Origin of the sequence: Thermus islandicus DSM 21543 (assembly GCF_000421625.1) — a bacterium.
Classification (GTDB): domain Bacteria; phylum Deinococcota; class Deinococci; order Deinococcales; family Thermaceae; genus Thermus; species Thermus islandicus.
Genome location: NZ_ATXJ01000003.1, coordinates 106,938 through 214,925 on the forward strand (window position 1 = coordinate 106,938; position 107,988 = coordinate 214,925).

General features: G+C 68.9%; 114 protein-coding genes, 3 tRNA genes and 1 pseudogene (2 of these 118 running past the window's edge). 59 read left to right on the plus strand and 59 right to left on the minus strand.

The features are described 5' to 3' along the window. The 4 genes in view from H531_RS0104415 to carB are tightly spaced (at most 39 nt apart) and all read right to left on the minus strand, a layout consistent with a single transcriptional unit that may run on beyond the window. On the minus strand, positions 1-118 hold the start of the coding sequence (locus H531_RS0104415) for an Rqc2 family fibronectin-binding protein (protein WP_022798154.1). 1,433 nt of this gene lie to the left of the window's left edge; the window shows 118 of its 1,551 coding nt (coding positions 1-118); its start codon is at positions 116-118; the stop codon falls past the left edge of the window. Further along, positions 103-876 (minus strand): tRNA (adenine-N1)-methyltransferase, encoded by a 774-nt coding sequence (locus tag H531_RS0104420; RefSeq protein WP_028490645.1) that lies wholly within the window; start codon positions 874-876, stop codon positions 103-105. Before H531_RS0104420 ends, H531_RS0104415 begins: the two co-directional genes overlap by 16 nt. A gap of 39 nt (positions 877-915) precedes the next feature. After that, a complete protein-coding gene (locus H531_RS0104425) occupies positions 916-1,245 on the minus strand; it encodes a cyclic-di-AMP receptor (protein WP_022798156.1) in 330 nt (109 codons plus the stop codon). After that, on the minus strand, positions 1,242-4,352 hold the full coding sequence (gene carB / locus H531_RS0104430) for a carbamoyl-phosphate synthase large subunit (protein WP_022798157.1): 3,111 nt from the start codon (positions 4,350-4,352) through the stop codon (positions 1,242-1,244). Before carB ends, H531_RS0104425 begins: the two co-directional genes overlap by 4 nt. A gap of 117 nt (positions 4,353-4,469) precedes the next feature. Between carB and H531_RS0104435 the strand changes: the two genes are divergently transcribed. The 6 genes from H531_RS0104435 (at position 4,470) to clpX (ending at position 8,076) form a co-directional block, all read left to right on the plus strand. Continuing rightward, on the plus strand, positions 4,470-4,754 hold the full coding sequence (locus H531_RS0104435; RefSeq protein ID WP_022798158.1) for a rhodanese-like domain-containing protein: 285 nt from the start codon (positions 4,470-4,472) through the stop codon (positions 4,752-4,754). 28 nt (positions 4,755-4,782) lie between these two features. Continuing rightward, positions 4,783-4,859, plus strand: a tRNA-His gene (locus H531_RS0104440). Positions 4,860-4,910: 51 nt separating this feature from the next. Beyond that, positions 4,911-4,995, plus strand: a tRNA-Leu gene (locus tag H531_RS0104445). 36 nt (positions 4,996-5,031) lie between these two features. After that, positions 5,032-6,246 (plus strand): trigger factor, encoded by a 1,215-nt coding sequence (tig, locus tag H531_RS0104450; protein WP_022798159.1) that lies wholly within the window; start codon positions 5,032-5,034, stop codon positions 6,244-6,246. Between the two features lie 62 nt (positions 6,247-6,308). Beyond that, positions 6,309-6,893, plus strand: coding sequence for an ATP-dependent Clp endopeptidase proteolytic subunit ClpP (clpP, locus tag H531_RS0104455; RefSeq protein ID WP_028490646.1), 585 nt, complete (start codon positions 6,309-6,311; stop codon positions 6,891-6,893). Next, positions 6,880-8,076, plus strand: a complete 1,197-nt coding sequence (gene clpX / locus H531_RS0104460; RefSeq protein WP_022798161.1) for an ATP-dependent Clp protease ATP-binding subunit ClpX — start codon at positions 6,880-6,882, stop codon at positions 8,074-8,076. Before clpP ends, clpX begins: the two co-directional genes overlap by 14 nt. 16 nt (positions 8,077-8,092) lie before the next feature. Here clpX and H531_RS0104465 read toward each other — a convergent pair whose 3' ends face one another. After that, positions 8,093-9,616, minus strand: coding sequence for a nicotinate phosphoribosyltransferase (locus tag H531_RS0104465; RefSeq protein ID WP_022798162.1), 1,524 nt, complete (start codon positions 9,614-9,616; stop codon positions 8,093-8,095). A gap of 42 nt (positions 9,617-9,658) precedes the next feature. Between H531_RS0104465 and metH the strand changes: the two genes are divergently transcribed. The 9 genes from metH to gcvPB all read left to right on the plus strand — a co-directional run bounded on the left by metH (position 9,659) and on the right by gcvPB (position 22,322). Further along, positions 9,659-13,216: a methionine synthase gene (gene metH, locus H531_RS0104470; protein WP_022798163.1), complete on the plus strand. Its 3,558-nt coding sequence runs from the start codon at positions 9,659-9,661 to the stop codon at positions 13,214-13,216. Positions 13,217-13,253: 37 nt separating this feature from the next. After that, complete coding sequence (locus tag H531_RS0104475) at positions 13,254-13,598, plus strand: metal-sulfur cluster assembly factor (protein WP_022798164.1); 345 nt, start codon at positions 13,254-13,256, stop codon at positions 13,596-13,598. A gap of 77 nt (positions 13,599-13,675) precedes the next feature. Next, positions 13,676-15,406, plus strand: a complete 1,731-nt coding sequence (locus H531_RS0104480) for an NAD-dependent malic enzyme (protein WP_022798165.1) — start codon at positions 13,676-13,678, stop codon at positions 15,404-15,406. 4 nt (positions 15,407-15,410) lie between these two features. Next, positions 15,411-16,292, plus strand: a complete 882-nt coding sequence (locus tag H531_RS0104485; protein ID WP_022798166.1) for a DNA double-strand break repair nuclease NurA — start codon at positions 15,411-15,413, stop codon at positions 16,290-16,292. Next, positions 16,292-18,019 (plus strand): ATP-binding protein, encoded by a 1,728-nt coding sequence (locus tag H531_RS0104490; protein WP_022798167.1) that lies wholly within the window; start codon positions 16,292-16,294, stop codon positions 18,017-18,019. Before H531_RS0104485 ends, H531_RS0104490 begins: the two co-directional genes overlap by 1 nt. 12 nt (positions 18,020-18,031) lie before the next feature. Next, entirely contained in the window at positions 18,032-19,081 is a 1,050-nt protein-coding gene (gcvT, locus tag H531_RS0104495) for a glycine cleavage system aminomethyltransferase GcvT (protein ID WP_022798168.1), read from the plus strand. Positions 19,082-19,099: 18 nt separating this feature from the next. Then, positions 19,100-19,486 carry a glycine cleavage system protein GcvH gene (gene gcvH / locus H531_RS0104500; RefSeq protein WP_022798169.1) on the plus strand — a complete coding sequence of 129 codons (387 nt, stop codon included), beginning with the start codon at positions 19,100-19,102 and terminating at the stop codon, positions 19,484-19,486. Positions 19,487-19,584: 98 nt separating this feature from the next. Further along, a complete protein-coding gene (gene gcvPA / locus H531_RS0104505; RefSeq protein WP_022798170.1) occupies positions 19,585-20,901 on the plus strand; it encodes an aminomethyl-transferring glycine dehydrogenase subunit GcvPA in 1,317 nt (438 codons plus the stop codon). Beyond that, entirely contained in the window at positions 20,898-22,322 is a 1,425-nt protein-coding gene (gcvPB, locus tag H531_RS0104510) for an aminomethyl-transferring glycine dehydrogenase subunit GcvPB (protein ID WP_022798171.1), read from the plus strand. Before gcvPA ends, gcvPB begins: the two co-directional genes overlap by 4 nt. Before the next feature lie 16 nt (positions 22,323-22,338). Here the strand turns inward: gcvPB and ribF are convergent, their stop codons facing one another. Further along, positions 22,339-23,223, minus strand: a complete 885-nt coding sequence (gene ribF, locus H531_RS0104515) for a riboflavin biosynthesis protein RibF (protein ID WP_022798172.1) — start codon at positions 23,221-23,223, stop codon at positions 22,339-22,341. Next, on the minus strand, positions 23,201-23,689 hold the full coding sequence (locus tag H531_RS0104520) for an NUDIX hydrolase (RefSeq protein WP_022798173.1): 489 nt from the start codon (positions 23,687-23,689) through the stop codon (positions 23,201-23,203). Before H531_RS0104520 ends, ribF begins: the two co-directional genes overlap by 23 nt. Before the next feature lie 31 nt (positions 23,690-23,720). On the opposite strand from H531_RS0104520, the gene H531_RS0104525 reads away from it, so the two are divergent. Both H531_RS0104525 and H531_RS0104530 read left to right on the plus strand, forming a co-directional pair. Beyond that, positions 23,721-25,094: an amidohydrolase gene (locus H531_RS0104525; RefSeq protein ID WP_022798174.1), complete on the plus strand. Its 1,374-nt coding sequence runs from the start codon at positions 23,721-23,723 to the stop codon at positions 25,092-25,094. Positions 25,095-25,119: 25 nt separating this feature from the next. After that, positions 25,120-25,617: a 2'-5' RNA ligase family protein gene (locus H531_RS0104530; protein ID WP_022798175.1), complete on the plus strand. Its 498-nt coding sequence runs from the start codon at positions 25,120-25,122 to the stop codon at positions 25,615-25,617. Here the strand turns inward: H531_RS0104530 and rpoD are convergent. After that, complete coding sequence (rpoD, locus tag H531_RS0104535; RefSeq protein WP_022798176.1) at positions 25,614-26,915, minus strand: RNA polymerase sigma factor RpoD; 1,302 nt, start codon at positions 26,913-26,915, stop codon at positions 25,614-25,616. The two genes, H531_RS0104530 and rpoD, sit on opposite strands and share 4 nt — an antisense overlap. Continuing rightward, a complete protein-coding gene (locus H531_RS0104540) occupies positions 26,912-28,042 on the minus strand; it encodes a methyltransferase (protein ID WP_022798177.1) in 1,131 nt (376 codons plus the stop codon). Before H531_RS0104540 ends, rpoD begins: the two co-directional genes overlap by 4 nt. 88 nt (positions 28,043-28,130) lie before the next feature. Between H531_RS0104540 and H531_RS0104545 the strand changes: the two genes are divergently transcribed. Both H531_RS0104545 and H531_RS0104550 read left to right on the plus strand, forming a co-directional pair. Beyond that, complete coding sequence (locus H531_RS0104545) at positions 28,131-29,348, plus strand: aspartate kinase (RefSeq protein ID WP_028490647.1); 1,218 nt, start codon at positions 28,131-28,133, stop codon at positions 29,346-29,348. Then, positions 29,348-29,812 (plus strand): phosphoribosyltransferase, encoded by a 465-nt coding sequence (locus H531_RS0104550; protein ID WP_022798178.1) that lies wholly within the window; start codon positions 29,348-29,350, stop codon positions 29,810-29,812. Before H531_RS0104545 ends, H531_RS0104550 begins: the two co-directional genes overlap by 1 nt. A gap of 5 nt (positions 29,813-29,817) precedes the next feature. Here H531_RS0104550 and H531_RS0104555 read toward each other — a convergent pair whose 3' ends face one another. Genes H531_RS0104555 through H531_RS0104575 form a run of 5 tightly spaced genes read right to left on the minus strand, consistent with a single transcriptional unit; the run spans position 29,818 to position 37,769 of the window. Next, positions 29,818-30,801, minus strand: coding sequence for a malate dehydrogenase (locus H531_RS0104555; RefSeq protein WP_022798179.1), 984 nt, complete (start codon positions 30,799-30,801; stop codon positions 29,818-29,820). A gap of 42 nt (positions 30,802-30,843) precedes the next feature. Next, positions 30,844-32,577 (minus strand): DNA primase, encoded by a 1,734-nt coding sequence (dnaG, locus tag H531_RS0104560; RefSeq protein ID WP_022798180.1) that lies wholly within the window; start codon positions 32,575-32,577, stop codon positions 30,844-30,846. Further along, entirely contained in the window at positions 32,556-35,144 is a 2,589-nt protein-coding gene (locus tag H531_RS0104565; RefSeq protein ID WP_028490648.1) for an AAA family ATPase, read from the minus strand. The genes dnaG and H531_RS0104565 overlap by 22 nt, the downstream gene beginning before the upstream one ends. 2 nt (positions 35,145-35,146) lie before the next feature. Then, on the minus strand, positions 35,147-35,557 hold the full coding sequence (locus H531_RS0104570; RefSeq protein ID WP_022798182.1) for a hypothetical protein: 411 nt from the start codon (positions 35,555-35,557) through the stop codon (positions 35,147-35,149). Positions 35,558-35,567: 10 nt separating this feature from the next. Next, positions 35,568-37,769: a DEAD/DEAH box helicase gene (locus H531_RS0104575; RefSeq protein ID WP_022798183.1), complete on the minus strand. Its 2,202-nt coding sequence runs from the start codon at positions 37,767-37,769 to the stop codon at positions 35,568-35,570. Positions 37,770-37,790: 21 nt separating this feature from the next. Between H531_RS0104575 and H531_RS13850 the strand changes: the two are divergent. Next, a pseudogene (locus tag H531_RS13850) lies at positions 37,791-38,067 on the plus strand (heavy metal-binding domain-containing protein). Here the strand turns inward: H531_RS13850 and H531_RS12795 are convergent. After that, positions 38,030-38,710, minus strand: a complete 681-nt coding sequence (locus H531_RS12795; RefSeq protein WP_022798184.1) for a GNAT family N-acetyltransferase — start codon at positions 38,708-38,710, stop codon at positions 38,030-38,032. The pseudogene H531_RS13850 and the gene H531_RS12795 sit on opposite strands and share 38 nt — an antisense overlap. A 23-nt stretch (positions 38,711-38,733) precedes the next feature. Here H531_RS12795 and H531_RS0104585 point away from each other — a divergent pair, with 23 nt between their 5' ends. Continuing rightward, the gene (locus H531_RS0104585) at positions 38,734-39,813 is read left to right on the plus strand and encodes a PIG-L deacetylase family protein (RefSeq protein WP_028490649.1); all 1,080 of its coding nucleotides are present in this window, start codon (positions 38,734-38,736) and stop codon (positions 39,811-39,813) included. On the opposite strand, the gene scpB is transcribed toward H531_RS0104585, so the two are convergent. Together scpB and H531_RS0104595 are read right to left on the minus strand one after the other, a co-directional pair. Further along, positions 39,760-40,290: an SMC-Scp complex subunit ScpB gene (gene scpB / locus H531_RS0104590; protein WP_022798186.1), complete on the minus strand. Its 531-nt coding sequence runs from the start codon at positions 40,288-40,290 to the stop codon at positions 39,760-39,762. The two genes, H531_RS0104585 and scpB, sit on opposite strands and share 54 nt — an antisense overlap. 2 nt (positions 40,291-40,292) lie before the next feature. Continuing rightward, positions 40,293-40,880 carry an L-threonylcarbamoyladenylate synthase gene (locus H531_RS0104595; RefSeq protein ID WP_028490650.1) on the minus strand — a complete coding sequence of 196 codons (588 nt, stop codon included), beginning with the start codon at positions 40,878-40,880 and terminating at the stop codon, positions 40,293-40,295. Between H531_RS0104595 and pilC the strand changes: the two genes are divergently transcribed. Beyond that, a complete protein-coding gene (pilC, locus tag H531_RS0104600; protein ID WP_028490651.1) occupies positions 40,879-42,099 on the plus strand; it encodes a type IV pilus assembly protein PilC in 1,221 nt (406 codons plus the stop codon). The two genes, H531_RS0104595 and pilC, sit on opposite strands and share 2 nt — an antisense overlap. Here the strand turns inward: pilC and H531_RS0104605 are convergent. After that, positions 42,074-42,526: an EVE domain-containing protein gene (locus H531_RS0104605; RefSeq protein WP_022798189.1), complete on the minus strand. Its 453-nt coding sequence runs from the start codon at positions 42,524-42,526 to the stop codon at positions 42,074-42,076. The genes pilC and H531_RS0104605 overlap by 26 nt on opposite strands. Before the next feature lie 69 nt (positions 42,527-42,595). Here H531_RS0104605 and H531_RS0104610 point away from each other — a divergent pair, with 69 nt between their 5' ends. The 3 genes from H531_RS0104610 to H531_RS0104620 are packed head-to-tail and all read left to right on the plus strand — an operon-like array spanning position 42,596 to position 45,415. Then, positions 42,596-43,060 carry a hypothetical protein gene (locus tag H531_RS0104610; protein WP_022798190.1) on the plus strand — a complete coding sequence of 155 codons (465 nt, stop codon included), beginning with the start codon at positions 42,596-42,598 and terminating at the stop codon, positions 43,058-43,060. A 20-nt stretch (positions 43,061-43,080) separates the two neighbouring features. Continuing rightward, a complete protein-coding gene (locus tag H531_RS0104615; RefSeq protein ID WP_022798191.1) occupies positions 43,081-44,442 on the plus strand; it encodes an FAD-binding oxidoreductase in 1,362 nt (453 codons plus the stop codon). 49 nt (positions 44,443-44,491) lie between these two features. Further along, positions 44,492-45,415, plus strand: a complete 924-nt coding sequence (locus H531_RS0104620) for a GGDEF domain-containing protein (RefSeq protein WP_022798192.1) — start codon at positions 44,492-44,494, stop codon at positions 45,413-45,415. Between the two features lie 54 nt (positions 45,416-45,469). Here the strand turns inward: H531_RS0104620 and H531_RS0104625 are convergent, their stop codons facing one another. From H531_RS0104625 to H531_RS0104670, 10 genes are all read right to left on the minus strand, one after another. Then, entirely contained in the window at positions 45,470-46,549 is a 1,080-nt protein-coding gene (locus tag H531_RS0104625) for a prephenate dehydrogenase/arogenate dehydrogenase family protein (protein ID WP_022798193.1), read from the minus strand. Next, a complete protein-coding gene (gene aroF, locus H531_RS0104630) occupies positions 46,546-47,580 on the minus strand; it encodes a 3-deoxy-7-phosphoheptulonate synthase (RefSeq protein WP_022798194.1) in 1,035 nt (344 codons plus the stop codon). The genes H531_RS0104625 and aroF overlap by 4 nt, the downstream gene beginning before the upstream one ends. Before the next feature lie 130 nt (positions 47,581-47,710). After that, positions 47,711-48,484 carry a VOC family protein gene (locus H531_RS0104635; RefSeq protein WP_022798195.1) on the minus strand — a complete coding sequence of 258 codons (774 nt, stop codon included), beginning with the start codon at positions 48,482-48,484 and terminating at the stop codon, positions 47,711-47,713. Further along, on the minus strand, positions 48,481-48,933 hold the full coding sequence (locus tag H531_RS0104640) for a DUF6069 family protein (protein ID WP_342664339.1): 453 nt from the start codon (positions 48,931-48,933) through the stop codon (positions 48,481-48,483). Before H531_RS0104640 ends, H531_RS0104635 begins: the two co-directional genes overlap by 4 nt. Further along, positions 48,831-49,367, minus strand: coding sequence for a YceI family protein (locus H531_RS0104645; RefSeq protein WP_022798197.1), 537 nt, complete (start codon positions 49,365-49,367; stop codon positions 48,831-48,833). Before H531_RS0104645 ends, H531_RS0104640 begins: the two co-directional genes overlap by 103 nt. Before the next feature lie 58 nt (positions 49,368-49,425). Next, entirely contained in the window at positions 49,426-50,244 is an 819-nt protein-coding gene (locus tag H531_RS0104650) for a menaquinone biosynthetic enzyme MqnA/MqnD family protein (protein WP_022798198.1), read from the minus strand. An 8-nt stretch (positions 50,245-50,252) separates the two neighbouring features. Beyond that, positions 50,253-51,368 (minus strand): aminofutalosine synthase MqnE, encoded by a 1,116-nt coding sequence (gene mqnE, locus H531_RS0104655; RefSeq protein WP_022798199.1) that lies wholly within the window; start codon positions 51,366-51,368, stop codon positions 50,253-50,255. 10 nt (positions 51,369-51,378) lie between these two features. Next, entirely contained in the window at positions 51,379-52,044 is a 666-nt protein-coding gene (locus H531_RS0104660; protein ID WP_022798200.1) for a hypothetical protein, read from the minus strand. Beyond that, positions 52,045-52,482 carry a YqhA family protein gene (locus H531_RS0104665; protein ID WP_022798201.1) on the minus strand — a complete coding sequence of 146 codons (438 nt, stop codon included), beginning with the start codon at positions 52,480-52,482 and terminating at the stop codon, positions 52,045-52,047. Beyond that, positions 52,479-53,510, minus strand: a complete 1,032-nt coding sequence (locus H531_RS0104670) for a substrate-binding domain-containing protein (protein ID WP_022798202.1) — start codon at positions 53,508-53,510, stop codon at positions 52,479-52,481. The genes H531_RS0104665 and H531_RS0104670 overlap by 4 nt, the downstream gene beginning before the upstream one ends. A 30-nt stretch (positions 53,511-53,540) precedes the next feature. On the opposite strand from H531_RS0104670, the gene H531_RS0104675 reads away from it, so the two are divergent. From H531_RS0104675 to purD, 5 genes are read left to right on the plus strand one after another with little or no spacing between them, the layout of a single operon-like run. Further along, a complete protein-coding gene (locus H531_RS0104675; protein WP_051130686.1) occupies positions 53,541-54,131 on the plus strand; it encodes a glycerol-3-phosphate acyltransferase in 591 nt (196 codons plus the stop codon). Between the two features lie 9 nt (positions 54,132-54,140). Continuing rightward, positions 54,141-54,935, plus strand: coding sequence for a fumarylacetoacetate hydrolase family protein (locus H531_RS0104680; protein ID WP_022798204.1), 795 nt, complete (start codon positions 54,141-54,143; stop codon positions 54,933-54,935). Then, complete coding sequence (locus tag H531_RS0104685) at positions 54,929-55,828, plus strand: MBL fold metallo-hydrolase (RefSeq protein ID WP_022798205.1); 900 nt, start codon at positions 54,929-54,931, stop codon at positions 55,826-55,828. Before H531_RS0104680 ends, H531_RS0104685 begins: the two co-directional genes overlap by 7 nt. Next, the gene (gene purN, locus H531_RS0104690) at positions 55,829-56,716 is read left to right on the plus strand and encodes a phosphoribosylglycinamide formyltransferase (protein ID WP_022798206.1); all 888 of its coding nucleotides are present in this window, start codon (positions 55,829-55,831) and stop codon (positions 56,714-56,716) included. Next, the gene (gene purD, locus H531_RS0104695; protein WP_022798207.1) at positions 56,713-57,966 is read left to right on the plus strand and encodes a phosphoribosylamine--glycine ligase; all 1,254 of its coding nucleotides are present in this window, start codon (positions 56,713-56,715) and stop codon (positions 57,964-57,966) included. Before purN ends, purD begins: the two co-directional genes overlap by 4 nt. Here the strand turns inward: purD and H531_RS0104700 are convergent. The 5 genes from H531_RS0104700 to H531_RS0104720 all read right to left on the minus strand — a co-directional run bounded on the left by H531_RS0104700 (position 57,947) and on the right by H531_RS0104720 (position 64,434). Then, entirely contained in the window at positions 57,947-58,528 is a 582-nt protein-coding gene (locus H531_RS0104700) for a 3'-5' exonuclease (protein WP_022798208.1), read from the minus strand. The two genes, purD and H531_RS0104700, sit on opposite strands and share 20 nt — an antisense overlap. Further along, positions 58,525-59,829: a DUF294 nucleotidyltransferase-like domain-containing protein gene (locus tag H531_RS12800; RefSeq protein WP_022798209.1), complete on the minus strand. Its 1,305-nt coding sequence runs from the start codon at positions 59,827-59,829 to the stop codon at positions 58,525-58,527. The genes H531_RS0104700 and H531_RS12800 overlap by 4 nt, the downstream gene beginning before the upstream one ends. A 34-nt stretch (positions 59,830-59,863) precedes the next feature. After that, a complete protein-coding gene (locus H531_RS0104710) occupies positions 59,864-61,402 on the minus strand; it encodes a solute symporter family protein (protein ID WP_022798210.1) in 1,539 nt (512 codons plus the stop codon). Positions 61,403-61,405: 3 nt separating this feature from the next. Beyond that, the gene (locus H531_RS0104715; RefSeq protein WP_022798211.1) at positions 61,406-61,675 is read right to left on the minus strand and encodes a DUF485 domain-containing protein; all 270 of its coding nucleotides are present in this window, start codon (positions 61,673-61,675) and stop codon (positions 61,406-61,408) included. Positions 61,676-61,914: 239 nt separating this feature from the next. Next, positions 61,915-64,434, minus strand: a complete 2,520-nt coding sequence (locus tag H531_RS0104720) for an AMP-binding protein (protein ID WP_022798212.1) — start codon at positions 64,432-64,434, stop codon at positions 61,915-61,917. A 128-nt stretch (positions 64,435-64,562) separates the two neighbouring features. Between H531_RS0104720 and acs the strand changes: the two genes are divergently transcribed. Continuing rightward, a complete protein-coding gene (gene acs, locus H531_RS0104725; RefSeq protein ID WP_028490653.1) occupies positions 64,563-66,509 on the plus strand; it encodes an acetate--CoA ligase in 1,947 nt (648 codons plus the stop codon). Positions 66,510-66,516: 7 nt separating this feature from the next. On the opposite strand, the gene H531_RS0104730 is transcribed toward acs, so the two are convergent. The 5 genes from H531_RS0104730 to H531_RS14245 all read right to left on the minus strand — a co-directional run bounded on the left by H531_RS0104730 (position 66,517) and on the right by H531_RS14245 (position 69,240). Then, positions 66,517-66,768 (minus strand): membrane protein, encoded by a 252-nt coding sequence (locus tag H531_RS0104730; protein ID WP_022798214.1) that lies wholly within the window; start codon positions 66,766-66,768, stop codon positions 66,517-66,519. After that, a complete protein-coding gene (locus H531_RS0104735; protein WP_022798215.1) occupies positions 66,768-67,067 on the minus strand; it encodes a hypothetical protein in 300 nt (99 codons plus the stop codon). Before H531_RS0104735 ends, H531_RS0104730 begins: the two co-directional genes overlap by 1 nt. An 88-nt stretch (positions 67,068-67,155) precedes the next feature. Next, a complete protein-coding gene (locus H531_RS0104740; protein WP_022798216.1) occupies positions 67,156-67,545 on the minus strand; it encodes a nuclear transport factor 2 family protein in 390 nt (129 codons plus the stop codon). 3 nt (positions 67,546-67,548) lie between these two features. Further along, positions 67,549-69,093, minus strand: coding sequence for an acyl-CoA mutase large subunit family protein (locus H531_RS0104745; RefSeq protein WP_022798217.1), 1,545 nt, complete (start codon positions 69,091-69,093; stop codon positions 67,549-67,551). A 9-nt stretch (positions 69,094-69,102) separates the two neighbouring features. Beyond that, entirely contained in the window at positions 69,103-69,240 is a 138-nt protein-coding gene (locus H531_RS14245) for a hypothetical protein (RefSeq protein ID WP_022798218.1), read from the minus strand. 71 nt (positions 69,241-69,311) lie between these two features. On the opposite strand from H531_RS14245, the gene H531_RS0104755 reads away from it, so the two are divergent. From H531_RS0104755 to H531_RS0104795, 9 genes are read left to right on the plus strand one after another with little or no spacing between them, the layout of a single operon-like run. Further along, on the plus strand, positions 69,312-69,620 hold the full coding sequence (locus H531_RS0104755; protein ID WP_022798219.1) for a winged helix-turn-helix transcriptional regulator: 309 nt from the start codon (positions 69,312-69,314) through the stop codon (positions 69,618-69,620). After that, positions 69,617-70,429: a septum site-determining protein MinD gene (gene minD / locus H531_RS0104760; protein WP_022798220.1), complete on the plus strand. Its 813-nt coding sequence runs from the start codon at positions 69,617-69,619 to the stop codon at positions 70,427-70,429. Before H531_RS0104755 ends, minD begins: the two co-directional genes overlap by 4 nt. Then, on the plus strand, positions 70,429-70,650 hold the full coding sequence (gene minE, locus H531_RS0104765; protein ID WP_022798221.1) for a cell division topological specificity factor MinE: 222 nt from the start codon (positions 70,429-70,431) through the stop codon (positions 70,648-70,650). The genes minD and minE overlap by 1 nt, the downstream gene beginning before the upstream one ends. 3 nt (positions 70,651-70,653) lie before the next feature. Next, positions 70,654-71,733: a rod shape-determining protein RodA gene (gene rodA / locus H531_RS0104770; protein WP_022798222.1), complete on the plus strand. Its 1,080-nt coding sequence runs from the start codon at positions 70,654-70,656 to the stop codon at positions 71,731-71,733. Positions 71,734-71,772: 39 nt separating this feature from the next. Beyond that, positions 71,773-72,840 carry an ABC transporter ATP-binding protein gene (locus tag H531_RS15225; RefSeq protein ID WP_022798223.1) on the plus strand — a complete coding sequence of 356 codons (1,068 nt, stop codon included), beginning with the start codon at positions 71,773-71,775 and terminating at the stop codon, positions 72,838-72,840. Then, positions 72,833-73,693 carry an ABC transporter permease gene (locus tag H531_RS0104780; RefSeq protein WP_022798224.1) on the plus strand — a complete coding sequence of 287 codons (861 nt, stop codon included), beginning with the start codon at positions 72,833-72,835 and terminating at the stop codon, positions 73,691-73,693. The genes H531_RS15225 and H531_RS0104780 overlap by 8 nt, the downstream gene beginning before the upstream one ends. Further along, positions 73,690-74,469: an ABC transporter permease gene (locus tag H531_RS0104785; protein ID WP_022798225.1), complete on the plus strand. Its 780-nt coding sequence runs from the start codon at positions 73,690-73,692 to the stop codon at positions 74,467-74,469. Before H531_RS0104780 ends, H531_RS0104785 begins: the two co-directional genes overlap by 4 nt. Then, the gene (locus tag H531_RS0104790) at positions 74,469-75,503 is read left to right on the plus strand and encodes a polyamine ABC transporter substrate-binding protein (RefSeq protein WP_022798226.1); all 1,035 of its coding nucleotides are present in this window, start codon (positions 74,469-74,471) and stop codon (positions 75,501-75,503) included. Before H531_RS0104785 ends, H531_RS0104790 begins: the two co-directional genes overlap by 1 nt. Positions 75,504-75,539: 36 nt before the next feature. After that, positions 75,540-75,914, plus strand: coding sequence for a c-type cytochrome (locus H531_RS0104795; protein ID WP_022798227.1), 375 nt, complete (start codon positions 75,540-75,542; stop codon positions 75,912-75,914). Here the strand turns inward: H531_RS0104795 and ilvD are convergent. The 7 genes from ilvD to leuC are packed head-to-tail and all read right to left on the minus strand — an operon-like array spanning position 75,911 to position 82,323. After that, a complete protein-coding gene (ilvD, locus tag H531_RS0104800; RefSeq protein ID WP_022798228.1) occupies positions 75,911-77,578 on the minus strand; it encodes a dihydroxy-acid dehydratase in 1,668 nt (555 codons plus the stop codon). The genes H531_RS0104795 and ilvD overlap by 4 nt on opposite strands. Next, positions 77,575-78,309, minus strand: a complete 735-nt coding sequence (locus tag H531_RS0104805) for an SDR family NAD(P)-dependent oxidoreductase (protein ID WP_022798229.1) — start codon at positions 78,307-78,309, stop codon at positions 77,575-77,577. The genes ilvD and H531_RS0104805 overlap by 4 nt, the downstream gene beginning before the upstream one ends. Next, positions 78,306-78,842, minus strand: coding sequence for a Uma2 family endonuclease (locus tag H531_RS0104810; RefSeq protein ID WP_022798230.1), 537 nt, complete (start codon positions 78,840-78,842; stop codon positions 78,306-78,308). Before H531_RS0104810 ends, H531_RS0104805 begins: the two co-directional genes overlap by 4 nt. Next, positions 78,839-79,258, minus strand: a complete 420-nt coding sequence (locus H531_RS0104815) for a Uma2 family endonuclease (RefSeq protein WP_022798231.1) — start codon at positions 79,256-79,258, stop codon at positions 78,839-78,841. The genes H531_RS0104810 and H531_RS0104815 overlap by 4 nt, the downstream gene beginning before the upstream one ends. 9 nt (positions 79,259-79,267) lie before the next feature. Further along, the gene (leuB, locus tag H531_RS0104820) at positions 79,268-80,305 is read right to left on the minus strand and encodes a 3-isopropylmalate dehydrogenase (RefSeq protein WP_022798232.1); all 1,038 of its coding nucleotides are present in this window, start codon (positions 80,303-80,305) and stop codon (positions 79,268-79,270) included. Then, positions 80,302-80,907, minus strand: coding sequence for a 3-isopropylmalate dehydratase small subunit (gene leuD / locus H531_RS0104825; RefSeq protein ID WP_022798233.1), 606 nt, complete (start codon positions 80,905-80,907; stop codon positions 80,302-80,304). Before leuD ends, leuB begins: the two co-directional genes overlap by 4 nt. Positions 80,908-80,910: 3 nt before the next feature. After that, positions 80,911-82,323, minus strand: coding sequence for a 3-isopropylmalate dehydratase large subunit (gene leuC, locus H531_RS0104830; protein ID WP_022798234.1), 1,413 nt, complete (start codon positions 82,321-82,323; stop codon positions 80,911-80,913). 193 nt (positions 82,324-82,516) lie between these two features. On the opposite strand from leuC, the gene H531_RS0104835 reads away from it, so the two are divergent. After that, positions 82,517-82,603: transfer RNA gene (locus H531_RS0104835), tRNA-Leu, on the plus strand. A 90-nt stretch (positions 82,604-82,693) separates the two neighbouring features. Continuing rightward, positions 82,694-83,002, plus strand: coding sequence for a DUF503 domain-containing protein (locus tag H531_RS0104840; RefSeq protein ID WP_022798235.1), 309 nt, complete (start codon positions 82,694-82,696; stop codon positions 83,000-83,002). Here H531_RS0104840 and H531_RS0104845 read toward each other — a convergent pair. Next, entirely contained in the window at positions 82,999-84,189 is a 1,191-nt protein-coding gene (locus H531_RS0104845; protein WP_022798236.1) for a thiolase family protein, read from the minus strand. The genes H531_RS0104840 and H531_RS0104845 overlap by 4 nt on opposite strands. A 65-nt stretch (positions 84,190-84,254) precedes the next feature. On the opposite strand from H531_RS0104845, the gene H531_RS0104850 reads away from it, so the two are divergent. The 6 genes from H531_RS0104850 to H531_RS15085 all read left to right on the plus strand — a co-directional run bounded on the left by H531_RS0104850 (position 84,255) and on the right by H531_RS15085 (position 88,808). After that, on the plus strand, positions 84,255-84,725 hold the full coding sequence (locus tag H531_RS0104850; protein ID WP_022798237.1) for a GspH/FimT family protein: 471 nt from the start codon (positions 84,255-84,257) through the stop codon (positions 84,723-84,725). Positions 84,726-84,781: 56 nt separating this feature from the next. Then, positions 84,782-85,255 (plus strand): GspH/FimT family pseudopilin, encoded by a 474-nt coding sequence (locus tag H531_RS0104855; RefSeq protein WP_022798238.1) that lies wholly within the window; start codon positions 84,782-84,784, stop codon positions 85,253-85,255. Next, positions 85,252-85,833: a type IV pilus modification PilV family protein gene (locus H531_RS0104860; protein ID WP_022798239.1), complete on the plus strand. Its 582-nt coding sequence runs from the start codon at positions 85,252-85,254 to the stop codon at positions 85,831-85,833. Before H531_RS0104855 ends, H531_RS0104860 begins: the two co-directional genes overlap by 4 nt. Then, positions 85,830-86,531: a PilW family protein gene (locus H531_RS0104865; protein ID WP_022798240.1), complete on the plus strand. Its 702-nt coding sequence runs from the start codon at positions 85,830-85,832 to the stop codon at positions 86,529-86,531. Before H531_RS0104860 ends, H531_RS0104865 begins: the two co-directional genes overlap by 4 nt. Before the next feature lie 10 nt (positions 86,532-86,541). Then, entirely contained in the window at positions 86,542-88,221 is a 1,680-nt protein-coding gene (locus tag H531_RS0104870) for a pilus assembly PilX N-terminal domain-containing protein (protein ID WP_022798241.1), read from the plus strand. A 215-nt stretch (positions 88,222-88,436) separates the two neighbouring features. Next, positions 88,437-88,808, plus strand: coding sequence for a type II secretion system protein (locus H531_RS15085; RefSeq protein ID WP_022798242.1), 372 nt, complete (start codon positions 88,437-88,439; stop codon positions 88,806-88,808). 1 nt (position 88,809) lies between these two features. Here the strand turns inward: H531_RS15085 and H531_RS0104880 are convergent, their stop codons facing one another. Then, positions 88,810-90,147 carry an O-antigen ligase family protein gene (locus H531_RS0104880; protein WP_022798243.1) on the minus strand — a complete coding sequence of 446 codons (1,338 nt, stop codon included), beginning with the start codon at positions 90,145-90,147 and terminating at the stop codon, positions 88,810-88,812. Between the two features lie 47 nt (positions 90,148-90,194). Here H531_RS0104880 and H531_RS0104885 point away from each other — a divergent pair, with 47 nt between their 5' ends. Continuing rightward, positions 90,195-90,737, plus strand: a complete 543-nt coding sequence (locus tag H531_RS0104885; protein WP_022798244.1) for a Uma2 family endonuclease — start codon at positions 90,195-90,197, stop codon at positions 90,735-90,737. Positions 90,738-90,744: 7 nt separating this feature from the next. On the opposite strand, the gene H531_RS0104890 is transcribed toward H531_RS0104885, so the two are convergent. From H531_RS0104890 to trpS, 3 genes are read right to left on the minus strand one after another with little or no spacing between them, the layout of a single operon-like run. Then, positions 90,745-91,299, minus strand: a complete 555-nt coding sequence (locus H531_RS0104890; protein WP_022798245.1) for a Uma2 family endonuclease — start codon at positions 91,297-91,299, stop codon at positions 90,745-90,747. Between the two features lie 15 nt (positions 91,300-91,314). Further along, complete coding sequence (locus tag H531_RS0104895; protein ID WP_022798246.1) at positions 91,315-91,971, minus strand: chromosome segregation protein ScpA; 657 nt, start codon at positions 91,969-91,971, stop codon at positions 91,315-91,317. After that, on the minus strand, positions 91,968-92,987 hold the full coding sequence (gene trpS / locus H531_RS0104900; protein WP_022798247.1) for a tryptophan--tRNA ligase: 1,020 nt from the start codon (positions 92,985-92,987) through the stop codon (positions 91,968-91,970). The genes H531_RS0104895 and trpS overlap by 4 nt, the downstream gene beginning before the upstream one ends. A 56-nt stretch (positions 92,988-93,043) precedes the next feature. On the opposite strand from trpS, the gene H531_RS0104905 reads away from it, so the two are divergent. The 4 genes from H531_RS0104905 to rplS are packed head-to-tail and all read left to right on the plus strand — an operon-like array spanning position 93,044 to position 94,943. Next, positions 93,044-93,262 (plus strand): KH domain-containing protein, encoded by a 219-nt coding sequence (locus H531_RS0104905; RefSeq protein ID WP_022798248.1) that lies wholly within the window; start codon positions 93,044-93,046, stop codon positions 93,260-93,262. Positions 93,263-93,276: 14 nt separating this feature from the next. Then, entirely contained in the window at positions 93,277-93,765 is a 489-nt protein-coding gene (gene rimM, locus H531_RS0104910) for a ribosome maturation factor RimM (protein ID WP_022798249.1), read from the plus strand. Beyond that, entirely contained in the window at positions 93,766-94,485 is a 720-nt protein-coding gene (gene trmD, locus H531_RS0104915; RefSeq protein ID WP_022798250.1) for a tRNA (guanosine(37)-N1)-methyltransferase TrmD, read from the plus strand. Positions 94,486-94,544: 59 nt separating this feature from the next. Next, a complete protein-coding gene (rplS, locus tag H531_RS0104920; RefSeq protein ID WP_028490655.1) occupies positions 94,545-94,943 on the plus strand; it encodes a 50S ribosomal protein L19 in 399 nt (132 codons plus the stop codon). 58 nt (positions 94,944-95,001) lie between these two features. Here rplS and H531_RS0104925 read toward each other — a convergent pair whose 3' ends face one another. After that, the gene (locus H531_RS0104925) at positions 95,002-95,580 is read right to left on the minus strand and encodes a response regulator (RefSeq protein WP_022798252.1); all 579 of its coding nucleotides are present in this window, start codon (positions 95,578-95,580) and stop codon (positions 95,002-95,004) included. 35 nt (positions 95,581-95,615) lie between these two features. On the opposite strand from H531_RS0104925, the gene sdaAA reads away from it, so the two are divergent. Then, entirely contained in the window at positions 95,616-96,491 is an 876-nt protein-coding gene (sdaAA, locus tag H531_RS0104930) for an L-serine ammonia-lyase, iron-sulfur-dependent, subunit alpha (protein ID WP_022798253.1), read from the plus strand. Positions 96,492-96,527: 36 nt separating this feature from the next. Here the strand turns inward: sdaAA and H531_RS0104935 are convergent, their stop codons facing one another. Continuing rightward, on the minus strand, positions 96,528-97,385 hold the full coding sequence (locus tag H531_RS0104935; RefSeq protein ID WP_022798254.1) for a sulfurtransferase: 858 nt from the start codon (positions 97,383-97,385) through the stop codon (positions 96,528-96,530). A gap of 256 nt (positions 97,386-97,641) precedes the next feature. Here H531_RS0104935 and H531_RS0104940 point away from each other — a divergent pair, with 256 nt between their 5' ends. Both H531_RS0104940 and H531_RS0104945 read left to right on the plus strand, forming a co-directional pair. Next, the gene (locus H531_RS0104940; RefSeq protein WP_022798255.1) at positions 97,642-98,325 is read left to right on the plus strand and encodes a zinc metallopeptidase; all 684 of its coding nucleotides are present in this window, start codon (positions 97,642-97,644) and stop codon (positions 98,323-98,325) included. Continuing rightward, positions 98,326-98,574, plus strand: a complete 249-nt coding sequence (locus H531_RS0104945; RefSeq protein ID WP_022798256.1) for a TFIIB-type zinc ribbon-containing protein — start codon at positions 98,326-98,328, stop codon at positions 98,572-98,574. A 54-nt stretch (positions 98,575-98,628) separates the two neighbouring features. Here the strand turns inward: H531_RS0104945 and H531_RS0104950 are convergent, their stop codons facing one another. From H531_RS0104950 to H531_RS0104985, 7 genes are all read right to left on the minus strand, one after another. After that, positions 98,629-98,955 (minus strand): nucleoside triphosphate pyrophosphohydrolase family protein, encoded by a 327-nt coding sequence (locus tag H531_RS0104950; RefSeq protein WP_022798257.1) that lies wholly within the window; start codon positions 98,953-98,955, stop codon positions 98,629-98,631. Then, positions 98,945-101,980, minus strand: coding sequence for an SMC hinge domain-related protein (locus H531_RS0104955; protein WP_022798258.1), 3,036 nt, complete (start codon positions 101,978-101,980; stop codon positions 98,945-98,947). Before H531_RS0104955 ends, H531_RS0104950 begins: the two co-directional genes overlap by 11 nt. Next, a complete protein-coding gene (locus H531_RS0104960) occupies positions 101,977-102,471 on the minus strand; it encodes a GerMN domain-containing protein (protein WP_022798259.1) in 495 nt (164 codons plus the stop codon). Before H531_RS0104960 ends, H531_RS0104955 begins: the two co-directional genes overlap by 4 nt. Beyond that, on the minus strand, positions 102,468-103,619 hold the full coding sequence (locus H531_RS0104965) for an N-acetylmuramoyl-L-alanine amidase family protein (RefSeq protein ID WP_028490656.1): 1,152 nt from the start codon (positions 103,617-103,619) through the stop codon (positions 102,468-102,470). The genes H531_RS0104960 and H531_RS0104965 overlap by 4 nt, the downstream gene beginning before the upstream one ends. A 23-nt stretch (positions 103,620-103,642) precedes the next feature. Beyond that, positions 103,643-104,077: an SsrA-binding protein SmpB gene (gene smpB / locus H531_RS0104970; RefSeq protein WP_022798261.1), complete on the minus strand. Its 435-nt coding sequence runs from the start codon at positions 104,075-104,077 to the stop codon at positions 103,643-103,645. A gap of 124 nt (positions 104,078-104,201) precedes the next feature. Then, positions 104,202-104,399 carry a hypothetical protein gene (locus tag H531_RS14745; RefSeq protein WP_022798263.1) on the minus strand — a complete coding sequence of 66 codons (198 nt, stop codon included), beginning with the start codon at positions 104,397-104,399 and terminating at the stop codon, positions 104,202-104,204. Continuing rightward, on the minus strand, positions 104,399-105,007 hold the full coding sequence (locus tag H531_RS0104985; RefSeq protein ID WP_022798264.1) for a biotin transporter BioY: 609 nt from the start codon (positions 105,005-105,007) through the stop codon (positions 104,399-104,401). Before H531_RS0104985 ends, H531_RS14745 begins: the two co-directional genes overlap by 1 nt. Positions 105,008-105,164: 157 nt before the next feature. On the opposite strand from H531_RS0104985, the gene gap reads away from it, so the two are divergent. The 3 genes in view from gap to tpiA are tightly spaced (at most 23 nt apart) and all read left to right on the plus strand, a layout consistent with a single transcriptional unit that may run on beyond the window. Then, positions 105,165-106,160, plus strand: a complete 996-nt coding sequence (gene gap, locus H531_RS0104990) for a type I glyceraldehyde-3-phosphate dehydrogenase (RefSeq protein WP_022798265.1) — start codon at positions 105,165-105,167, stop codon at positions 106,158-106,160. Beyond that, a complete protein-coding gene (locus H531_RS0104995; protein ID WP_022798266.1) occupies positions 106,161-107,330 on the plus strand; it encodes a phosphoglycerate kinase in 1,170 nt (389 codons plus the stop codon). Between the two features lie 23 nt (positions 107,331-107,353). After that, positions 107,354-107,988, plus strand: partial view of a triose-phosphate isomerase gene (gene tpiA, locus H531_RS0105000; protein ID WP_022798267.1) — the 5' portion only. It continues 118 nt past the right edge of the window; the window shows 635 of its 753 coding nt (coding positions 1-635); it begins with the start codon at positions 107,354-107,356; the stop codon falls past the right edge of the window.

A 107,988-nucleotide genomic window follows, 5' to 3' on the forward strand; every position in this document is an offset into this window, starting at 1 on the left:
TCCTCCCCTTGAGCAAAACGGCCAGCGTGCCCTCGTCGGGGAAGGCCAGGCCCAGGTTAAGGGCGGGAAGCTCGCCCGAAAGCGCCCGCAAGACGGCGTGGATCAGGAGTCCTTCCATTTTCTGAAAGAAACCAAGAAGGCGGTGTGCCCCACCTGCTGGAAGCGAGGGTGGGCCACGGGGGGCCTAAGGTCCCACTCCCGCCAGCCCACCTCCAAGACCCGCTCCAGGGAGAGGGGCAGCCCCTCTGCCTCCCGGACCAGCTCCAGAACCTGGGTGATGTTGGGCAGGTAGGCCACGAGGAAGCGGTCCGGCTTTAGCGCCCCCGTGGCCTTCTTTAGGACCTTCCAGGGCTCCATAAGGTCCAGGGCCACCCCGTCGTAGGCCTCGGGCTCCAGGGCCGCCTCCTCCAGGCTCCCCTCGTGGAAGCGGACGTTCTCCCCCTTAAAGAAGGCGCGGACGTTCTCCACCGCCTGCCTCAGGTGGTGGGGCCGTTTCTCGTAGGTATCCACCCGCCCTTCCGGCCCCACCGCCCGCGCCAGGAAGAGGGTGAGCCCCCCGGAGCCCGTGCCCGCCTCCAGGACCCGCATCCCCGGGGCGAGGTCCAAAAGGGTGACCATGGCGCTCGCGTCCTTGGGGTAGGTGGGGGTGGCGCTCCTTTTCATGTGGAGCACGTACTCCTCCAGGGTAGGGCGGTGGACGGTGAGGACCTCCCCCAGATGGGTGGCCACCCTCCCTCCGGGCCCGGCCTGCCACAGGGCCTCGTGGGCCACCGTCCCCCGGTGATGGTGGAAGACCCCGCCCGGCCTCGGCCGCACGAGAAAGGCGCGGCCCTTGCTGTCCTTAAGGAGAAGGAGCTCGCCCTCCACCCCGCTCACTTTAGCGGGCAGGACCGGGCCCGTCCAGACCGGCCCCGCCTAGATTTTGAAGAACCCTTCCACCGGCAGGACGAAAACCACCGCCCCCCCTACCTGCACCTCCACGGGTTGGGCCAGAAAGGGGTCGGGGGCCTCGGAGAGGGGGAGGCCCCGGGTGACCAGGCGGGTGCGGGTGCGGCACTTCTCCCGGATGAGCTCCAGGGCTTCCTCCACCCGGTCGTCCTCGAGGCCGATGAGGAGCGTGGTGTTGCCTTCCCTTAGGAACCCGCCGGTGGAGGCGAGCTTGGTGGACTGGAGCCCCCTCTCCAGGAGGGCCTTGGTGAGCCCCGGGGCGTCCGTGTCCTGCACGATGGCCACGATGAGCTTCATCCGACCCTATTGTACACCCCGTGCCATGCCTGGAGGCTTTTCACCGCTAAGGGCTTCTCCCTGGCGCGGAGGATGGCCTTCAGGCTCCACCAGGCCCCCTCGAGGGTGGTGATGAAGGGAAGCCCCCTCTCCACCGCCCGCCTGAGCTCGGGGTGGGGGACGGGGCTTACGAGGAGGTCGTACTCTCCCTCTACCAGCGCAAAACCCGCCTCCCGGTAGGCCTGCTTGAGCGCTGCCAGGCGGGGCCTTTCCCGTTCAGGAAGGCCTTCGTCCAGGAAGCGCACCCTTCCCTCCAAGGGAAGCCTCTGCCCCGCCCCGAGCTCCGCTTTGTAGTAGGCAAGGTACGGGTCCTCGTCCAGCCCCATGCTCTCCCCGGTGGAGCGCATCTCCGGGCCCAGAAGGGGGACCACCCCGGGGAACTTGATCCAGGGGATGACCACCTCCTTCACCGCGTAGTAGGGCGGGACGGGCTCCAGCTCCCGGATCCCAAGCTCCTTTAGGGTCTTGCCCACGGCGATCAGGGCCGCAAGCTTGGCCAAGGGCACGCCGATGGCCTTGGAGACGAAGGGCACGGTGCGGCTCGCCCGGGGGTTGGCCTCCAGGACGTAGACCTCCTCGCCCAGCACGGCGTACTGCACGTTCAAAAGCCCCTTGACCCCAAGGCCCAGGGCCAGGCGGCGGGTGTAGTCCTTGACCTTCTTCAGGGCGGCCTCGGAGAGGTGGACCGGGGGAAGCACCGTGGCCGAGTCCCCGGAGTGGACCCCGGCCCTTTCCACGTGCTCCATCACCCCGGCGATCATCACCTCCTCCCCGTCGGAGAGGGCGTCTACGTCCAGCTCCAGAGCGCCTTCCAGATACCGGTCCAGGAGGATGGAGGGCCTGTCCTGGAGGGGCTCATAGACCTCCTCCAGGTAGTGCCTTAGCTCCTCAGGGCCCTCCAGGACCCGCATGGCCCGCCCGCCCAGCACATAGCTGGGCCTGGCCAGAAGGGGAAAGCCCACCTCCTCGGAAAGCCTTAAGGCCTCCTCCGGGGTCTTGGCCACCCGGCCCTCGGGCTGGGGGATACCAAGCTCCTGGCAGAGCCGGTGGAAGGCCTCCCGGTCCTCCGCCTTGTGGATGGCGCTGAAGGGGGTGCCAAGGAGCCTCACCCCCGCCTCCTCCAGGCCTTGGGCCAGCTTGAGGGGGGTCTGCCCCCCTAAGGTGGCGATGACCCCGAGGGGCTTCTCATGCTCCACCAGGTTCAGAACGTCCTCGAGGGTCAAAGGCTCAAAGTAGAGGCGGTCGGCGGTGTCGTAGTCCGTGGAGACCGTTTCGGGGTTGGAGTTCACCATGAGGGTCTCGTACCCCGCTTCCTTCAGGGCCCAGACGGCGTGGACCGTGGCGTAGTCAAACTCCACCCCCTGTCCGATCCGGATAGGCCCCGAGCCCAGGATCACCACCTTGGGCTTCTCCGAGGGCCAGACCTCGTCCTCCAGCTCGTAGGTGGAGTAGTGGTAGGGGGTGTAGGCCTCAAACTCGGCGGCGCAGGTGTCCACGGTCTTGTAGACGGGCACCACCCCCAGAGCCTTCCGTTCGGCCCGCACCGCCTTCTCCTCCTTGCCAAGAAGCTCCCCGATCCTCCGGTCGGAAAGCCCCAAGGCCTTGTAGAAGCGAAAGTCCTCGCGGTCCTTGGGGGGGTGGGCCTGGAGGAAGGCCTCGGCCTCGGCGATCTCCTTCATCTGGTGGAGGAACCAGGGGTCTATGCGGGTGGCCTGGTAGAGCTCCTCTACCGGCATCCCCCGCCTAAGGAGCTCCAGTACGGCGTAGATCCGGTCCGGGTTAGGGTAGAGCTTCCCCTCCAGCTCCTCCGTCCTCACCCCGGCAAGGGCCTTTACGTCCCGCTCCAGGCCCCGGAGCGCTTTGAGAAGGGCCTCCTTGAAGGTGCGGCCGATGGCCATCACCTCCCCCACGGACCTCATCTGGGTGGTGAGTTCGTCCCTGAGCCCGCCCAGGGTGTTCGGGAGGTCCTTGAACTTCTCAAAGGCGAAGCGGGGGATCTTCACCACCACGTAGTCAATGGTGGGCTCAAAGGAGGCCGGGGTCTTGCGGGTGATGTCGTTGGGAAGCTCGTCCAGGCGGTAGCCCACCGCCAGGAGAGCGGCGATCTTGGCGATGGGGAAGCCCGTGGCCTTGGAGGCCAAGGCGCTGGAGCGGGAGACCCGGGGGTTCATCTCAATGACCACCTGGCGCCCCGTCTTAGGGTCTACGGCGAACTGGATGTTGGACCCCCCCGTCTCCACCCCGATCTCCCGGATGATGGCCTTGGCAGCGTCCCGCATGCGCTGGTACTCCACGTCGGAGAGGGTTTGGGCCGGGGCCACGGTGATGGAGTCCCCCGTGTGGACTCCCATGGGGTCCAGGTTCTCAATGCTGGTGATGATGACCACGGTGTCGGCGTGGTCCCGCATCACCTCCAGCTCAAACTCCTTCCAGCCCAGTACCGACTCCTCCACCAGGGCGGTGTGGACGGGGGAGAGGGTAAGGCCGCGGGTGAGCACCTCCACAAGCTCCGCTTCGTCCTTGGCGATGCCGCCCCCCGTGCCCCCCAGGGTGAAGGAGGGGCGGACCACCACGGGGAAGCCCACCTCCCGGGCGAAGCGAAGGCCCTCCTCCACGCTCCCCACCATCTGGCCTCGAGGAACCTCGAGGCCGATCCGCCGCATGGCCTTCTGGAACTCCTCCCGGTCCTCCCCCTTCCGGATGGCCTCCGCTTTGGCCCCGATGAGCTCCACGCCATACTTTTGCAGGATGCCCTCCTCGTGGAGGGCCATGGCCAGGTTGAGGGCCGTCTGCCCCCCGAGGGTGGGGAGGAGGGCATCGGGGGCCTCCCGGGCCAGGATGGCCTCGAGGTGTTCCAGGGTGAGGGGCTCCAGGTAGGTGGTCTCGGCCAGGTCGGGGTCCGTCATGATGGTGGCGGGGTTGGAGTTCACCAGCACCACCCGGTACCCCGCCCCCCTCAGGGCCTTGAGGGCCTGGGTGCCCGAATAGTCAAACTCCGCGGCCTGGCCGATGGTGATGGGCCCTGAACCGATGATGAGGATCTTCCTGAGGTCTCTTCTGGGCGGCATCGCGTACCCAAGGGATGAGCTTAGCACACCGGGCGCCCGGGGCCAAGGGGCCGATGTAGATCTTATGCAGCTATGACTCAAAAGTATGCACATCCCGCGGGGCGGTATACTCGGGATATGCGCAAGGTGCGCCCACAGGAGCTCCCAGGCCTTCTTAAGCAGGGGGTGAAGGTGGTGGACGTGCGCCCGGCGGAAAGGAGGACCGCCCCCCTGCCCTTCCCCGCGGAATGGGTTCCCTTGGAGAAGATCCAGAAGGGGGAGCACGGCCTCCCCCGGGTCCCCCTTCTCCTGGTGTGCGAGCGGGGCCTTGTGAGCCAGGTGGCCGCCCTCTACCTCGAGGCCGAGGGGTACGAGGCCATGAGCCTGGAAGGCGGCCTTCAGGCCTTGACGGAGGGGATCTAGCCCCGTAGAATGGCGGATGCTGAGCGCGGTGAGCGTAGCTCAGCTGGTCAGAGCACCGGACTGTGGATCCGGGGGTCATGGGTTCAAGTCCCATCGCTCACCCCAACCCGCCACCCCGAAAGGGGTGGTATTTTAAAGGGGGGCCTCGCCCTCCTCGCGAGGATGGCGGAACCGGTAGACGCGCCGGACTTAGGATCCGGTGGGGTAACCCGTGCGGGTTCAAGTCCCGCTCCTCGCACCACAAGGGCGGGGCCCTTGCCTTAGCGCGAGGTGAGGCGTGGCGGAGATCCTGGAGCGTTCCGGCTATCGGGTGAAGGTCCGGGTGGAGGTCCCGGCGGAAGAGGTGGCGGCCCGTTACCGGGCCATGCTGGAGGAGCTGGCCCAGAGGGTGAGGATCCCGGGCTTCCGTCCGGGTAAGGCCCCCCTTAAGGTGGTGGAGGCCCGCCTGGGGCGGGAGGGGCTTCTTGCGGACCTCAAGGAGCGGCTGGTGGAGGAGACCTACCCCAAGGCGGTAAGGGAGCTCGGCCTTTCCCCCGTGGCCGCCCGGGTGGTGGAGGAGGAGCTTAGGGAAGGCGAGGGGTTCCGCTACGTGGCCGAGGTGGAGAACTACCCCGAGGTGAGGCTGCCCGACTGGCGCAGCTTTACCCTGGAGGTACCCGCCCCCGAGGTCACCGAGGAGATGGTGGAAAGGGCCCTTCAAGAGCTCCGCCAGCGCTATGCGGAGCTCGTGCCCGTGGAGCGGGAGGTCCAGGAGAAGGACCACGTCTTCGTGCGCACGGAGGAGGGTCTGGAGTTCCCCATTGACCTCGCCAAAGCCCTTCCCCACGTGCGGGAGGCCCTTCTCGGCCGGAAGGCCGGGGAGGTGGTCTTGGTCCCCGTCCTCAACGAGAGGGGGGAGAAGGTGCGGGAGGTGCGGACGGAGATCCTCGAGGTCAAGGCCCTGGAGCTCCCCGAGCTGGACGATGAGTTCGCCAAGACCCTGGAGGCGGAAAGCCTCGAGGACCTCAAGGCCAGGGTGCGGGAAAGCCTAAAGCGCCAGGCGGAGCGCGCCTACCAGGAGGCCAGGGAGCGGGCCTTTCTGGAGAAGCTGGCCGAGGGGCTGGAGGCGGAGATCCCCCCCTCCCTGGTGGAGGCGGAGGAGCGCCACCTCCTGGAGCACCTGGCCGAGGACCTCTACCCCCAGGGGGTAAGCCTGGAGGCCTACCTGAAGGCCCTGGAGGAGAAGGGGGAGCTTGAGAAGTTCAAGGAAGAGCTCCGCCAGGAGGCCCTGAAGCGGGTGAGGCGGGCCTTGGCCAGGGAGAAGCTCGCCGAGGAGCTTTCCCCGGAGGTGAGCGAGGAGGAGTGGCAGGCCTACCTCCAGGCGGTGGCCCGCTCCCAGGGAATGACCCCGCAGCAACTCCAGGAGGAGCTGGGCAGGGCGGGCCTTTCCCGGTTGAGGGCCGCCTACCTGCAGGACAAGGCCCTCCGGGAGGCGGTGGCGAGGCTTTCCTGAGGCCCTCCATGGTGGCCCAGGGGGGTTTTCCCCCTGGGCCTGCCGTTAGAATGAAAGGCGGTATGGTGATCCCTTACGTCATCGAGCAGACGGCCCGCGGCGAGCGGGTCTACGACATCTACTCCCGCCTCCTCAAGGACCGCATCATCTTCCTGGGCACCCCCATTGACGCTCAAGTGGCCAATACCATCGTGGCCCAGCTCCTCTTCCTGGACGCCCAGAACCCCAACCAGGAGATCCGCCTCTACATCAACTCCCCCGGAGGAGAGGTGGACGCGGGCCTCGCCATCTACGACACCATGCAGTTCGTCCGGGCTCCCGTTTCCACCATCGTCATCGGCATGGCGGCCAGCATGGCCGCGGTCATCCTGGCCGCGGGGGAGAAGGGGCGGCGCTACGCCCTGCCCCACTCCAAGGTGATGATCCACCAGCCCTGGGGCGGGGTCCGGGGCACGGCGAGCGACATCGCCATCCAGGCCCAGGAAATCCTCAAGGCCAAGAAGCTCCTCAACGAGATCCTCTCCAAGCACACCGGCCAGCCCCTGGAGAGGGTGGAAAGGGACACGGACCGCGACTACTACCTCTCGGCCCAGGAGGCCCTGGAGTACGGCCTCATTGACCAGGTGGTGAGCCGTGAGGAAGCCTAGGCCCTACTGCAGCTTCTGCGGCCTCCGCCCCCCGGAAACCGGGAGGCTTTTGGAAAGCCCCATAGAGGACGTCTACATCTGCGAGGACTGCGTGGCCCGGGCGGAGGAGCTCCTCCGCCGGGGGGAGAAGCCCAAGGGGCCGAGCCGCCTGCCCAGGCCCCAGGAGATCAAGGCCCACCTGGACCAGTACGTGGTGGGGCAGGAGGCGGCCAAGCGCGCCCTCTCCGTGGCCGTCTACAACCACTACAAGCGCCTTCTCCACCCCGAGGCGGAGATCGGCAAGTCCAACATCCTCCTCATCGGGCCCACCGGCACCGGCAAGACCCTCTTGGCCGAGACCCTGGCCCGCTTCCTCGAGGTCCCCTTCGCCATCGCCGACGCCACCACCCTCACCGAGGCCGGGTACGTGGGGGAGGACGTGGAGAACGTCCTCCTCCGCCTCCTCCAGAACGCCGACTTTGACGTGGAGCGGGCGGAGATGGGCATCGTCTACATTGACGAGATTGACAAGATCGCCCGCAAGTCGGAAAACCCCTCCCTAACCCGGGACGTCTCCGGGGAGGGGGTGCAGCAGGCCCTCCTCAAGATCATTGAGGGCACCATCGCCAATGTGCCCCCGCAAGGGGGGAGGAAGCACCCCCACCAGGAGTTCATCCCCGTGAACACCAAAAACATCCTCTTCATCCTGGGCGGGGCCTTTGAGGGGCTGGAGCAGATCGTCAAGGCCCGGACGGGCCGCACGTCCATCGGCTTCACCGGGGGCCGGGAGCGGGAGAGGGAGGAGTCTTTGGAGGTCATCCCCGAGGATCTCATCAAGTTCGGCATGATCCCTGAGTTCGTGGGCCGGGCCCCCCTCATCGTCCAGCTCCATCCCCTTTCCGAGGACGACCTGGTGCGCATCCTCACCGAGCCCAAAAACGCCCTAGTGAAGCAGTACCAGGAGCTTTTGCGCATGGAGGGGATTGAGCTCCGCTTCACCCAGGCGGCCCTCAAGGAGGTGGCGAGGCGCGCCCTCAAGCGGGGTACGGGGGCGAGGGGCCTCAGGGCCATCCTGGAGAAGGCCATGGTGGACCTGATGTTTGAGGCCCCGGGGAGCGGGGTGAAGGAGCTCGTCTTTGATCTTCCCCACCTGGACAACCCCCTGAAGGCCCTGGAGGAGGCGAGGCTCCGCCAGGCTTCCTGAGGGCCAAAGGGAGGCTTCAGGCCTCTTCTAGCTTCCGCAAAAGCGCCTCCTTCAGGGCGAAGAGCTTCTCCGTGAGGGAGACGTGGTAGACGTGGGGGTTCACCAGGCGGCGCACCCCAGGGTCTAGCCGGGCCACGTCTTTGCGCCTTCTCTCCTGGAGCACTTCTAGGGATAGGGGAGCAAAAAGCCGTCGGCCCCGGAAGGCCTCCTCCAGAAGGGGCTCGAGGGCAAAGGTCCCGGGCCTGAGGGTGCGGCGCTTCGCGGGGTCCGAAGGGTGGTGCAGGGCGAGGGGCCTTTCCTCCCCCACCTCCTCCTCCGCCAGCGCCAGGAGGTCGGCGGTGGCGAGGCCCCGCTCGTCGTAGACCCGAAAGACCTTCTTGTGCCCCGGGTTCAGGACCTTTTCCAGGGAGTCCGAGACCTTCATGGCCGGAGCCCAGGCGCCGTCCTCCCGAACCGCCACCAGCTTGTAGACCATCCCCAGGGCCGGGGCTCCCCAGGAGACCACCATCCGCGTCCCCACCCCGTAGACCAGGCGCCTTAGGAGGCGGTCGGGGTCCACCCCGTAGCGGGGGGCCTCCTCCAGGATCTGGCTTTTGATCTGCCAGATCACGAGCTCATCCAGGTCCCCGGAAAGCACGATCAGGACCTCGGAAAAGCCCGCCCGGTCCAGCTCCTTCGCCACCTGGATGGCGAGATAGGCCAGGTCTCCGGAGTCAATCCGCACCCCCACGGGCCGGTGCCCCTTCCTCCTCAGCCGCTCAAAGACCCGGAGGGCGTGGGGCAGGCCCGAGTGAAGGGTGTCCACGGTGTCCAGGAGGAGGATGGTGTCGTCGGGGAAGACCTCGGCGAAGGCCTGGAAGGCCTCCTCCTCGGAGTGGCCCAGGGCCAGGAAGGCCTGGACCAGGCTGTGGGCGTGGGTGCCGGAGGCGGGAAGGCCCAGGAGGTGGGAGAGGCTCACGGCGCTAGAGCGGTTCGCCCCCCCGATGAGGCTCGCCCGGGTGGCGCTCTCCCCCCCCTTGGCCGGGGCCCGGCGGAGGCCGAACTCTAAGACCACCGCCTCCCCCGCCGCCTCCCGCACCCGGCTCGCCTTGGTGGCGATGAGGGTCTCGTAGCTCAGGCGGTTCAGGAGGGCGGTCTCCAGGAGTTGGGCCTGGAGGAGGGGGCCCTCCACGCTCACCAGGGGCACCTGGGGGTGGGCCACCCGCCCCTCGGGGAGGGCCCGCAAGGTGAGGCCGGAGAAGCCGCCCATCCCCCGGAGGTAGGCCAGGTAGTCCTCGGCGAAGAGGGGCTTTCCGGAGCGGCTTTTGAGGGCGCGGAGGGCGGCAAGCTCCTCCTCGCCGAAGCGGGCGGTTTCCATCCAGGAAAGGAGGGGGTCCAGCCCGGCGAAGACGGTGTAGCCCGCCTGGTGGGCCCCGTAGTCCGGGTTTTTGCGGTAGAAGGCCTCAAAGAGGGCTTCCCGCTCGTGGAGGCCCATCCGGAAGTAGACCTGCCCCATGGTGAGCTGGTAAAGGTCGGTGTAGAGGATGCCGAAGGGGTCCATGGGGCTAGCATAGCCCCTCCCTTTTCGCTACACTAGCGGGATATGGTGGAGGTCCACGCCTGCAGTCCCGGCTGCCGCCACCACCTGGGGGGGGCGGGGTGGGGGGATGGGCCCCTTGTCCGCCTGGGATACAACAAGGAGGCCCGGGCCCGCAAGTTCCCCTACCTTCAGGCCCTGTCCGAGCGGGTCCTGGTCTTTGACGGGGCCATGGGAACGGAGCTACAGAAGCGGGACCTTACCCCGGAGGACTACGGCGGGGAGGCCTACTTCGGCTGCCCCGAGGTCCTCAACCGGACGCGGCCCGAGGTGGTGCGGGAGGTCCACCTGGCCTACCTCGAGGCCGGGGCCGAGGTCATAGAGACCAACACCTTCGGGGCGCTCCGCCACGTCCTCGCCGAGTACGGCCTTGAGGAGGAGGCCGAGGCCCTTGCCTACCTGGGGGCGAGGCTCGCCCGGGAGGCGGCAGAGGCCTACGGGGCCTTCGTGGCCGGGGCCTTGGGCCCGGGCACCAAGCTCCTCTCCCTGGGGCAGATCTCCTGGGACGAGCTCTACCGGGCCTACAAGGAGGCGGCGAGGGGGCTTATAAGGGGCGGGGTGGACCTGATCCTTTTGGAAACGGCCCAGGACATCCTCCAGGTGCGCTGTGCGGTGCTGGCGGTGCGGGAGGCCATGGCCGAGCTTGGGCGGGAGGTGCCCCTCCAGGTCCAGGTGACCCTCGAGGCCACGGGCACCATGCTGGTGGGGACGGATGAGCAGGCGGCCCTTGCCGCCCTGGAGAGCCTGCCCGTGGACGTGGTGGGGATGAACTGCGCCACGGGACCCGACCTCATGGACCGCAAGATTCGCTACTTTGCCGAACACAGCACCCGCTTCGTGTCCTGCCTCCCCAACGCCGGCCTGCCCCGGAACGAGGGGGGAAGGGTGGTCTACGACCTCACCCCCGAGGAGCTCGCCCGCTGGCACCGGAAGTTCGCCCTGGAGTATGGGGTGAACGCCGTGGGGGGGTGCTGCGGCACGGGCCCAGAGCACATAAGGCGGGTGGCGGAGGCGGTGAAGGGGCTTCCTGCCCCCAGGCGTCCCGAGGCCTTCCCGCCCCAGGTGGCCTCCCTCTACCAGGCGGTTTCCTTGCGGCAGGAGGCAAGCCTCCTCCTGGTGGGGGAAAGGCTCAACGCCACCGGGAGCAAGCGCTTCCGGGAGATGCTCTTTAAGAGGGACCTCGAGGGCCTCCTCGCCCTCGCCCGGGAGCAGGTGGAGGAGGGGGCGCATGCCCTGGACCTGAGCGTGGCCTGGACGGGGCGGGACGAGCTGGAGGACCTACGTTGGCTCCTTCCCCACCTGGCCACCACGGTCACCGTGCCCGTTATGGTGGACTCCACCTCCCCCGAGGCCATGGAGCTCGCCCTGAAGCACCTTCCGGGCCGGGTCCTCCTCAACTCGGCCAATCTGGAGGAGGGGCTACCCAAGTTTGACCGCATCGCCTCCCTGGCCAAGGCCCACGGGGCGGCCTTGGTGGTCCTCGCCATTGACGAGAAGGGGATGGCCAAGACCCGGGAGGAGAAGGTACGGGTCGCCCTCAGGATGTACGAGCGCCTCACGGAGCACCACGGCTTCCGTCCCGAGGACCTCCTCTTTGACCTCCTCACCTTCCCCATCACGCAAGGGGACGAGGAGAGCCGCCCCCTGGCCAAGGAGACCCTCCTCGCCATGGAGGAGCTAAAGGAGAGGCTCCCCGGGGTGGGGTTCATCCTGGGGGTATCCAACGTCTCCTTCGGGCTCAAGCCCCGGGCGAGGCGGGTTTTGAACTCCGTCTTTCTGGACGAGGCGAGGAAGAGGGGCCTCACCGCGGCCATCGTGGACGCGGGGAAGATCCTGCCCATTCACGAGATCCCCGAGGAGGCCTACGCCCTGGCCCTGGACCTCGTCTATGACCGCAGGCGGGAGGGGTACGACCCCCTCTTTGCCTTCATGGCCTACTTTGAGGCCCACAAGGAGGAGGTGGGGGCCAAGGAGGACGCCTTCCAGGCCCTTCCTCTTCTGGAGAGGCTCAAGAGGCGGGTGGTGGAGGGGAGGAAGGGGGGCCTCGAGGCCGACCTGGAGGAGGCCCTGAAGGTGGGGCACAGGCCTCTGGACCTCATCAACGGGCCCTTGCTTTCCGGCATGAAGGAGGTGGGGGAGCTTTTCGGGGCGGGGAAGATGCAGCTTCCCTTTGTCCTCCAGGCCGCCGAGGTGATGAAGCGGGCCGTGGCCTTCCTGGAGCCCCACATGGAGAGGAAAGGCGAGGGCAAGGGGAAGATCGTCCTGGCCACGGTCAAGGGGGACGTGCACGACATCGGCAAGAACCTGGTGGACATCATCCTCACCAACAACGGCTACCAGGTGGTGAACCTCGGCATCAAGGTGCCCATTGAGGAGATGCTCGAGGCGGTGGAGGCCCATAGGCCCCACGCCCTAGGCATGTCGGGCCTCCTGGTGAAGAGCACCGTGGTCATGAAGGAAAACCTGGAGTACATGCGGGATAGGGGGTACACCCTTCCCGTGATCCTGGGCGGGGCCGCCCTCACCCGGAGCTACGTGGAGGAGCTCAGGGGCATCTACCCCAACGTCTACTACGCCGAGGACGCCTTTGAGGGCCTCAGGCTCATGGAGGAGCTCACGGGCCACGCCCCCCCCGAGCTCACGAGGAGGGCCCCCCGGCCCAAGGCCCCTCCTAAGCCGCAGGTGGAGGCCCGCGCCCGCCCCGTGGGGCAGGCCCCCTCCATTCCCAGGCCTCCCTTCTTCGGGGTGCGGGTGGAGGAGGGGCTGGACCTGGCCACCCTTGCCCACTACGTGAACAAGCTCGCCCTCTACCGCGGCCAGTGGGGGTATAGCCGCAAAGGGCTTTCCCGGGAGGCGTGGCAGGCCTTGGCGGAGCGGGAGGCGGAGCCCGTGTTCCAGAGGCTCCTCAAGGAGGCCCGGGAGGAGGGGTGGCTTACGCCCAAGGTCCTCTACGGCTTCTTCCCCGTGGCGAGGGAGGGGGAGGCCCTCCTCGTCTTCTCCCCGGAAACGGGAGAGGTGCTGGAGAGCTTCCGCTTCCCCAGGCAGCGGGGCGGGGGGCTTTCCCTCGTGGACTACTTCCGCCCCCGCTTCGCTGAACCCTTAGGGGACGAGGAGGCCTGGATGCCCCCTGAGGCCTTCCGGGCGGGGGCGCGGGACGTCTTAGGGGTGCAGCTCGTCACCATGGGGGAAGCCCCCTCGAGGAAGGCCCGGGCCCTCTTTGAGGCCGGGGCCTACCAGGACTACCTCTTCCTCCACGGCTTCAGCGTGGAGATGACCGAGGCCCTGGCCGAGTACTGGCACAAGAGGATGCGGCAGATGTGGGGCATCGCCCACAAAGACGCCACCGAGATTCAGAAGCTCCTCCAGCAGGGCTACCAGGGGGCCCGCTACTCCTTCGGCTACCCCGCCTGCCCGGACCTCGCGGACCAGGCCAAGCTGGACCGGCTCATGGGCTTCGGCCGGATCGGCGTCCGCCTCACGGAGAACTACCAGCTGGACCCGGAGCACGCCACGAGCGCCCTCGTGGTCCACCACCCCGAGGCCCGGTACTTCAGCGTGGACTGATCCCGGCCTTTCCCGCCCCCTCGGGTATACTGGGGGCATGGACGAGGTTCGTCAGGAGGCCGCCTCCCTGCCCACCAAGGAGCAGGTCCTCGAGGCCCTCAAGGTGGTCTATGACCCCGAGATCCCCGTGAACGTGGTGGACCTGGGCCTGGTCTACGACGTGGAGGTGCACGAAAACGGCGTGGTGGACGTCACCATGACCCTCACCGCCATCGGCTGCCCGGCCCAGGACATGGTGAAGGCCGATGCGGAGATGGCCGTCATGCGCCTCCCCGGGGTGCAGGGGGTGAACGTGGAGTTCGTCTGGACCCCGCCCTGGACCCCCGAAAAGATGACGGAGGAGGGCAAGCGAATGCTGCGCATGTTCGGCTTCAACGTCTGATGCGGGCTTGGGCCCGCGGGGGGCCCTGGTGTTGGCTAGGCAGGAGCCGATTGAGGGATTCTGGGTAAAAATGGGCCATGCCGGTTAGCCGCTACTACGACGTCAGGCGGGACGAGAGGGGGGAGCGGTACCTGCTTCCCTTCGTCACGGGCTTTCTCCTCCTTAGGCTTCCCCTCCTCAACAAGGGGACGGCCTTCACCGAGGAGGAGAGAAAGGTCTTGGGCCTCGAGGGCCTCCTCCCTCCCCACGTGAGCACCCTGGAGGAGCAGAAGGAACGGGTTTACCGACGCTACCGTTTGATTCAACACCCTTTGGAGAAGCATATCTACCTGCGCCACCTCCAGGACCGAAACGAGGTGCTCTTCTACGCCCTCTTGGTGGACCACCTGGAGGAGATGCTCCCCATCCTCTACACCCCCACCGTGGGGGAGGCGGTGCGGGAGTTTTCCCACATCTACCGCTATCCCCGGGGCTTCACCGCGAGCACGAAGAACATAGACCGCATTGACGAGGCCCTCCAGAACGTGCCCCTGGAAGAGGTGCGCCTCATCGTGGCCACCGACTCCTCGGCCATCCTGGGCCTCGGGGACCAGGGGTACGGAGGGATGGCCATCAGCATCGGCAAGCTCACCCTCTACACGGCCGTGGGGGGGGTGGGCCCCGACAAGACCCTGCCCGTGGAGCTGGACGTGGGCACCGACCGGGAAGACCTCCTCCAGGACCCCCTTTACCTGGGGGTGCGGCACAAGCGCCTGAGGGGCGAGGCATACTTCCAGTTCCTGGACCGCTTCGTGGAGGCGGTGCGTAGGCGCTACCCTAAGGCCCTCCTCCAGTGGGAGGACTTCAGCAAGGAAACGGCCTTCCAGGTCTTGGAGCGCTACCGCAAGGTCCTTCCCTCCTTCAACGACGACATCCAGGGCACGGGGGCCGTGGCCCTCGCCGGGGTCCTCTCCGCCTGCCGCCTCAAGGGGGAGCGCCTCCGGGACCAGGTGGTGGTGGTCTACGGGGCGGGGGCCGGAGGGATCGGGGTGGCCTGGGCCCTGGTGGAGGGGATGCGCCGGGAGGGGCTTTCCGAGGAGGAGGCCAGGGCCCGCGTGCTGGTGTTGGACTCCCGGGGGCTTCTCGTGGAGGGGCGGGGCATGGAGGCCTACAAGAGGCCCTTCGCCCAGAGGGAGGAGCGCCTTTCGGGCTGGCGCTTCGCCGGGGAGTACCCGGGCCTTTTGGAGACCATCCGGAACGCCCGGGCTACGGTCCTCCTGGGGCTTTCCGGCCAAGGGGGGAGCTTCACCGAGCCCGTGGTGCGGGCCATGCTGGAGAACACCCCCCGCCCCGTCATCTTCCCCCTCTCCAACCCCACCTCGGCCACGGAGGCCCTCCCGGACGACCTCGTCTACTGGACGGAAGGGAGGGCCCTGGTGGCGGCGGGAAGCCCCTTCCCCCCGGTGGGCTTCAAGGGGAGGACCATCCCCGTGGGCCAGGGGAACAATGCCTTCGTCTTTCCCGGCCTCGGCCTCGGAGCCGTCCTCGCCCGGGCCCGGGAGGTGACGGACGGGATGGTCCTCGAGGCCGCCTACGCCCTCTACGACCTCACCCGGGAGCGCTTTCCGGAACTCCTCTATCCCCCGGTGGCCCACCTCCGGGAGGTTTCCCCCTATGTGGCGGCCCGCGTGATGCGGAAGGCCCTGGAGGAAGGGGTGGCGGAGGAGGAGCGGATCCAGGGGTTAGACCTAGAGGGGCTTTTGGCCTTCGTGCAGAGCCGCTTCTGGGAGCCCAAGTACCTCCCCTACCGCCCAGCCCCGGTAAGCTAGGGGCGTGTGGCGGCTTCTCGCCCTAAGGCCTTCCTGGCCTTCCCCTGAGGCGGAGGGGCCCGCGCCCTCGGACCCCGAAGGGTTCAGGCCCCTGGAGGCGCCCTGGGAGGCCCGGCGGGCGGAGGCCCTTCCTTGGCCCGAGCCCCTTTACTTCGTGGACGGAAGGGAGCGGGAGGAGGCCCTTTTGGCCCAGGGGGAGCGCCTGGCCCTCTTGGGCTGCGTGGCCGCAGGGGTGGTGGCCCACCAGGGGGGGCGGATGGCCCTCCTCTCTTACGCCGTCCGCCGGGTGGGGGTGGGGCTTTCCGAGCCCCTCTGGGTGGGGGAACTCCTCTACGAGCCCGTGGAGGCCCAGGGGGCCGACTACGCCTCCTTGCGGGAGGGTCTCTCCCGGGCCCGGGAGGCCTTGGAGGGGGAGGTGGCCGCGGGGCTTTCCGGGGGGCTTCTCGTGGTGGACGGCCCCGTGCGCCTCCTTCGGCCGGGCCCCCTTCTCGGCTACATCAAGACCCACTGGGCCCGCTACCTGCCCGGGCCAGAGGAAGCCCTCCTCTACGCCCTCAGGCCGGGGGAGCGCACCCCCGCCTTCCGGGTCCGGCGCAAGGGGATGGAGCTGGCCAGCTGGTACCTGCGCCTTCCCCTTCCCCCTGAGGGCCTACGCCCGCCCCAGGCGGGGCTCCTCCGGGTAGAGACCCCCCTTTCCGGGCCCTTCTCGGAACTTGCGGACCTCTCCTTAAGCCTCTTTCCCCTCCTGGCCTCCCACCCCATGAAGGACCCCCGGGCCCCCCAGAACCTCGTCCCCGTGGGGGCTTTGGAGCGGGAGCTCGCCCGAAGGATGGGAAGCCCGGAGGTGGTGGGCCGGCTTCTGGCCAAGCACCTGGGAGGTGGGTAGTGGAAAGGATCGGCGTGGTCCTCGGCAGGCGGGAGGCCACCCCCCTGGAGTTCTGGGTGGGGGTGGAAGGGGAAGGCCTCCTGAGGCTGGACGACCTGGTGGTGGTGGAGGCCTTTCACCCCAAGGTGGGCCAGGTCCGCTACTTCGGGATGGTGGACCACGTGGCCAAGGTCCACGAGGGGGAGGCCTACGATACCGATACCTTTTTGGCGGTGGAGGGGCGGATCCCCGTGAGCCTGGCCTACGTGGCCCACGTGAGCGTGACCCGGATCCTCCCCGAGGAGTTCCTCCCCCCAGACCCCGGTTCCCCCGTCCGTTTGGCCCAGGGGGAGGAGCTGGAGCTTGCCCTTTACTACGAGGCCATGCGGAATCAAAGGGGGAGCACCAAGCTCCCTGCGGGGCTTTTGAAGAACGGGGAGGTGGCCTACCTGAACCTGGAGTTTTTGAACGGCGTGAAGGGGGGCCACGTGAACATCTCCGGCATCAGCGGGGTGGCGGCCAAGACCAGCTACGCCACCTTCCTCTTGAAAAGCCTCCTGGAAAGTGGCGTCCTCGAGGACGCCCACCAGGCCAAGGTCCTCCTCTTCAACGTCAAGGGGGAAGACCTCTTCTTCCTGGACAAACCCAACGCCCGCCTCACCGAGGAGGCCAGGAGGGCCTACGAAAGGCTTGGCCTCCCCGCCACCCCTTTCCAGAGCGTGGCCTTCCTGGCCCCGCCCAAGAAGGACGGGTACGTGCCCGACCTGGAGACCCGCCTCGAGGGGGTAAGGGCCTACCACTGGGACCTGGTCCAGTTCTGCCAAAGGGGCCTCCTCCCCTTCCTCTTCGCCGACCGGGGCTTCATGACCAACCTGGGCTTTCTGGTCCAGCACCTCACGGAAAAGCTCCGGCGCCTCGCCGAGGGGCAAAAGGGCCCCCAGCTTCTGGTGGAGGACTGGCCCGGGGAGGACCTTCCCGCGGAGGTGAGCTTTGAGAGCCTGGGGAAGGTGCGCCTGAAGAGCTTCGCCGACCTGGTGCGCTACCTGGAGTACAAGCTCCTGGGCCCCGAGGCCGGGGAGGGGGAGGGGGACAGGGCCTGGACCGCCCGCCAGGCCAAAGGGACCCTCGAGGCCTTCCTAAGGCGGCTGCGCTCCAGCGTGGAGAACGTGGCCCACCTCGTCCGGGGGGACCGGCCCGGAAACCCCCCGGACCCCTTGAAGGGAGAGCAGGTCCACGTGGTGGACCTGGCCAAGCTCTCCCCCCAGGCCCAGATGTTCGTGGTGGGGAGCCTCCTCAAGGACCTCTTTGAGAGGAAGGAGCGGGGCCAGTACCGGGGACGGGTCTTCATCGTGTTGGACGAGCTCAACAAGTATGCCCCGAGGGAGGAGGAGAGCCCCATCAAGGACGTCCTCCTGGACATCGCCGAGAGGGGGCGCTCCTTAGGGGTCATCCTCATCGGGGCCCAGCAGACGGCGAGCGAGGTGGAAAGGCGGGTGGTGGGGAACGCCGCCATCCGGGTGGTGGGCCGCCTGGACGCCGCCGAGGCCGAGCGCCCCGAGTACCGCTACCTCCCCGCCTCCTTCCGCCAGCGGGCCCTCATCCTCCCGCAAGGGGCGGTGATCCTCCACCAGCCCGAGATCCCCGTTCCCCTCCTCGTCCGCTTCCCCTTTCCGGCCTGGGCCACCAAGCGGGAGGAGGTCCGGGAGGACAACTCCGCCGAGGCCTTAAGGCGGGAGCTTTTGGGGTAGCATGGCCTTGCCATGAGGAAGACCCCGCTTTACGAGGCCCACCTGCGCCTGGGTGCGCGGATGGTGAACTTCGCCGGGTACCTCCTGCCCCTCCAGTACACCTCCATCCTGGAGGAGCACCTGGCGGTGCGGCGGAAGGCCGGCCTTTTTGACGTGAGCCACATGGGGGAGTTCCTGGTCCGGGGGGAGGAGGCCCTGGCCTTCCTCCAGTGGGCCACGGCGAACGATGCAAGCCGCCTCCAGGTGGGCCGGGCCCAGTACTCCATGCTCCCGAACGAGCGGGGGGGCGTGGTGGACGATGTGTACCTCTACCGCCTGGAGGAGGAGGCCTACCTCATGGTGGTAAACGCAGCCAACATCGCCAAGGACTTCGCCCACCTCCGCTCCCTGGCCCAGGGCTTCCGGGTGGAGCTTTTGGACCTCTCCGAGGAGACCGCCCTCCTCGCCCTCCAGGGCAGGGAGGCGGCGGCGCTCCTCCAGGGGCTCACCGACTTGGACCTCTCCCAGAGGAGGAAGAACGACGTCTTCTTGGCCCAGGTGGCGGGGCGGCCCGCCCGCCTCGCCCGCACCGGGTACACGGGGGAGGACGGGTTTGAGCTCTTCCTGGCGCCGGAGGACGCCGAGGCCGTTTTCCTGGCCCTCCTCGAGGCGGGGGCTACCCCTTGTGGCCTTGGGGCCCGGGACACCCTTAGGCTCGAGGCGGGCTTCCCCCTCTATGGCCACGAGCTCAGCGACGAGACAAGCCCCCTCTGCACCCCCTGGGCCTGGGTGGTGAAGCGGGAGAAGGCCTTCTTCGGCAAGGAGGCGATGCTGGCCCGGCCGTGCCGGGAGCGGCTTTTGGGCCTTGTGCTGGAGACGGGGATCCCTAGGGAGGGGTACCGGGTGCTTTCGGGAGAACGCCCCGTGGGCCGGGTGACGAGCGGGGGCTACTCGCCCCTTCTGGAGAAGGGCATCGCCCTGGCCTACGTGGAGGAGGGGGCGGAGGGGCCTTTTGCGGTGGAGGTGCGGGGGCGGCCGGTCCCCGCCGCCCTTAGCCCTCTCCCCTTTGTGCCGCTAAAATAGCGGGGGCTAGGAGGCGCTATGGACATACCCAAGGACCGCTTTTACACCAAGACCCACGAGTGGGCCCTGCCCGAGGGGGACACGGTGCTCGTTGGGATCACCGACTACGCCCAGGACGCCCTGGGGGACGTGGTCTACGTGGAGTTACCCGAGGTGGGCCGGCAGGTGGAGAAGGGCGAGGCCATCGCCGTGGTGGAGAGCGTGAAGACCGCCTCCGATATCTACGCCCCCGTGGCCGGGGAGGTGGTGGAGGTCAACCTGGCCCTGGAGAAGACCCCGGAGCTCATCAACCAGGACCCCTATGGGGAGGGCTGGATCTTCCGCCTCCGGCCGCGGGATATGGCGCACCTGGATGAGCTTCTGGACGCGCAAGGCTACCAGACGGCCCTGGAGGGCGAGGTTTAGGGGGGCAGGGTGGCCCGTCCCTGGCCTTCCCCCGAAAGGGGAGGCCTTTCTGTGGCCCCGGGCCCAGTGGTCTGGGGGCGTTGCTGGAGGATGGTCCTATGGACTACACGCCGCACACGGAGGAGGAGATCCGGGCCATGCTGGAACGGGTGGGGGCGGAGAGCCTGCAAGACCTCTTTGCCCACCTGCCTAGGGAGGTGGTAAACCCCGAGATCCGCCTCCCCGAGCCCATGCCGGAGTGGGCCGTGCTGGAAGAGCTTTCGCGCCTGGCACGGGAGAACCTTCCTGCCCACAAGGCCTTCCTGGGCGGGGGGGTGCGGAGCCACCATGTGCCCCCGGTGGTCCAGGCCCTGGCCTTAAGGGGGGAGTTCCTCACCGCCTATACCCCCTACCAGCCTGAGGTGAGCCAGGGGGTCCTGCAGGCCACCTTTGAGTACCAGACCATGATCGCCGAGCTCACGGGGCTGGAGGTGGCCAACGCCTCCATGTACGACGGGGCCACCGCCCTGGCCGAGGGGGTGCTCCTCGCCCTCCGGGAGACGGGGAGGATGGGGGTGCTGGTCTCCCAGGGGGTCCACCCCGAGTACCGGGAGGTGCTCCAGGCCTACCTGGAGGCGGTGGGGGCAGAGCTCAGGACCCTTCCCCTGGAAGGGGGAAGGACCCCGGTGCCCCCGGTGGAGGAGGGGGTGGGGGCGGTGGTGGCCCAGAACCCCAACTTCCTGGGGGCCCTGGAGGACCTAAGGCCCCTGGCCGAGGCCGCCCACCGGGCAGGGGCCCTCTTCGTGGCCGTGGCCGACCCCCTTTCCCTCGCCCTCCTCAAGCCCCCGGGGGCCTTGGGGGCCGACATCGCTGTGGGGGACGGGCAGGTCCTGGGGCTGCCCATGGGCTTCGGCGGCCCCCACTTCGGGTATTTGGCTACCAAAAAGGCCTTCGTGCGCCAGCTTCCCGGGAGGCTCGTCTCCGAGACCGTGGATGTGGACGGGAGGCGGGGCTTCCTCCTCACCCTCCAGGCCCGGGAGCAGTACATAAGGCGGGCCAAGGCGAGGAGCAACATCACCACCAACGCCCAGCTCACGGCGCTCATGGGGGCGATGTACCTGGCGGCCCTGGGCCCCGAGGGGCTTAGGGAGGTGGCCCTAAAGGGGGTGGCCCAGGCCCACCGCCTCCGGTCCTTGCTCCTGGAGCTTCCCGGGGTTTCGCCCTTCACCCCCGAGCCCTTCTTCAACGAGTTCGTCCTTAGGCTTCCCAGGGATCCTCAGGAGGTGCGGCGGGCCTTGGCCGAGCGGGGCCTCCACGCGGCCACCCCGGTGCCCGGGGAGTACGGCGAGAGGCTTGCCCTCTTCGCCGCCACGGAACTCCACGAGGAGGAGGACCTCCTGGCCCTAAGGGACGCTTTGGCGGAGGTGCTTGCATGAGCTACCCCCTGATCTACGAGCGGAGCCGGAAGGGGAGGCGGGGCCTCAAGCTGGTGAAGGGGACGCCTCGGGCGGAGGACTTCCTCCCTAAGGAGCACCTCAGGGAGACCCCGCCCCGCCTCCCCGAGGTGGACGAGCTCACCCTGGTGCGCCACTACACGGGGCTTTCCCGCCGCCAGGTGGGGGTGGACACCACCTTCTACCCCTTGGGCTCGTGCACCATGAAGTACAACCCCAAGCTCCACGAGGAGGCGGCGAGGCTCTTCCATCCCCTCCACCCTTACCAGGATCCGGGGACGGTCCAGGGAGCCTTGAGGCTCATGTGGGAGCTCGGGGAGTACCTGAAGGCCCTTACGGGCATGGACGCCATCACCCTGGAGCCCGCCGCTGGCGCCCATGGGGAGCTCACGGGGATCCTCGTCATCCGCGCCTACCACGAGGACCGGGGAGAGGGGAAGGCGAGGCGGCTCGTCCTCGTTCCCGATTCCGCCCACGGCTCCAACCCCGCCACCGCCAGCATGGCGGGCTACCAGGTGAAGGAGATCCCTTCAGGCCCCGACGGGGAGGTGGACCTCGAGGCCCTAAAGCGCGAGCTCGGTCCCCACGTGGCCGCCCTCATGCTCACCAACCCCAACACCCTGGGCCTCTTTGAGAGGCGCATCCTGGAGATCGCCCGGCTCTGCAAGGAGGCTGGGGTCCAGCTCTACTACGACGGGGCCAACCTCAACGCCGTCATGGGCTGGGCGAGGCCCGGGGACATGGGCTTTGACGTGGTCCACCTGAACCTGCACAAGACCTTCACCGTGCCCCACGGTGGGGGTGGGCCGGGTTCGGGCCCCGTGGGGGTGAAGGCCCACCTCGCCCCCTACCTGCCCGTCCCCCTGGTGGCGAGGGGGGAGGAGGGGTTTTACCTGGACTTCGGGCGGCCTAAAAGCATCGGGAGGGTGCGGAGCTTCCACGGGAACTTCCTGGCCTTGGTCCGGGCCTGGGCCTACATCCGCACCCTGGGGCTAGAGGGCCTCAAGAAGGCCGCAGCCCTCTCGGTGCTCAACGCCCGCTACCTGAAGGAGCTTCTCAAGGAGAGGGGCTACCGGGTGCCCTACGACGGGCCCACCATGCACGAGTTCGTGGCCCAGCCGCCCCCGGGCTTCCGCGCCCTGGACCTGGCCAAGGGGCTTCTGGAGCTCGGCTTCCACCCGCCCACCGTCTACTTTCCCCTCATCGTCAAGGAGGCCCTCATGGTGGAGCCCACGGAGACCGAGAGCAAGGAAACCCTCGAGGCCTTCGCCGAGGCCATGGGGGAGCTGCTCAAAAAACCCAGGGAGTGGCTGGAAAACGCCCCCTACACCACCCCGGTCCGCCGCCTGGACGAGGTCCGGGCCAACAAACACCCGAAGCTCACCTATTTTGACGAGAGCTAAGCGTCCGCTTTGGGGCCTAAAGCCCGAAGTAGGCCCGAGCCTCGGCCACGTCCCGGGCGATCTGGGCGGCCAGGGCTTCCGGAGAGGGGAAGCGCCTCTCCTCCCGGATCCGTTTGAGGAACCGCACCCGCATCTCCTCCCCGTAGAGCTCGCCGGAGAAGCCCAGGAGGTGCACCTCAAGCCGCCTTTCCCCGCCCCCTAGGGTGGGGCGGGTACCCACGTTCGCTACCCCCTTGTAGCGGCCGAAGGCCCCCTCGGCCTCCACGGCGTAGACCCCGGGGGGGAGGACCTTCAGGGGATGGACGGCCAGGTTGGCCGTGGGGAAGCCGAGCTTCCGCCCGAGTTTTTCCCCTTCCACCACCACCCCGTAGGCGCCGTAGGGACGGCCCAGGAGGTGGCGGGCCTCCTCCACCCGGCCCTCCTTTAGCCGGGCCCGGATACGGCTGGACTTCACCGCCTCCCCCCCGAGTTCCAGAAGGGGGACGAGGCGGACCGGGGCCACCTTCTCCAGGGCCTCAGGGGTCCCCGCCCGGCCCTGGCCGAAGCGGAAGTCTTCCCCCACGTAAAGGGCCTCGGCGCCGAGCGTCCTCAGGTCCTCCAGGAAGGCCTCCGCACTCCGGCTGGCGAACTCGGCGTTGAAGGGCACCGCGAGGATCATCTCCACCCCCAACGCCCTAAGGGCCTCCACCTTCTCCTCGAGGTCCATGAGGAACCCCTCCCCCCGGGTGAAGACCTTGGTGGGGGGGTCAAAGGTGTAGACGAGGAGGGGCAGGCGGCGGGCCTTGGCCTCGGCCAGGGCCTGGTGCAGAAGGTGCTGGTGGCCGAGGTGGACCCCGTCAAAGGAGCCCACGGCCACCACCTTGGGGCCCTTGGGGACGTCAGCGACCTCGGAGAAAAGCATGGTAGTAGAGCACCCCCACGAGCCCCGTGGCCGAGAACTCCGCTTCGCCTCGCTGGTGCCTCTGTAGGGCCTCCTCCGGCCGCATCCATACCACCTCTATGGCCTCGTCCTCGTCGGGGGTGGCCCTTTCCTCCCTCAGGTTTTCCGCCAGATAGACGAAGGTCTTCTCATCGGTAAAGCCGGGGGAGACGTAGAAGCTGAAGAGGTAGGTGAGGTCCCCGGTAAGCCCCGCCTCCTCGGCGAGCTCCCTCCTGGCCGCTTCCAGGGGGTCTTCGCCGGGCTCTATGAGCCCCGCCGGGATCTCTAGGGGAGCGAGGCCCACCGCGGGGCGCATCTGGCGCACGAAGAGCATCCTTCCCTCCTTGAGGGCGATAACGGCCACGGCTGGCTTGTGCTCCACGATCTCGTAGCGGCCCTGGAGGGCCAGGTTCAGGATGCGGCCTCGGTAGAGATAGGTGCGCTCCACGCCCCCATGCTACACGGGGTAAGCTTGGGCCATGTGGCTCACGGACGGGAGGCAAAGCCTCCTCGTGGAAGGGGAGAGGATCGCCCGGGTGGAGGCGGGGAGGCGGGGGCGACGGTTTGCGGCCCTCACCCCCGGCCTCCAGGACGCCCACGCCCACCCCCTCCTCTGGGGAAGGGCCCTTCGGGGGCTGGACCTCTTTGGGCGCTCCCGGCCCGAGGAGGTGGCGGAGGAGGTGGCAAAGCGGGCCTTCGGGCTTCCCCCGGGGGCCTGGGTGGAGGGGCAGGGCTTCCTCTTCCCCGCGCCCCCACCCCCGGGCCTCCTGGACCGGGCAGCCCCGGAAAACCCGGTCTTCCTCAGGAGCCGGGACCACCACGCCGCCTGGATCAACCGCCGGGCGGCGGAACGGGCGGGCCTGGGGCCAAAGACCCCGGCCCCGGAGGGGGGAAGCTTCCTCAGGGACGGGGACGGCGTGCCCTATTACCTTTTGGAGCGGGCCCAGGAGCTCCTCTTCCCCCACCTCCCCCCGCCTTCCCCCGAGGACCTGGCCCGGGGCCTAAAGGACTTCGCCCGCCGGGGATACACCGCCGTCCACGCCATGGGCTACGAGCCTCCGGAGGCCCTGGACTGGGCCCTGGGGATGGAGCTCCCCGTGAGGCTCTGGTGGGCCCTCCCCCGGGGGGCTTGGCAGGGGCGGCGTCCCGGGCGGTACGGCGAGGTGCACCTCGCCGGCGTGAAGTTCTTCGCCGACGGGGCCTTGGGGAGCCGGACTGCTTGGATGCACGCCCCCTACCCCGACGGCACCTTCGGGACGCCCCTGGACCCCCTCGAGGCCATCCGGGAGGAGGGCGAGGCCGCTTTGAGGGCGGGCTTCACCCTGGCGGTGCACGCCATCGGCACCCGGGCGGTGGAGGGGGTCTTGGGGGTCTTCCGGGAGCTCGCCCCCCTGGCCCGGGAGAGGGGTCTGCTGCTGCGCTTGGAGCACGTACAGCACGTGCGGGACGAGGCCTTGCCCCTCTTCGCTGGGCTTCCCCTCGCCCTCTCCCTCCAGCCCCTCCACCTCCTCCAGGACCAGGCCCTGGTGCGGGCCTATGGGCTGCCCGCTCGGGAGGCCTTCCGCTTCCGGAGCCTTTGGGCTACGGGCCTCCCCGTGGCCTTCGGCTCCGACGCTCCCGTGGCCCCTCCGGAGTACGCCTGGAACCTGGAGGCGGCCACCCGCCACCCCCTGGCGCCGGAGGAGGGCCTGGATCCGGGAGAGGTCCTCCTGGCCCACACCCTGGGGGCGGCCCGGGCGGCGGGGTGGGAGGACGGTGGACGGCTTGCCCCGGGCCATCGGGCCGACCTCACCCTCTGGGAAGAGGGGAGGCCCGCGGGCCGGGTCTACCGAGGGAACCTGGAGCTTTTCTGAGGAAATTTTAGGGTATACTGCCTGTGTGTACGGGGTTCTGGTCTGGCCGCCGGAGGACCTCCGCGCTTTCATGGAGAATCTCCAAGCGGTCCATGGGGTCCGGGGCTTCGGCCCCCCCCACCTGAACCTGCGCCAGCCCTTCGCCTGGCCCTACGCGGAGGAGGCCCTGAAGATTGCCCTGGAGGGCATCCTCCGCGGCCACGCCCCCTTTCGGGTCCGCCTCGGAGGGTGGGGGTACTTTCCCCAGGGGGTGGTCTACCTTCGGGCCTACGGGGGGAGGGCCTTTGCGCGGCTTTACCACGCCCTCGAGCCCTTAGCCCCACCCCTCAAGGAGATTGAGGGCCCAAGCTACCTTCCCCACCTCACCCTGGCCCTGGGGCTTTCTCCCGAGGAGGCGGGCCGCCTGGTGCCCACCCTTCCCCTGCCCCCCCGGCGCTCCTTCCGGGTGAAAGAGGCGGCCCTGGTCCGCGCGGAAGGGGAGGGGGTTCTGGTGGAGGTGGCCCGCTTTCCCCTATTGGGCTAGTCCAGGAAGTCCCTGAGCTTGCGGGTCCGGGACTCGTGGTACTTGAGCTTGCGGAGGGCCTTGTTCTCTATCTGGCGGATGCGCTCCCGTGTCACCCCGAAGTAGGCCCCCACCTCCTCCAGGGTGTGCTCCCGCCCGTCAATGAGCCCTTTCCGGAGCTTCAGGACCATGGCCTCCCGCTCGGAGAGCTTGGAGAGGGCCTTCTCCAGCTCCTCGGAAAGGAGGCTTTGGGCGGCGGCCTCCACAGGCGAGGGGAGGTTCTCGTCGGGGATGAAGTCGCCGTAGAAGCTGTCCTTCTCGTCCCCGATGGGGGTCTCTAGGGAGACGGGCTCCTGGGCGATCTTTAGGGTTTCCTCCACCCGCTTGGCGTCCCAGCCCGGGCCCATGGCCTCGGCGATCTCCTCGTAGGTGGGCTCCCGGCCCAGCTCCTGCTGGAGCTGCCTCGCCGTGCGGGAGAGCTTGTTGATGGTCTCCACCATGTGGACGGGGATGCGGATGGTACGGGCCTGGTCCGCGATGGCCCGGTTGATGGCCTGCCGGATCCACCAGGTGGCGTAGGTGGAGAACTTGAAGCGGCGTTTGTACTCAAACTTCTCCACCGCCCGGATGAGGCCCTGGTTTCCCTCCTGGATTAGATCCAGGAAAGAGAGGCCCCGTCCCGTGTATTTCTTGGCGATGGAGACCACGAGCCTGAGGTTGGCCTCAATGAGGTGCTGCCTCGCCGCCTCCCCCTCCCGGGCGATGTGCAGGTAGCGCTTGAGCTCCTTGGGGAGGCTTTTCAGCTTCCGGTCCACCTCCTCCACGGTCTTGGGGTCCAGCTTCTCCTTAAGGCCGGGGATGTTTTGGACCCGGGCCGCGCCCAGGATCTTAGCCCGCACCACCTCCTGAATGAGGTCCTGGTCCAGGCCCGTGGCCTCGGAGAGCTTCTTGATGGCCTCCATGCCCTCCTCTACCTTCCTCGCGAGCTCAATCTCCTCCTCGAGGGTGAGGAGGGGCACCTGCCCGATCTCGTGGAGGTACTGGCGCACCGGGTCGGAGGTGGAGACCTTGGGGAGGGCGAGCTCCTCCTCTTCCTCCTCCAGCAAGCCTTCCTCCCCCTCCGGGCCCAAAAGGTCCCCATCCACCGCCGCCCCCAGGTCCAGGGGGTCCTCGAGGTCGGCGAGGTCCGCCTCCAGAAGCTCGGGGTCGGGCTCGGGGAGGTCGTCCTCGGCGGTGACCTCAGGGTCGGGAAGGGTCTCCACCGCGGGCTCCTTGGCCTCCACCTCCTGGGCCTTCTTTTTGTTCTTCGCCTTCTTCAAGCTCCTCCCTCCTTCTTTGCGAAGAGCACCTTGTACTCCCTCGCCAAGAGGGTTTTGGCGTTGCCAAAGCGTGCCTCCAGCAGGGCCTCGTACTTGAGAAAGGGGTTGGCCACCAGAAAAAACCCACCGCCCGGCTTCAGCCGCGCCGCCGCCGCTTCCACGAAGGCCTGGGCCACATCCAGGATGACCGCGCCCCCCACGTGAAAGGGGGGGTTCGTTACTATGATGTCAAATCCCTCGCCCTCCGTCAAGGCCTCGTCCACGTCCGAGTGGAGGGCTTGCGCCCTTAGGCCGTTTTCCTCCAGGCTTCGCCTCAAGGAGAGCACGGAGGCCAGGTCGTCCTCCACCCCCACCACTTCTCCCCCCAGGCGGGCCAGGGGGAGGGAGAGGGCCCCGTAGCCTGCGCCCAGGTCCAAAACCCTCCTCCCCCGCACCCCCTCCCGGCCCACCTCCCCTACCAAGGCCTCGAGGAGGAGGAGGGAGGCCTTGTCCACCTTCCCCGCGGAGAAGACTCCCGGGAGGTGGCGAAAGGCGAAGGTCTCCCCGAGGATCTGGGCTTGGAAGCCCCGCCACAGGGGGGGAAGGGGTGGGGAGGGCTTCTCCTTCTCCAGGAGGGCTACCCGGAAGGGCCCTTCCCGCCTCAGCACCTCCCCGTAGCCCAGGAGGTCCCGGGCCTCCTTGAAGTACCGCTCAAACCCCTTGTTCTTGTCCCCTCCCAGGTAGAGCCGCCCCCCGGGGCGGAGGGCCCGGGCCGCGGCCACCAGGCTCGCCTCCACGTAGGCCGTTCCCCTGCCGGCGGGAAGGGCTAGGACCACGAGGTCGTACCCTTCCTCCTCTGCTTCCCAGGGGAGGGCGAGCCGGGCCCTCAGGCCGCTCGCCTGGAGGCAGAGGTAGGCCGCCCGGGAGGTTTCCAGCCGCTCCACCGACATCTCCCCCTCCAGGGGGAGGCTGGCCCAGCCCACCCCGGGGTTCAGGTCCAGGGCCCGTTCCCCGAAGGGCTTCACGGTCTTCTGCAGGAGGTCGTAGACCGGGTCCCGGAACCCCCGGGCCCCGGGCTTCACGTAGAGGAGGCCCCCCGGCCGGGGCAAGGGGGTGAGGCGCCGGTACGCGTCCAGGGTCAGCCCCACGTCCTCCCAGGATACGGGGCTTGGGCCGGTAGGGCAAATGTGCTAGTATGCCTCTTCAAACCGCCTAGGGGCGGGCGAGGAGGGGAGCATGGCCCTGGTGGTTCAGAAGTACGGTGGCACCTCTGTAGGCGACCTGGAGCGCATCCACAAGGTGGCCCAGCGCATCGCGCACTACCGGGAGAGGGGGCACAGGCTCGCGGTGGTGGTCTCGGCCATGGGGCACACCACGGACGAGCTCATCGCCCTGGCCAAGCGGGTTCACCCAAGACCTCCCTTCCGCGAGCTGGACCTCCTCACCACCACGGGGGAGCAGGTTTCCGTGGCCCTCCTTTCCTTGCAGCTTTGGGCCATGGGGATCCCCGCCCGGGGGTTCGTTCAGCACCAGATCGGGATCCTGACCGACGGGCGCTACGGGGACGCCCGCATCCTGGAGGTGAACCCGGGGCGGATCCAGGAGGCCCTGGACCAGGGCTTTGTGGCGGTCATCGCTGGCTTCATGGGCACCACGAGGGAGGGGGAGATCACCACCCTGGGCCGGGGGGGCTCGGACACCACCGCCGTGGCCATCGCGGCTGCCCTTGGGGCCAGGGAGTGCGAGATCTACACGGACACCGAGGGGGTCTACACCACCGACCCCCACCTGATCCCCGAGGCCCGGAAGCTCCCCGTGATCGGCTACGACCAGATGCTGGAGATGGCGGCCCTGGGGGCGAGGGTCCTCCACCCCCGGGCGGTGTACTACGCCAAACGCTACGGGGTGGTCCTCCACGTGCGCTCTAGCTTCTCCTACAACCCCGGTACCCTGGTGAAGGAGGTCGGTATGGAGATGGGCAAAGCGGTGACGGGCGTGGCCCTGGACCTGGACCACGCCCAGATCGGCCTCATCGGCATCCCGGACCAGCCGGGCATCGCCGCCAAGGTTTTCCAGGCCCTGGCGGAAAGGGGCATCGCCGTGGACATGATCATCCAGGGGGTGCCCGGGCACGACCCCTCGCGGCAGCAGATGGCCTTCACGGTGAAGAAGGACTTCGCCCAGGAGGCCCTCGAGGCCCTGGAGCCCGTCCTCGCCGAGATCGGGGGGGAGGCGGTGCTCAGGCCCGAGATCGCCAAGGTTTCCATCGTGGGCGTGGGCCTGGCCTCGGCCCCGGAGATCCCCGCCAGGATGTTCCAGGCGGTGGCCTCCACCGGGGCCAACATAGAGATGATCGCCACCAGCGAGGTGCGGATCTCCGTCATCATCCCGGCGGCCTACGCCGAGGCGGCCCTGAGGGCGGTGCACCAGGCCTTTGAGCTGGACCAGGCCTGATGGAGCGCCTCCACCTCTCCTGGGAGGACCTTCTCCGGCTGGTCCGCCGCCTGGCGGAGGAGGTCTCCGGGGAGGCGTTTGACCTCCTTTTGGGCGTGGCCCGGGGGGGCCTGATCCCCACGGCCCTCCTGGCCCAGGCCCTAGGCGTCCGGGACCTCCTCACCGCGGCCGTGATGTTCTACGAGGGCGAGGAGCCTTTACCCGAGCCCGTCTTCCTCCAGTTCCCCCCCGATCCCCTTCTCTTCGGCCGGCGGGTCTTGGTGGTGGACGACGTCTGGGAATCAGGCCGGACCGCCTACGCCGTAAAAGCGAGGGTCCTGAGGGCAGGGGGGACGCCCCTCGTGGCCACCCTCCACTTCAAGCCCGGCCGGAACCGGGTGCCGGACCGGCCTGACTTCTACGCCGAGGAAACCGAGGCCTGGGTGGTCTACCCCTGGGCCCCGGAGGCCTGGCCCAGGGGGTAGGCCCTTTAGATGAGGCCCAGGGCCTTCACCTGCTCCATCTCCTCCAAAAGCTCCTGGGCTGTGATCTCCATGCGCTTGCGGGCAAACGCAGGGATCTCCAGCCCCTCCACGATGCGGTAGGTGCCGTCCTTGGCGGTCACGGGGAAGGAGTAGACGATCCCCTCGGGGATCCCGTACTCCCCCTGGGAGGGGACGGCCATGGAAACCCAGTCCCCCTCGAGGGTGCCCAGGGCCCAGTCGCGGATGTGCTCAATGGCGGCGCTGGCGGCGCTGGCGGCGCTACTGGCCCCCCGGGCCTGGATGATGGCGGCCCCCCTCCCGGCCACGGTGGGGATGAACTCCTTTTCGTACCACTCCATGTCCACGAGCTCCAGGGCGGGCCTCCCGTCCACCTCGGCGTGGAAGAGGTCGGGGAACATGGTGGAGGAGTGGTTGCCCCACACGGCGATCTTGCGGATGCGGTCCACGCCCACCCCGGTCTTCTTGGCCAGCTGGGCCTTGGCCCGGTTGTGGTCCAGCCGGGTCATGGCGGTGAAGTTCCGGGGGTCAAGGCCTGGGGCGTTCTTGTAGGCGATGAGGGCGTTGGTGTTGGCGGGGTTGCCCACCACCAGGACCTTGACGTCCCGCTTGGCCACCTCGGCGAGGGCCCGGCCCTGCTCGGTGAAGATCCGGCCGTTCATCTCCAGAAGGTCCCGCCGCTCCATCCCCGCCTTCCTGGGGGCGGCCCCCACCAAAAGGGCGTAGTCGGCCTCCTGGAAGGCCACCCTGGGGTCGTCCGTGGCCTCGAGGCCGGCGAGAAGGGGGAAGGCGCAGTCCTCCAGCTCCATGATGACCCCCTCCAGGGCTCTCATGGCCTGGGGGATCTCCAGGAGCTTCAGGATCACGGGCTGGTCCTTCCCCAGCATCTCCCCCGCGGCGATGCGGAAGAGGAGGCTGTAGCCGATCTGGCCTGCGGCGCCGGTGACCGCCACGCGAACGGGGCTTTTCATCCTCTACCTCCTTCGGGCCTTCGCCCAGGGGGCATTCTACCCCTAGAGGCCACGGTAGATGCGCCTCTCCGCCTCTATGGCCTGGTCCAGCTCCTGGATCTCCCGCAAGAGCTCCAGGCTGGGGCTCTGTTTGAGAAGCTCCTTGAGCCTCACCCGCTTTTCCAGGTAGTAGGCCTCCCGTAGGCGGGCCAGGATCTTTTCCATCCTCTCGGGGAGTCGTTGGGGGTCCACCTCGGGGGCCAGGATGAGGCGCTCCAGGAGGATGCCGCCGGCCTCCTTGCGGCTCAGGACGGACCTCAGGTATTCCTTGCGTTGCTCCTTGCGGGCCAACTCCAGAAACTCCCCCAGGAAGGAGCCCTCGGGGGGCCAGACGTGGTCGGCCACGTACAGAACCCACTCCCGGAAGTGCTCCTCGGGAAGGGAGAGGAGGAGGGCGATGACGTCTAGCTCCAAGAGGAGGGTGCGGTCCTTGGGCTCGGCCCGGGGGGGCGGGGGGGGCGGGGCGGCCCGGGTCCGCCTCCGGCTCAGGAGGTACTCGCTGAGCTCCTTAGGGGAAAGGCCCAGGCGCTCCGCCACCAGGGCTTTGAGCCTCTCAGCCACCGGGTCAAAGGGCTCGGGGGAGAGCATCCTCGGGGTGAGGGCCTCGAGGACCTTGCGCTTGTGCTCGGGCCGGGCGAGGTCCAGGCCCTTCACCGCCTCTTGGAAGCGGAACTCCACCTCGGGCAGGGCTTCCTCCAGGGCCTTCTGGAAAAGGGCGGGGCCTTTGGGGTGGAGGAGGAGCTCCCCGGGGTCCTTGACGGGGAGGCGCACGGCGTAGAAGAGAAACTTCCGGGCCGTCTCCAGGTCCAGGCTCTGGAGGGTGGCCTTCTGCCCGGCCTCGTCCGCGTCAAAGGCCAGGTAGACCTCCTGCACCTCCTGGGTCTTTAGAAGCCTCGCCTGCTCCTCGGAAAGCCCCGAGCCCAGCACGGCCACGGTCTCGGGGAAGCCCATCTGGTGCAGGGCGATGGCGTCAAAAAGCCCTTCCACCACGATGGCCCGCCCCTCCCGGAGCTTGGCCTTGGCCTCGGGGAAAGCGAAGAGGACCTCCCGCTTGCGGAAGAGGGGGGTCTCCGGGGAGTTCAGGTACTTGGGCCCCTCCTCCCCTAGGGCCCTACCCGTGAAGGCCACGATCCGGCCCAGGTGGTCCTTGATGGGAAAGGTGAGGCGGCCCCGGAAGCGGTCGTAGTACCGGCCGTCCTTTTCCGCCAGCACCCCTGCCTTGAACCCTTCCTCCGGGCTCACCCCATGGCGGGCGAGGTGGGCGAGGAGGCCTTCCCCCCTTTGGGGGGCGTAGCCCAGGCCAAAGCGGGCCACGCTCTCCGGGGTGAGGCCCCGCTTCTCCAAGTACGCCCGGGCCTCCGGGTGGGCGTCAAGCCCCTCCTGGAAGTAGGCCTGGGCCAGCCTCAGGACCTCGTAGAGCTCCCGGCGGTTCGGGACACCCCCCCGCCTCGGGAGCTCCACCCCCGCCTCCTCCGCCAGGCGCTCCAGGGCGGCCTGGAAGTCCAGGCCCTCCATACGCTCCACGAAGGCGATGAGGTCCCCCCCGGCCTTGCAGCCGAAGCAGTGGAAGAGGCCCTTCTCCTCGTCCACATAGAAGCTCGGGGTCTTTTCCTGGTGGAAGGGGCAGAGCCCCTTCCAGCGCCCCCGGCCCGCGGGCTTCAGGGCCACGTAGCGGGAGACCACCTCCTTAAGCGAGAGGCGGCGCTTGATGGCCTCTATGGCCTGAAGCGAATCCATACTCTCCCCCGGCTACCCCCGAAGCTGCGAACCCACCTTCCCAGGATACCGTATCCCCTCAGGTCCTCCTCGCCCCCTTCCCCCACCAAGGCCGCCCTCCAGCCGCGGGTGAGGGGCACCGAGGGGGTGAATCCCAGGAGGTGGTCCACCTTTTCCCCCGCCTCCAGGAGGAGCTGCGCCCTCAGGAGCCGGGCCAGCTCCAAATGGACGGCGAAGCCGGTGCGGTGGGTCTGGTAGAGGAGGTACTGGGACAGGGCCTGGGCCTTAACTGGGGCGTGGGCAAAGCGGTAAAGGGCGAGGGAGAGGAGGGCCAGGTGGTAGACGTAGGGGTTGGCGAGCTTCCGGGCCTCCTTTAGGGCCTCCTTCAGGAGGCGTACGGGGCTTTCCCCACGGGAGAAGCGGTGGTGGGCTAGGGCCAGAAGGGCGAGGCCCTTCCCGTCCGGGTGCTTCAGGGCTTCCTGGAGGAGGTCTTCGCGGAGCCTGCCCCTGAGGGCCCAGGCCGTGAGGAGGGCCGCGGCAAGCCAGGGGTGGGGGGCTTCCCGGTAGGCCGCCTCCCCCTCGGCCAGGGCCTCCCTGAGGCGGCCCGTCTCCACGAGGAGGCGGAGGCGGGTGCTGCGGAACCGGGCCAGGGCCTCGAGGTCGCCTTGCGCTGCCTCCCCCAGGCAGGCCTCTGCCTCCTCGTGCCGCCCCAGGTCCATGAGGAGGCCCGCCCTGAGGCTCCGCTCCAGGAGCTTGAGGTCCGGAGGGGCCTGCGGGGGGAAGGGGTCCAGGGCCTCCAGGGCCCGCCGGGGCTGAAAGGCCCGCCAAAGAGCCCCGGCCAGATGGATCCGGGCCTGGGCCTCCTCCCGCGGGTAGGGCTTTAGGCCGGGCAGGAGGGGGAGGAGGTCAAGGGGGTGCTCCGCCTTCCCCAGGGCCTGGAGGATGGGGTCCTCGCTCCTGGGGCCCCGCTCGGCCTCCGGGGCCAGGCCTAGGGAGGCCAGGGCGTCCTGCAGCTCAGGCCGCAGGGCCTCCTCCAGGGAAGGGTCGGCCCGCATGGCCCTCTGGTAGAGGGGAACGGCCTCCTCCGGGTGCCCCTCCCGCCAGGCCTTTTGCGCCAGGAGGCGGAAGGTGAGGGCCGCCTCCCGCGCTTCCCCTGCCTCCTCCAGGTGCCGGGCGAGGGGGAGGAGGTCCTGCCGCGCCCGGAAAAAGCGCGCCGCTTCCCGGTGCCAGGCCCTTTGGCGTTCCTCGGGCACCAGGGCCCGGGCCACCTGGGCCACCTCGGGAAGGGGAGCGTTTCCCAAAAGGAGCCCCTCCCGCCAGAGCCTCTCGCGGGAAAAGGGACCGACGACCTCCTTTAGGAGCTCCTCCGGCACCTCCCCCAGCACCCCCCAGGCCAGGAGGGCCTGGCGCTCCCGGGGCGGGAGGGCGTCCAGGGCGGGCTGCAGGGTGAGGAGCAGGGGGGGTTTGGGGCCCCTCAGGGCCAGGTGGGGGGCGAAGAGGGGCCTACGGCTCTCCACCAGGAGGAGGAGGTGGGGGAAGTCCTCCCGGAGCAACCTCTCCAGGGTAGGATCGGGATGGTGCAGGTCCTTGAGCACGAGGAGCAGGGGCCGGGGGAGGCGGAGGAGGACGCGCCGCCAGGCCTCGAGGATCGCCCCCTCCAGGGCCTCCCGGCTCCAGCCAGGCCGGGGTAGGAGGCCCAGGCTGTACCGCCAGGCCGCCTCCAGCTTCGTTGGCAGGGCCGCGGAGGCGAGCAGGGCCTCTGGGGTGCCGAAGGCCCTCTCCACCGCCTCTAAGAGGGTGGCCCTCAGGGGGGTTTCGGGCCCCATGCGCTCTAGGACCACCGGGGGGAAGGGGGGGTGTTCCACGAACCGGTCCAGAAGGAGGCTCTTCCCGCTCCCCGGCGGGCCCACCAGGTTGAGGCGGGCGGGGGGCTTCTGGAAGACTCGGTGGAGGTGTTCCAGGAGGGCCTCTTCTTCGGGGCCCAAGGAAAGGCGCACCCTTAGGACCCGGTGGACCTCCACGGGGCCTAGCCCCTTGGCCTCCCTCGAGCCCAGGGGCTCGGTCTCGGTTCCGGGGGCCAGGGCGAGGGTGTGCCCCTCCGTGAGGACCTCTTTGGGCTCCGCCAGCTTGGAGAGCCGTTCGGCCAGGACCACCGGGGGTCCGAGCACCGTGGGTTCCCCCGCCTGGCCGCTGCCCAGGGGGGCCCAGAGGGCCTCCCCGCTGGCCACCCCGGCCCGGGCGGGAAGGGGGGAGGCGCGCACCATCCTCAAGGCGGTCTCCAGCGCCCGCCAAGGTTCCTGGCCCCGGGCCCGCGGCGCCCCGAAGAGGACCAAAACGCCGTCCCCCAGAAAGCGGTGGACGAACCCCCCGTGGGCCCGGGCGATGCGGGCGGCCTCCTCCAAGGCCTCCTGAAGGTCGTGGTAGGCGGTACTTAGGCCCTTCCGGAAACGCTCGCTGGAGCGCACCAGGTCAAAGAAGACCACGCACACGAACCGCCGCTCCTCGGGCAGGAGAACCCCCAAGGGCTGGCCGCAGGCCATACAGAACCGGGCCTCCGGAGGGTTTTTCTGCCCGCAGGCGCAGCGCATCCTCACTCCCTGAAGAGCATCAGGGGCGGCCAGAGGAGGACCTCGGCCCCTTCGGACAAGGGGGTTTCCGCGTGGAGCAGGAGGGGGATGGGGCCTTCCAGGAGGTAGAACCCCTCCCCCAGGGGCCGGGTCCTTCCCCCCAGGCGGTAGGCGGCGCCTTCCCGCTCCAGGAAGGGGTCCCTGCGCAGGGGTCCCGCCTCCCGGACCACTCCGTGGAGCAGGGCCCGCACCCGGCCCGCGGGGGCCGGGGGGGCGCCTCGGTCAAAGGCGTAAACCACCTGCCCCGCCACCAGGACCTCCAACAAGGGGCTTCCCCAGGGTTCGGGGAAGAGGTGGACCTCCTGGGCGTGCTCCTGGAAGCGGGCGAAGAAGGATTCCGGGCTGTCCTCGAGGGCCCTCCCCTTGGGGTTCATGTAGGGGAGTTTAATGCACCGCCCGGGGGGGAAGGGAGGGGGCGAGGCCGGCGGCGAGGAGCAGGGCGGCCTTCTTGTCCAGGTACTGGTTGCCGTTGCCGCACTTGGGGGAGAGGACGCACCGAGGGCAGCCCTCCTCGCAGGGGCACCTCTGGAGTAAATCCAGTGTAGCCCTGAGCCACTCGGGGAAGCGCCGGGCGGCCTTCCGCACGTAGCCCACGCCCCCGGGGTAGCCGTCGTAGATGAAGAGGGTGGGGCCCGTGCCCGAGGGCAAGGGTCTGGGGTAGAAGGGGTAGGAGAGTCCCCCGAGGTCCTGCCGCTCCGCCAGAACGAAGAGGGGCAGGAGGCCGATCATGGCGTGCTCCAGGGCATGGATCCCCCCGGGGACCTGGTGGGGGGGGATCACCTCGGGGGGGTGGAACCACAGGGCCTCGGTGGGGAAGGAGATCTCGGGCATGAGAAGGGGCACCTCTTCCAGAACGCTCCCCGTGAAGAAGCGCTTCTTCACGTAGCCCACCACCCGCTCCCTCAGGACCACCCGCCCCACGAAGACCCCGTGGCCCACGGGCTCCCCCGAGAGGACCTCCAGGTCGGTCTCGGCCCGGGGCTCGGTGTAGTAGTCCTCGAGGGCCGGCAGGAGCCAGATCTCCCGCCTCTTAAGGTCAATGTTCCGGACCAGGTAGCTTTCCCCCTGGTGCAGGTAGACCGCCCCGGGGTGGGCCTCCCAGTAGGCCTGCCGCTCGTCCAGGTAGCCCAGCACCTCCCCTTCGGGGCCCCTCAGGGTGAAGGCCGCCCCCAGGCCCCTTAAGGCGATCTCCCCGTGGGGGCGGCGCTTTGGGGTGTAGAGGCGCCCGTCCCTTTCCCTGAATTCCTTGAGGGCCTCCGGGCAGCGCACCTCCTCCCGTTTTAGGGGCAGTTCCCAGGCGGCCGCGTGGAGGTGCAGGGGGCAGAGGACGGGGTTTTCCGGGTCCGCCACCGCCTCCTCCGGGGGGCTTTGGAGGAGGAGGTCGGGGCGGTGGAGGAAGTACTCGTCCAGGGGGTCCTCCCGGGGGATGAAGACCACCAAAGCCCGCCTGTTTCCCCTTCCCGCCCTCCCCGCCCGCTGCCAGAAGGCGGCCACGGAGCCGGGGTAGCCCACCAGGACCACCGCGTCCAGCTCCCCGATGTCCACCCCCAGCTCTAGGGCGCTGGTGGAGACCAGGACCCGCACCTCGCCCCGCCTCAGGGCCTCCTCGAGGCGCCGCCGGTCCCGGGCGGTGTAGCCCGCCCGGTAGGGGCGCACCCCGGGGTGGGCCGCGTACCGGGCGACGAGCTCAGCGCTTTTGCGGGCGTTGGTGAAGACGAGCCCCTTAAGGCCTCCCTCCGCCAGGGCCCTGGCCAGGTAGGCGGCCTCGAGGAGGGGGCTCCGCCGCCTCTCCCCCTTCCGGTCCAAGGGCTTGGGCAGGAGGACGAGGAGCTCCCTCTCCGAGCGGCTCACCTCCTCCGCAAGCGCCACGAAGGGGAGGCCGGTGAGGGTCTCGGCGTGCTCCTTGGGGTTCTTGATGGTGGCGCTCGCGGCGATCACCTGGGGGTTCGCCCCGTAGTGCCGGGCCAGGCGGAGGAGGCGGAAGAGCACCAGGGCCACGTGGGTGCCGAAGACCCCGCGGTAGGCGTGAAGCTCGTCTAAAACAAGGTAGCGCAGGCGGGAGAGGAAGGGAGCCCACTCCCCGTGCCGGGGGAGGAGGCCGAAGTGAAGCATGTCGGGGTTGGAGAGGAGGACGAGGCCTTCCTCCCTCGCCCTCCGCCTCAGGGCACCTTGCGTGTCCCCGTCGTAGGGGAAGACCCCCCCCACCCCCAGGGCCTCGGCCATGGCCTTAAGCCGCCCGAGCTGGTCGTGGGCCAGGGCCTTGGTGGGAAAGAGGAGGAGGCTCGTGGCTCCCTCCAGGGCCGCCTTGAGCACCGGGACCTGGAAGACCAGGCTCTTCCCCGCGGCCGTGGAGTAGGCCATAACCACGTTCTTCCCGGCCTCCACCTCCTTCAGGGCCGCCGCCTGGTGGGCGAAGGGCGTGAGGCCCAAGGCGGCCAGCACCCCGGCGAAGGCTCCCTGGTAGGGGACGGCCTTGGGCGGCCTCTTCGGGAGGGTGCGGGCGAAGGCGATCCGACCCCGGAACTCCTCCTCCGCTTCCAGCCACTCGCGGTAACTGGAAAAGCCCCGAAGCGCCTCGGGCAGCACCACCCTTATTATGGGGGCAGGATCCTCACCACAACTCCCCAGGGGGAAGGGCACCGGATCCAGGCGTATCTCGGCATCGTTTTCGGAGAGGCCATCGTGGGGGCCAACCTCCTCCGGGACCTCTTCGCCCAGGTGCGGGACCTCGTGGGGGGCGGAGCTTCGGCGGGCCCGAGAGACGGCCCTGGCGGAGCTGGCGGAGGCCTTGGTGGGCGTGGACCTGGACTACGAGGTTCTGGGCTCGGGCAACTCCATGCTCATGGTCACGGCCAGCGGCACCGCCGTGAAGCTCGCTCCTTAAGGGCCCCCTCCCCCACGCCTCCCAACTCCTTTACCCACACCTCGTGGATCGCCGGGCGGCCCCGGTAGGGCGCCCAGAAGGGGCTCGCCCGCTTGGCATGGAGGCGGAACCCCAGGCTGCGGTAAAGCTCCCGGGCGGCCCGGTTGGCGCGGGTGGTGGAAAGCTGTACCCCGGGAACGCCCCGCGCCCTCAGGCACTCCAGGAAGGCAACGAGCAGGGCTTTGCCCAGGCCTTGGCCCTGCGCCTTGGGGTCCACGGCGATGTGGAGGTGGGCGGGGTAAAGCCTCCGGGGCGCCTTAGGCCCCGGGTAGAGGAGGAGGCGGAGGAGGTAGCGGAGGTGGGGGAGGCGGGGCCCATAGCCTCCCAGGAGGAGGCGAAGGAGAAGGAGGGGGAGGTGGAGGGCGAGGTCCAGGGCCAGGGGCAGGGTGGCGCAGGCGCCCAGGATGTAGCCCACCACCTCTCCCTCCGCCTCCGCCACAAAGGAACAGCATCCTTGGCGCAGGTAGGGGGCTACGAAGAGCTCCCCCCAGAGCTCCTGGCTGGGGAAGACCCCATGCCCTTCCCTCCCCAGGAGGAGGGTCCGGTGGGAAAGGCGGGCGATGGCGGGAAGGTCCTCCGGGCGGGCCGGGCGCAGGGTGGACACGCCTCCAGTTTAGAATGGCCTCCGTGCGCCGCCTGGCTCCCTGGCAGTGGCTTGCCTTGCTCCTCCTCCTCTACGTGGGGGCGGCGGAGGCCCTGAGGCTTTGGCTTGGGCTCGTCTGGGCCGAGCGCCTTGCCCTCCTCCTGGCGGCCCTTGGGGTGTGGGCCTTCATCAACGGGCGCTTCCTCTTCGCCTCCTACCACGCCCTCTTGGCCTCGGCCCGCGTGCGCCGCCTTCCCCCCCTGCCTGAGCCCGCTTCTGGGGAACACCTCCTCGTGCTCGCCCCCCACCCCGACGACGAGGTCCTGGTGGCCGCGGGGCTCATGCGCCGGGTCCACCAGCGGGGAGGGCGGGTCAGCGTGGTCTACCTCACCTCGGGGGACGCCTTTGATCTGGCGGCGGGGAGCCCCTTGCCCTCCAGGGAGGCCCTCCGCCGCTTGGCCCTGAGGCGCATGGTGGAGGCCTGGCGGGGCCTGGAGGCCCTGGGCCTTCCCCGTACCGCGGCCTTGTTCCTGGGCTTTCCCGACCAGGGGCTTTTTCCCCTCTTCACCACCCACTACTACCTGGCCTACGAAAGCCCCTCCACGGGCCTCAAGGCCGTGGCCTACCCCGGGTGCTACCGGCCGGGCCTCCCCTACACGGGAAAGGCCCTCGAGGCCACCCTGGTGGAGCTCTTCCAGGGGCTGAAGCCCACCCGCATCCTCCTCCCGAGCCCCCTGGACGCTCACCGGGACCACCAGGCCACCGCCTACTTCGGCATGCGGGCGGCGGCCTTTCTGGGCCTGGAGGATCGCCTGGAGTACTACGTGGTCCACGGGGGCTACCAGTACCCCCTCCCCAAGGGCCTCCACCCCCGGCTTCCCCTCTACCCTCCGCCCCGGGGGCGGGGGCTTCCCTGGCGGCGGTTTGCCCTCACCGAGGAGGAGGTGCGCCTGAAGGAGCGGGCCATCCGCGCCCACAGGAGCCAGATGCGCCTCCTCTCCCGCTTCCTCCTCGCTTTTGTGCGCCAGAACGAGCTCTATAGCCCTCTCCCCGTCCCCGCCAAGGAGGCCCTAGCCGCGGAGGAGGAGGGGTGGGCCGTCCCCGAGGGGCGGGAGGTCCTCTAGGCTCTCCAGGCCGAAGACCTCCAGGAAGCGCTCCGTGGTGCCGTAGAGCTTGGGCCTTCCGGGGGCCTCCTTCTCCCCCACCACCCGGATGAGGCCCCGCTCCAGGAGGCCTTCCAGGACGCCCTCTACGCTCTTCCCCCGCATGGCCTCCAGCTCGGCCCGGGCCACGGGCTGGTGGTAGGCGATGAGGGCCAGGACCTCGAGGGCCGCCTTGGAGAGGCGGGGCGGGGTGGGCTTGAGCACCCGCTCCACCGCCTCCAGGGCCTTGGGGTGGACCAGAAGCCGCCACCCCCCCGCCACCCGCTCCAGGGCCACGCCCAGGTGGCCGGCCTCGAGGTCCTTCTCCAGGGCCTTGAGGGCCCGCAGCACCGCCTCCTCCGGGTGGCCCAACGCCCTAAGCTCCTTGAGGCCCACCGGCCTTCCCGCGGCGAAGAGCACGGCGAGGAGCAGGGCCTTGAGGCTCGGGACCCCTTCCATGCCTAGCGGAGAAGGGCGAGGAGGGCCTCCTTGGGGATGGCCCCTTCCCTCAGGACCTCCCCCGTGCGCAGGTCCACCACGCTGGAGGCCAGCCCCCCTGCCTCCCCGGGGAAGACATAGTCCACGGGAAAGGCCCGGGCCTCGGCCTCGGTGCGCACCGGAGGCTCGCCGCTCTTGTTCAGGCTCGTGGCGGCCGCGTGCCCCCCCGCGCGGCGGAGGAGCTCCCGGAGGAGGGCGTGGTCCGGCATCCTGAGGCCCACGGAGCCGTCCTTGCTGATCCAGGGGGGGATGGCCCTCCCCGGGACCACCACGGTCAGCCCCCCGGGCCAGAAGGCCTGGACGAGGCGGAGGAACCTCTTTTCCAGGGGTCCGAGCTCCGCAAGCTTCAGGGCGTCCTCGAGGTCCGCCACCAGGACCTGGAGGGGCTTGTCTTCCTGCCTCCCCTTCAGGGTGTAGATCCTTTTGCAGGCGGCCTCGTCCTCCATGAGGGCCATCACCCCGAAGACCGTGTCGGTGGGAAAGGCCACCAGGCCCCCTGTCCGCAGGACCTCCACCGCCTGGGCCAGCGCCTTCTGGTATACTTCCTCCATGCCGATCTACCAGTATAAGGCCCGGGACCGCCAGGGCCGCCTGGTGGAGGCCACGGTAGAGGCCGAGGACCTGCGCACCGCGGCGAGGCTCCTCCGCGACCGGGGGCTCTTTGTGGCCGAGATCAAAGAGCCTGGGCGGGGCCTGCAGGCCGAGGTACGCCTTCCCGCCTTGGAAAGGGGCCCTGGCCTCAAGGACCTCGCCATCTTTTCCCGGCAGCTCGCCACCATGCTGGGGGCGGGCCTCACCCTCCTCCAGTCCCTGGCCATCCTGGAGCGGCAGACGGAGAACAAGAAGTTCCGCGAGATCCTCAAACAGGTGCGCACGGACATAGAGGGGGGGATGGCCTTCTCCGAGGCCCTCGCCAAGCACAAGCTCTTCTCCCGCCTCTACGTGAACCTGGTGCGGGCCGGGGAGACCTCCGGCGGCCTGGACGTGATCCTGGACCGCTTGGCGAGTTTCCTGGAAAAGGATCTGGAGCTCAGGGGCAAGATCCGGAGCGCCATGACCTACCCGGTCATCGTCTTCGTCTTCGCCGTGGGCGTGGCCTACTTCCTCCTCACGGGGATCGTCCCCCAGTTCGCCCAGATCCTCACCGATTTGGGCTCGGAGCTCCCCCTTCTCACCCGCTTCCTCATCGCCGTTTCCAACTTCCTCCGGGCGGCCACCCTGCCCCTTCTTCTCCTTCTCCTGGTCCTCTTCTTCGCCTACCGCTGGTACTACGGCACCCCCCAGGGGCGCCGCGTCATTGACCGCATCAAGCTCCGCCTCCCCGTCTTCGGCAGCCTGAACCGCAAGACGGCGGTGGCCCGCTTCTCCCGCACCCTGGCCCTCCTCCTCTCCAGCGGCGTGAACATCGTGGAGTCTTTGGACATCACCAAGGGTACCGCGGGCAACGCCGTGGTGGAGGAGATCCTGAACGGGGCCAAGCTCAGGATCCAGCAGGGGGACCCCTTGAACCTCAGCCTGGCCCAGCACCCCTTCGTCTTCCCCCCCATGGTGAGCTCCATGGTGGCCATCGGGGAGGAGACGGGGGCCCTGGACACCATGCTTTCCAAGATCGCGGACTTCTACGAGCGGGAGGTGGACGAGGCGGTGGCGAGCCTCACCGCGGCCATTGAGCCCCTCATGATCATCTTCTTGGGCGTCATCGTGGGGATGATCGTGGCCGGGATGTTCCTGCCCCTCTTCAAGATCATCGGGACCCTCTCCGCGCAATAAGCCTCTCCGCCACCTCTGGGGGGACCGGCATCACGGAAAGCCGGTTCCCCCTCTTGACCAAGGGGTGGTCGGGGGGAAAGAGGGTTTTGAGCTCGGCGAGGGGGATGAGGGGCCAGGCCTCCACGAAGGCCACCTCCACGGTGTACCAGCGGGGCTTCTCGGGCGTGGCCTTGGGGTCGTAGTAGGGGCTTTGCGGGTCAAACTGGGTGGGGTCGGGGAGGAGGGTCCGCACCACCCGGCAGAGCCCGGCGATCCCCGGGGGCTTTGCGCTGGAGTGGTAGAAGAAGCAGAGGTCGCCCTCTGCCATCCGCATCAGGTAGTTCCGGGCCTGGTAGTTCCGGACCCCGTCCCAGACCGCCCGTCCCTCCCGCTTAAGGTCCTCAATGCTGTAGACCTCGGGCTCGGACTTCAAGATCCAGTAGGCCATGCCCCGAGTCTAAAGGGGGGTTTAGCCTGGCGTCATGGGTCCGGGCGGGCTAGGGAGGAAGATGGGGGCATGCGTTCCCTGGTTCCCCTCTTGGCCCTGGCCCTTGCGGCCTGCACGGTGACCGTTTCCTTCGTCCCTCCTACCCTCCAGAACCTCTGGACCCAGGACCGGTACTGTACCTACAAGACCACGCGGGTGGACTTCAGCTTTGACTTCTCCGGGGTCCTCACCCGTCTGGACGTCTACCTCCTGGACGACGGCCAGACCCCAGGCCAGGCCCGCCCCGACCAAAAGGTGGCGAGCCTTTCCACCCTTACCCTGGGCCAGGGCCGGGCCACGGGTTACGTGGACGTGACCCCGAGCCAGACCCAGCAGGGCCTGAGCCCCCAGGGGATCATCGTGGAGCCCGTGGGGAACAAGCGCCTCTGGGTGCAGGGCTTCAACGTGAACGCGCCCTCGGAGTTCGTGGGGAGTTCCGTGGTCATGGTCCCCGACAACACAGAGGCCTGCGACCCCCTGAGCACGGCCCCCTGAACCTCTGCTACCCTGAGGGCGTGCCGGCTCGGCCTGGCCTACCCCGTGCGCTTGCCTCCGAGCTCAAGGCCCTCTTCGGCGGGAGGGTCCTCCTCGCTCCGGCGGAGAGGGCCCCCTACCGCTACGACGCCATCTTGATGGGAAAGACCCCCTCCGCCGTGGTCCTTCCGGAGTCCAGGGCAGAGGTGCAGGCCCTCGTGCGCCTGGGCCGGAAGTACGGGGTGCCCCTCGTCCCCCGTGGGGCGGGGAGCGGGCTTTCCGGGGGGTCGGTGCCCCTGGGGGAGGCCATTGTGGTGGCCTTCACCCGCATGGCCCGCCTCGAGGTGGACCCAAAGACCCAGACCGCGTGGGCCGAGCCCGGGGTGACCACGGCCCGGGTCTCGGAGGCGGCGAGGCCCTTTGGCCTCTTTTACCCCCCCGACCCCGCCTCCTACCGTACCAGCACCTTAGGGGGCAACCTGGCGGAGAACGCCGGGGGGCCCCTCTGCTTCAAGTACGGGGTCACGGGAGACTACGTCCTGGAGCTGGAGTGGGTGGACGCCTTGGGGGAGGTCCACCTCGAGGCCCGCGCCGCCTACGATCTCCCGGGCCTTCTCATCGGCTCGGAGGGCACCCTAGGCCTCATCACGGGGGCCAGGCTCAGGCTTCTTCCCCTGCCCAGGCACCGGGCCACCCTCATGGCCCTCTTCCCCGGGGTGGAGGCCCTGGCGGAGGCGGTCTCCAGGGCCATCGCCTCGGGGGCGGTGCCCGCCAGGCTGGAGTTTCTGGACCGCAGTGCGGTGAACGCTGTGGAGGACTACCTGGGCATGGGCCTTCCCCGCGATAGGGCCCTCCTCCTCGCGGAGACGGACGGGGACGACCGGGAGCTCGTGGAGGAGGAGCTTTCCCTGGTGGAGAGGACCGCCTTGGAGCTTGGGGCCGAGGTGCGGAGGGCCCGGGACGAGGGGGAGGCCGAGGCCCTCTGGCGGGCGAGGCGGGCGGTGAGCCCCGCTTTGGGCCGCCTTCGCCCCAAGCGGGTCAACGAGGACATCGCCGTGCCCCGCTCCGCCCTGCCCCAGGTGGTGGGCGAGATTGAGGCCCTGGGGCGGGCCTTCGGGCTCCTCGTGGTCCAGTTCGGCCACATTGGGGACGGGAACCTCCACCCCAACATCCTCTTTGACCCCAGGAGGGAAAACGAGGAAAAGGTGTGGGAGCTTGCCCACGAGATCGCCCGGGTGGCCCTAAGGTACGGGGGCGTCCTTTCCGGGGAGCACGGCATCGGCCTCATGAAGCGCCCCTTTATGGAGGAGGCCCTGGACCCCGGGACCCTTTCCGCCTTGAGGGCCATCAAGGAGGCCCTGGACCCCGGGGGCCTCATGAACCCGGGAAAGGTCCTGCCCTAGCCGGTCGGTTTTCACAGCCCGTTCAAGCCCGTGGACGAAGAATGGTCCCATGGACCGCATGGCCCGCCTCCTCTACGGGGTGGCCTGGCTGGGTTTCCCCTTGGCCATGGCGCTCCAGCTCCTCTACCTGCCCCCAGAGGGGCCCCTTCTCTGGGCCTACGCCCTTTTCGCCCTCCTCTGCCTCGCCGCCCTGAAGCGAGGGCCAAGGGGCGCTCCCAGGCTCTTGGTCCACGCCCTGGGGGCCTACCTCCTCTTTGAGCTCTGGCGCGCCGGGGCCTGGTGGCCCGTGGTGGGCTTCTGGTCCCCGGCCCTCTACCTCCTCGCCGCCTTCGCCCACGCTCCGCCCTGGGCCCTGCGCCTGGGGGGGCTTTGGGCCTTGGCCCTCGCCCTCGCCCCCTTGGCCTACGGGAGGGAGGTGGGCTTCTTCTACGGCCACTTTGCCCTGAGCCAGGCCGTGCTCCTCGCCCTCACCCTCCTCCTTGCCCGCTTCCGGGAGCTTCACGGCCAGGTGCGCTTCTGGCGGGAAAAGGCCCTCACCTGCCCCCTCACCGGACTGCCCAACCGCAGGGCCCTGGAGCGGGAGGCGGCCCGGGTGGACCGGGGGGAGAGGCCCTTCAGCCTGGTCCTTCTGGACCTGGACGACTTCAAGCGGTGGAACGACGAGCGGGGCCACCCCGAGGGGGACCTGCTCCTTAAGGAGGTGGCCCGCTTTTTGGTGGCCCAGGTGCGCCAGGGGGATCTGGTGGGGCGGTGGGGCGGGGAGAAGTTCGCCCTTCTGCTCCCGGCCACCGGGCCCCGGGAGGCCCTGGCCATCGCCCAGCGCCTCCGCCAGGGCCTGAGGGCGCTGGGGATCACGGGCAGCTTCGGGGTGGCCGCCTACCGGGGCGACCTTCAGGACCTCTACCGCCGGGCGGACGAGGCCCTCTACCGGGCCAAGGCCCTGGGCAAGGACCAGGTGGTTCTGGCGGACTGATCCCACCCCTACGCCCGCATGGGGCCCCGGTAGGAAGTCCCCGCGAATGAGGCCTTAGGGCAGGCGGTAACCTGCCTGGACCAAGACCCGCCTTGCCTCCTCCCGCTCCCTTCGGGTGGCGAAGGAGAGGCGGATGGCCCCCGCCGCCTCCCGGATGGTGAGGACCTCGATGTCCTTGATGTTCACCCCGGCCTCGCCAAGGGCGGTGGCGATCCGGGCGATCTCCCCAGGGCGGTCCGGTACCTGGACCACCAGGTCGTGCATCTCAGGCAGCAGGCTCCGACGGACGATGGGAAGGCTGTCCCGCGTGCGTTTGGCCTCCTCGGCCGCCCGGAGGAGGGCCTCCGGGGCCTCGAGAAGCTCCTCAAGCTCCAGGAGGAGGCCCCTGAGCTCCTCTATGGCCCCTTTGAGGGCCTCCTTGTTCTCCACCACCATGTCCCGGCTCATCCTGGGGCTTCCCGAGGCCACCCGGGTGAGGTCGCGGAACCCCCCCGCCGCCAGGAACATGAGGAGGTCCCGGTGGGGGCTTTGCGCCACCATCCGGTTTAGGGCGAGGGCCAGGAGGTAGGGGAGGTGGGAGACCCGGGCCACGAGCTCGTCGTGGAGGAGGGGGGAGACCTCGAGGGGGTAGGCCCCCAGGGCCTCCACGAGCCTCCGGACGCCCTCCCTGGCCTTGGGGCTCGTCCTCTTTGTGGGGGTGAGGACCCAGACGGCGTTCTCCAGGAGCCCGGCGTGGGCGTGCTCCACCCCGGCCTTTTCGCTTCCCGCCATGGGGTGGCCCCCCAGGTAGTGGGGGAGGAGGCCTTCCAGGAGGGCCACCACCTTTCCTTTGACGCTTCCCACGTCGGTCCAGAGGCTCTCGGGGTGGGCGAGGGGGCTTAGCGCTTCCCCTAGGGCGGGCAGGGCCCCCACGGGGGCGGCGAGGACCCCGAGGTCAAGCTCCCCCACCCAGGGGCCGATCTCGGCGTGGACCCGGTCCACTGCCCCCAGGAAGAGGGCCTTCTCCAGGGCACTGGGGTCCTGGTCGTAGGCGTGGACCTCCTCGGCCAGGAAGCGCTCCTTGAGCCCCAGGGCCACGCTCCCCCCCAGGAGGCCCACCCCGAAGACCCCCACCTTGCGAAAGAGGGGCTTCATCCCAGGACGGGGGCGGAAAGGGTCTTGTCCAGGGCCTGGGCCAGGCGCCGGACCCTTTCCATGAGCTCGGCGAACTCCTCCTCGTGGAGCTGCTGGGCAGCGTCGGAAAGGGCCTTTTCCGGTTCGGGGTGGGTTTCCACGATGAGGCCATCCGCTCCGGCGGCAAGCCCCGCCAGGGCCAGGGGGAGGACCCACTCCCTCTTCCCTGCGGGGTGGGAGGGGTCCACCCATACGGGCAGGTGGGTCCAGCTCTTGAGGACGGGTACGGCGGCGACGTCCAGGGTGAAGCGGGTGGCCTTTTCAAAGGTGCGGATCCCCCGTTCCACCAGGATCACCCGCATGTTCCCCCGGGCGAGGATGTACTCCGCGCTCATGAGGAACTCCTCCAGGGTCATGCTCATCCCCCGCTTGAGGAGGACGGGTTTGCCCACCTCACCCACCGCCTGGAGGAGGGCGAAGTTCTGGGCGTTCCTGGCCCCTATCTGAAGGACGTCGGCGTACTCGGCCACGAGCTCCACCTGCTCCGGGGAGAGGACCTCGGTGACAATGGGAAGGCCGGTTTCCTGCCTGGCCTCGGCCAGGATCTTCAGCCCCTCCACGCCCAGGCCCTGGAAGGCGTAGGGGCTCGTCCGGGGCTTGAAGGCCCCACCCCGGAGCATGTGGGCCCCGTGCCGCTTCACGTAGCGGGCGGCCTTCAGGGTCTGCTCCCGGGACTCCACCCCGCAGGGGCCTGCCGCCACCAGGATGTGGCCGCCCCCCGTCTTCCCGGTGGGGAAGTCCAAGACGGTGGGGAAGGGCTGGACCTCGAGGCTTGCGAGCTTCCAAGGCTTGGAGATGGGGATGACCTCGGCCACCCCCGGCAAAGCCCGGAAGTGCTCCATGAGCTCGGGGGTGGGTCCCCGGCCGATGGCCCCCACCAGGGTGGTCTCCACCCCCTGGGAGATGTGGGGCCGGTAGCCCACCTTCTCAATTTCCCGGACGACCTCTTGAAGCTCCGCCTCCGTGTACCCCCGCTTCATCACGATCAGCATGGCTTCCCTCCCAAAACTGTGGGCGCCCCCTTTTTGGGGGCGCCCTTTAGGGTGAAGGCCTACGCAGGCCAAAGGGCGCCCCCGGCGGGATAATAAAAGCCGAACGGGCGCCCCCAGCTCCGCATAGTTGCTACAAGCTTAGGCCGAGGGGGCCATCTTCGTCAAGCACCTCCACCCTCGCCCCCACGGGATCCCGGAAGGTGCCCTTGGGCACGCCCTTTGGGGCGAGGAGGGCGTAGCCCAAAAGCCCCGTGGCCCCTTGGGGGGCCAGGCGCCTCCCGGCCCAGGTGTTCGCCCCCATGTGGTGGTGGTACCCGTCCCAGGCGAAGAAGAGGGCCCCGGGGTAGGTGCGCAGGGTGACGGCCATCTTAAGCTTCCCGGCGAAGAAGGCCTCGGCCTCGGCAAGGTCCCTGACGTGCAGGTGGAGGTGGCCCAGGAGGGTTTCCGGGGGAAGGGGGGCGGGCTTAGGGTTCTCGGCGAGGAGGCTTTCCAGGTCCAAGGGGGCGGTGAACATTAGGGGGTCCTCTGGCCACTCCCCTCGGGCGCGGTCCCGGTAGAGCTCCAGGCCGTTGCCCTCCGGGTCGCGGAAGTAGAGGGCCTCGGAGACCCCGTGGTCCGCGGCCCCCTCAAACCGGGCCCCCGCCTGCAGAAGCCTGCGGAAGACCCCGGCCAGGCTCTTGCGGTCGGGCAGGAGGAGGGCGAAGTGGTAGAGGCCCACCGAGGGATAGGGGCGGAGGGGAGCCTCAGGGTCGTGGATGAGATCCAGAAAAAAGCCGCGGTCCTCCGGGTAGAGGCGATAGCGGGGCGGCCTGGCCTCTTCCTTAAGGCCCAGCAGGTCGCGGTAGAAGGCCCGGTGGGCCTCGAGGTCCCGCACCCTGAGGGCGAGGCCGAGAAGCCGCCTCACGGCCGTATCTCCCCCTCCATCCTCCTCAGGCCCCAAAGGTAGGCCCCCACCGGAGGCACGTGGAGGAGGAGCAGGGCGGCCCGGGTATCGGGGCGCGGGGCGGCGACAACGGGTGGGGGAAGCAGGAAGGCCAGGCCCACGAAGAGGGAAAAGGCCCGGGGATTCCGCCTCCGCAGGGGGAGGTAGAGGGCGAACCCGAGGAGCATGGGCACCGCCGTGAACAGGACCACCGAGGCCAGGTTCACCTCCTGCGGGGCCTGCCCCGGAGGCACCACCCGGAAGGGCACCCCTAGGGCCCGGGCCAGGCCGTAGAGGGAGGCGTTGGCCAGGAGGGGCCGAGCCCCATCTAGACCCCCACGGCCTCCTTCGCCGCCACCAGCTCCGTGTCCACGCTGAAGCGCACCTCCTCGCCCACGAGAAGCCCCCCGGTCTCCAGGGGCATGTTCCAGGTGAGGCCGAAGTCCTTGCGGTTCAGCTTTCCCTCAAAGTGGGCGGCGATCCTCTCGTTGCCCCAGGGGTCCTTGGCCGGGCCGTGGGTTTCCACCTCAAAGACCAGGGGCCGGGTCACGCCCCGGAGGGTGACCTCCCCTTCTACCCGGTAACGGCCCTCCCCCAGGGGGGTGATCCTCTCGCTCTTGAACACGATCTCCGGATGGTGGGCCACGTCCAGGAAGTCCGGGGAGCGGAGGTGGTTGTCCCGGTCGGCCACGCCGGTGTGGATGCTGGCCGCGTCCAGGCGGGCCTCCACCCGGAGGGGCCTACCCTCTTCGTCCGTCTCCACGTACCCTTCCTTGAGGTTGATTGTCCCCTTCACCGTGGCGATCATCATATGCCGCACGGCGAACTCCACGCTGGTGTGGGCGGGATCCAGGTTCCAACGCATGGTTGCCCTCCTTGGGCCCTCGGGCCCAGGGCTACAATAACTCAAGCGCTATGTTATGTCAATCGCTATGAGGATAGTAACATGGGCGGAAGCCCAGCCCCAGGGCCTGGGCGAAGGCCTTGAGGCCGAGGCGGTCGGGCTCCTCCAGGTGGTAGCGGAAGTTCCAGAGGTAGTGCAGGAGGAGGGCGGGGTGGACCCCGAGGCGGCGGGCCTCGGCCTGGGCCACCTCCTCCAGGCGGCCGATCCCCTGGGCCCGGGCCCTTCTTAAGGCCTCCACCACCCCCTGGGGCGGCGGCTTGTCCTTGGGGTAGGCCCAGACGGCGAAGACGAAGGGGAGGTGGGTTCTGCGGAACCAGGCCATGGCCAGGTCTGTGACCTGGACCTCCCCGAAGCGGGTGGGGAGGGCATGAGGGGTTTCGGGGACCGCCTCGAGGAGGCCCGCGTAGGCCTGGATGGCCCGGTCCCCGATGAGGAGGACGCCGTCGTAGGCCTCCAAAAGCTCCAGCCCCCCCTGGACCCGGGCGTAGGCGGGCCCCGCCCCGGCCTCCTCCAGGAGGAGGCGGAGCAAGGCCACGCTGGTGGCGCTCTCTGTGGTCAGGGCCACCCGCCTGAGGGCCTCGAGGGGCTTTTTATGGAATAGAGTCACCGAATACACCGGTCCGAGGACGGCCACGGAGAAGTCGGGGAGGAGGCCCAAGCCCTCCTGGTGGCGCAGGTAGAAGTGGCTGGAGGCCAGGGAAAGCCCCACCTCCCCGGTGAGGAGCATGCGGTTGAGCCCCGTGGGGGGGGCGCGGACCACCCGGAAGCCCTCGGCCTTCAGGAAGTGGACCAGGGGGGCGACGTTGGCGTAGGGGGGAAAGCCTACGGCGTAGGCCACGGCTCCGCCTAGGCCACGGCGTCCCAAACCCGCACCTCCCGGTAGAGGGCGTCCCGCTCCACCGGGAGGCGGCCCGCCTTCCGGATGATCCGGGCCAGGGCCTCCTTGGTCAGGCCCTGGGGCGTGGGGCTTCCCGCCATGTGGACGATCCTCTCCTCTATGAGGGTGCCGTCGATGTCCGTGACCCCCCAGTCCAGGGAGACCTGGGCGAGTTCAGGGGTCAGGGTGGCCCAGTAGCCCTTGATGTGGGGGAAGTTGTCCAGGTAGAGGCGGGCCACGGCCAGGTTCCTGAGGTCGTCCAACCCCGTGGTGAACTCCCTTTTGCCGAGCTCCCGGGCGAGCTGGTTCCCGTCGGGCTGGAAGGCCAGGGGGATGAAGCTCATGAAGCCCCCTGTTTCGTCCTGGAGCCGCCTTAGACGCTCCATGTGGTCCAGGCGCTCCTCGAGGGTCTCTATGTGCCCGTAGAGCATGGTGGCGTTGGTGGGGAGGCCGAGCTCGTGGGCGGTGCGGTGGACCTCAAGCCACCCCTCCGCCGAGACCTTGGCCCGGGCAATCCTCCGCCGCACCCTCTCGGCGAAGATCTCCGCCCCGCCCCCCGGCATGGCGTCCAGGCCCGCTTCCTTGAGGGCCATGAGCACCTCCCGGTAGGGGAGGCGGGCGATCTTGGAAAAGTGGTGGATCTCCGCTGCGGTCCAGGCCTTGACCTGGACGCCGGGGAAGCTCTCCTTCAGGGCCCGCACCAGGTCCAGGTAGTACTGGAAGGGCCTTTTGGGGTGGTGGCCTGCCGTGAGGTGGATCTCCGTGAGGCCGGGCTGGTAGCGCTCCCGCACCCAGGCCACCACCTCCTCCACGTCAAAGTCCCAAGCCCCCTCCTCTCCGAAGCGCCGCTGGAAGGCGCAGAAGGTGCACCCCACGTAGCAGATGTTGGTCTGGGAAACCCGTATGGAGTGGACGAAATAGGTTTTGTGGCCGTGTTTCCTCTCCCGCACCAGGTTGGCGAGGCGCATGAGGGCGGGAAGGTCCCGGGTCTCGTAGAGCACGAGCCCGTCCTCAAAGGAAAGCCTTTTCCCCTCCTGCACCTTTTCGGCGATGGGCAGGAGGCGGGGGTCCCGGATCCCTCTCACGCCCCGGAGTCTACTCCCCGGCAAAGCGCCTGACCAGGGCCTCCACCTCTTTCCTCCGCCCCCCTACGCTTCTCTCGGGGAGGAGGTTCCTGAGGTAGCGGTCGGTGAGGAGCAGGTCCACGTAGGGGTAGACGGTGGCGGCCATGACCGCGTCCAGGAGGTCGGAGGGGCGGGGCTTCCTGGTGGGGTCCGAGGCCATCCGGGCAAGGAGGCGGGCAAGGAGGCGGGTGAAGGGGACCTCCTTGAGCCCGGTCCGGGCCCGGACCTCCCTTAGGGCGGCCTCGAGGGCCTCCCCGTAGGAGAGCCCCCTCAAGCCCTCCAAGAGGCCCTGGAAGGGGGAGAGGTCGGCGGGCACTTCCCACGCCTCTCCCCGGAAGAGAAGGTCCTCCCGGAAAAGCCCCCGCTCCTGCCTAAGGGCCACCTCCTGCCAGGGCCGGACCCAGTAGCCCCCCGAGAGGGCGGCGAACACCTCCTTTAAGGCCGGGAGGAGGTAGCCCGCCTTGGCCTCGAGGCCCCGTTGGGGGAAGAGGGTTTCCAGGACGTGAAAGGGGCTAGGCGGGGCCAAGGCTTTGCCCTGCATGGCCTTTAGGAGCTTCCCGAAGGCCTCGTGCCCCTTTTGGCCCAGGAGGTGCTTGGCCATGCGGCTGGCGTAGTTCTGGTCCAGGTAGACGAGCACCTAGTCCTTGGCGAGCCAGAGGGCGGCGGAGAGGAGGGCCACGCCCCCGGCGAAGAGGAGCAGGTCCAGGGCGGTTTCGGGCTTGAAGGCCAGGGCCTGTTCAAAGAACTTCACCACCAGGACCATGACGATCACCTGGCCCAGTTTGGCCTTCAGGTCCCCGAGGCTTCCCACCGCTAAGGCGTTCCCTGGGGGCAGGTCCAGCTTCCGCACGAAGAGCTCAAAGAGCCCCAGGCTGAAGAGGAGGAAGACGGCGGAGAGGAGGGCCAGATCCACCGCCCCCACGAGCCGGGGTAGGGCCTTCCCCAAAGGCTCCCCCCAGGCGGCCCAGGCCTCGGCCAGGGCGCGGTAGGCGAAGTAGGCCGAGCCCAGGAAAAGCCCCACCACCGGGAGGAGGACGACGAACCTTAAGGGGAGGAGGAAGGCCTCCGGCCTCATGGCACGTAGAGGGCGGCGGGTGGGGTGCCGGTGGAGGCCCGCTCCACCAGCACGGGCTCAAACCGCACCTCCCGGGGCGGGCCCTGGTAGCCTCGCATCCTTTCCAGGAGGAGCTGGGCGGCCCTCGCCCCCATGGCCTCCACCGGCTGGGCGATGGTGGAAAGCCCCACCTCTTCCGCAAAGGGGTGGCCGTCAAACCCCAGGACCCGCACCTCCGTGCCCAGGGTAAGGCCCAGGCGCTCCGCTTCCTCCAGAACCCCGAGGGCCACCTGGTCCGCCCCGGCGAAGATGTTGAGAGGGGGAGAGGCCTTCTCCAGGAAGTGCCGTAGGGCCAGGCGGCCCCCTTCCGGCGAAAGGCGGGTCACGTAGAGCTGTTCCTCGGAGAAGGGGCGGCCTGCCGCCCTTAGGGCCTCTTGGAAGCCCGCCATCCGTTCGGCGAAGACCGTGTGGCGGAAGGCCCGGTCCGGTTCTTCCTCCACCTTGATGGCGAAGACGGTCCCGGGGTAGCGGGCCAGGTACGCCCCGGCCAGCCTCCCCCCCAGGGCGTTGTCCAGATACACGGAGTCGTACCGGGGGTTTTTGGCGTCCACCAGGACCACCGGCCGGTCCGTGGGCAGGCGCCCCTCCTCGAAGTGCTCCGTCAGGTCGTAGGAGGCCAGGATGAGGCCATCGGTGAGGTAGGCTAGGGTGGTGCTCTCCAGGTACCGCCTGAGCCGGGCCTGGGAGAGGATGGGGAAGAGGGCCAGGTCGTAGCGCTTCTCCAACAAGACGCTCTCTATGCCCTCCACAAGCCGGCGGTAGAACTCCGTGGCCACGAAGGGTAGGAGGGCGCTCACGGTGTAGCTGCGGCCCCCGGCGATGCGGCGGGCGTGGGGGTTGGGGGTGTAACCCAGCTCCTCCACCGCCCGAAGAACCCTCGCCCGGGTCTCTGGGCGCACCGAGGGGTGGTTGTTCAAAACCCGGCTCACGGTCCCCAGGCCCACCCCGGCCCGGGCGGCCACCTCGTGGATGGTCGGTTTCTTTTTCATGGCCCTTCGGTCCCCTTGTGGAAGCGCTTCATGGAAACTTCCACCCTCAGGATAGGCCAAGGCGCGGCCTTTTGCAAGAATGGGGGCGTGGAATGGATCCTCCTGGCCTACCTCCTGGGCTCCTTGGTCGGGGGGCTTCTCCTCTTCCCCGAGGTGCGGGAGTGCGACCTCCCAGGGGGTTCGGGGGTCTACCGCAGGAAGGGCCCTTGGGCGGCCCTCCTGGTGGTGCTCTGGGACGTGGGCAAGGGGGTTCTGGCCGCGCTTCTCACCCCCCTTGCCTGGCGTCCCCTGGCGGCGGGGGCGGTGGTGGCGGGACACACCTGGCCCCTCTTCTTCCGCTTTCGGGGCGGGGGGGGTATCGCCCCTTCCCTGGGCTACTTCCTGGCCTGGTTTCCCCGGGAGACCCTCCTGGCCACCGGCCTGGGCCTCCTCGTGGCCGGCCTTTACCATTTCCTCTATTGGGGAAGGCGGCAAAAGGGCATCTACCCCATCCCCTTCGGCGCTCTTTTCGGCTACCTGGCCCTTTGCCTCCTGGTCCCCGGCGAGGGGCGGCTTGGGGCCTTGCTGGCCGCAGGGGTGGTGGGGGTGCGGGGCCTGCAAATCCTTCGGGGAAGGTGGTAGCTTTAGGGCATGAAGATCCTGCGCTTCAACGGCGGGAGATGGGGCGTCCTGGAGGGGGAGATGGTCTTGGAGACGGACGGCCCCGGCGGAAACCCCACGGGCAGAAGGTATGACCTGGCCTCCCTTCGCCTGCTCCCCCCGGCCACGCCCACCAAGATCGTCTGCGTGGGGCGGAACTACCGGGAGCACATCAAGGAGATGGGCCACGACTTCGGCGAGGACCTGCCCAAGGAGCCAGGCCTCTTTCTGAAGGCCCCCAATACCCTGGCCCACCCGGGCAATCCCATGGACCCCTGGAACACCGCAGAGCCCGTTCCCTACCCCTTCTTCACCGAGGAGCTCCACTACGAGGGGGAGCTTGCGGTGGTGGTGGGGGACCGGCTCCGGAACGTCCCTCCGGAGAAGGCCCTGGACCACGTCCTGGGCTACACCATTGCCGTGGACCTTACCGCCCGGGATGCCCAGAGGAAGGACCTGCAGTGGGTGCGGGCCAAGAGCGCGGACAAGTTCCTGCCCCTGGGCCCTTGGATTGAAACCGACCTGGAGCCGCAGAACACCTGGGTCCGCACCTACGTGAACGACGAGCTACGCCAGGAGGGGCACACCTCGCAGATGATCTTCAGCGTGGCGGAGATCCTCGCCTACATCTCCAGTTTCATGACCCTCGAGCCCCTGGACGTGGTCCTCACGGGAACCCCTTCCGGGGTGGGGGCCCTCTCCCCCGGGGACCGGGTGGAGGTGGCCGTGGAGGGCATCGGTACCCTCCACACCCGCATCGGGCCCAAGGAGGAAAGGCCGTGGTGAGGGTTCTGGACCTGCGCTTCCAGGGGGTGGAGCGGGTCATCGCCAGCTTCCTCCTAAGGTCCCGGGAGGGGCCCATTCTCATAGAGACCGGGCCGGAGAGCACCTATCCCCGCCTCGAGGCGGCCCTGAAGGCGGAAGGGGTCCTTCCCGAGGAGGTGCGCCACGTCTTCGTGACCCACATCCACCTGGACCACGCGGGGGCCGCCTGGCGCTTCGCCGCGCAGGGGGCTACGGTCTACGTCCACCCCAAGGGGGCTCCCCACCTGGTGGACCCCTCGAGGCTCCTCGCCTCCGCCGAGAGGATCTACGGGGACGGGCTCAGGGCCCTCTGGGGCGAGGTGCGGGGGATCCCTGAGGAGAGGGTGCGGGCCCTGGCCGACGGGGAGCGGGTCAGGTTCGGAGACGTAGAGGTCCAGGCTGTGGAGACGCTAGGCCATGCCGTGCACCACCACGCCTACCGGGTGGGGGAGGTGCTCTTCACCGGGGATATCGCCGGGGTGCGCATCGCCCCGGGCCCTGTCCTTCCCCCCACCCCGCCTCCCGACATCCACCTGGAGAGCTGGTACGCTTCCTTGGACCGAATCCGGGTCCTTCGCCCCCGTGCCCTTTACCTTACCCACTTCGGGGCCTATGAGGATGTGGAGGCCCACCTTTCCGCCCTGCGCCTGTTGCTGGAGGAGTGGGCAGGCTGGACCCTCGCCCGGCTTAGGGAGGGGTTGGACCTGGAAGCCATGACCCAGCGCTTTGAGGCCTACTGGCGGGAGGCCCTGCGCCGGGCGGGGGTAGGGGAGGAGGGGATGCGCCTTTATGGGCTGGCCGATCCTCCCTTCATGAACCTCCAGGGCCTGGTGCGCTACTGGCAGAAGCACCACCCTGAGGCCTTGGGAGGCTAGATGGGGCCCTTTCCCCTGGGCCGCCCGGCCCGATTGGCCGTCTTCGCCTCGGGCCGGGGGACGAACCTCGAGGCCCTCCTCGAGGCCTTCCCCAAGGGGCACCCTCTGGGGGAGGTGGTTCTGGTCCTCTCCGACAACCCCGAGGCCTACGCCCTGGAACGGGCCAGGAGGCGCGGGGTAGAGGCCGTGGCCCTTCCCTGGCAGGGACGGCGGGCCTTTGAGGGGGAGGCCTTGGCCCTCCTGGAGGCGCGGCGGGTGGACCTCGTCCTCCTCGCGGGGTTCATGCGCCTCCTTTCTGCCCAGTTCGTGGGGGTCTGGTACGGCCGCCTCCTCAACCTCCACCCCTCCCTTCTCCCCGACTACCCCGGGCTTCGGGTCCACGAGCGGGTCCTCGCCGCGGGGGAGCGGCAGACGGGCTCCACGGTCCACTTCGTAGACCAGGGCATGGACACCGGCCCCATCCTCCTCCAGGGGCGGGTGCCCGTCCTCCCCGGGGACACGCCGGAGACCCTGGAGGCCCGGGTCCTGCGCCTGGAGCACCGCCTCTACCCCAAGGCGGTCCGCCTCCTCCTCCGGGGGCTTGCCTTTCCCCCGCCTTCCGACCTAAAAGGGAGGCTTGGGGAGGAGGCCGCCGGAGCCTTCCTAGCCCTCTCCCCCCGGGACAAGCCCCTCTACCTTCGGGCCTGGGCCCTCCTCCGGGCCTGGGGGCGGGAGGACCTGGTCCCCGCCGCCTTTCTGGGGCGGGCGGGGGTCTGGGGGCGGGCCGCCTTCCTCGCCGCCCACCTCCTTGCCGGGGCCGACCCGGTCCTCCGGGAGGAGGTGGCGACGCTTCCCCCGGAGGTGCGGGCCCGGGTGGAGGGGGCCTTGCGGGTAGAATCCTCGCCATGAGGGTCCTGGTGGTGGGAAGCGGGGGCCGGGAGCACGCCCTCCTTTGGAAGGCGGCCCAAAGCCCCCTGGTGAAGCGGCTCTACGCCGCCCCCGGCAACGCCGGCATGGAGGCCTTGGCCGAGCTCGTCCCTTGGGGCGGGGATGTGGAGGCCTTGGCGGAGTGGGCCTTCTCCGAAGGCATTGACCTTGCCCTGGTGGGCCCCGAGGCCCCCCTGGTGGAGGGGATCGCCGACGCCTTCTTGGAGCGGGGCCTCCTGGTCTTCGGCCCTACGCAGAAGGCCGCCATGATTGAGGGCTCCAAGGCCTTTGCCAAGGGCCTCATGGAGCGGTACGGCATCCCCACGGCGCGCTACCGGGTGTTCCAGGAGCCTTTGGAGGCCCTGGAGTACCTCGAGGCCGTGGGGGTGCCGGTGGTGGTCAAGGACTCTGGGCTCGCCGCGGGGAAGGGGGTCACGGTGGCCTTTGACCTCCACACGGCCAAGCAGGCGGTGGCCAACATCCTGAACCGGGCCGAGGGGGGAGAGGTGGTGATAGAGGAGTACCTGGAGGGCGAGGAGGCTACCGTCTTGGCCTTGACCGATGGGGAAGAGATCCTTCCCCTTCTCCCTTCCCAGGACCATAAGCGGCTTTTGGACGGGGACCAGGGCCCCATGACGGGGGGGATGGGGGCGGTGGCCCCCTACCCCATGCCCCCTGAGACCCTTAAGCGCGTGGAGGAGGAGATCCTTAGGCCTCTCCTGAGGGGTCTGAGGGCCGAGGGGGTGGTCTACCGGGGCGTGGTGTACGCCGGCCTCATGCTCACCCGGGAGGGCCCCAAGGTGCTGGAGTTCAACGCCCGCTTTGGCGACCCTGAGGCCCAGGCCGTCCTGCCCCTTTTGGAAAGCGACCTGGTGGAGCTCGCCCTTAAGGTGGCCGAGGGACGGCTTGCGGGGACGAGGCTTTCCTGGAAGGAGGGGGCCGCGGCCTGCGTGGTCCTGGCCGCCCCGGGCTACCCCGAAAGCCCCAGGAAGGGGATCCCCCTAGAGGTGCCCGAGCCCCCGGAGGGGGTTCTGGTCTTCCACGCCGGGACGAGGCGGGAGGCGGGGAGGCTCGTGAGCGCCGGGGGGCGGGTCCTGAATGTGGTGGGTCTGGGGCGGGACCTGGGAGAGGCCCTGGAGCGGGCCTACCGCTTCATCCCCGAGGTCCATTTCCCCGGGGTGGTCTACCGCAGGGACATCGGCTATAGGGCCCTCAGAGGCTCCAGGGCCTGAGCCCCTCCGCCGCCCGCCGTTCCGCCAGGCGCGCCCCCTCGAGGGTGCGCACCCCCGCCGCCTCCAGAAGGGGGAGGAGGTGGCGGAAGACCTCGGCCACCAGCCGGGCGTCCCCGAGGGCGGTGTGCCGCCCCAGGAGGGGGATCCCGAAGCGCGCCGCCAGGGCCTCGAGGCGGGGGTCGGCGCCGGGGAGGAGGAAGCGGGCGAGGAGGTAGGTGTCCAGGAGGGGGAACCTCTTAAGGGCCGGAAGGAAGGCCAGGTCCACGTGGGCCTGGTGGGCGAGGAGGACCGTGCCCTGGAGGAAGGCGAGGAAGGGGGGGAGGGCCTCCTTCAGGGTGGGCCTGCCCTTCAAGGCCTCGCGGCTCAGGCCGTGGAGGGCCTGGGCTTCCCTCCTCACGGGGCGGCCCGGGTCCAGGAGGAGCTCCAGCTCCGGCCCGAGCCTTCCTCCCACCAGCCGCACCGCCCCCAGGGCCACGGGCCGGTCCCGGGTGGGGTCCAAGCCGGTGGCCTCCAGGTCTATGGCGGTATAGGCGAGGGCCTCGAGGGGCGTCTTGGGGCTCATCTGAGGCCAAAGCGCAGGCGCAGGTGCCCTTGGGCCGTCCGCACCGCCCGGAAGGCCTCCAGGGCCCGGCGCCTCTCCAGGGGGGAAAGGGCCTTGGGGGAGAGGGCCCCTTGCCCCTTGAGCTCTGCCCGGAGCCTGAGGCGGAAGAAGAGGCCGAACCCTTCCCCCAGGAGCTCGGCCATCTCTGCGCTCAGGGCCCCCTTCCCGGAGGCCGCCTTCAGCCGGTCCAGGGTGTGCCGTTCGGGGCTTCCGGTGTAGACGGCGTAGAAGCGGGCCAGGAGCACGATGGGGAAGAGGCCGTGCCGCTTGGGCTCCAGGGAGGGGGGCAGGCGCCCGAAGGGGGTGGAGGGCGGGGGGAAGGCCAGGGCGGAGCGGGCCAGGTGGTGGAGGAAGACCCCCTTTTGTGCCTGGGCGAGGAGCTCGGCCTCGAGGGGCCTCAGGTCCAACTCCCCACCTACCTGGCGTAGGTCCAGGAAGGTCTGGGCCTTGAGGAGGGCCTCAGGCTCGGGGGCTTCGGTCCAGCCTCGCATGGCCCTCCGGAAACCCTCGAGGCTCATGTGGAGGCGGGTGGCCATGTAGCCCCCAGGACAGGGGGGAAACCCGGCTTCCAAGAGCCCCCCCACCACCCGTTCGGCCAGGGCCTCAAAGTAGGGTTCATGCCCCTCCTCGGCGTAGAGGAGGGCGTTGTCCTGGTCCGTGAGGAGGGCCTGCTCCCGCCTCCCCTCGGAGCCCAGAACCAGAAAGGCGTAGGGGGTGGGGGGCGGGCCCAGGGTCCTTTCCGCCTCGGCCAACAGCCTCCGTACCAGGGCGTCGTTGAGGCCCGCCACCAGCCGGCCGATCTCCAGGGCCCCCGCCCCCGCCTCCAGGAGGCTTTGCACGAGCCCGGCCACCTCCCTGGCGTAGCCCTCCAGGACCAGGCCCTCAATGCGCCGGAGGAGGAGGAGGGGGAGTTGGGCCTCCTGCCGCACCAGATCGGTGTGGGTCACCATCCCCACCACCTTCCCCCCCTCCAGGAGGGCCAGGTGGTGGATCCCCCGCTCCACCATGAAGGCCACCGCCTCGAGGAGGGGCGTCGTTCGGGGGAGGGCGAGGAGGGGAAAGGAGGCGGCCTCGGCCAGGGGCGCCTCCAGGGGCCTGCCCTCCGCCACCCACCGCCTCAGGTCCCGGTCGGTGAAGATGCCCGGGGGGTCTCCCTCCACCAGGAGGCTGGAGACCCCGTGGGCCTGCATCCGGGCCGCCGCCTCCCGCACGCTCAGGCTCCTCGGAGCCCAAAGGGGAGCGCGGGTGGCCAGGGCCCCCACGGGGAGGAAGGCCCCGGCCCCCGGCGCCCCTTCCCTAGTCCCCTCCGCCCAGGTGGAGGCGACGTTCCACCTCCAGGTACTTCTCCTCGGCCTCCTTCTCCTGGGTGACCAAGGAGACGAGCCAGCCCGCCAGGAAGCCCAGGGGGATGGAGACGATCCCCGGGTTCTTCAAGGGGAAGATGGGGGCGGCGTTCTTGAGGATGTCCACCTGGACGGTGGGGGAGAGGTAGATGAGAACCACGGCGGAGAGGGTTCCCACCAGGATGGCCGCCACCGCTCCGGCGGTGGTGAAGCCTCTCCAGAAGACCGAGTAGACGATGGCGGGCAGGTTGCCGCTTGCGGCGATGGCAAAGGCCAGGCCCACGGTGAAGGCCACGTTTTGCCCCTTAAACACAATCCCGAGCAGGATGGCCAGGGCGCCCAGGAGAAGGGTGGCGATCCGGGCGACCCGGAGCTGCTCCGTCTCCGGGGCGTGGCCCCCGCGGATCACGTTGACCCAGAGGTCGTGGGAGAGGGCGGCGGCCCCGGAGAGGGTGAGGCCGGCCACCACGGCCAGGATGGTGGCGAAGGCCACCGCGGCGATGAAGCCCAGGAAGGGCGTTCCCCCAAGGACCTCGGCCAGGAGGGGGGCGGCCATGTTCCCCCCCTTGTCAATGGCCTTGATGGGATCGGGCCCCACGAGGACCATGGCCCCGAAGCCGATCACGAAGGTGAGGAGGTAGAAGAACCCGATGAAGAGCGTGGCCCAGGTGACCGAGGTCCGGGCGGCCTTGGCGTCGGGGACGGTGTAGAAGCGCATAAGGATGTGGGGTAGGCCCGCGGTGCCCAGCATGAGGGCAAGCCCCAGGGAGACGGTGTCTATGGGATTGGCTACCAACTTGCCCGGGGCGAGCACCTGGTCCCCGTACTTGAGGGCCGCCTCATGGAAGAGGGCGATGGGGTTGAGGCCAAAGCGGGCGAGGACCAAAAGGGCGAGGAGGAAGGCCCCACCCAGGAGGAGGACGGCCTTGACGATCTGCACCCAGGTGGTGGCCACCATGCCCCCAAAGAGGACGTAAAGGATCATCACCACCCCCACGAGGACGACGGCAGCCTCGTAGGGGATGCCGAAGAGGAGCTTGATCAGGTTGCCCGCCCCCACCATCTGGGCGATGAGGTAGAGGGCCACCACCGTCAGGGTGCTGATGGCGGCAGCGCTCCGCACCGGCACCTGGCGCAGGCGGTAGGCCACCACGTCGGCGAAGGTGTACTTGCCCAGGTTGCGGAGGGGCTCGGCGATGAGGAACATGACCACCGGCCAGCCCACCAGAAAGCCGATGGAGTAGAGGAGGCCGTCAAACCCCGAGAGGGCCACGAGCCCGGCGATGCCGAGGAAGCTCGCTGCCGACATGTAGTCCCCGGCCAGGGCCAGGCCGTTTTGGAACCCGGTGATGCTCCGCCCGGCGGCGTAGAAGTGCTCCGTGGTCTTGGTCCTCTTCGCCGCCCAGTAGGTGATCCCTAGGGTGAGGGCGATGAAGAGGAAGAAGAAGAGGATGGAAACGGGGTTGGGTTGGCCAAGCGCGGTCGTGGGCATGCTTCACCTCCCGAGGATCCGCTTCACCCGCTCGTCGTAGTAGGCATTGGCCCAGCGGGTGTAGATCCAGTTGAGCACCCAGGCGGAAACGATAACCAAGGCCCCAAGGAGGATGCCCCAGCTGAGGCCGGGGACGATCTGGCTCCCCATGAACCCCTTGGCGTAGGCCACGAGGAGGACGAAGCCCAGGTAGATGAGGAGCATGGCTCCGGTCAGGATGAGGGCCATGCGCCACCGTTCGGCCACGAGGGCCTCCAGCTCCTTTTCCTGCATTCTCCACCTCCCCCCGCTAGGCCTGGCCGCAGGGCCCTGCCCCTAAGCGGTCTTTCCCGGCCTAGCGGTTAGCCCTGAGGGTAGGTGGGGGGAGGGGGGATTGTCAAGAAAAGGGCCCTTTCCCGGGGACGGCGAAAGAGGGGCTTTTATTCCCTATTGCCTTTGGTTTCTGCGCTTAAGACCTCGCGGGAACGTGCTACCGGGGCCCCCAGGCGGGCCCAAGCCCGCATGGGGTAGGATTACTCCTCGAGCCCCGAGGTGTCCCCCGGGTCCTGGCCCAAGAGCTCGGCCTTGAGGAGGCGCCTTAGGATCTTGCCGCTCCGCGTGCGGGGGAGGCGCTCGGCGAAGACCACCCTGGGGGGAGGGATGGGGCCCAGATTCTTGGTGAGGTGGGCCTTGAGCTTTTCCGCCAGAAGGGGCTTCAGCTCCTCGGGCAGGGCCTTGACCCGGGGTACCACGAAGACCACCAGCTCCTCCCCCTCGGGGCCGGGGAGGCCTATGGCGGCAGCCTCGGCCACCTGGGGGTGGCTGAGGAGGACGGCCTCCACCTCCGCCGTCCCTAGGCGGGCCTCGCCCACCTTGATCATCTCCTCCGTCCGGCCCAGGATCTGGAAGTAACCCTCCTCGTCCATCACCGCCAGGTCCCCGGTCCAGTAGAGGCCGCCCCGCCAGGGCCCCTCTCCGTCCAGGAGGCCCACCATCTGGGCCGGGCCTGCCCGGAGGAGGACGAGGTGGCCCTTGGCCCCGGGGGGGAGGACCTCCCCCCGCTCGTCCACCACCCGGGCCTCCACCCCGGGAAGGGGTACCCCCACGAACCCGGGCTTGGCGGGCACCCCCAAGGGGGTGGCCAGGGCCGGGGCCCCGAGCTCCGTCTGCCACCAGTTGTCCAGGGGCCAGGCGAGGTGGTCCCGCGCCCAGTGCCAGACCTCGGGGTGGAGGGCCTCCCCCACGCTCCCCACCAGCCTTAGCCCCGTGGGCCGGGCCTCCCCGTGGCGCCTCAGGGCAGCGAGGAAGGCGGGGGAGGTGAGGAGGAGGTCCACCCCTAAGGTCCGCATCCGCTCGTAGAAGGCGGCGGGGCTCGGGTGGTCGGGGCGGTCCTCCAGGAGGAGGCTCGTCCCCCCCAGGAACAGGGGGGCGTAGAGGCCGAAGGAGTGGCCCACGATCCAAAAGAGGTCCGCGGTGGTGTGGAAGAGCTCCCCAGGCTTCAGGTCAAAGAGGTAGCGCAGGGCCCAGGCCACCCCCACCATGTACCCCCCGTGGCCGTGGAGGATGCCCTTGGGCTTCCCCGTGGAGCCGGAGGTGTGGAGGAGGAAGAGGGGGTGGTCGGCGGGGAGGGGGAGGGGCTCGGCGGGCCTCGCCTCCAGGGCCCTTTCCAAAAGCTCCCCCGTGCCCCTCGGGGCCCAGAGGACCTCGAGGCCGAGCCCCCGGGTCGCCTCCTCCACCAGGGGCCGCAAGGGGACGGGCTGGCCCCGGCGGTAGTAGCGGTCCGCGGCCACAAGGAGCCTGGCCTGGGAGGCCTTAAGCCTCTCCCGCAGGGCCTCCGGGCCCAGGCCCACCGGCAGAGCCACGTGGACCGCCCCGATCCGGGCCGCGGCCAAGGCGGCGAGGGCCGCCTCCAGCCCCGTGGGCAGGTAGAGGGCCACCCGGTCCCCGGGCCGCACCCCCAGGCTGAGGAAGAGGCCTGCGAGGCGCGCCGAGAGCTCCCCCACCTCCCGGTAGGTCCACTTGGAGAGCCCTCCCTCCCCGTCCAGGACCACAAGGGCCACCTGCCTGGCCCTTGCCGGCAGGTGGCGGTCCAGGGCGTTGAGGGCGGCGTTGGTGAGCCCCCCTCGGAACCAGAGCCGGCTTTCGGGGTCAAAGGCCTGCTCCCAGGGCCGGAACCAGTGGAACTCCCGGGCGAAGCCTCCAAAGAAGCCCTCTGGGTCCTGGAGGCTTTCCCGGTAGGCCTCCGCATACCCTCGGAGGTTCGCTCCCTGACGGAGGGCTTCCGGGGCCTCGAGGGGGGCGGGGCTCTCCAGGGGCCTAGGGGCCTCGGGGAGGCGCACCACAGGCGCCTCCGGGCGCAGGTGGGGGGTAACCTGGGCCACCTCCAGGAGGGCCCGGGCCAGCCTGGGGAAGGCGAAGGGGAAGCGGCGGGTGGGCACCTTGACCCCGATGGCCCCCACCAACCTGCCCTCGGGGTCAAAGAGGGGGGCGGCGATCCCCGAAACCCCCAGGGCGTACTCCTCCATCTCCACCGCGAGCCCGCTCTCCCGCACCCGCCTGAGCTCCGCCTCCAGGGCCTCGGGGTCGGTGAGGGTGAAGGGGGTCTTGGGGGTGAGGGGGGGCAGGGGAAAGGGCCCGAAGGCCAGGAGGACCTTGCCCAGGGCCAGGGCGTGCCACTCGGGGGGGAAGCTTTCCCCCAGGGGGTGGGGCTGGCCCTGCCGCCCCCGGGTCCTGAGCCTCGGCCCCTCCGGCCCCAGGAGGAGGAGGTAGGAGCGTTCCCCCGTGCGCAGGTAGACCTCCTCCAGGGCCTCCTCGAGGGGGTAGGGCAGGGGCGGGGCCTTGGGGGACGGGCCCGGGATGGGCCGGTACCCCCGCTCCCCCTTGACGGCAAAGCCCGCCTCCACCAGGCTGTTGAGGAGGGCGTAGGCGGCGGAGAGGCTGCGCCCCAGGTGACGGGCCACCTCCTTGGCCCCGACCCCTTCGGGGTGCTCCGCCAGGTAGGCCAGGGCCTTGAGGGCGGCCTGAACGGTGGCGAGGCTCCGCCTTTGGGCCATCCTTCCCCATCATCCCAAGCCCTCCCTTCTGGGTCAAGAAACGCCCCCCCTTTCCGCCGGGGCGAAAAAGCTGGCGTTTCTTGACCCTTTTGCACCTCGGGGCTAACCTCGGGACGAAGGAGGTGACCGTGGACCGGATTGAAGGGGTGCTCAAGGAGGAGCGGGTCTTCTACCCGAGCGAGGCCTTCCGGAAGCAGGCCCATATCGGGAGCGAGGAGGAGTACGAGCGGCTCTACCGGGAAAGCCTTCAGGACCCCGAGGGCTTCTGGGGAAGGGTGGCCTCGGAGCTCCACTGGTTTACCCCCTGGCAGAAGGTCCTGGAAGGGGGCCTCCCCCACGCCAAGTGGTTCGTGGGGGGCAGGACGAACCTGGCCTTTAACGCCCTGGACCGCCACGTGGGGACCTGGCGCCGCAACAAGGCGGCCCTCATCTGGGAGGGGGAGCCGGGGGAGGAACGGGTCCTCACCTATTACGACCTGTGGCGCGAGGTGCAGAGGTTCGCCAACGTCCTCAAGCGCCTTGGGGTCCAGAAGGGGGACAGGGTAACGCTTTACCTCCCCATGGTCCCCGAGGCGGCCATCGCCATGCTGGCCTGCGCCCGCATCGGGGCCGTGCACTCCGTGGTCTTCGGGGGCTTCTCCTCTAATGCCCTAGCCGAGCGCATCAAGGACGCCCAGGCCAAGGTGCTCATCACCGCCGATGGGGGCTTTCGCCGGGGCGGGATCGTCCCCTTGAAGCGGAACGCCGACGAGGCCCTCAGGGAGACCCCCAGCGTGGAGCACGTGGTGGTGGTGCGGCGCACGGGGGAGGAGGTGCCCTGGACCCCGGGGCGGGACCACTGGTGGCACGAGCTCATGGAGGCGGCCCCGGACCGCTGCGATCCCGAGCCCGTGGAGGCCGAGGACCCCCTCTTCATCCTCTACACCTCGGGCTCCACGGGGAAGCCCAAGGGGGTGTTGCATACCACGGGCGGGTACATGACCTACATCTACTACACCACCAAGCTCGTTTTTGACCTGAAGGACGAGGACGTCTACTGGTGCACCGCCGACGTGGGCTGGGTCACCGGGCACTCCTACGTGGTCTACGGACCCCTCTTGAACGGGGCCACCACCCTGATGTACGAGGGGGCCCCCAACTGGCCCGAGCCCGACCGCTTCTGGCGGATCGTGGACAAGTACGGGGTGACCATCCTTTATACCGCCCCCACCGCCATCCGGAGCTTCATGCGCTGGGGCGAGGGCTGGCCCGCCCGCCACCGCCTGGACTCCTTGAGGCTCCTCGGCACCGTGGGCGAGCCCATCAACCCCGAGGCCTGGCTCTGGTACTACCACGTGATCGGCAAGGGCCGCTGCCCCATCGTGGACACCTGGTGGCAGACGGAGACCGGGGGCATCATGATCACCACCCTCCCCGGCGCCCACGCCATGAAGCCGGGGCACGCGGGCAAGCCCTTCTTCGGCATTGCGCCCGACATTCTGGACAGCGAGCATCGCCCTGTGGAGAACCCCGACGAGGGGGGAGACCTGGTGATCACGCGCCCCTGGCCGAGCGCCCTCCGCACCGTCTGGGGCGACCCCGAGCGCTTCCTCCGCCAATACTTCAGCCAGCACCCAGGGGTCTACACCACAGGCGACGGGGCGCGGCGGGACAAGGACGGCTACTACCTGATCCAGGGCCGGGTGGACGACGTCTTGAACGTGGCCGGGCACCGCCTGGGCACCATGGAGATTGAGTCCGCCCTGGTGGCCCATCCCAGCGTGGCCGAGGCGGCGGTGGTGGGCCGGCCCGACCCCCTCAAGGGGGAGGCCATCGTGGCCTTCGTGACGCTGAAGGGAGGGGTGGAGCCCAGCGAGGCCCTCCGGGAGGAGCTCCGGGCCCATGTGGCCAAGATGATCGGCCCCATTGCCCGCCCCGACGAGATTCGCTTCACCGAGGCCCTGCCCAAGACGCGTTCGGGCAAGATTATGCGCCGCCTCCTCCGCCAAGTGGCCGCCGGGGAGAAGGAGATCAAGGGGGACATCACCACCCTCGAGGACCTCTCCGTGGTGGAGCGGCTGAAGCAGGAGGCCTGATCGGACCCTACTGCCGGCGCCCCAGGGCGAAGAGGACCCCCCCTAAACCCAAGGCGGCGAGCCCCGTGAGGGCGCTCGCCGCCCAGGGGGGGAGGTAGGCGGCGAGGAGGAGGTAGAAGGCGGCGAAGAGGAACCCGACCCCTCCTAGGGCCAAGCTGAAGGCCAGCAGGAGGAAGAGGGCCCCCTCCAGGAGGGCGAGGAGGTTCTTGCGGAACTCCCCGCCCAGGAGAAGGCCGAAGAGGGCGCGGAGAAGGGCCACTAGCGCTTGAGCAGCCGGCCCAGGAGCAGGCCCGCCGCGAAGAGGAGGGCCCCGGTGAGGAGGGGCCTTTCCTTGAGCTCGCCCTCGAGGCGCTTCAGGCTCTCCTGGAGCTGGCCCAGGAGCTCCTTGGCCTCGGCCTCCGCCACCTCTGCCCCGGCCTTGATCCGCCCCTTCACCACCTCCTTGCGCTCCATGAGCTCCGCCTTGAGGCCTTCGGCCAGCTTGGCCAGGTCCTCCTTGAGGCTCGTCAGATCCTTTTTCAGGCTGTCCAACTCCTTGCTGAACTCCGTTTCGGCCATAAATCCCACCTCCTTGGCCTCATTGTAAGGGATCGCCCACCCCGGGGAAAGGCTAGGCGGGGCCTCTTGCGAGCCCGAAAGGACGGCCTCAGCCTCCGGCCGGGCTTTTGTGGACGTGGACCACTTTCCAGCCCTCGGGAAAGCGCACCGCCACCCGGCTCTCGTTCACCGCCCGGTGCCTGAGGCCTTCCTCTTCCTCCACGGTAAGGAGAAGGGTGTAGCTGAAGATGGCCACATCCCCGTACCGCTGGAGCCTTTTCTCCAGAAGGTCCAGCCGGTAGGGCCGGCCCCTCGTAGCCCAGCGCTTTTCCGTCATGAAAAGGTGGAAGGGGAGGCCGTCTAAGCGGTGGGGGGTCACGAACCACTCGTAGAGGGATAGTTCCTCGTGGGTGGTGGCCCGGTACCCCTCGAGGTCCCCCTCGTAGATGCTCTTGAGGTGCCTTTCCAAAAAGGTCCACAGCTCCGCCTCGCCCTCCACGCCTCACCTCCCGGGCTGGTACTCCCCCCACTCCTCCCTTAGGACCCCGCAGACCTCCCCCAGGGTGGCCCTTCGGCGGAAGGCCTCCAGGACGTAGGGGAAAAGGTTCTCCTGGCCCCTTGCCGCTTCCCGCAGGCGCTCCAGGCCTACCCGGACGCTCTCCCCGTCCCGCCTCGCCTTGAAGGCGGCCACTTCCCGCTTCCTCCTTTCGTGGAGCTCGGGGTCTATCCGCTGCACCGGCACGGGCTCGTTGAGGGGGCTTTGCGGGTCCAGGAAGCGGTTCACCCCCACGATGACCCTCTTGCCCTCCTCCACCTCCTTCTGGAACTGCCAGGCGGACTCCTCAATGGCCCTTTGGAAGTAGCCCGCCTCCACCGCCGCCACCGCGCCCCCCAGGGCATCAATCTCTCCGATGAGCCTCTCCGCTTCCTTCTCCAGGGCCTCGGTGAGGTGCTCCACGTAGAAGCTGCCCCCTAAGGGGTCCACGGCCCGGGTCACCCCGCTCTCGTAGGCCAGGATCTGCTGGGTCCTTAGGGCGAGGAGGGCGCTTTTTTCCGTGGGGAGGCCTAAGGCCTCGTCGTAGGCGTTGGTGTGGAGGCTCTGCGTTCCCCCGAGCACCGCCGCCAGGGCCTGGTAGGCGGTGCGTACCACGTTGTTCAAGGGTTCTTGGGCCGTGAGGGTGGAGCCCCCGGTCTGGGTGTGGAAGCGGAGCATCCAGCTCCTCGGGTCCTTGGCCCCGAACTCCTCCCGCATGATCCGGGCCCAGAGGCGCCTCGCCGCGCGAAACTTGGCCGCCTCCTCAAAGATGTCCCCATGGGCGGCGAAGAAGAAGGAGAGCCTGGGGGCGAAGCGGTCCACCTCGAGGCCCCGCTCCAAGGCCGCCCGCACGTAGGCCTTGGCGTCCGCCAGGGTGAAGGCGATCTCCTGGGCGGCGGTGGCCCCCGCTTCCCGGATGTGGTAGCCGGAGATGCTGATGGTGTTCCACCGGGGGACGCGCTCGGCGCAGAAGGCGAAGATGTCGGTCACGAGGCGCATGGAGGGGCCGGGGGGGTAGATGTAGGTGCCCCGGGCGAAGTACTCCTTGAGGATGTCGTTCTGCACCGTGCCCGACACCTTGTCCCAGGGGACCCCCTGTTCTTCGGCCACCAGGAGGTAGAGGGCGAGGAGCATCATGGCCGGGGCGTTGATGGTCATGCTGGTGGAGACCCGGTCCAGGGGGATTCCGTCAAAAAGCCTCTGCATGTCCTCGAGGGTGGCGATGGAAACCCCGACCCGCCCCACCTCGCCCACGCTCATGGGGTGGTCGGGGTCCAGGCCAAGCTGGGTGGGGAGGTCAAAGGCTACGGAGAGCCCGGTCTGGCCCTGGGAGAGGAGGTACCGGTAGCGGGCGTTGGACTCCTCGGCGGTGGAGAAGCCCGCGTACTGGCGCATGGTCCAGGGCCTTTCCAGGTACATCCTCGGGTAGATGCCCCGGGTAAAGGGGTACTCCCCCGGGCGGCCGAGCTTCTCCCGGTAGCCCTCCGGCAGGGACTCGTAAAGGCCTTCCATACCCTAGTTTTACAGGAGGAAGCGGAGGAGGAGAAGAAAGGCGAAAAGCGCCCCCAGGATCAGGAGGAGGGGGGGAAGGAGAAGGCTGTAGGTGGCCAACACCAGGGCCAGGAAGTCCTTCCAGTCCGGCTTGGATTCCCCGTCCACGCCCCCAGTATAGCCCCGCCCTTCCCGGGCCTGGGGTACAGGGCCGCGCCCGCCTCTGGTAGCATGAGGCCATGCCCCTCTCCAAGAACGCCCGCAAGGTGCTGAAGGTCCTCGCCCGACGGGGCGCTCCGGAGGTGCTGGAGGCCTTGGGCCGGGGGCCTTCCCGCTTTTCCGATCTCCAGGCCTTCCTCCTCCTTTCCCCCCGAACCCTGGCGGAGAGGCTAAGGGAGTTCCACCTCCTGGGCTTCGTGGAGCGCCAGGCCTTCCCCGAGGTGCCTCCTCGGGTAGAATACACCCTGACCCCGCGGGGCAAGCGGGTTTTGGAGTTTTTGCAAGAATTGGAGGACGTATTGGAGGGTTCCCAGGAGGTAAAGCGGTGAAGGCGCGAGCCATTGTGGTCACCTCGGGCAAAGGTGGGGTGGGAAAGACCACCACCACCGCCAACCTCGGAGCGGGCCTGGCCAAGCTGGGGGAGAAGGTGGCGGTCATTGACGTGGATGTGGGCCTCCGGAACCTGGACGTGGTCATGGGCCTCGAGGGCCGGGTGGTCTTTGACCTCATTGACGTCCTCGAGGGCCGGGCCAAGCCCCGCCAGGCCCTCATCCGGGACAAGCGGGTGGAAAACCTCTACCTTCTCCCCGCTTCCCAGACCAAGGACAAGGAGGCCCTGGACCCGGCCCGGTTCCAGGACCTGGTCCGCCACCTCCTCGAGGAGGAGGGCTTTGACCGGGTGCTCATTGACTCCCCCGCCGGCATAGAGAAGGGCTTCCAGACGGCGGCGGCCCCGGCGGAAGGGGCCCTGGTGGTGGTGAACCCGGAGGTCTCCAGCGTCCGGGACGCCGACCGCATCATCGGCCTTCTGGAGGCCCGGGAGATCCGGGAGAACTTCCTCATCATCAACCGGCTGAGGCCCAGGATGGTGGCCCGGGGGGACATGCTCTCGGTGGAGGACGTGGTGGAGATCCTGGGCCTCAAGCCCATAGGTATCATCCCCGAGGACGAGCAGGTCCTGGTCTCCACCAACCAGGGGGAGGTCCTGGTCCTTAAAGGGACGAGCCCCGCCGCGGTGGCCTACCTGGACACCGCCCGGCGCCTGCGGGGGGAGGAGGTTCCCTTCCGGAACCTGGGGCTGGACTCGGACGCCCAGGGGCTTCTTGGTGTCTTGCGCAGGCTCTTTGGAGGGCGCTGATGTGGTGGCGTAGGAAGAGCAAGGACCGGGCCAAGGAGCGCCTGAAGCTCGTGCTGGCCTACGACCGGGCCAGGCTCTCCCCGGGCCTCGTGGAGAACCTCAAGCGGGACCTCCTGGAGGTCCTGCGCCGCTACTTCCCCGCCCACGAGGAGGGGCTTTCCGTGGCCCTGGAGGAGCGGGGGGAGAAGATGGTCCTGATCGCCGACATCCCCTTGAGGTGAGGCTTGACCCTGAGGCGGCCCAACCTCCTGGCCTACGACTGGGGCCTGGTCCTCCTGGCCCTGACCCTCACGGTGGTGGGCCTTTTCAACCTGAAAAGCGCGGCCCCCGATCCCGGGCTGGTGGCCCGGCAGCTGGTGGCCCTCCTCCTTGGCCTGGGCCTGGCCGCGGGGGTGCAGTTCCTTTCCCGCCGCACGGTGTTTGCCCTGGCCTACCCCCTCTACGCCCTCTCCCTGGTCCTCCTGGTCCTGGTCCTCGGGGTGGGGCGGGAGGTCAACGGGGCCCGGGCCTGGTTCGTGGTGGGGCCCCTCCAGTTCCAGCCCCTCGAGCTGGCCAAGCTCGGCCTGGCCTTGGCCCTGGCCCGCACCTTGGAGGGCCGGCCCATAAGGCGGGTTTGGGACTACTTCCTCCCCGGCCTCCTCACCCTTCCCGTGGCCGCCCTCCTCCTCCTCCAGCCCGACTTAGGGGGCACCATGGTGGTCCTCTTCGGGGTGTTTTCCATGCTCTTCGCGCGGGGGCTGCCATGGAAGCACCTTCTGGTGGGGGCCTTGACCCTGGTGGCCCTGGTCCCCACCGTGGTCTGGCCCAACCTGAAGCCCTACCAGCGGGAAAGGGTCCTCATCGTCCTGGACCCCTACCGGGACCCCCTGGGCCAGGGCTTCCAGGTGATCCAGTCCACCATCGCCATCGGCTCGGGCGGCCTCTTCGGCAAGGGGTACGGCCAGGGGACCCAGACCCAGCTCGGCTTCGTCCCCTTCCGCCACACGGACTTCGTCTTCGCCGTCTGGGCGGAGGAGTGGGGCTTTGTGGGGACGGTGGCCCTCCTGGCCCTCTACGCCCTTCTCCTCCTCCGCCTCTTCTCCTTGGCCCTGGAGTGCCCCAGGCTCTCCGACCGCCTTTTCCTCGCCGGGGTGGGGGGGATGCTGGGGTTCCAGGTCCTGGTGAACCTGGGGGTGGCCTTGGGGGTGATGCCCGTGACCGGCCTCACCCTGCCCCTTTTTTCCTACGGGGGGTCCAGCCTCGTCTCCACCCTCCTCTCCTTGGGGCTCGTCCTTCTCGTCCACCGGGACCGGGCCGAGCCCTAGGGGCTTGCCCGGAGGCTCAGGGTTGCTAAACTGGGCCCCGTGGCCGGGGACGCGCTGGTGCGCCTCGTTGGGGTGCGCAAGAGCTTCGGCGGGACGGTGGCCCTGGACGGGGTGGACCTGGAGATACGGCGGGGGGAGTTCTTCAGCCTGCTCGGACCCTCGGGTTGCGGCAAGACCACCCTTCTCAGGCTCCTTGCGGGCTTTGAGACCCCCGACGGGGGCCGCATAGAGATTGGGGGCAAGGACATGGCCGGGGTCCCCCCCTACCAGCGGCCGGTGAACACCGTCTTCCAGAACTACGCCCTCTTTCCCCACATGACCGTGGTGGGGAACATCGCCTTCGGCCTCCGGATGAAGGGCCTCCCCCAGGAGGCCATCCGCCGCAAGGTGGCCTGGGCCTTAGAGCTGGTGGACCTCCTGGGCCTCGAGGGCCGCTATCCCCGCGAGCTTTCCGGGGGGCAGCGGCAGCGGGTGGCCTTGGCCCGGGCTTTGGTGCTGGAGCCCGAGGTGCTCCTCCTGGACGAGCCCCTCTCCGCTCTTGACCTCAAGCTCCGCCAGGAGCTAAGGGTAGAGCTCATGCAGCTCCAAAGGAGGCTCGGCACCACCTTCATCTTCGTCACCCACGACCAGGAGGAGGCCCTGGTGATGTCGGACCGGATCGCCGTGATGCGTTCGGGCCGCATTGAGCAGGTGGGCCTGCCCGACGAGGTCTACGAGCGGCCCAGAAACCGCTTCGTGGCCGAGTTTCTGGGCCGCTCCAACTTCCTTCCCGCAAGGCCCCACCCCCTAGGGGCGGAGACCCCCCTTGGCCCCCTGCGCCTGCCCCGCCCCCTGGAGCGGGAGGCCGTCTTGGTCATCCGCCCGGAGAAGATCCGCCTCTACCCGGCGAACGGGGCCTTTAGCCGGGAGAACCTGGTGCGGGCCCGGGTGGAGGAGATCGTCTACACGGGGGCGGAGAACCAGTACTTCCTCCGGTCCGGGGAGGTGCGGCTCCTGGCCTACACCCTGAACCAGGACCTGCAGGAGCCCGGATCCGAGGAGTTTGCCTACGGGGAAGAGGTTCTGTGCTACCTTCCCCCGGAAAATCTGGTGGTGCTCCATGAATGAGGCCGCTACCCCCGCCCAGCGCCTCCTCCGTGTCCTGGTCACCGTGGGGCCTGGGGGGCTTTGGCTCCTCCTCTTCGTCCTCCTGCCCACCCTCCTCGTCCTCTTGGCCTCCTTCCTGAGCCGGGGGCCCTACGGGGAGCTCCAGGGGCCCCTGACCCTAAAGAACTACGCCCGCCTCCTCGAGGCCCCTTACCTCGAGGCCTTTGCGGAGAGCCTTCTCGTGGGGGGTCTCGCCACCCTCCTCTCGGCCCTTTTGGGCTACCCCCTGGCCTTCTACATCGCCCGCCACCCCAGGCGGGACCTCCTCCTCTTTCTCCTCCTCCTGCCCTTCTTCACCAACTTCCTCATCCGGGTCTACGCCTGGCTCGTCCTCCTCCAGCGGGAAGGCCTGGTGAATGCCCTTCTCCAGGCCTTTGGCCTCGGGCCCTTCGCCTTTTATCCCTCCTTTTTCGCCGTGCTCCTGGCCACGGTCTACACCTTCTTGCCCTTCTTCGTCCTCCCCGTCTACGCCAGCGTGGAGCGCATAGACTGGCAGCTTCTGGAGGCCGCCTACGACCTGGGGGCGAGGCCCGTGAGGGCCTTCCTCCACGCTGTCCTTCCCCAGACCTATCCAGGGCTTTTCGCGGGGAGTGTCTTGGTCTTCATCCCCGCCATGGGCACCTTCGTGGTGGCGGACCTCCTCGGGGCGGGGCGGGTGGTCCTCATCGGCAACCTCATCCAGCAGCAGTTCGGCCTCTCCCGCGACTGGGCCTTCGGGGCCGCCTTGAGCGTCTTCCTCATGGGCTTCGTCCTTCTCGCCCTTTACCTTTACGCGAGGACCCAGGGGGAAAGGGGGCTTGAGGAGCTGGTATGAGGCGGCTTCTCTCCCTCCACGCCCTCTTCGTTTACCTCTTCCTCTACCTGCCCATCCTGGTCATCGCCGCCCTTTCCTTCAACGAGGGCCGGCGGGGGGTGCGCTTCACCGGCTTCACCCTAAAGTGGTACCAGGACCTTTTCCAAGACCCACGGGTCTTGGAGTACTTGGCCAACACCCTGGTGGTAGCCTCCGTTTCCACCCTGGTCTCCACCGTCCTCGGGACCCTCCTCGCCCTGGGTCTTGTGCGCTATCGCTTCCCCGGAAAGGGCCTATTGCGCTACCTCCTTTACATCCCCGTGGTGGTGCCGGACGTGGTCATGGGGATCTCCCTGCTTCTCCTCTTCGCCTTTTCCCGCGAGCTTTTCGGCTTTCCCCGCCTTTCCCTCACCACGGTGATCCTCGGGCACATCACCTTCCAGGTGGCCTTCGTGACCCTGGTGGTGCGCTCGAGGCTCCTCCTCTTGGACCCCGCCCTCGAGGAAGCCGCCCGGGACCTGGGGGCACGGGGCCTAAAGACCTTCCTCTACGTGACCCTGCCCCTGGCCTGGCCGGGGGTGGCGGCGGGGGCGCTGCTTGCCCTCACCCTCTCCCTGGACGACTTCGTAGTTACCTTTTTCACCGCCGGACCCGGGGCCACCACCCTGCCCCTCTACATCTACTCCAGCGTGAAGCTCGGGGTGAGCCCTAAGGTCCACGCCCTCTCCACCCTGGTGGTGGGCCTTTCCGCCTTCTTCCTGGCCTTGGGGTATGCTCTTAGCCGGAGGCGCGTGTGATGCGGAAGGCTGTTTTTCTCCTTCTGGCCCTTCTCCTCACCGCCTGCCCCAGGCGGACGGGGGAGAGCACCCTCTACTTCCTAAACTGGGCCGAGTACATCCCCGAGACGCTGGTCAAGAAGTTTGAACGGGAGGCCGGGGTCAAGGTGGTCCTGGACACCTTTGAGTCCCCCGAGGCCATGTTAGCCAAGCTCAAGGCGGGGGCGGACCGGGAGTTCTCCCTGGTGGTGGCCCCGGATTACTACGTTTTGCAGATGGCCCGGGAGGGGCTGCTCGCCCCTCTAGACCGGGGCAGGCTCAAGAACCTGGCCAACCTGGACCCCTTCTTCCGGGATCCCCCCTATGACCCCGGCCTCGGGTACTCCGTCCCCTACCTCTGGGGCACCACGGGCCTGGCCTACCGGCAGGACCTGGTGAAGGGCCCTGTGGACTCCTATGGGGTCTTCTTTGATCCGGCCCGTCAGGTGGGGCCCTTCCTCCTCCTGGACGAGATGCGGGAGACCATTGGGGCGGCCCTCCGGTACCTGGGCTACTCGGTGAACACCAGGGACCCGGAGGCCCTGGAGAAGGCCAAGGAGCTCCTCATCGCTGCCAAGAAGCGCTCCGTGGGCTTCGCGGGAGGGGTGGAGGCCCTGAACCGAATCCTGGCGGGGGACGCCGCCCTCAGCCTCGCCTACTCCGGGGACGTCCTCCAGGCGAGGCAGGAGGACAAGCGGCTCCGCTACGCCCTGGCCAAGGAGGGGGGAACCCTTTGGACCGATGCCATGGTGGTCCCCAAGCGGGGCCCCGCCCAGGACCTGGCCTACCGCTTTATGGACTTCCTCCTCCGGCCGGAAAACGCTGCCGAGCTCGCCACCTACACCCGGTACGCCACCCCGGTGGCCAAGGCCCTCCCCCTCCTCCCTGAGGCCATGCGGAAGGACCCTACCGTCTTCCCGCCGGAGGAGGTGCGGGGGAAGCTGGAGTACCTGAAGGACCTGGGGCCTGACATCGCCCTGTACGATCGGGTCTGGACCGAGGTTAAGGCCAGGTAAACCCCCAAAGGGGGAGGGTTGGGGTAGGCTAGGGCCATGAGGCTAGCCCTCCTTCTCCTCCTCCTCGGGGCCGTGGCCCTGGGCCAGGGGGATGACCTATGGAAAAGGCTCTGCGCCCAGTGCCACGGGGAGAGGGCCCAGGGGGCGCGGCCCTACCCTGGCCTGCAGGGGGCAGCCTCCCTCTTCGCCACCCCGGAGGGAAGGCGCTACCTGGTCCTTGTGGTCCTCTACGGGAGGAAGGGGGAGGCGGGCCTTATGCCCGGGTTTGCCCAGCTCAAGGACGAGGAGCTCGCCGCCCTTCTGAACCACCTCATGGCCCTCTTGAAGGCCAAGGGGGAGCCCTTCAAGCCCGAGGACGTAAGGCGGGAGCGGGGCCAGAACCTGGCCCCGGACCGGATCCAACGGCCCTAGAGGGGGTCCTCCAATACAGCCCCCTCGTCCGCCTGGCGCACCAAGGCGGCGTAGCGGGCGAAGAGGCCGTGGGTGAAGGCGGGAGGGCGGGGCCTCCAGGTTGCCCGCCTGCGCTCTAGCTCCTCCTCCGGGAGGAGGACCTCCAGAAGGCGGCGTTCCACGTCAATCCGCACCCGGTCTCCCTCCTCTAGGAGGGCGATGGGCCCGCCCACGAAGGCCTCGGGGGCGATGTGGCCGATCATGAGCCCCCGCGTCCCCCCGGAGAAGCGCCCGTCGGTGAGGAGGGCCACCTCGGGGCCCAGGCCTTCCCCCACGAGGGCGCTGGTCACCGAGAGCATCTCGGGCATGCCGGGGGCGCCCTTGGGCCCCACGTAGCGGATCACCACCACGTCTCCCGGGCGGATCTCCCCCTTCAAGACCTTCTCCATGGCCGCCTCCTCCGAGTCAAAGACCCGGGCCGGGCCCTCAAAATGGGTGCGCTCCGTCCCGGCGAGCTTCAAGACAGCGCCCCTCGGGGCGAGGTTCCCCTTGAGGACCACAAGCCCCCCGTGGGGCTTGAGGGCCTTCTCCACGGGGAAGACCACCCTCTGCCCCTCGGCCTCCCGGTAGGCCCTTTCCACCTCCTCCGCCAGGGTCCGGCCCGTGAGGGTCTTCTCCTCCCCAAAGAGGAGGCCCGCTTCCAGGAGGCGCTTGAAGACGAGGGCTGTTCCGCCCGCCTCGTAGAGCTCCCAGGCGGTGTAGGTGCCCCAAGGCCTGAGATCGGCGATCACGGGGGTCTTGCGGGAGACCTGGTCAAAGTCGTCCAGGCTTAGCTCCACCCCTGCCTCCTTCGCCAGGGCAAGGAGGTGGAGGACGGCGTTGGTGCTCCCTCCCGTGGCCGCTACGGTGGCAATAGCGTTGAGGAAGCTCCTCCGGGTGAGGAAGTCTTTGGGCTTCCAGCCGTGCTCTATGGCCCAGGCGAGGGCCTTCCCCGCCTCCCGCGTGGCCCTAGGCTTCTCGGGGTGGACGGCGGGGATGGCGTTAAACCCCACGGGGGAGAGGCCCAGGGCCTCGAGGGCCATGGCCATGGTGTTGGCGGTGTACTGGCCGCCGCAGGCCCCGGGGCCGGGGATGGCCCGGCGCTCAATCTCCAAAAGCTCCTCCTCGCCGATCTTGCCCGCCGCCCTTTGGCCCACGGCCTCAAAGACCTCCACGATGGTGAGCTTCCGGCCCCGCCACTCCCCGGGGGCGATGGTCCCCCCGTAGAGGACCATGCCGGGGACCCCGCTCCTTATGACCCCCATGGCCCCGCCGGGAATGGTCTTGTCGCAGGCGGAGAGGACCGCCATGCCGTCGTAGAGGTAACCCTGGGCGATGAGCTCTACGCTGTCGGCGATGACCTCGCGGCTTACGAGGCTCGCCCGCATGCCCGGGGTGCCCATGCTGATGCCGTCGGAGATGGCCGGGGCCCCGAACTCAAAGGGGAAAAGCCCGGCCTCCTTGAGCCCCGCCTTCAGGTCCAGGGCCAGCTGGCGCAGGTGAAGGTTGCAGGGCATCCCGTCGGTGAAGGTGTTCACCACCCCCACGAAGGGCCTCCCGAAGTCCTCGTCCCCCACGCCCACCGCCCGGAGCATGGCGCGGGCGGGGGCCTGCTGCAGTCCTTTCTTGATCCGGTCCGACCTCATGCGTCCCTCCAGGTGGCGATCTTCCCGTGGAAGGCCCTGGCCCTAGGAAGGAGCCGCACCAGGGCCCTGGCCACCTCTTCGGGTGTCTTCAAAAGGCCTTCCTCCTTGTAGCCCCGGAAGACCCGCTGGAGCACCGGGGCCGCTCCCCCTTGGGCCTCCCGGGCTGCCCTCTGCATGTCCGTTTCCACGACCCCGGGGCGGTAGACGAAGCAGGCGATCTCGGGGGCCTCGGCGGCAAGCTGCCTCGCCAGGTGTTCCTCAGCGGCCTTGGCCACGGCGTAGGCCCCGAGGCCGGGGAGGTTGCTCTCCGCTGCCCCCGAGCCCAGGTAGACCGCCACCCCCCCGCCCTGGCGGAGGAGGTGGGGATAGGCGAAGCGGGCGAGCTGGTAGCCGGCGATGAGGTTGGCCTCGAGGACCTCCAGGAAGAGGGCTTCCGCGAGCTCAAAGAGAAGGGGCCCGGGGTGGAGAACCCCGGCGTTGTGGATGTAGCCATGGAGGTTCCCGAGGTGCATGGCCCTTTCCACCAGGGCCTCGGCCACCTCCGCCTTTCCCGCGCTTCCCGCCACCCCTTCCGCCCTCGCCCCCAAGGAGCGCACCTCCTCCACCACCGCCTTCAGGGGGGCCTCCTTGCGGGCGTTGAGCACCAGGTCGTACCCTGCCCGGGCGAGCTCCAGGGCCAGCGCCTTTCCGATGCCCCGGCTCGCCCCGGTGAGGATCAGGGTTTTTCTCATAGCAGCTCCTCCGTGGGAATCTCCGCCCCCAGGAAGGCGAGCCTGGCCCCGGGGCCAAGGGTTTTCCCCTCGCGGTAGCCCTCCCCCTCGGGCTTCCGGTGGAGGAGGACCCTCTGGCCCAGGAGGTCCACCACCCAGACCTCGGGCACCCCCGCCTGGGCGTAGAGGGGGAGCTTCACCCCTAGGTCATAGCGGAGGGAGGTGTCCGCCACCTCCACCACCAGGAGGGCGTCCTTGCCTTCGGGGTGCCGGGAGGCGTAGCCCTCCGGGTCGGGCCTCAAGAGGGCGAGGTCAGGGTAGAGCTCGGACGACCCGACCACGAGGGGGTTCTGTACGGAAAGCAGGGCCTCCCCTCGGGCGGCCAGGGGGGCGAACCGGGTGGTGAGCCGCCGCACGATGGCGGCGTGTTTAGGGCCTATAGGGCTCCTCTCTACCAGGTCTCCTTCCACGAGCTCTAGCCTCAAGTCCTCCGGGAAGACCCCGGCCTCCACCATGCGGTGGAACTCCTCCAGGGAGACCTTGTGGCGGGTCACGGCAGGACCTCCTTCACCGGCCCCTTCAGCCCGAGGACCGAAAGCTCTCCCCCTTGGGGCTTGCGGAAGACGTGTACCTTCTCCCGCACCAGGTCCACCCCAAAGACCTCCGATATCCCGGCTTGGGCGTAGAGGGGGAGCTTCACCTCTAGGTCATAGCGGAGGGAGGTGTCCGCCACCTCCACCACCAGGAGGGCGTCCTTGGCCTCGGGCAGGCGGTCGCGGTGCCGGGTCCTCGAGAGCTTAAGGAGGGCGAGGTCGGGAGAGACCTCGGTGCCCGGGAAAAGCACGAGGGGGTTTTGCACCGAGAGCTCCACCACCTCTTCCCGGATGAGTTCCACCCGGTGGTCCTCCCCCAGGATTCCCGCCTCGGCCATGCGGTGGAAGTCCTCGGCGCTGAAGCGGTGCCGGATCATATCCCCATCTTAGGCGAGGTGGCGGAGGACCGTGGCCGTGAAGGCCTCCGTGCCCGCGCTCCCCCCGAGGTCGGGGGGTGGGGCCTCCAGCAGGGCCTTGGCCACGGCGTCTTCTACCTTGCGGGCGAGCTCCACCAGGCCAAAGGCGTGCTCCAGCATCATGGCCGCCGAAAGGATGGCCGCCGTAGGGTTGGCGATGCCTTTTCCGGCGATATCGGGGGCGGAGCCGTGCACGGGCTCAAAGACCGGGGTGCCCCGGCCTAAGGAGGCCGAGGGGAGGAGGCCTAGGGAGCCCGGGAGGACGCTTGCCAGGTCCGAGAGGATGTCCCCGAAGAGGTTCCCCGTAACCACCACGTCAAACCGGGCGGGAGAGCGGACCAGGTGCATGGCCATGGCGTCCACGTACTGGTGCTCCAGGGCGACGTCGGGGTAGCCCCGCCCTACCTCCTCCACCGTCTTGCGCCAGAACTCCCCCACCTCCAGCACGTTCCCCTTGTCCACGCTCACCACGTGCTTTCTGCGCTTCCTTGCCGCCTCAAAGGCCACCCGGGCCACCCGCTCCACCTCGGGCTTGCTGTAGCGCTCGGTGTTCCAGGCCTCGGCCTCCGACATCCCCCGGGGCTCGCCGAAGTAGATTCCCCCGGTGAGCTCCCGGACGATGAGGACGTCCACCCCCCGGGCCACCTCCTCTTTGAGGGGGGAAAGCCTTTCCAGGCCAGGAAAGACCTTGGCGGGCCGGAGGTTGGCGAAGAGGTCCTGGCTTTTCCTCAAGGCGAGGAGCCCCGTTTCGGGGCGGATCCTCCGGGGAAGCCCGTCCCACTTGGGCCCCCCCACGCTTCCCAAAAGCACCGCCTCCGCCGCTTCCACCCCCCTTCGCGTGGCCTCGGGAAAGGGCTCGCCGAATTGGTCAATGGCCGCCCCTCCGAAGGGGAAGACCTCGTAGGCGAGGCCGAGCCCCTCCGCCTTGTCCAAGGCCTCGAGGACCTTTAGGGCCGCCCCCGTGACCTCGGGGCCGATCCCGTCCCCGGGCAGGACCGCCAGCTTCATTCCGCCCTCCTGGGGTAGGGGAGCTTGCGGTCAAAGGCGTCCAAAAGCTCCCCGGCCTCTAAAAGCTCTCCGATGGGGTCCCAAAGCCCCTCCACCAGGGCCTCCCGGGCCTCCTCCCGCAGGAAGAGGGGGGCTACCCGCTCCCCAAAGCGCACCTCTTTGTTCACCAGGTCAATCTCCACCTCCAGCGCGGGGTTTTCCTCCACCTTTCGGAAGAGGACCCCGAGGTCCTCAGGGGCCAGGCTCACGCAGGGGAGGCCGATGGCGGTGGCGTTCCCGAAGAAGATCTCGGCGAAGCTTTCCCCGATGATGGCCCTGAAGCCTGCCCGCTTGATGGCCTGGGGGGCGTGCTCGCGGCTAGAGCCAGAGCCAAAGCCCGACTCCACCACAAGGATCGTGGCCCCTTGGTAGCGGGGGTCGTTTAAGGGGTGGGGCTTGGGGTTGCCCTTCTCGTCAAAGCGCTCGTCGTAGAAAAGGTACTGGCCCAGCCCCTCAAAGGTCAGGGACTTCATGAAGCGGGCGGGGATGATGCGGTCGGTGTCTATGTCCTCGCCCCGCAAGGGCACGGCCCTTCCCCGGATCACGGTGAACTTTTCCAGCATCCCTTACCTCCCGATCCCAAAGACTTCCCGCGCGTCGGCGATCTCGCCCGCCACAGCCGCCGCTGCCACCATCAGGGGGCTCATGAGCACGGTGCGGCCCCTGGGGCTGCCCATGCGCCCCTTGTAGTTCCGGTTGGAGCTGCTGGCGCAAAGCTCATCCCCCTCGAGGCGGTCTGGGTTCATGGCGAGGCACATGGAGCAGCCCGGCATCCGCCAGGCAAACCCCGCCTCCTGGAAGACCTCGGCGATCCCCTCCTCCTCGGCCTTTTTCGCCACCCACTCCGACCCCGGCACCACCAGGGCCCGCACCCCCTTCTTCACCTTGTGCCCCTTGAGGTAGCGGGCCACCTCCCTTAGGTCGGAAAGCCTGGCGTTGGTGCAGCTGCCGATGAAGGCCACCTGGACGGGCACCCCCTTGATGGGCTGGCCGGGCCGGAAGCCCATGTAGGCGAGAGCCTCCTCGGCCACGGGGCGCTCCTCCTCGGGAAGCTCCTCCAGGAGGGGGATCCGGCCGTCTATGGGGATGGCCTGCCCCGGGGTGATGCCCCAGGTGACCGTGGGGGCGATCTCCTCCGCCAAAAAGGTGACCACGTCGTCGTAAGAGGCGTCCGGGTCGGAGCGGAAGGCGAGCCACCGCTTCTTCGCCTCCTCCCACTCCGCCCCCTTGGGGGCGTAGGGGCGGCCCTCGAGGTACTGGAAGGTGGTGGCGTCAGGGTTCACATAGCCCACCCTGGCTCCCCCCTCAATGGACATGTTGCAGAGGGTCATGCGGCTTTCCATGTCCATGGCCTCCACGGTGCTTCCCCCGTACTCGTAGGCGTAGCCCAGCCCCCCCTTGACCCCCAGGTGGCGGATGATGTGCAGGATGACGTCCTTGGCGTAGACCCCGGGGGCGAGCCTCCCCTCCACTTGGATCCGCCGGACCTTAAGCCTCTTTGCGGCCAGGGTCTGGGTGGCCAGCACGTCCCTGACCTGGCTCGTGCCGATGCCAAAGGCCACGGCCCCGAAGGCCCCATGGGTGGAGGTGTGGGAGTCCCCGCAGGCGATGGTCATCCCGGGCTGGGTCAGGCCGAGCTGGGGCCCGATCACGTGGACGATGCCCTGGTTCCCGCTCCCCAGGTCAAAGAAGGGGATGCCGTGCTCCCGGGTGTTCTTCCGGAGAGCTTCCAGCATGCTCTGGGCCAGGGGGTCCTGGAAGGGCTCGGTGCGGTCGTGGGTGGGGACGATGTGGTCCACGGTGGCGAAGGTGCGGTGGGGATAGCGTACCCGAAGGCCGAGATCCCGGAGCATCCCGAAGGCCTGGGGGCTCGTCACCTCGTGGAGGAGGTGGAGGTCTATGAAGAGCTGGCTTTGGCCGTTCCGGAGCTTCCTCACCTCGTGGGCTTCCCAGACTTTTTCGTAAAGCGTCTTTCCCATGCGCCCTCCTGGTGCACGATCCCCCGGGCTTCTCGGGGCCCGGGGGTGCGGCAACGCCCTAACCCTAAGCCGGGCCCGCCCGGCCTAGGGTTAGGGCGATCCTCCGCCGCATTGCTCCCTAGCCTAAGCCCCTCCGCCCTTCCGGTCAAGCTTGACGGGAAGAGGGCCCTCCCCTACAATGACCCTTGCGTCTGCCGGGGTGGCGGAATTGGTAGACGCGCACGATTCAGGGTCGTGTGTCCGCGAGGACGTGCGGGTTCAAGTCCCGCCCCCGGCACCAGACGGGCCCCGAAAGGGGCCCCTTCCTGTTGGGGTTGCGCGGGCGGCCCCGGGGCGGCAAACTGGGGGTGACGCTTCAGGCGTCCCCGCGATGAAAGCCTACATCGGCCTCTATACCGCGAGGGTGGAAACGGGGGCCCGGAGCCTCAAGGAGAAGCGGGCCCTCATCAAGCCCGCCCTGGAAAGGGTCAAGGCCCGCTTCCCCGTCTCCGCCGCAAGGCTTTACGGCCTGGACGCCTGGGGCTACGAGGTGGTGGGCTTTAGCGTTTTAGGCAACGACCCTGCCTGGGTGGAGGAGACCCTTAGGGCCGCGGCCCGCTTCCTGGCCCAAAACGGGAGCTTCCGGGTGGCCCTCGAGGAGTTCCGCCTCGAGGCCTTTGAGCTGGACGGCCTCCTCTAGACCCGCTCCACCGCCACCGCCACCGACCCCCCGGTCCCGTGGCAGATGGCGGCGAGGCCCCGCTCCTCTTCCTTCACCCTTAGGGCGTTGAGGAGGGTGACCAGGATCCTCGCCCCGCTTGCCCCAATGGGGTGGCCTAGGGCCACCGCCCCCCCGAAGACGTTGAGCCTCTCGTAGGGCACCCCCAGGAGGCGGTGGAAAAGGACGTTATTGAGGGCGAAGGCCTCGTTGTTCTCAAAGAGGCCAAAGTCCGAAACCCGCAGGCCGAGCCGGTCCAGAAGCCGCTTGGCCGCGGGGATGGGGGCCTCGGGGAAGCGCCAGGGCTCCCCGGCGGCCCAGGCCCCGCCCAATACCTTGGCGATGGGTCTAAGCCCGTGGGCCCGCACCGCCTCCTCCGAGGCGAGGAGAAGCGCCGCCGCCCCGTCGGAGATCTGGCTGGCGTTCCCTGCGGTGAGGATCCCGTCCTTCTTGAAGGCGGGCCTGAGGGCGGCGAGGGACTCCGGGGTGGTCTCGGGGCGGATCCCCTCGTCCCTTTCCACCACCACCGGGCCCTTCTTCCCGGGGAGCTCCAGGGGGGCGATCTCCCAGGCGAAGAGGCCCCCCTCCGTGGCCTCCCAGGCCCGCTTATGGGAGAGGTAAGCGGCCTCGTCCACCTCCTCCCGGCCCACCCGGTGGTCCTGGGCCAGGCGCTCCGCCTGCTCCCCCATGGCCTCTCCCGTGAAGGGGTCAGAGAGCCCATCCCGAAGGAGGATGTCCGCTAGCCCTTCCGGCGCCCCCATGAGGAACTTGTACCCCCACCTTGCCCGGTGGGAGAGGTAGAAGCCCGCCTGGCTCATGGACTCCATCCCCCCGGCGAGGACCAGGTGGGCCTCCCCCGTGCGCAGGAACTGGAAGGCGTTTAAGACCGCCATCATCCCCGAGGCGCAGACCATGTCCACCTGGTACCCGTCCACCTCCTTGGGGATGCCTGCCTTGAGGGCGGCCTGCCTGGGCAGAAGCTGCCCGTGCCCGGCCCTAAGTACGTTCCCGAAGACGTAGAGGTCCAGGGCTTTCCCCTCCACCCCGGCCCGCTCCAGGGCCGCCCGCATGGCGTGGGCCCCGAGCTCCACCGGGCTTACCTCCTTCAGGGCCCCCCCGAACTTGCCGATGGGGGTCCTGGCCGCGGAAACGATGTAGACCTCCTTCATGGGCCCATCATACCGCGTGGTCCGAGGCACCCGGGGTGAGGGGCTCCTGCTAAACTCCTTAGGAGATGGCCAAGCGGGGCGTTACCCTCCTGGAGCTCCTCCTGGTCCTGGGCGTCCTCGGGGTGCTCCTCGCCCTCGGCCTTTCCCTTTTCTCCCCTGATCGGCTGGCCCTGGATCAGGCAGCCCGTTCCCTCGCGGCCCAGGTGACCCGGGCAAGGCTCGAGGCCATCCGCCAGAACGCCTTCGCCGGGGTCCACCTCTTCACCGAGGGAGCGGGGGGCTACGCCGTCTTCGTGGACCGGGACGGGGACCGGGGCTATGACCCGGGGGAAGAGGTGCAGCTCGTCCGCCTCGGCCAGGGGGAGTGGGCCCGGGTGCGCCTGGACCTGGAGGCAAGCCGCCTCGGCAACCTCCCCCTCCTCTTTGACCCCCGGGGCGTGCCCGCCCGGCCCATTACCGCTACCCTTGCCTTGAGGGCCGGCGAGGCGGTACGGAAGGTGGTGGTCAGCCAGCAGGGCCGGGCCCGGGTGGAGTGACCCCCCCCATTTGGGGGATGCGCCCGGCCCCTCCTGGGGCGTACCCTTGGAGGGGTATGAGGAAGCCTCAGGGCTTGAGCCTTATTGAGCTTTTGATCGTGATCGCCGTCCTGGGCATCCTCCTGGCCCTGGGCACGGGTTACCTGCGCTCGGACCGCCTCGCCGTGAACCAGGCGGCCCAGTCCCTCGCGGCCCAGGTGACCCGGGCAAGGCTCGAGGCCATCCGGCGGAACGAGTTCGTGGGGGTCCAGTTCCTCACCGGCGGGGCAGGGGGGTACGTGGTCTTCGCGGACCAGAACCGGAACCGCACCTACGACGGGGCGGATACCGCCATCCAGACGGTAAACTTCGGGCAGGGGGACTGGGCCCAGGTACGGCTTACCGCCCTAACCGGCCCGGCGGCCCTGGTCTTTGACCCCCGGGGCATCCCCCAGGACTTTGCGGGGACGGCCGTGACCCTCGGCGACCGCGCCGGAACCTACACCAAAGGGGTTTCCATAAGCCCCCAGGGGAGGGCGAGCCTGCCATGAGAAAAGGCCTTACCCTTGTGGAGGTCCTCATCGCTTTAGCCGTCTTGGGCATAGCCTTCGGCGCCCTCCTCATGAGCCAGGTTTCCAACCTCAGGGCAAACGCCCAAGCCCGCTTCGCTACCGACGCCAAGGCGGCCGCCGTCCAGGTCCTGGAGAGGCTCTCGGCAGCGGTCCTGAAGAGCGAGGTGGTCCCTGCTACAAGCCCTTACAAGGATGCGCCCTTGGACCCGAATAACCCCTTCGGCAACTGGCGAAGCTTCTACTTCGTGGACTACTACTTCTCCTGCCCCACAAGGGTGAACCCTTCTCCCAAACAGCGTGGAGGGCTACAGACGAATCTGCGCCCTGGCCTCGCCTGCTCGGGCACGGAAACGGTTGGGGGCATTCCCGTGGCCTGGAACCTCCGGGGGGAAAGCGGCATCCAGGGTGAGGGCGTGGTGACCCTGGTGGTCACGGCCACCCATCCCCGGGGCCCCAAGGTCACCATGGGCCGCCGCGTTACCTGCTACGACGTTTATCCCTCCCCCACCCAGGACCAGCCCGCCCCCTGCCCCCCTCCGGGAGGTGGAAGGCCATGAGGAAGGGCTTCACCCTGGTGGAGGTCCTGGTGGCCATGGCCATCCTGGTGGTGGTCCTGGCCCTCGGGGTGCGTTACTTCGCCAGCACGGGCGAGCTGGCTCGGAATACCCAGGCGCGGAACGAGCTTCAGGACCGGGTGCGGATGGTGATGCAGCTGGTGACCGCCGATCTCCAGATGGCGGGGGCCCGCTACTGGAATAGCGGCGGCCAAAACCGCGCCTTCAGCCTACCCCTTCCTCCACTTTCGGGAAGCGATGCGGGCGCCCAGGACACCCTAGCCCTTTACTACGTCACGAGCCTCCGGGACCAGGCCTCTGCCTGCCGCCGGGTGGACTACGGGTTTGATGGGGATACGCTGCGCCGAAGCGACGTGAACGCCACGCCCGCCGCGGGAAGCGACTGCACCGCCCCTTCCCCTAACTTCCAGCCCCTGGCCGAGGGGATTCTTGCCCTGGACATCCAGTACCAGTGCAGCAACGGTACCACCCAAAACAGGCCGGACTGCGGCCTAGACGCCTATCCTCGCTCGGCCAAGGTCACGGTGGCGGGCTATTCTCTAAGCCCCGTGACCAACCCTGGGCCCGCCTCCCTCACCACCGTCACCGGCCAAACCCTCACCTGTCCTCCGGGCCGCGCCTGTTACGCCCTAACCCAGGAGGTCCTCATGCCTAACCTCAAGCCCCTGCCCACCCCCTAGGAGGTGAACCGTGAACCGCAAAGGCATCGCCCTGGTCGCCACTTTGGCCCTCATGGTGGTTATCGCTCTCCTCGTCTTCGGAACCTTCTTCACTACTCAGATAGAGCTCTGGACCACCCGCAACGACACCACCTCGGTCCAGGCCTTCTACGCCGCCGAGGCCGGCCTCCAGAAGTACAAAGCGGTCCTCTTCCAGCAGTATGTCTGGCGGGAGCAGCGGGGTCAGACCGGGGGAGGCAGCGGCTGTTTTACCTCCCTCGTCACCGGCCTGGACCTGGAACGGAACGGTACCCTAACCCCCTTCACCAACAACCAGCTGGTTCTCGCCGACGGCGAGGCGGTGACGGACGCCTTCGGCAATCCCGTGGGTCGGTATCGGGTGGTCCTTTACAAAGACGCCCAAGACGGCCAGCTTTTCACCTTGGTCTCCCAGGGAACCTCCTCCAGTGCCAAGGCCACGGTCCAGGCCACCTTCCGCATCAGCAACACGGGCTATCTGGAGCAGGCCATCTTCGCCGGTACAGGCCAGGCCAATAAGTGGCTGAACGGCGGGGCCACCATCCGAGGTGGGGTCTACGTGGTGGGAAGTCCCAGCGACCCCGACCAAACCGTCATAGACGCAAACGGCAACTTCGCCCTGTATAACCGGTACGACCTGAATACCTACTCCGGGATCGCCGACCGGGTAGAATCCCCCTACCGGCAGGTCCAGGACCTCTGCGCGAGCCTCCGGGTGCAGTACGGCAAGATCGCCGTTGGGGGAAGCACCCAAATCGGCGAGCCCGACAACAAGGTGAAGGGGGTCTTTGTGGGCCGGGGGGCCCAGGACATCACCGGGCAGAACGTGGATGTCTGCCAGAACAACAAAGGGGTCTGCACCGAGGCCATGGGGGGGTTTGACCTCTCCAACCCGCCGCCCTTCCCGACCCTGGACACCAAGATGGACTCCGACGCCTGCAGCGCCTACCCCACCTGGCGGGCCTGCCTCCGGACCAAGGCCGCTCTACGAATTCAGCGCCTGGGGAACGTGCTCTCCGTGGCCAGCCCGCCTGGAATCACCTTGTCCTCTGATTCCTGCCTCCAGGCCATGCAGTCCGGCACCCTGACCTTGGATACCCAAAGCGTGGACTGCACCTTTACCCGCTTGGACGGAAGCCGGGGGGGGTTCAGGTACACCTATGCGGGGAACAACAAGAGCGGACAGGGGCTTCTGGAAGTATTCGGCGACGTGGTGCTGGAGGGGGTGGACGTGGTTCTGAAGAAACCCACGGACTACAGGGTCCAATCGGGGAGTGCCAGGAGCGCCACCCTGGCGGTGCTGCAGCTTGGCGGCAACGGCGGCAACCTGGATATCAACGCCAACTTCCTCCCCGATGCCACCTTTGGCTCTTTCCCCGGTCATGCCTTGGGCCTTGTGGTGGAGAAGGACCTCTACCAGCGCGGCCAGTACGTGATGGCTCCGGTGTACGCCGGGGGCACCTTCCGGGTGGTGAAGGACAACGTCCTTTTCGGTTCCGCCATCGCCAACCAGTTCTGCACCACCAGTGCCGGCAGCCAAACGAGCTGCAACGCCGGCCAAAAGGCCGAGGTGGTCTACATCCGCATCCCCAAGGAGAACCGCCCCGTGCTCCTGCCGAGCCTCCGGGGGGGAAAGCCGGTCTTCCAGGTGCTCTCCTATGAGCGCCGCTAGGCTTTCACACCGTTTTCACACCCTTCCCCCATCCTGAGGATGGCCCCCGGAGGGGCTTGACAAAAAAGTACGGGCTCTGAAGACTGGGGGGTGAAAGGAGGTGAGAAGGGCAGGAGGAGGACGGGAAAGCGGTAGTTAGAGGCGGCTTTCGGCAACAGGCACTCATGGCCGCGCAAATGGATGAAACGCGCGGAAAACCCTAAGGAGAAGGAAGTATGCGGAACGCAAAAGGCTTCACCCTGATTGAGCTCTTGATCGTCATCGCCATCATCGGCATCCTGGCGGCGGTGCTGATTCCAAACCTGCTTAACGCGCGTCGTGTGGCCCAGATTCGGGCGGAACAGGCTTACGCTCAAAACGTCTATAAGGCGGCGAACGCCTACATCGCTGAGCAGACAGACGCTACAGGGGCCAGCGTGCAGGCAGAGGTTGCGAAACCCTGTACAACAGGTTATTCTGCAGGTAGCTACGATGCAGGTAAGGCCCCTTCTACGATAACAACTTGCAACGTCACCTTTGATCCGGCCACCCAGAACGTAAAGGTTACTTGGAGCGGTGCCGCCGGCAGCCAAACCGTAGGCCAGTGAGCTAGGGAGCAGAGCCAGGGGAACTAGGGTTCCCCTGGTTTTTCTTTTGGGCCATTAAAAGCCACAGCACGCCTTCCGTTCCGGGGGTGGGAAACCAGAACAGGAAAAATATCCATGCTCCCAGGAGACCTAAGGTCGGTGGATGGCTTTCCGGAACCCAGCGAAGGCACGAGGAAAGTAACCACAGGTAGGCTATGACCCAAGGTAACCCCCACTTTAGAGCGTACTCCAGAAGGCCGTTGTGGGCACGAAAGAGGTAGATACGCATCTGCTCAAGTACCCCGTCGGGATGTCGTAGCAGGAATACAGGATCTCCTCCGGGTGCATTGTTAACCCCTAATAGGGTACTACCCCTTTTTCCAAACTCACTTTGAAGAAACTGTTCCAACTCAAGACGGCTTAAATAGGCGGGCCAGCGATGCTCAAAGACCCCCCCGCCCCAGCCGAAGAGCGGCCTGGCCGCGATGCCCCCTAGGGCGGCCTTCCAGTAGTAGAGCCGGGTCAGGAAGGTGTGCCCGCTTGTAAGCTCGGCGCGCTCCCCCTGAGGGTTGAGGAGGCGCACGGCGCCCCACCCCAGGCCTACCCCCAAAAGGCCCAGGACCAGCACCCAAACTCCGGCTTGCCGCCGCCAAAGGAGCACCGCCACCCCAACTCCGAAAAGGGCGAGGATCCCCGCCCGGTTGAAGGTGAGCCCCAGGGCCACGGCCAAGAGGAGGAGAAGGACCCCGTAGGCGGTGTTCCGCCTCTGGGCGAAAAAGCCCGCCGCCACCCCAAACCCCAGGGCGAAGTACCCGGCGAGGTGCCCCTTTCCGGGAAAGGTCACCATGGGGAGGTTGCCGGGGTCGGTAGGGTAGTAGAGGCCCCGGTGGAGCGCCACCTCGGCCAGGGCCCCGAGGGCCAGCACCCCGGCCCCCCCCAGCACCCCCAGGGCCACCCTCTGGCCTAGCTCCGGGTCAAAGAGGGAGCGGAGGTAACCCAGGGCGAAGACCCCCACCATCAGTAGCCCCCATACCAGCCCGTCGGAGTAATCCACCACCGAGCCGGTGAGGGCCACCTGGGGCTCTGGGGAAAGGGCCGTGGCAAGGCCCATCCAGAGAGCAAGAAAAAGGGCGAGGAGCAAAGGGGGGTGGGACCGCAGGAACCGGGGCAGGTGGCGGAGGTGCGCGAAATGTACCTGGGGATGCGCGGTGAGCTCCAGGAAAAGGCCCCCCAGCAAAAAGAAGAGGGTGAAGTAGTGCTTGGCCAGCACCACCCCGGCGTGGCTAGCCCCGAAGGGCCAGACCACAAGGGGATAGAGGAAGGCGAAGAGGGGCCACCACCAGCGGCGCAGGAGGTTCATGGGGGCATTCTATCGCATGGGGCCGCACGCCCCAGTACACTCTAGACATGGGCGCGGCCAAGGTGGTGCGGTCCCTCAGCCTGGAAGAGTACCTGGCCCTGGAGAGGGAGGCCTCGGTAAAGCACGAGCTGGTGGAGGGCTTTCCCCACGCCATGGCCGGGGCGGGCGACCGGCACAACCGGCTGGTGGTGAACCTGGTCCTGGCCCTGGGCCCCCTGGCCCGGAAAAAGGGGTGCCGCCTCTACGCAAGCGACATGCGGCTCAAGGTGGACGCCGCCACGGTCTACTACCCCGATCTCATGGTGGTTTGTGAGGAAGACCCTGGGGAATACTACAAGGAAAAGCCCTGCCTGGTGATAGAGGTGCTCTCCGAGTCCATGGAGGCCACGGACCGGAGGGAAAAGCTCCACAAGTACCTGGGCCTGCCCACCCTCCAGGCCTACCTCTTGGTGGACTCCCGCCTTCCCCGGGCCTTCGGCTACTACCGGGAGGGGGAAGGATGGGTGTACCGGGAGGCGGAGGAAGGCCACCTGCCGCTACCCTGCCTGAAGGGCCACTTGGACCTCTCCGAGGCCTATTACGGGCTCTAGAGACCTCCTAAACCTCTACCCCCTCGTAAATGGCTTCCAGGCTTATCCCCACGCCGAGGCAGGGCACCTCCGCCACCCCCTCTCCCTCCCACAGGCGGTAAAGCCAACCCTCCTCCTGGCGGAAATAGCCCTCCACCCGCCTTTCCCGGGAGTCCACCAGGAGGTAGCCCTGGAGGCTTGGGAGCTCCCGGTAGCGCCAGAGCTTCTCCCGGCGGTCTATGGCCTCGGTGTTCTCGGAAAGGACTTCCACCACCAGGCAGGGGCGCTCCTTGTATAGGGGGTGGGGGTCTTCTGCGCACACGACCATGAGGTCGGGGTAATAAAAGGTGCGGGAGGAGACCTTGAGCTTCATGTCCGAAACGAAGAGCCTGCACCCCTTGGCCCGGGCGTGAGGGCGGAGATGGTAGAAGAGGTTGCCCACGATGAGGTTATGGGCCTCCGTGGCCCCCGCCATGGGGTAGAGCACGCCCTCCAGGAGCTCGTGGCGCACGGGGGACCGCTCTTCCATGGCCAGGTAGGCCTCGGCGTCCAGAAGCTCCAGGGGCCTTGCCGCCTCGCCCATGGGGCCATTGTACCCCTAGGCGGTGCGCTCCAGGTCCCCCTCTAAGGGCGCCTCCGCCTCCACGTAGAGGGGGGCGAAGGGGGCCTCCTGGTAGAGGCGCACCCGGCCCAGGCGGGCGGCCTCGAGGAGGGCCGCGAAGGCCACCACCTTTTCCCCCCAGGAGGCGAAGGGAAGGCCCTGGAAGGTTACCTTCCCCCGAAGGAGCCCCTTGAGCCGCTCCCAGGCCTCCTTTAGGCCAAAGCCTTCGGGAGGGAGCCGCAGCACCGCCTTTCGGAAGGGCCTGGCCGCCTGCACCAGGACCTTGGGGGAAAGCCTCAGGGCGGGCCGGGGCACGGGGGGCGGCACCGCGGGAACGAGCCGGGCACGGGCCCGGAGGCGGTCCTCCAGGAAGGTTACGGCCTCGGAGAGGTCCAGTAGCGCCTGGACCAGGGGCGCCTCCCCCCCTTCCTCCTCCGGCCTGAGGGCCCGCTCCGGGGCGAGCTTCAGCACCAGAAGTTCGGCCAGGATGGGCAACAGCTCGCTCCGCGCCTTGAGGTCCTCCGGCACCTGGGCGAGGGCCTGCTCCACGAGGGAAAGGACCGGGAGGCCCTTCGGGGAAAGCCTCCCCCGCCTCAAGGCCTCCCGGAGCGCCTCCGGGGTGCCGGAAAAGCCGGGGAAGGTTAGGCGGATCACCGGGAGGCGAAGGCCGGGCGCTTCCTGGGTAGGAGGAGGCCCACCTTCTCCCGCACCTCCTCCATGGTGGCCTGGGCGAGGGCGCGGGCCCTCCGGGCGCCCTCGAGGAGGGCGTCCATCACGTAGTCCGGGTCCCGCTTCAGGGCCTCGGCCCGCTCCCGGATGGGCCCAAGGGCCCGCATAAGGTGGTCAAAGAGGATGCGCTTCACGGTAAGGGTGCCCACCCCGGCCCGGCGGTACTCCTCCTTGAGGGCCTCCACCAGGGGCTCGGGGGCGAAGTAGGCCAGGTAGGTGAAGACCAGGCTCCGCTCCGGGTCCCCGGGGTCGGAGAGGCGGATCCTCTGGGGATCGTCCGGGAGGTGCTGGATCTTCCTCCAGATGCTCTCCTCCGGCTCCAGGAGGCCAATGGTGTTCCCTAAGGACTTGCTCATCTTGGCCCGGCCGTCAATCCCCGGCACCCTGGGGGCCTTGGGGTTCAGGAGGGCCTCGGGCTCGGGGAAGGTCTCCCCGAAGAGGTGGTTGAAGCGGCGGGCGATCTCCCGGGTGAGCTCAATGTGCTGCACCTGGTCCTCGCCCACGGGCACGGTGTCCGCCTTGTAGACCAGGATGTCCGCGGCCTGGAGCACCGGGTAGAGGAGGAGGCCGGACCAGACGGTCTCCTGCTTGCTGGCCTTGTCCTTGAACTGGGTCATGCGGGTGAGGTCCCCCAGGGGGGTCAGGGTGGTGAAGACCCAGGCGAGCTCGGTGTGCTCGGGGACGTGGGACTGGACGAAGAGGGTGACCTTCTCCGGGTCAAGCCCCGCGGCGATGTTCACCAGGGCCGCCTCAAAGGTCCGCTTTGCCAGGGTCTCGGGCTCGTAGGCCAGGGGGTTGGTGAGGGCGTGGTAGTCCACGATGCAAAAGAGGGCGTCCCGGCCCAGCTTTTCCCCGATCTCTACCCATTGCTTGATGGCCCCCAGGTAGTTGCCGATGTGGATCTCCCCGGAGGGCTGGATGCCGGAAAGGACCCGCTTCATTACCCTAAGGGTACGGTGGGGTGAGGGCGCCGTCAACCGCTTGGTAGGATGGCCTTATGAAGGACCTGGTGGAGTACCTGGCGAAGAGCGTGGTGGAGCATCCCGAGGCGGTGCGGGTAGAGGAGGCGCGGGGCCGGGAGGGGCCCGTGTACGTGGTGGCGGTGGCCCCCGAGGACAAGGGGCGCCTGATCGGCAAGGGGGGGCGGGTCATTGAGGCCATCCGCACCCTGGTGCGGGCCTACGCCAGGCGCAAGGTGGGGGTGGAGGTGCGCTGAGGCATAATGAGGGTATGCGCCTTGTGGAGATCGGCCGCCTCGGCGCGCCCTACGCCCTCAAGGGGGGGCTCAGGTTCCGGGGGGAACCGGTGGTGGCCCACCTGGAGCGCATCTACGTGGAAGGGCATGGCTTCAGGGCGGTGGAGGACCTCTACCGGGTGGGGGAGGAGCTCGTGGTCCACCTGGCGGGGGTGACCTCGAGGGAGCTGGCCGAGGCCCTGGTGGGCCTCAGGGTCTATGCGGAGGTGGCGGACCTCCCTCCCTTGGAGGAGGGGCGGTACTACTACTTCGCCCTCATGGGCCTCCCCGTGTACGTGGCCGGGGAGCAGGTGGGGGAGGTGGTGGACATCCTGGACGCCGGGGCCCAGGACGTCCTGGTGATCCGGGGGGTGGGGGAGAGGCTCCGCGACCGCACCGAGCGGCTTGTGCCCCTCCAGGCTCCCTACGTGCGCGTGGAGGAAGGGGCCATCCACGTGGAGCCCATCCCCGGCCTCTTTGACTAGATGCGCTACACCATCCTCACCCTTTTCCCCGGCCTCATCCGTCCCTGGCTGGAGGAGTCCCTGCTGGAAAAGGCCATCGCCCGGGGCCTCCTCGGGGTGGAGGTGGTGGACCTCCGGGACTTCGGCCTGGGGCGGCACCGCACCGTGGACGACACGCCCTACGGGGGCGGGGCGGGGATGGTGATACGGGCGGATGTGGCCGTGGCCGCCCTCGAGGCCGTGCTGCCCGCGGACGAGGTCATCCTCCTCTCCCCGGCAGGGAGGCCCTTCACCCAGGGGGAGGCGGAGGAGCTTGCGGGGAAGGGGCACCTCGTCCTCCTCTGTGGGCGGTACGAGGGGTTTGATGCCCGGGTGGAGGCCTTTGTCACCCGGACCCTTTCCGTGGGGGACTACGTCCTCATGGGAGGGGAGGTGGCGGCCCTAGCCGTCCTGGAGGCCACGGCCCGCCTCGTTCCCGGGGTGATCGGGGACCCCCAGAGCCACCGGGAGGACTCCTTCGTGCGGGGCCTCCTGGACTACCCCCAGTACACCCGCCCGCCCGAGTTCCGGGGCCTTAGGGTCCCCGAGGTCCTGCTTTCGGGCAACCACCGGGAGGTGGACCACTTCCGCCGCCGGGAGGCCCTGCGCCGCACCCTAACCCTCAGGCCCGACCTCCTCTCGGGGGCGAGGATCGGGCCCCTCGAGGCCCTCTGGCTTGCGGAAATGGACCGGGAGGGCTAGACTGGGGGTTGTTTGCCCACGAACCCGCCGAGGGTTCCTCTGGGACGGGAGGCAAGGCGATGAACCGAGGCGCGCTTCTTAAGGTGGTGGAATCCCGCTACACCCGCACCGACCTGCCCGAGTTCCGGCCGGGGGACACCGTGCGGGTAGCCTACCGGGTGAAGGAGGGCAACCGCACCCGCATTCAGAACTTTGAGGGGATCGTCATCAAGGTCCGGCGGAACGGCTACAACTCTAGCTTCACCGTGCGCAAGGTGAGCTATGGGGTAGGGGTGGAGCGCATCTTCCCCCTGAACTCTCCCCTCATTGAACGTATAGAGATCGTGCAGCGGGGCCGCGCCCGCCGGGCCAAGCTCTACTTCATCCGGGAGCTTTCCGAGCGGGAGATCCGCCGCAAGCTCCGCGTGGACCGCAAGCGCCTGGGCCAGGACCAGGAGAGGGCCAAGGCCGAAGGGTAGGGGGCCCCGGTAGAACCTCCCCGCGAGGTTTTGGCTGGGGAAGCCAAAGCAAAGGGGATCACTTCAGAAATCCAAGGGCCCGGGCACGCTCCAGGGCCTCCACCCGGTTCCGGGACTCCAGCTTGGCGTAGAGCCTTTCCAGGTGGTCCCGCACCGTCTCGGGGGAGAGGCCCAGGGCCCGGGCCATCCCCTTGGCGGAAAGCCCCTGGGCGAGGAGCCTCAGGACCTCTTCCTCCCGTGGGGTGAGGGCGGGGAGGTCGGGGGGGAGGAGGCGCTCCTCTCCGGAACGCACCCGGAGGAGCCGCCTTTTGAGCTCCGGGGCGGAAAGCTCCTTGGAGAAGTAGGCATCGGCCCCCGCCAGGGCTGCTTCCCGCAGCAGGACAGGCTCCTGGTAGGTGGTGAGGAGGGCGATGAGCCCGCGGTACCCCCCCTCGCGAAGCCTTCGGGCGCACTCCAGGCCGTCCATCTTGGGCATGCGCAGGTCCAGGAGCACGGCCTCGGGCCTCAGGGCCAGGGTTTGGACCAGGGCCTCCTCCCCGTTGGCCGCCTCGGCCACCACCTTTAGCCCCTCGGCCTCGAGGCCGGCCCGAAGCCCCAGGCGAAAGAGGGGGTGGTCGTCGGCGATGAGAACCCGCATCCCCTTTAGGCTACCCCAGGGCCTATACTCGAGGCATGCCCCTTACCCTGAATGCCCTCAGCGAGCTCACAGGCCTGGCCTCGGAGCATGTCCTCCGGGAAGAGGTGGAGGAGACCGGGACCCCGCCCGAGACCATCCTCTCCAAAATGGCCGAGCGCCTGGCGGTCATGCGGGAGGCCATCCGCCGGGGCCTCGCCTCCGACGCCCCCAGCGTGGCCGGCCTGGTGGGGAAAAACGCCAAGACCCTATGGGAGGCGCCCGATCCCCTAAAGGACCCCCTTTTGAAGCGGGTCCAGGCCTACGCCATGGCGGTGAACGAGGAGAACGCCCGCATGGGCCGCATCGTGGCCGCCCCCACCGCGGGCAGCGCCGGAACCCTTCCCGGGGCCCTCTTGGGCGTGGCGGACCACCTGGGCCTCCCTGACGAGCGCCTCCTCATGCCCCTGATCCTGGCCGCGGGGGTGGCCAAGATGATCAGCCGGGTGATCCACATCGCCGGGGCGAGCGGGGGCTGCCAGGCGGAGATCGGCTCCAGCGCCGCCATGGCCGCGGCCGCGGTGACGGAACTTTTGGGGGGTAGCCCCGAGGCCGCGGCCCATGCCGCCGCCCTGGCCCTCCAGAACACCCTGGGCCTGGTCTGCGACCCCGTGGGGGGGTTTGTGGAGGTGCCCTGCGTGATGCGCAACGGCTTCTACGCCGTTCACGCGGTGAGCGCCGCCTCCATGGCCCTTGCGGGGATAAGGAGCGTCATCCCGCCCGACGAGGTGGTCCTGGCCATGGCCGGCATCGGCCGCCTCCTCCCGTTGGAGCTCAGGGAGACGGGCCTCGGCGGCCTGGCGGACACCCCTACCGGCCGGCGCCTAGCCGAGGAGGCCCTGAGGCGCGGCCAGCCCCAGGAACCCCCCTCCTGAGCTGGCTTTTCCCCTCTGGCCTAGGCCCTTGCGCCCCTACTCCTCCCCCTTGGCGATGGGCACCCCCACCAGGTTCCCCCACTCCGTCCAGGAGCCGTCGTAGTTCTTCACGTGGGGGTAGCCCAGGAGGTACTTGAGGACGAACCAGGAGTGGCTGGAGCGCTCGGCGATGCGGCAGTAGACCACCACGTCCTTGTCCTTGGTGACCCCTAGGGGCTCGTAGAGGGCTTTGAGCTCCTCGGCGCTCTTGAAGGTGCCGTCCGGGTTCACCGCCTTGGCCCAGGGGATGTTCTTCGCCCCTGGGATGTGGCCGGCCCGGAGCGCCCCTTCCTGGGGGTAGTTGGGCATGTGGGTAAGCTCCCCCCGGTACTCCTCGGGGCTCCGCACGTCCACCAGGGCCCCCTTGCCTTCCTTTACCTTCAGGATGTGCTCCAGCACGTCGTCCCGGTAGGCGCGGATGGACTCGTCCCGGTAGGGGACCTCGTAGCGGCCCGGAGGGTAGGAGGGCACCTCGGTGGTGAGGGGCCGGCCCTCCTCCACCCACTTCTGCCGCCCGCCGTTCATGAGGCGCACGTCCCGGTGGCCGTTGTACTTGAAGAACCAGAAGGCATAGGCGGCCCACCAGTTGTTCTTGTCCCCGTAGAGGACCACGGTGGTGTCGTTGGAGATGCCAAGCCGCTCCATGAGCCTGGCGAACCCCTCTTCGTCAATGAAGTCCCGCACCACCGGGTCCCAAAAGTCCCGCTGCCAGTCAATCTTCTGTGCCCCGGGGATGTGGCCGGTGTCGTAAAGGAGGATGTCCTCGTCCACCTCCAGAACCCGCACCGTCGGGTCCTTGAGGTGCTCCTCCACCCACTGGGTGCTCACCAGAACCTCGGGATGGGCGTAGCTCATGCCTGCACCTCCGGACTCCACTATACCCTTGAGCGTGGAAAAAGCAAGGAGAGGGAGGCCACATTTGGGGGCCCTTGTGCCCCGGGGGGGTTTCTGGTATAAAGGCCTTGGGGAGTAGCCGCCCCGGAATGGGGCCAGCCGGTCGTCAGTACGGGAGGGCGTTCCTCCCCGGTCGGCTGGGGCGCTTTAGGCGCATGGCGAGACCACCTGAACGGGTGGCCTCGAGGCCTTTGCTACTCCCCGAAAGGAGGGAAGGATGGACTTTACCCTTTTGCTGATGATCGCGGTCTTCGTGGCCAGCCTGGTGATCCAGTGGAGGCTACAGGCCACCTTTGGCCGGTTTTCCCAGGTGGTCTCCGCCCGGGGCCTCACGGGGGCCCAGGTGGCCCGGGCCATCCTGGACGCCCACGGGCTCACCGGGGTACGGGTGGAGCCCGCGCCGGGGGTCCTCACGGACCACTACGATCCCCAGGCCAAGGCGGTGCGGCTTTCTGAGGCCAACTACGCTTCGCCGAGCCTCGCGGCCCTGGCGGTGGCCGCCCACGAGGTGGGGCATGCCGTTCAGGACGCCCAGGGCTACGCCTGGCTCAGGGTGCGGGCAAACCTCTGGCCCGTGGCGAGCCTAGGGAGCAACCTGGGGCCCATCCTGGTCCTTGTGGGCCTGGGCCTGGGGGCCGTGGGCCTCGCTAAGCTGGGGATCTACCTGTACCTGGCTGTGGCCTTCTTCCAGCTCGTCACCCTGCCCGTGGAGTTTGACGCCTCCAGGAGGGCCCTAGAGTTCCTGAAGCGGATGGGCTTCCTCGCCCCGGGGGAGATGGGCCCCGCCCGCCAGGTCCTGCAGTGGGCGGCCCTCACCTACGTAGCGGCCCTGGCGAGCTCCCTGGCCACCATCCTCTACTACGCCAGCCTGCTCGGGCTTTTCGGCCGGCGGGAGGAGTAGATGCCCCTTCTCCTCTGCCCTAGTTGTGGCGTGGGGATGCGGGAGGTGGAGCGCCGGGGGGTGCTCCTGGACGTCTGCCCCCAGTGCGGAGGGGTTTGGCTGGACCGGGGAGAGCTGGAAAAGCTTCTGGCCGAGGCCCGGGAGGTGGAGCGGGCCTACGAGGAGGAGCGGGAGGCCCACTACCGCGGGGAGGGCAAGCCCTACAAGAAGAAAAAGGGCTTTCTGGAGCTCTTTGACTTCTTTGACTGAGCCTTGGGCCCATGGGCGACCCCCGGGGAAGACCCCGGGGGTTTTGGGTTTGCCCTAGCGGGTGTCCCCGGATCCCCCCAGCTTGCCCCGCTCTTGGCGCGAGCGAAGCTTCTCCAGGTTGGCCTGGGCCACGGCCTCGAGGCTCGCCCCCAGGTCCGTGGCTACCTGGGCCACATACCAGAGCACGTCGCCCAGCTCGGCCAAGAGGGCCTTCCGGATCTCTTCCGTGACCTCGCCCCCCTGGTCCCGGAGCACCTTCTTCACCTTGTTGGCGAGCTCCCCCGCTTCCCCGGCCAGGCCCAGGGTGGGGTAGATCAGGCGGTAGGCCTCCGGGTACAGGGCGGTCTTCCTGGCTTCCTGCTGGTAGGCGTCAAGGGTCATGGGCCACCTCTTCCTTACGGATCGCATAGACCCGGCTTGCCCCGCCCTCGCCGGTGACGCCGTAAAGGGCGTGGCAGGCCTCCATGGTGCGCTTCTGGTGGGTGATCAGGATGAACTGGCGCCCCGTGCGCAGGAACCGGGCGAAGCGCAGGAGGTTGGCCTCGTCCAAAGCCGCATCTACCTCGTCCAGGACCAAAAGGGGCACCCCCCCTTGGACCTCCCCTAGGGCGAAGAGAAAGGCCAGGGCCCCCAGGGTCTTCTCCCCTAGGGAGAGGAGCCGGAGGTCCTGGGTGCGCTTGCCCTTGGGTACCAGGAAAAGCCTCAAGCCCCTGCCCTCCCGGCGGACCTCGGCCCTGGCCCCAAGGAGGGCTTCCGCGTGGGCAGAGAAGGCCTCCCGGAACCTCTGGAAGCTCTCCTGAAGGCGCTGGCCGTACTCCCTTTCCACCCCCTTGACCTCGGCCTCGAGGCGGAGGAGGGCCTCCGTGGCCTCGGCCACCTCCCGCTCCTTCTCCTCCAGAAGGGGCTTTAGGGCCTCCAGTTCCCGCGCGGCCAAGGCGTTCACCGGGCCTAGGGCCTCCCGCTCCCGCTCCACCTGCGCAAGCCTCGCCTGCAGGGCCCGGGGGGAGCCCGGGTGGCGCTCTAGGGGGGGAAGCCCCTTCAGCTCCCTCGCCAGCTCCTCTAGGAGGGCTTCCCGGCGCGCCAGGGTGAGGCGTAGGGTTTCCCGCTCGGCGAGGAGGGCGTTCCGGCGGGCGAGGTTCCGGCTCAGGGCCTCCTCCACCCCTGCCCTCTGCCGGCGCACCTCTTCCAGCCGGGCCGCAAGCTCCCGGGCCTCCGCCTCCAGGGGGGCGAAGGCCTCTAGGCGGCCTTGGATCCCGGCCAGGCGGGCTTGGACCCGCTTCGCCTCCTCCTTGGCCTGTTGCCAGGCAGCGTGGGCTTGGGAGAGGATCCGCCACCGCTCCCAGGCCTCGGCCTGGGCCAGGGCGTCCTCCAGGGCCTGCCTTTCCTCCTGAAGGCGCCTCAGGGGGGTCTCCTCCCAGGCCTCCTGGGGGGGAAGGGGGGGGTCGGGGGCCCGGGGCAGAGGGGCGTTCAGACGGGCTTTTAGGGCCGCCACCTCGGCCTTGAGCCCCTCCAGGGCCTCGGCCGGGGGCAGGGCGGCCAAGGCCTGGGCCAGGGCCTGGCCCCGCTCCTCCAGGCGGCTTTGCTCCCCCTCCAACTCCTCCAGCCGGCGGCGGAGCAGGAGGGCCTCCCCCCCTCGGCGCACCCTCCCTCCCGTGAGGGCGCCCGTCCGCTCCAGGACCTCTCCCTCCAGGGTCACCAGGCGCTCCCGCCCCCCCGCCTTGCGGTAGGCCAGGGCGGCCTCGAGGTCCTCCAGGACCAGGGTGTCCGAGAGGAGGGCCCGGAGGATGGCCTCCTCGGGGAGAGGGCCTTCTAGGCGCAGGCGGGCCAGCCGGTAGGCCGGGCCGAGGAGGCCGGGAAAGGGGCGGGGCGGGGGAGGGGAGGGGGGTTGGAGGAGGGTGAGGGGGAGGAAGGTGGCCCGGCCGCCTTCCCGCTTGAGCCGGGCGATGGCCGCCTTGGCCGCGGCCTCGTCCTCCGCAAGCACCCACTGCAGCCGGGGCCCGAGGGCCACCTCCAGCGCCAGCTCCAGGCCGGGCTCGGGGCGGATCAGGTCGGCCACCACCCCGAGGATCCCGGGAAGCCCCCGGGCCCGCCGCGGCCCCTCCTGCAGGTCGGCCCCCGAGGCCAGGAGCTCCCTAAGCCGCTCCCGCTCCCGCCTCAGGGCCTGGGCCTGGGCCCGGACCTCCTGGAGCTCGGCGAGAAGGCGCGCCCTTTGCCTGGCCGCCTCCTCCAGGGGGGCAAGGGCCCTCTCTTTCTCCGCCAGCTCCCTTTCCAGCCTGGCCCGTTCCTCCAGGGTCTCCTGGTAGGCCCGGAGGCGCTCCTGGTGGCGGGCAGCGGCGAGCTCGTACCGGCGCCAGGCCTCCTCCAGCTGGCGCTTCCGGGCCAGGAGCCGGGCCTCCTCCCCCTTCAGGGCCTGGAGGCGGGCCCGCGCCTCCTCCAGGCCCAGGGCGGGGGCCGGGGGAGGGGGGCCGGGGTCCTCCGGTGGGGGGCGGTCCAGGGCCTTCAGGACGCGGAGGAGCTCCCGCGCCTCCCCCTCCAGGGCTTCCTTCTCCTTAAGGCCCAGGCGGGCCGCCTCCAGGCGTTCCCTCAGGGCTTCGGCTTCCTGGAGGAGGGCCTGCCGCCTCCCTTCCAGAGCCTGGCGCTCGGCCGAAAGCCGCCCCTCCTCCCCCTCCAGGGCCTCGAGGCGGGCCTGGATCCCCTCCACCTCCCTCTCCGCCTCCTCCTTCCGGGCGAGGAGGAGGCTTCGCCTCAGGGCCAGGGCCAAGGTGGCGAGCTCCTGGGCCCTTTTGGCCGCCTCCGCCTCCTGGCCCAAGGCCTCGGCCCTGCCCTTGAGGGCGGCGAGCTCCTTCTCCCGCTCCGCGAGGAGGGCCAGGGCCTCCTCCAGGCGGGCCTTCGCCGCCTGGGCGGCCTCGGCCACGGGGCGGAGCCCAGAGGCTTCCTCCAGGTGCGCGAGAAGGGTCTCCTCCGGGGCCTCGAGGAGGGCCCCCACCTCCCCCTGGCCCACGATGGCGTACCCGCCCCGGCCCAGGCCGGTGCCCGCGAGGTGGAGGGCCAGGGCTTTGGCGCTCAAGGGGCGGCCGTTTACCCGGAGGAACGCCCTTTCCCCCTCTATGCGCCTTTCCACCAGGAGGCGCTCCCGCCCCCGCGAAAGCTCTAGGCGCACCTCGGCGAAGCTGGCGGGGGGAAGGCGCTCGCCGCCGTGAAAGAGCAGGGCCTTCAGTTCCTGGCCCCTAAGCTCCTGGGCCCGGGCCCCGGTAACAAACCTTAGGGCCTCCACCAGGTTGCTCTTGCCCGAACCGTTGGGGCCGATGATCCCCGTGATGGGGTCGGGGAAGTCCAGCACCGCGCGCTCGGCGAAGGACTTGAACCCCTGCAGGACAAGGCGGTCAATGCGCCAGGCTTCCCTCATGGCAGGCGGATGGGCTGGTTCAGGTCCAGATGGGCCAGGCCAGGGCTCGGCCTCCCCTCCACCAAAAAGCGCACCTCCTCGGCCTGGGGGAAGGTGGCGAGGAGGGTGTAGGCCAGGCTGTAGAGGCGGTAGGCCTCGAGGGTGGCGTCCAGCCCCAGGGCGAAGTCCTGGGGGAGGTCCACCACCAGGCGCTGGCCCTGGAAGAAGAGGGCGAGGGGCCTCGGGGCCGCTACCGCCTGGGACCAGGCCTTGAGGGCCGCGGCCCCGGGGGATTCCCCCGGGCCCAGGCTCAGGGTCTGGGTCTCCTTGAGAAACCCCTGGGGCGGGTTGGGGCGGTAGAGCACCAGGGTAAGGCTTTGGGCGCGGACCTCCTCCGCAGGGAGGGGAAGGGCCGTGGGGGCCCGGACCCCCTGGGTCTTCCAGTAGAAGAGGCCTCCCGTGAGGCAGACGGCAAGCCCTAGGAGGTTCCATAGGGTAAGGAGCCTTCTCATGGCGCCTCCAGGTAGGCCTGGACGGCCTGGGCCACGGCCTGGGCGAGCTCCTCTCGGGCCTTCGGGTCCTTGAGCCGGTCTACGCCCACCTCCAAGACCACGGCTGCCCCGGGGATATCGGTGAGGGCGTAGGGGCCTTCCGCCTTGGCCACCACGATGCCCAGGGCGGAGAAGGCCTTTTCCAAGGCCTCGGCCAGGCGGTGGGGGCTCCCCGCGTAGGCCTTGAGGAGGGCGGCCTGGGCCTTGGGGGCGGTGAGGAGGAGGCGCTCCGCGTTTTGGGCCAGGGGGGAGGAGCGGGCCTTGGGCAGGTAGAGGTTCACCGCCGCCCCCCAGGTGGCGTGGAAGGAGAGGAGGACGCTGGCCGCCTGGGCCTGGCGCAGGCGGGCCTCGAGGGGAAGGGTCTCATCCCCCGTGCGGGTGAGGCGGCTTCCTGGCAGGCGGGCGGCCACCCTCTTGGCCAGGTCCAGGGTGAGGTCCTTTTCCTTGAGGTCGCCGAGGGCGATCCCGGGGTCGCTCCCCCCATGCCCCGGGTCCAGGAGCACCGAGGGGCGGGGGAGGGGGAGGGGGCCCCACTCCAGGACCACCTGGCCTCCCCCGGGGTAGTAGAGGCGGTCGGGGGGGCGGGAGAGGGGAAGGAAGAGGCCCAGGGCCTCCCGTTGGAAGCCAGGGTCCTCCCCCTGGGTCAGGGGGAAGAGGACCCCACCCGCCTGGACTACGGCGTTCACCTCGCGGGTGAATCGGAGGAGGAGACGGTCGGGGGCCCTTTCCACCTGAAGGAGCCTGGCCCAGGGGAGGGTGAGCCGAACGCCCACCTCCGCCCGGTACTCCAGGCCTAGGGCCTCGGCTAAGGGGCGGAGGGGGACGTACACCTTGTCCCCTCGTGGCCACGCGGCCCTCATCTGGGCGGCCCGGGCCTCCTCCTTCACGATGGGGAAGGTGCGCTGGCGGCTTCCCAGGCCGAGGGCCACCGCGCCTTCTCCCTGCCACAGGCTAAGCCCCAGGCCCTGGGCCACCAGGCGGGCCTCCCCGTAGGCCACCCCCGACCCTCCCGGGTAAAGGGCCTCCCCCTGGAGGGTGCCCACCTGGAGGGGCTTGGGGGCTTGGGCCAGGGCCAGGGAGAGGAAGGGAAGGAGCCAGGCCTTCCTCAGGCCAAGGGTGTCCCAACGCGGCCTCACAGCTCCTCCAGGGCCCGGCGCAGCGCGGCCCTCTTGTCCTCGGCCTTCTTCTCGTAGGCCCTCTTGCCCCGGGCGAGGCCCAGGAGGACCTTGGCGTAGCCCCGCTCGTTGAAGTAGATCTTGAGGGGCACCAGGGTGAGGCCTTTCTGCTCCACCTTGCCCAGGAGGCGCTTGAGCTCGTGCCGGTGCAGGAGAAGCTTCCTGGGCCTCCTGGGGTCCACGTTCATGTAGGAGCCCTTCTCGTAGGGAGCGATGTAAAGGTTTTCCAAAAAAAGCTCCCCGTCCCGGAAGCGGGCGAAGCTTCCGGTAAAGTCCACCTTGCCCTCCCGGAGGGACTTGACCTCCGTCCCCTTGAGGGCGATGCCGGCCTCGTAGGTCTCTAGGACCTCGTAGTCGTGACGGGCCCGGCGGTTTTCCAACGTAGGCCGCACGGGGCCTATCTTACCCGATAGGCCTCCTCCCGGCGGTGCCGGAGGATGGGGTAGGTTTCCCGGTAGGCCTCGAGGAAGTCCCAGTCAGGCTCGGCCAAAAGGAGCCCCTCCTCCTCCCGCCTTCCTAGGACGCGCCCATCGGGGGCCAGGAATAGGGTAGGGCTTCCGGAAGGCCGGGCGCGGGCCTTTTCCCCAGGACGAGCTCGGGCAGGAGCAAAAGCCCCGCCCCCTCCTCCCGGGCGGCCCGGGCCAGGGGGCTTAGGGCCTTAAGGAGCGCCTTTAGGCTTTCCCGCTTGCAAAGATGGGCGAGGGCGAGGCGCATTACCTCCGGCCCAAGAGGTGCCAGGCGCTGGGGAGGAGGAGGGCGGCGAGGACCGCCTTTACCAAATCCCCGGGGATGAAGGGGAAGAGGCCCATGGCCCACAGCGCCCCAAGGCCGGCGAACTTCCCCACCCCCATGAGCCAGGCGGCGAGCCAGGGAAGCCCTACCAGGTAGAGGAGAGCGTTGCCGAGGAGCATGGCGAGGAGGGTGCCGGGGAAGCTTCGGTCCAGGCCGAACCGCTCCACCAAAAGCCCCACGAGCCCCGCCGCCAGGGGAAAGGCCAGGAGGAAGCCTCCGGTGGGTCCGAGGATCTTGGCCAGGCCCCCGGTGCCTCCGGCGAAGACGGGGAGGCCCATGGCCCCCTCGAGGAGGTAGGCCAGGAGGGATAGGAAGCCCAGGCGGCTTCCCAGGGCTGCCCCCACCAGAAGGAGGCCGAGGGTCTGCCCGGTGATGGGGACCGGGGTGAAGGGAAGGGGGATGGAGATCTGGGCCAGGAGGGCCACGAAGAAGCTTCCCGCCAGGATAAGGGCGAGATCTCGGGAGAGGGTCCTCGTGGGCCAGAGGGTTTTGGCCAGGGGTAGGTAGGGCAAGGACTGGGTTGCCTTCATACGCGTCTCCTTGAACCCCCGCCGGGGTTCGTAAACCAAAATTACGGGTAAGGGTTGATGAAGTCAAGCGATCCCGGGCCCTTATCCCCGTGGCCCGGGCGCCTTATGGCCGGGGGGTGGGGAAAAGGGGGTAGAATGCCGGGGGAAGGAGGACGGTATGCGCGTGGGTATCAACGGATTTGGTCGGATCGGACGGCAGGTCTTCCGCATCCTCCACGAGAGAGGGGTGGAGGTGGCCCTCGTCAACGACCTCACGGACAACAAGACCCTGGCCCACCTCCTCAAGTACGATTCCGTCTACGGCCGCTTTCCCGGGGAGGTGGGCTACGACGAGGCCCACCTCTACGTGGACGGGAAGGCCGTCCGGGCCACGGCCCACAAGGACCCGCGGGAGATCCCCTGGGCCGAGGTGGGCGTGGGCCTGGTGGTGGAGTCCACCGGAGTCTTCACCGACGCGGAAAAGGCCCGGGCCCACCTCGAGGCGGGGGCCAGGAAGGTGATCATCACCGCCCCCGCCAAGGGGGAGGACCTCACCGTGGTCCTGGGGGTGAACCACGAGCAGTACGACCCCGCCAGGCACCACATCCTCTCCAACGCCAGCTGTACCACCAACTCCCTCGCTCCCGTGATGAAGGTCCTGGAGGAGGCCTTCGGGGTGGAGAAGGCCCTCATGACCACGGTCCACTCCTACACCAACGACCAGCGCCTCCTGGACCTGCCCCACAAGGACCTCCGCCGGGCCCGGGCGGCGGCGGTGAACGTCATCCCCACCACCACCGGGGCCGCCAAGGCCACCGCCCTGGTCCTTCCCGCCTTCAAGGGGCGGTTTGACGGGATGGCCCTCCGGGTCCCCACCCCCACGGGAAGCATCTCCGACATCACCGCCCTCCTCAAGCGGGAGGTGACCGCCGAGGAGGTGAACGCCGCCCTCAAGGCCGCGGCGGAGGGCCCCCTGAAGGGCATCCTGGCCTACACCGAGGACGAGATCGTCCTCCGGGACATCGTCATGGACCCCCACTCCTCCATCGTGGACGGGAAGCTCACCAAGGCCATCGGCAGCCTGGTGAAGGTCTTCGCCTGGTACGACAACGAGTGGGGCTACGCCAACCGGGTGGCCGACCTGGTGGAGCTCGTCTTGAAGAAGGGGGTCTAGATGCGCACCCTCAAGGACCTGGACCCTAAGGGGAAGAGGGTCCTGGTGCGGGTGGACTTCAACGTCCCCGTCAAGGACGGGCAGGTGCAGGACGAGACCCGCATCCTGGAAAGCCTCCCCACCCTGCGCCACCTCCTCGCGGGGGGGGCTTCCCTCGTCCTCCTCTCCCACCTGGGCCGTCCCAAGGGGTCCGACCCCAAATACTCCCTGGCCCCCGTGGGCGAGGCCCTAAAGCGCCACCTCCCTGGGGCCCGCTTCGCCCCCTTCCTTCCGGGCTCGGAGGAGGCCCTTAGGGAGGCGGAGGGGCTAAGGCCCGGGGAGGTTCTCCTCTTGGAGAACGTTCGCTTTGAGCCGGGGGAGGAGAAGAACGACCCCGAGCTTTCCGCCCGCTACGCCAGGCTGGGGGAGGCCTTCGTCCTGGACGCCTTCGGAAGCGCCCACCGGGCCCACGCCAGCGTGGTGGGGGTGGCGAGGCTCCTGCCCGCCTACGCGGGCTTCCTCATGGAGAAGGAAGTGAGGGCCCTCTCCCGCCTCCTCCAGGACCCCGAGCGTCCCTACGCCGTGGTCTTGGGCGGGGCCAAGGTCTCCGACAAGATCGGGGTCATAGAAAGCCTCCTTCCCCGCATAGACCGCCTCCTCATCGGGGGGGCCATGGCCTTCACCTTCCTCAAGGCCCTGGGGGGCGAGGTGGGGAAGAGCCTCCTGGAGGAGGACCGGCTGGACCTGGCCAAAGACCTCTTGGGGCGGGCGGAGGCCTTGGGCGTGCAGGTGTTCCTTCCGGAGGACGTGGTGGCGGCGGAGCGCATAGAGCCCGGCGTAGAGACCCGGGTCTTCCCCGCCAGGGCCATCCCCATCCCCTACATGGGCCTGGACATCGGGCCCAAGACCCAGAAGGCCTTCGCCGAGGCCCTAAAGGGCGTGCGCACCGCCTTCTGGAACGGCCCCATGGGGGTGTTTGAGGTGCCGCCCTTTGACCAGGGCACCCTGGCCGTGGGCCGGGCCCTGGCCGGGCTGGAAGGGGCCTTCACCGTGGTGGGCGGGGGGGATTCCGTGGCGGCGGTGAACCGCCTGGGCCTCCAGGACCGCTTCGGCCACGTGTCCACCGGGGGCGGCGCGAGCCTAGAGTTTTTGGAGAAGGGCACTCTTCCCGGGATTGAGGTCCTAAAGTAGCCCGCCCAGGTTAGGATGGCCCCATGCGGCGCGTCTTGGTGGCGGGCAACTGGAAGATGCACAAGACCCCTTCCGAAGCCCGGGTCTGGTTCGCCGAGCTCAAGAGGCTCCTTCCCCCCCTGGAGTCGGAGGCGGCGGTCCTCCCCGCCTACCCCATGCTCCCCGCGGCCAAGGAGGTGCTCTCGGGCACAGGGGTGGCCTACGGGGCCCAGGACGTCTCCCCCCACAGGGAGGGGGCCTACACGGGGGAGGTCTCGGCCCGGATGCTTTCCGACCTCGGCTGCTGCTACGCCATCGTGGGCCACTCGGAGAGGAGGCGCTACCACGGGGAGACGGACGCCCTGGTGGCGGAGAAGGCCAAGCGGCTTCTGGAGGAGGGGATCACCCCCATCCTTTGCGTGGGCGAACCTCTGGAGATCCGGGAAAGGGGAGAGGCGGAGGCCTACACCCTGGGGCAGCTTCTTAGGAGCCTAGAGGGGGTGGAGCCCCACGCCCCCGAGCGCCTGGTCATCGCCTACGAGCCCGTGTGGGCCATCGGCACCGGGAAGAACGCCACCCCCGAGGACGCCGAGGCCATGCACCAGGCGATCCGCAAGGCCCTCGCGGAGCGGTACGGGGAGGCCTTCGCCAGCCGGGTCCGCATCCTCTACGGGGGAAG

Bases quoted from the DNA above. Each gene is read 5' to 3' on its own strand.
- H531_RS0104425 (WP_022798156.1), bottom strand. From the start codon at position 1,245: ATGAAGCTCATCGTGGCCATCGTGCAGGACACGGACGCCCCGGGGCTC.
- carB (WP_022798157.1), bottom strand. From the start codon at position 4,352: ATGCCGCCCAGAAGAGACCTCAGGAAGATCCTCATCATCGGTTCAGGG.
- H531_RS0104435 (WP_022798158.1), top strand. From the start codon at position 4,470: ATGCGCAAGGTGCGCCCACAGGAGCTCCCAGGCCTTCTTAAGCAGGGG.
- clpP (WP_028490646.1), top strand. From the start codon at position 6,309: ATGGTGATCCCTTACGTCATCGAGCAGACGGCCCGCGGCGAGCGGGTC.
- H531_RS0104465 (WP_022798162.1), bottom strand. From the start codon at position 9,616: ATGGACCCCTTCGGCATCCTCTACACCGACCTTTACCAGCTCACCATG.
- metH (WP_022798163.1), top strand. From the start codon at position 9,659: ATGGTGGAGGTCCACGCCTGCAGTCCCGGCTGCCGCCACCACCTGGGG.
- H531_RS0104475 (WP_022798164.1), top strand. From the start codon at position 13,254: ATGGACGAGGTTCGTCAGGAGGCCGCCTCCCTGCCCACCAAGGAGCAG.
- H531_RS0104480 (WP_022798165.1), top strand. From the start codon at position 13,676: ATGCCGGTTAGCCGCTACTACGACGTCAGGCGGGACGAGAGGGGGGAG.
- gcvT (WP_022798168.1), top strand. From the start codon at position 18,032: ATGAGGAAGACCCCGCTTTACGAGGCCCACCTGCGCCTGGGTGCGCGG.
- gcvH (WP_022798169.1), top strand. From the start codon at position 19,100: ATGGACATACCCAAGGACCGCTTTTACACCAAGACCCACGAGTGGGCC.
- gcvPA (WP_022798170.1), top strand. From the start codon at position 19,585: ATGGACTACACGCCGCACACGGAGGAGGAGATCCGGGCCATGCTGGAA.
- gcvPB (WP_022798171.1), top strand. From the start codon at position 20,898: ATGAGCTACCCCCTGATCTACGAGCGGAGCCGGAAGGGGAGGCGGGGC.
- ribF (WP_022798172.1), bottom strand. From the start codon at position 23,223: ATGCTTTTCTCCGAGGTCGCTGACGTCCCCAAGGGCCCCAAGGTGGTG.
- H531_RS0104525 (WP_022798174.1), top strand. From the start codon at position 23,721: ATGTGGCTCACGGACGGGAGGCAAAGCCTCCTCGTGGAAGGGGAGAGG.
- H531_RS0104545 (WP_028490647.1), top strand. From the start codon at position 28,131: ATGGCCCTGGTGGTTCAGAAGTACGGTGGCACCTCTGTAGGCGACCTG.
- H531_RS0104550 (WP_022798178.1), top strand. From the start codon at position 29,348: ATGGAGCGCCTCCACCTCTCCTGGGAGGACCTTCTCCGGCTGGTCCGC.
- H531_RS0104555 (WP_022798179.1), bottom strand. From the start codon at position 30,801: ATGAAAAGCCCCGTTCGCGTGGCGGTCACCGGCGCCGCAGGCCAGATC.
- dnaG (WP_022798180.1), bottom strand. From the start codon at position 32,577: ATGGATTCGCTTCAGGCCATAGAGGCCATCAAGCGCCGCCTCTCGCTT.
- H531_RS0104565 (WP_028490648.1), bottom strand. From the start codon at position 35,144: ATGCGCTGCGCCTGCGGGCAGAAAAACCCTCCGGAGGCCCGGTTCTGT.
- H531_RS0104570 (WP_022798182.1), bottom strand. From the start codon at position 35,557: ATGAACCCCAAGGGGAGGGCCCTCGAGGACAGCCCGGAATCCTTCTTC.
- scpB (WP_022798186.1), bottom strand. From the start codon at position 40,290: ATGGAAGGGGTCCCGAGCCTCAAGGCCCTGCTCCTCGCCGTGCTCTTC.
- pilC (WP_028490651.1), top strand. From the start codon at position 40,879: ATGCCGATCTACCAGTATAAGGCCCGGGACCGCCAGGGCCGCCTGGTG.
- H531_RS0104595 (WP_028490650.1), bottom strand. From the start codon at position 40,880: ATGGAGGAAGTATACCAGAAGGCGCTGGCCCAGGCGGTGGAGGTCCTG.
- H531_RS0104605 (WP_022798189.1), bottom strand. From the start codon at position 42,526: ATGGCCTACTGGATCTTGAAGTCCGAGCCCGAGGTCTACAGCATTGAG.
- H531_RS0104610 (WP_022798190.1), top strand. From the start codon at position 42,596: ATGCGTTCCCTGGTTCCCCTCTTGGCCCTGGCCCTTGCGGCCTGCACG.
- H531_RS0104620 (WP_022798192.1), top strand. From the start codon at position 44,492: ATGGACCGCATGGCCCGCCTCCTCTACGGGGTGGCCTGGCTGGGTTTC.
- H531_RS0104625 (WP_022798193.1), bottom strand. From the start codon at position 46,549: ATGAAGCCCCTCTTTCGCAAGGTGGGGGTCTTCGGGGTGGGCCTCCTG.
- aroF (WP_022798194.1), bottom strand. From the start codon at position 47,580: ATGCTGATCGTGATGAAGCGGGGGTACACGGAGGCGGAGCTTCAAGAG.
- H531_RS0104645 (WP_022798197.1), bottom strand. From the start codon at position 49,367: ATGCGTTGGAACCTGGATCCCGCCCACACCAGCGTGGAGTTCGCCGTG.
- H531_RS0104665 (WP_022798201.1), bottom strand. From the start codon at position 52,482: ATGAGGCCGGAGGCCTTCCTCCTCCCCTTAAGGTTCGTCGTCCTCCTC.
- H531_RS0104670 (WP_022798202.1), bottom strand. From the start codon at position 53,510: ATGAAAAAGAAACCGACCATCCACGAGGTGGCCGCCCGGGCCGGGGTG.
- H531_RS0104675 (WP_051130686.1), top strand. From the start codon at position 53,541: ATGGAAACTTCCACCCTCAGGATAGGCCAAGGCGCGGCCTTTTGCAAG.
- H531_RS0104680 (WP_022798204.1), top strand. From the start codon at position 54,141: ATGAAGATCCTGCGCTTCAACGGCGGGAGATGGGGCGTCCTGGAGGGG.
- purN (WP_022798206.1), top strand. From the start codon at position 55,829: ATGGGGCCCTTTCCCCTGGGCCGCCCGGCCCGATTGGCCGTCTTCGCC.
- purD (WP_022798207.1), top strand. From the start codon at position 56,713: ATGAGGGTCCTGGTGGTGGGAAGCGGGGGCCGGGAGCACGCCCTCCTT.
- H531_RS0104700 (WP_022798208.1), bottom strand. From the start codon at position 58,528: ATGAGCCCCAAGACGCCCCTCGAGGCCCTCGCCTATACCGCCATAGAC.
- H531_RS0104710 (WP_022798210.1), bottom strand. From the start codon at position 61,402: ATGCCCACGACCGCGCTTGGCCAACCCAACCCCGTTTCCATCCTCTTC.
- H531_RS0104715 (WP_022798211.1), bottom strand. From the start codon at position 61,675: ATGCAGGAAAAGGAGCTGGAGGCCCTCGTGGCCGAACGGTGGCGCATG.
- H531_RS0104720 (WP_022798212.1), bottom strand. From the start codon at position 64,434: ATGGCCCAAAGGCGGAGCCTCGCCACCGTTCAGGCCGCCCTCAAGGCC.
- H531_RS0104735 (WP_022798215.1), bottom strand. From the start codon at position 67,067: ATGGCCGAAACGGAGTTCAGCAAGGAGTTGGACAGCCTGAAAAAGGAT.
- H531_RS0104745 (WP_022798217.1), bottom strand. From the start codon at position 69,093: ATGGAAGGCCTTTACGAGTCCCTGCCGGAGGGCTACCGGGAGAAGCTC.
- H531_RS0104755 (WP_022798219.1), top strand. From the start codon at position 69,312: ATGCCCCTCTCCAAGAACGCCCGCAAGGTGCTGAAGGTCCTCGCCCGA.
- minE (WP_022798221.1), top strand. From the start codon at position 70,429: ATGTGGTGGCGTAGGAAGAGCAAGGACCGGGCCAAGGAGCGCCTGAAG.
- H531_RS0104780 (WP_022798224.1), top strand. From the start codon at position 72,833: ATGAATGAGGCCGCTACCCCCGCCCAGCGCCTCCTCCGTGTCCTGGTC.
- H531_RS0104785 (WP_022798225.1), top strand. From the start codon at position 73,690: ATGAGGCGGCTTCTCTCCCTCCACGCCCTCTTCGTTTACCTCTTCCTC.
- H531_RS0104790 (WP_022798226.1), top strand. From the start codon at position 74,469: ATGCGGAAGGCTGTTTTTCTCCTTCTGGCCCTTCTCCTCACCGCCTGC.
- H531_RS0104795 (WP_022798227.1), top strand. From the start codon at position 75,540: ATGAGGCTAGCCCTCCTTCTCCTCCTCCTCGGGGCCGTGGCCCTGGGC.
- ilvD (WP_022798228.1), bottom strand. From the start codon at position 77,578: ATGAGGTCGGACCGGATCAAGAAAGGACTGCAGCAGGCCCCCGCCCGC.
- H531_RS0104805 (WP_022798229.1), bottom strand. From the start codon at position 78,309: ATGAGAAAAACCCTGATCCTCACCGGGGCGAGCCGGGGCATCGGAAAG.
- H531_RS0104815 (WP_022798231.1), bottom strand. From the start codon at position 79,258: ATGATCCGGCACCGCTTCAGCGCCGAGGACTTCCACCGCATGGCCGAG.
- leuB (WP_022798232.1), bottom strand. From the start codon at position 80,305: ATGAAGCTGGCGGTCCTGCCCGGGGACGGGATCGGCCCCGAGGTCACG.
- leuD (WP_022798233.1), bottom strand. From the start codon at position 80,907: ATGCTGGAAAAGTTCACCGTGATCCGGGGAAGGGCCGTGCCCTTGCGG.
- leuC (WP_022798234.1), bottom strand. From the start codon at position 82,323: ATGGGAAAGACGCTTTACGAAAAAGTCTGGGAAGCCCACGAGGTGAGG.
- H531_RS0104840 (WP_022798235.1), top strand. From the start codon at position 82,694: ATGAAAGCCTACATCGGCCTCTATACCGCGAGGGTGGAAACGGGGGCC.
- H531_RS0104845 (WP_022798236.1), bottom strand. From the start codon at position 84,189: ATGAAGGAGGTCTACATCGTTTCCGCGGCCAGGACCCCCATCGGCAAG.
- H531_RS0104850 (WP_022798237.1), top strand. From the start codon at position 84,255: ATGGCCAAGCGGGGCGTTACCCTCCTGGAGCTCCTCCTGGTCCTGGGC.
- H531_RS0104855 (WP_022798238.1), top strand. From the start codon at position 84,782: ATGAGGAAGCCTCAGGGCTTGAGCCTTATTGAGCTTTTGATCGTGATC.
- H531_RS0104860 (WP_022798239.1), top strand. From the start codon at position 85,252: ATGAGAAAAGGCCTTACCCTTGTGGAGGTCCTCATCGCTTTAGCCGTC.
- H531_RS0104865 (WP_022798240.1), top strand. From the start codon at position 85,830: ATGAGGAAGGGCTTCACCCTGGTGGAGGTCCTGGTGGCCATGGCCATC.
- H531_RS15085 (WP_022798242.1), top strand. From the start codon at position 88,437: ATGCGGAACGCAAAAGGCTTCACCCTGATTGAGCTCTTGATCGTCATC.
- H531_RS0104880 (WP_022798243.1), bottom strand. From the start codon at position 90,147: ATGAACCTCCTGCGCCGCTGGTGGTGGCCCCTCTTCGCCTTCCTCTAT.
- H531_RS0104885 (WP_022798244.1), top strand. From the start codon at position 90,195: ATGGGCGCGGCCAAGGTGGTGCGGTCCCTCAGCCTGGAAGAGTACCTG.
- H531_RS0104890 (WP_022798245.1), bottom strand. From the start codon at position 91,299: ATGGGCGAGGCGGCAAGGCCCCTGGAGCTTCTGGACGCCGAGGCCTAC.
- trpS (WP_022798247.1), bottom strand. From the start codon at position 92,987: ATGAAGCGGGTCCTTTCCGGCATCCAGCCCTCCGGGGAGATCCACATC.
- H531_RS0104905 (WP_022798248.1), top strand. From the start codon at position 93,044: ATGAAGGACCTGGTGGAGTACCTGGCGAAGAGCGTGGTGGAGCATCCC.
- rimM (WP_022798249.1), top strand. From the start codon at position 93,277: ATGCGCCTTGTGGAGATCGGCCGCCTCGGCGCGCCCTACGCCCTCAAG.
- trmD (WP_022798250.1), top strand. From the start codon at position 93,766: ATGCGCTACACCATCCTCACCCTTTTCCCCGGCCTCATCCGTCCCTGG.
- rplS (WP_028490655.1), top strand. From the start codon at position 94,545: ATGAACCGAGGCGCGCTTCTTAAGGTGGTGGAATCCCGCTACACCCGC.
- H531_RS0104925 (WP_022798252.1), bottom strand. From the start codon at position 95,580: ATGCGGGTTCTCATCGCCGACGACCACCCCCTCTTTCGCCTGGGGCTT.
- sdaAA (WP_022798253.1), top strand. From the start codon at position 95,616: ATGCCCCTTACCCTGAATGCCCTCAGCGAGCTCACAGGCCTGGCCTCG.
- H531_RS0104935 (WP_022798254.1), bottom strand. From the start codon at position 97,385: ATGAGCTACGCCCATCCCGAGGTTCTGGTGAGCACCCAGTGGGTGGAG.
- H531_RS0104940 (WP_022798255.1), top strand. From the start codon at position 97,642: ATGGACTTTACCCTTTTGCTGATGATCGCGGTCTTCGTGGCCAGCCTG.
- H531_RS0104945 (WP_022798256.1), top strand. From the start codon at position 98,326: ATGCCCCTTCTCCTCTGCCCTAGTTGTGGCGTGGGGATGCGGGAGGTG.
- H531_RS0104950 (WP_022798257.1), bottom strand. From the start codon at position 98,955: ATGACCCTTGACGCCTACCAGCAGGAAGCCAGGAAGACCGCCCTGTAC.
- H531_RS0104955 (WP_022798258.1), bottom strand. From the start codon at position 101,980: ATGAGGGAAGCCTGGCGCATTGACCGCCTTGTCCTGCAGGGGTTCAAG.
- H531_RS0104960 (WP_022798259.1), bottom strand. From the start codon at position 102,471: ATGAGAAGGCTCCTTACCCTATGGAACCTCCTAGGGCTTGCCGTCTGC.
- H531_RS14745 (WP_022798263.1), bottom strand. From the start codon at position 104,399: ATGCGCCTCGCCCTCGCCCATCTTTGCAAGCGGGAAAGCCTAAAGGCG.
- H531_RS0104985 (WP_022798264.1), bottom strand. From the start codon at position 105,007: ATGAAGGCAACCCAGTCCTTGCCCTACCTACCCCTGGCCAAAACCCTC.
- gap (WP_022798265.1), top strand. From the start codon at position 105,165: ATGCGCGTGGGTATCAACGGATTTGGTCGGATCGGACGGCAGGTCTTC.
- H531_RS0104995 (WP_022798266.1), top strand. From the start codon at position 106,161: ATGCGCACCCTCAAGGACCTGGACCCTAAGGGGAAGAGGGTCCTGGTG.